This window comes from Mitsuaria sp. BK037 (genome assembly GCF_014193045.1).
Lineage (GTDB): Bacteria > Pseudomonadota > Gammaproteobacteria > Burkholderiales > Burkholderiaceae_C > Roseateles.
The window spans coordinates 167,424-280,999 of the sequence record NZ_JACHYS010000004.1 but is presented as its reverse complement, the minus strand read 5'-3'; the positions used below and the strand labels follow the sequence as shown (position 1 = coordinate 280,999).

General features: G+C 70.7%; 97 protein-coding genes (2 of these 97 cut by a window edge). 45 read left to right on the top strand and 52 right to left on the bottom strand.

The window, feature by feature from the left end; translation table 11 throughout:
* A protein-coding gene (locus tag FHT37_RS22220) for a sigma-54-dependent Fis family transcriptional regulator (protein ID WP_183484722.1) crosses the window boundary here: on the bottom strand, positions 1-1,464 show its 5' portion. Its footprint begins 129 nt before the window's first position; 1,464 of the gene's 1,593 nt are visible here — the first part of the coding sequence; the start codon lies at positions 1,462-1,464; its stop codon lies off the left edge, out of view.
* Between the two features lie 268 nt (positions 1,465-1,732).
* Between FHT37_RS22220 and FHT37_RS22215 the strand changes: the two genes are divergently transcribed.
* The 5 genes from FHT37_RS22215 to FHT37_RS22195 all read left to right on the top strand — a co-directional run bounded on the left by FHT37_RS22215 (position 1,733) and on the right by FHT37_RS22195 (position 8,330).
* Positions 1,733-3,010, top strand: a complete 1,278-nt coding sequence (locus tag FHT37_RS22215; RefSeq protein WP_183484719.1) for a malonyl-CoA decarboxylase domain-containing protein — start codon at positions 1,733-1,735, stop codon at positions 3,008-3,010.
* A 103-nt stretch (positions 3,011-3,113) separates the two neighbouring features.
* Positions 3,114-4,124 (top strand): tripartite tricarboxylate transporter substrate binding protein, encoded by a 1,011-nt coding sequence (locus FHT37_RS22210; RefSeq protein WP_183484716.1) that lies wholly within the window; start codon positions 3,114-3,116, stop codon positions 4,122-4,124.
* 29 nt (positions 4,125-4,153) lie between these two features.
* The gene (locus FHT37_RS22205; RefSeq protein ID WP_183484713.1) at positions 4,154-5,704 is read left to right on the top strand and encodes a malonyl-CoA synthase; all 1,551 of its coding nucleotides are present in this window, start codon (positions 4,154-4,156) and stop codon (positions 5,702-5,704) included.
* Positions 5,705-5,726: 22 nt separating this feature from the next.
* Complete coding sequence (locus tag FHT37_RS22200) at positions 5,727-5,978, top strand: cysteine-rich CWC family protein (RefSeq protein WP_183484710.1); 252 nt, start codon at positions 5,727-5,729, stop codon at positions 5,976-5,978.
* A gap of 39 nt (positions 5,979-6,017) precedes the next feature.
* Complete coding sequence (locus FHT37_RS22195; protein WP_183484707.1) at positions 6,018-8,330, top strand: diguanylate cyclase domain-containing protein; 2,313 nt, start codon at positions 6,018-6,020, stop codon at positions 8,328-8,330.
* A 16-nt stretch (positions 8,331-8,346) separates the two neighbouring features.
* Here the strand turns inward: FHT37_RS22195 and FHT37_RS22190 are convergent, their stop codons facing one another.
* The 4 genes from FHT37_RS22190 to FHT37_RS25725 form a co-directional block, all read right to left on the bottom strand.
* Entirely contained in the window at positions 8,347-8,925 is a 579-nt protein-coding gene (locus FHT37_RS22190; RefSeq protein ID WP_183484691.1) for a hypothetical protein, read from the bottom strand.
* A 52-nt stretch (positions 8,926-8,977) separates the two neighbouring features.
* Positions 8,978-9,988, bottom strand: coding sequence for a VTT domain-containing protein (locus tag FHT37_RS22185; RefSeq protein ID WP_183484688.1), 1,011 nt, complete (start codon positions 9,986-9,988; stop codon positions 8,978-8,980).
* 92 nt (positions 9,989-10,080) lie between these two features.
* Positions 10,081-10,767: a bifunctional 2-polyprenyl-6-hydroxyphenol methylase/3-demethylubiquinol 3-O-methyltransferase UbiG gene (locus FHT37_RS22180; RefSeq protein WP_221211196.1), complete on the bottom strand. Its 687-nt coding sequence runs from the start codon at positions 10,765-10,767 to the stop codon at positions 10,081-10,083.
* Between the two features lie 242 nt (positions 10,768-11,009).
* Positions 11,010-12,995, bottom strand: a complete 1,986-nt coding sequence (locus FHT37_RS25725; protein ID WP_183484685.1) for a methyl-accepting chemotaxis protein — start codon at positions 12,993-12,995, stop codon at positions 11,010-11,012.
* 483 nt (positions 12,996-13,478) lie between these two features.
* Here FHT37_RS25725 and FHT37_RS22170 point away from each other — a divergent pair, with 483 nt between their 5' ends.
* Both FHT37_RS22170 and FHT37_RS22165 read left to right on the top strand, forming a co-directional pair.
* Complete coding sequence (locus tag FHT37_RS22170; RefSeq protein WP_175538127.1) at positions 13,479-13,889, top strand: hypothetical protein; 411 nt, start codon at positions 13,479-13,481, stop codon at positions 13,887-13,889.
* A 108-nt stretch (positions 13,890-13,997) separates the two neighbouring features.
* Positions 13,998-14,561: a hypothetical protein gene (locus FHT37_RS22165; protein ID WP_183484682.1), complete on the top strand. Its 564-nt coding sequence runs from the start codon at positions 13,998-14,000 to the stop codon at positions 14,559-14,561.
* Between the two features lie 85 nt (positions 14,562-14,646).
* On the opposite strand, the gene FHT37_RS22160 is transcribed toward FHT37_RS22165, so the two are convergent.
* Both FHT37_RS22160 and FHT37_RS22155 read right to left on the bottom strand, forming a co-directional pair.
* The gene (locus FHT37_RS22160) at positions 14,647-16,497 is read right to left on the bottom strand and encodes a peptide-N4-asparagine amidase (RefSeq protein ID WP_183484679.1); all 1,851 of its coding nucleotides are present in this window, start codon (positions 16,495-16,497) and stop codon (positions 14,647-14,649) included.
* A 144-nt stretch (positions 16,498-16,641) separates the two neighbouring features.
* Positions 16,642-20,436, bottom strand: coding sequence for a ribonucleotide reductase N-terminal alpha domain-containing protein (locus tag FHT37_RS22155; protein WP_183484676.1), 3,795 nt, complete (start codon positions 20,434-20,436; stop codon positions 16,642-16,644).
* Positions 20,437-20,687: 251 nt separating this feature from the next.
* Here FHT37_RS22155 and FHT37_RS22150 point away from each other — a divergent pair, with 251 nt between their 5' ends.
* Positions 20,688-21,338 (top strand): hypothetical protein, encoded by a 651-nt coding sequence (locus FHT37_RS22150; RefSeq protein ID WP_141225187.1) that lies wholly within the window; start codon positions 20,688-20,690, stop codon positions 21,336-21,338.
* Between the two features lie 14 nt (positions 21,339-21,352).
* Here the strand turns inward: FHT37_RS22150 and FHT37_RS22145 are convergent, their stop codons facing one another.
* Complete coding sequence (locus FHT37_RS22145; protein WP_255489907.1) at positions 21,353-22,012, bottom strand: DUF1134 domain-containing protein; 660 nt, start codon at positions 22,010-22,012, stop codon at positions 21,353-21,355.
* A gap of 253 nt (positions 22,013-22,265) precedes the next feature.
* Here FHT37_RS22145 and FHT37_RS22140 point away from each other — a divergent pair, with 253 nt between their 5' ends.
* Together FHT37_RS22140 and FHT37_RS22135 are read left to right on the top strand one after the other, a co-directional pair.
* Complete coding sequence (locus FHT37_RS22140; RefSeq protein ID WP_091720446.1) at positions 22,266-22,694, top strand: hypothetical protein; 429 nt, start codon at positions 22,266-22,268, stop codon at positions 22,692-22,694.
* Between the two features lie 28 nt (positions 22,695-22,722).
* Complete coding sequence (locus FHT37_RS22135) at positions 22,723-23,088, top strand: PilZ domain-containing protein (RefSeq protein WP_147241865.1); 366 nt, start codon at positions 22,723-22,725, stop codon at positions 23,086-23,088.
* 87 nt (positions 23,089-23,175) lie between these two features.
* Here the strand turns inward: FHT37_RS22135 and FHT37_RS22130 are convergent, their stop codons facing one another.
* The gene (locus tag FHT37_RS22130; RefSeq protein WP_183484673.1) at positions 23,176-24,024 is read right to left on the bottom strand and encodes an alpha/beta fold hydrolase; all 849 of its coding nucleotides are present in this window, start codon (positions 24,022-24,024) and stop codon (positions 23,176-23,178) included.
* Positions 24,025-24,135: 111 nt separating this feature from the next.
* On the opposite strand from FHT37_RS22130, the gene FHT37_RS22125 reads away from it, so the two are divergent.
* The 4 genes from FHT37_RS22125 to FHT37_RS22110 all read left to right on the top strand — a co-directional run bounded on the left by FHT37_RS22125 (position 24,136) and on the right by FHT37_RS22110 (position 29,574).
* Positions 24,136-25,317: a sensor histidine kinase gene (locus FHT37_RS22125; protein ID WP_183484669.1), complete on the top strand. Its 1,182-nt coding sequence runs from the start codon at positions 24,136-24,138 to the stop codon at positions 25,315-25,317.
* On the top strand, positions 25,314-26,429 hold the full coding sequence (locus FHT37_RS22120; protein ID WP_183484666.1) for a histidine kinase: 1,116 nt from the start codon (positions 25,314-25,316) through the stop codon (positions 26,427-26,429). Before FHT37_RS22125 ends, FHT37_RS22120 begins: the two co-directional genes overlap by 4 nt.
* Positions 26,426-27,196 carry a LytTR family DNA-binding domain-containing protein gene (locus FHT37_RS22115; RefSeq protein WP_091720425.1) on the top strand — a complete coding sequence of 257 codons (771 nt, stop codon included), beginning with the start codon at positions 26,426-26,428 and terminating at the stop codon, positions 27,194-27,196. The genes FHT37_RS22120 and FHT37_RS22115 overlap by 4 nt, the downstream gene beginning before the upstream one ends.
* Positions 27,197-27,306: 110 nt before the next feature.
* On the top strand, positions 27,307-29,574 hold the full coding sequence (locus FHT37_RS22110; RefSeq protein ID WP_183484663.1) for a molybdopterin-dependent oxidoreductase: 2,268 nt from the start codon (positions 27,307-27,309) through the stop codon (positions 29,572-29,574).
* A 35-nt stretch (positions 29,575-29,609) separates the two neighbouring features.
* Here FHT37_RS22110 and FHT37_RS22105 read toward each other — a convergent pair whose 3' ends face one another.
* The 4 genes from FHT37_RS22105 to FHT37_RS22090 form a co-directional block, all read right to left on the bottom strand.
* The gene (locus FHT37_RS22105; RefSeq protein ID WP_183484660.1) at positions 29,610-30,650 is read right to left on the bottom strand and encodes a sce7725 family protein; all 1,041 of its coding nucleotides are present in this window, start codon (positions 30,648-30,650) and stop codon (positions 29,610-29,612) included.
* Between the two features lie 205 nt (positions 30,651-30,855).
* Positions 30,856-31,515 (bottom strand): BON domain-containing protein, encoded by a 660-nt coding sequence (locus FHT37_RS22100; protein WP_091720414.1) that lies wholly within the window; start codon positions 31,513-31,515, stop codon positions 30,856-30,858.
* 29 nt (positions 31,516-31,544) lie between these two features.
* On the bottom strand, positions 31,545-32,114 hold the full coding sequence (locus FHT37_RS22095; protein ID WP_091720410.1) for an SIS domain-containing protein: 570 nt from the start codon (positions 32,112-32,114) through the stop codon (positions 31,545-31,547).
* Positions 32,115-32,162: 48 nt separating this feature from the next.
* Positions 32,163-32,570: a YraN family protein gene (locus FHT37_RS22090; RefSeq protein ID WP_183484657.1), complete on the bottom strand. Its 408-nt coding sequence runs from the start codon at positions 32,568-32,570 to the stop codon at positions 32,163-32,165.
* On the opposite strand from FHT37_RS22090, the gene rsmI reads away from it, so the two are divergent.
* The 3 genes from rsmI to FHT37_RS22075 all read left to right on the top strand — a co-directional run bounded on the left by rsmI (position 32,569) and on the right by FHT37_RS22075 (position 36,583).
* The gene (gene rsmI, locus FHT37_RS22085) at positions 32,569-33,555 is read left to right on the top strand and encodes a 16S rRNA (cytidine(1402)-2'-O)-methyltransferase (protein ID WP_183484654.1); all 987 of its coding nucleotides are present in this window, start codon (positions 32,569-32,571) and stop codon (positions 33,553-33,555) included. The two genes, FHT37_RS22090 and rsmI, sit on opposite strands and share 2 nt — an antisense overlap.
* Before the next feature lie 100 nt (positions 33,556-33,655).
* Positions 33,656-35,119, top strand: a complete 1,464-nt coding sequence (gene tldD / locus FHT37_RS22080) for a metalloprotease TldD (RefSeq protein WP_091720397.1) — start codon at positions 33,656-33,658, stop codon at positions 35,117-35,119.
* Positions 35,120-35,434: 315 nt separating this feature from the next.
* Positions 35,435-36,583, top strand: a complete 1,149-nt coding sequence (locus FHT37_RS22075; RefSeq protein WP_183484652.1) for a 3-deoxy-7-phosphoheptulonate synthase — start codon at positions 35,435-35,437, stop codon at positions 36,581-36,583.
* On the opposite strand, the gene FHT37_RS22070 is transcribed toward FHT37_RS22075, so the two are convergent.
* Together FHT37_RS22070 and FHT37_RS22065 are read right to left on the bottom strand one after the other, a co-directional pair.
* On the bottom strand, positions 36,584-37,408 hold the full coding sequence (locus tag FHT37_RS22070; protein WP_183484649.1) for a lectin: 825 nt from the start codon (positions 37,406-37,408) through the stop codon (positions 36,584-36,586).
* Between the two features lie 67 nt (positions 37,409-37,475).
* Positions 37,476-37,862 (bottom strand): hypothetical protein, encoded by a 387-nt coding sequence (locus FHT37_RS22065; RefSeq protein ID WP_183484646.1) that lies wholly within the window; start codon positions 37,860-37,862, stop codon positions 37,476-37,478.
* A gap of 354 nt (positions 37,863-38,216) precedes the next feature.
* On the opposite strand from FHT37_RS22065, the gene FHT37_RS22060 reads away from it, so the two are divergent.
* Positions 38,217-39,035 (top strand): zinc-dependent peptidase, encoded by an 819-nt coding sequence (locus FHT37_RS22060; protein WP_183484643.1) that lies wholly within the window; start codon positions 38,217-38,219, stop codon positions 39,033-39,035.
* A gap of 18 nt (positions 39,036-39,053) precedes the next feature.
* Here FHT37_RS22060 and FHT37_RS22055 read toward each other — a convergent pair whose 3' ends face one another.
* Entirely contained in the window at positions 39,054-39,608 is a 555-nt protein-coding gene (locus FHT37_RS22055; protein WP_183484640.1) for a protein phosphatase CheZ, read from the bottom strand.
* Between the two features lie 296 nt (positions 39,609-39,904).
* Here FHT37_RS22055 and FHT37_RS22050 point away from each other — a divergent pair, with 296 nt between their 5' ends.
* Positions 39,905-40,351: a hypothetical protein gene (locus tag FHT37_RS22050; protein ID WP_183484637.1), complete on the top strand. Its 447-nt coding sequence runs from the start codon at positions 39,905-39,907 to the stop codon at positions 40,349-40,351.
* Positions 40,352-40,381: 30 nt separating this feature from the next.
* Here the strand turns inward: FHT37_RS22050 and FHT37_RS22045 are convergent, their stop codons facing one another.
* Together FHT37_RS22045 and FHT37_RS22040 are read right to left on the bottom strand one after the other, a co-directional pair.
* Complete coding sequence (locus FHT37_RS22045; protein WP_183484634.1) at positions 40,382-41,071, bottom strand: HPP family protein; 690 nt, start codon at positions 41,069-41,071, stop codon at positions 40,382-40,384.
* A gap of 281 nt (positions 41,072-41,352) precedes the next feature.
* Positions 41,353-41,823 (bottom strand): Lrp/AsnC family transcriptional regulator, encoded by a 471-nt coding sequence (locus FHT37_RS22040; RefSeq protein ID WP_147241570.1) that lies wholly within the window; start codon positions 41,821-41,823, stop codon positions 41,353-41,355.
* Positions 41,824-41,976: 153 nt separating this feature from the next.
* Here FHT37_RS22040 and FHT37_RS22035 point away from each other — a divergent pair, with 153 nt between their 5' ends.
* From FHT37_RS22035 to FHT37_RS22005, 7 genes are all read left to right on the top strand, one after another.
* A complete protein-coding gene (locus tag FHT37_RS22035) occupies positions 41,977-45,564 on the top strand; it encodes an indolepyruvate ferredoxin oxidoreductase family protein (protein ID WP_183484630.1) in 3,588 nt (1,195 codons plus the stop codon).
* 106 nt (positions 45,565-45,670) lie between these two features.
* Positions 45,671-47,230 carry a DUF1800 domain-containing protein gene (locus FHT37_RS22030; protein ID WP_183484628.1) on the top strand — a complete coding sequence of 520 codons (1,560 nt, stop codon included), beginning with the start codon at positions 45,671-45,673 and terminating at the stop codon, positions 47,228-47,230.
* 7 nt (positions 47,231-47,237) lie between these two features.
* Entirely contained in the window at positions 47,238-48,557 is a 1,320-nt protein-coding gene (locus tag FHT37_RS22025) for a DUF1501 domain-containing protein (RefSeq protein ID WP_183484625.1), read from the top strand.
* Between the two features lie 185 nt (positions 48,558-48,742).
* Positions 48,743-50,143 (top strand): lyase family protein, encoded by a 1,401-nt coding sequence (locus FHT37_RS22020; RefSeq protein ID WP_183484622.1) that lies wholly within the window; start codon positions 48,743-48,745, stop codon positions 50,141-50,143.
* Between the two features lie 115 nt (positions 50,144-50,258).
* Complete coding sequence (locus FHT37_RS22015) at positions 50,259-51,128, top strand: ZIP family metal transporter (RefSeq protein WP_091724899.1); 870 nt, start codon at positions 50,259-50,261, stop codon at positions 51,126-51,128.
* A 273-nt stretch (positions 51,129-51,401) separates the two neighbouring features.
* Positions 51,402-52,109, top strand: coding sequence for a hypothetical protein (locus tag FHT37_RS22010; protein WP_183484619.1), 708 nt, complete (start codon positions 51,402-51,404; stop codon positions 52,107-52,109).
* Between the two features lie 152 nt (positions 52,110-52,261).
* Complete coding sequence (locus FHT37_RS22005; RefSeq protein WP_183484615.1) at positions 52,262-53,017, top strand: carbonic anhydrase; 756 nt, start codon at positions 52,262-52,264, stop codon at positions 53,015-53,017.
* A gap of 92 nt (positions 53,018-53,109) precedes the next feature.
* Here the strand turns inward: FHT37_RS22005 and FHT37_RS22000 are convergent, their stop codons facing one another.
* The 8 genes from FHT37_RS22000 to FHT37_RS21965 all read right to left on the bottom strand — a co-directional run bounded on the left by FHT37_RS22000 (position 53,110) and on the right by FHT37_RS21965 (position 62,941).
* The gene (locus tag FHT37_RS22000) at positions 53,110-54,240 is read right to left on the bottom strand and encodes an acyl-CoA dehydrogenase family protein (protein WP_183484612.1); all 1,131 of its coding nucleotides are present in this window, start codon (positions 54,238-54,240) and stop codon (positions 53,110-53,112) included.
* A gap of 4 nt (positions 54,241-54,244) precedes the next feature.
* Positions 54,245-54,913, bottom strand: a complete 669-nt coding sequence (locus FHT37_RS21995) for an SDR family oxidoreductase (protein WP_091720345.1) — start codon at positions 54,911-54,913, stop codon at positions 54,245-54,247.
* 11 nt (positions 54,914-54,924) lie between these two features.
* Positions 54,925-56,103: an acetyl-CoA C-acyltransferase gene (locus FHT37_RS21990; RefSeq protein ID WP_183484609.1), complete on the bottom strand. Its 1,179-nt coding sequence runs from the start codon at positions 56,101-56,103 to the stop codon at positions 54,925-54,927.
* Positions 56,104-56,152: 49 nt separating this feature from the next.
* Positions 56,153-58,030, bottom strand: coding sequence for a bifunctional isocitrate dehydrogenase kinase/phosphatase (gene aceK / locus FHT37_RS21985; RefSeq protein ID WP_183485681.1), 1,878 nt, complete (start codon positions 58,028-58,030; stop codon positions 56,153-56,155).
* 46 nt (positions 58,031-58,076) lie between these two features.
* Positions 58,077-58,754 (bottom strand): carbonate dehydratase, encoded by a 678-nt coding sequence (gene can, locus FHT37_RS21980; protein ID WP_091720339.1) that lies wholly within the window; start codon positions 58,752-58,754, stop codon positions 58,077-58,079.
* 56 nt (positions 58,755-58,810) lie between these two features.
* Positions 58,811-59,989 carry an isovaleryl-CoA dehydrogenase gene (locus FHT37_RS21975; protein ID WP_091720335.1) on the bottom strand — a complete coding sequence of 393 codons (1,179 nt, stop codon included), beginning with the start codon at positions 59,987-59,989 and terminating at the stop codon, positions 58,811-58,813.
* A 159-nt stretch (positions 59,990-60,148) separates the two neighbouring features.
* Complete coding sequence (locus FHT37_RS21970) at positions 60,149-60,616, bottom strand: DUF1854 domain-containing protein (RefSeq protein WP_183484606.1); 468 nt, start codon at positions 60,614-60,616, stop codon at positions 60,149-60,151.
* A gap of 18 nt (positions 60,617-60,634) precedes the next feature.
* The gene (locus FHT37_RS21965) at positions 60,635-62,941 is read right to left on the bottom strand and encodes an ABC transporter ATP-binding protein (protein WP_183484603.1); all 2,307 of its coding nucleotides are present in this window, start codon (positions 62,939-62,941) and stop codon (positions 60,635-60,637) included.
* A 178-nt stretch (positions 62,942-63,119) separates the two neighbouring features.
* Here FHT37_RS21965 and cphA (FHT37_RS21960) point away from each other — a divergent pair, with 178 nt between their 5' ends.
* From cphA (FHT37_RS21960) to FHT37_RS21950, 3 genes are read left to right on the top strand one after another with little or no spacing between them, the layout of a single operon-like run.
* Entirely contained in the window at positions 63,120-65,297 is a 2,178-nt protein-coding gene (cphA, locus tag FHT37_RS21960) for a cyanophycin synthetase (protein WP_183484600.1), read from the top strand.
* Positions 65,298-65,355: 58 nt separating this feature from the next.
* Complete coding sequence (gene cphA, locus FHT37_RS21955; protein ID WP_183484598.1) at positions 65,356-67,944, top strand: cyanophycin synthetase; 2,589 nt, start codon at positions 65,356-65,358, stop codon at positions 67,942-67,944.
* Positions 67,944-70,064, top strand: coding sequence for an FUSC family protein (locus FHT37_RS21950; protein WP_183484595.1), 2,121 nt, complete (start codon positions 67,944-67,946; stop codon positions 70,062-70,064). The genes cphA (FHT37_RS21955) and FHT37_RS21950 overlap by 1 nt, the downstream gene beginning before the upstream one ends.
* A 39-nt stretch (positions 70,065-70,103) precedes the next feature.
* Here the strand turns inward: FHT37_RS21950 and FHT37_RS21945 are convergent, their stop codons facing one another.
* Both FHT37_RS21945 and FHT37_RS21940 read right to left on the bottom strand, forming a co-directional pair.
* Complete coding sequence (locus tag FHT37_RS21945; RefSeq protein WP_255489906.1) at positions 70,104-71,075, bottom strand: tripartite tricarboxylate transporter substrate binding protein; 972 nt, start codon at positions 71,073-71,075, stop codon at positions 70,104-70,106.
* A gap of 21 nt (positions 71,076-71,096) precedes the next feature.
* On the bottom strand, positions 71,097-71,825 hold the full coding sequence (locus FHT37_RS21940) for a GntR family transcriptional regulator (protein ID WP_147240438.1): 729 nt from the start codon (positions 71,823-71,825) through the stop codon (positions 71,097-71,099).
* 41 nt (positions 71,826-71,866) lie between these two features.
* Between FHT37_RS21940 and FHT37_RS21935 the strand changes: the two genes are divergently transcribed.
* Complete coding sequence (locus FHT37_RS21935; RefSeq protein ID WP_183484589.1) at positions 71,867-72,673, top strand: amidohydrolase; 807 nt, start codon at positions 71,867-71,869, stop codon at positions 72,671-72,673.
* Positions 72,674-72,814: 141 nt separating this feature from the next.
* Here FHT37_RS21935 and FHT37_RS21930 read toward each other — a convergent pair whose 3' ends face one another.
* The 5 genes from FHT37_RS21930 to FHT37_RS21910 form a co-directional block, all read right to left on the bottom strand.
* On the bottom strand, positions 72,815-73,246 hold the full coding sequence (locus FHT37_RS21930; protein ID WP_183484585.1) for an Hsp20/alpha crystallin family protein: 432 nt from the start codon (positions 73,244-73,246) through the stop codon (positions 72,815-72,817).
* A 50-nt stretch (positions 73,247-73,296) separates the two neighbouring features.
* On the bottom strand, positions 73,297-73,791 hold the full coding sequence (locus FHT37_RS21925) for an Hsp20/alpha crystallin family protein (RefSeq protein WP_183484582.1): 495 nt from the start codon (positions 73,789-73,791) through the stop codon (positions 73,297-73,299).
* A gap of 160 nt (positions 73,792-73,951) precedes the next feature.
* On the bottom strand, positions 73,952-74,614 hold the full coding sequence (locus tag FHT37_RS21920) for an Isoquinoline 1-oxidoreductase subunit (protein WP_217648366.1): 663 nt from the start codon (positions 74,612-74,614) through the stop codon (positions 73,952-73,954).
* A 36-nt stretch (positions 74,615-74,650) separates the two neighbouring features.
* Complete coding sequence (locus FHT37_RS21915; protein WP_183484579.1) at positions 74,651-75,109, bottom strand: (2Fe-2S)-binding protein; 459 nt, start codon at positions 75,107-75,109, stop codon at positions 74,651-74,653.
* Between the two features lie 14 nt (positions 75,110-75,123).
* Positions 75,124-77,403 carry a xanthine dehydrogenase family protein molybdopterin-binding subunit gene (locus tag FHT37_RS21910; RefSeq protein ID WP_183484563.1) on the bottom strand — a complete coding sequence of 760 codons (2,280 nt, stop codon included), beginning with the start codon at positions 77,401-77,403 and terminating at the stop codon, positions 75,124-75,126.
* Positions 77,404-77,502: 99 nt separating this feature from the next.
* Between FHT37_RS21910 and FHT37_RS21905 the strand changes: the two genes are divergently transcribed.
* Positions 77,503-78,234, top strand: a complete 732-nt coding sequence (locus FHT37_RS21905) for a TetR/AcrR family transcriptional regulator (protein ID WP_091720278.1) — start codon at positions 77,503-77,505, stop codon at positions 78,232-78,234.
* A gap of 1 nt (position 78,235) precedes the next feature.
* On the opposite strand, the gene FHT37_RS21900 is transcribed toward FHT37_RS21905, so the two are convergent.
* The 3 genes from FHT37_RS21900 to FHT37_RS21890 are packed head-to-tail and all read right to left on the bottom strand — an operon-like array spanning position 78,236 to position 82,444.
* Positions 78,236-79,636: a c-type cytochrome gene (locus FHT37_RS21900; protein WP_255489905.1), complete on the bottom strand. Its 1,401-nt coding sequence runs from the start codon at positions 79,634-79,636 to the stop codon at positions 78,236-78,238.
* Positions 79,633-80,520: a cytochrome c4 gene (locus FHT37_RS21895; protein WP_255489904.1), complete on the bottom strand. Its 888-nt coding sequence runs from the start codon at positions 80,518-80,520 to the stop codon at positions 79,633-79,635. Before FHT37_RS21895 ends, FHT37_RS21900 begins: the two co-directional genes overlap by 4 nt.
* Positions 80,521-80,527: 7 nt before the next feature.
* On the bottom strand, positions 80,528-82,444 hold the full coding sequence (locus FHT37_RS21890; RefSeq protein ID WP_091720269.1) for a diguanylate cyclase domain-containing protein: 1,917 nt from the start codon (positions 82,442-82,444) through the stop codon (positions 80,528-80,530).
* Between the two features lie 167 nt (positions 82,445-82,611).
* Between FHT37_RS21890 and FHT37_RS21885 the strand changes: the two genes are divergently transcribed.
* The 3 genes from FHT37_RS21885 to FHT37_RS21875 are packed head-to-tail and all read left to right on the top strand — an operon-like array spanning position 82,612 to position 85,034.
* Positions 82,612-83,832, top strand: a complete 1,221-nt coding sequence (locus FHT37_RS21885; RefSeq protein ID WP_183484560.1) for a low temperature requirement protein A — start codon at positions 82,612-82,614, stop codon at positions 83,830-83,832.
* On the top strand, positions 83,829-84,776 hold the full coding sequence (locus FHT37_RS21880) for an alpha/beta fold hydrolase (protein ID WP_183484557.1): 948 nt from the start codon (positions 83,829-83,831) through the stop codon (positions 84,774-84,776). The genes FHT37_RS21885 and FHT37_RS21880 overlap by 4 nt, the downstream gene beginning before the upstream one ends.
* Before the next feature lie 60 nt (positions 84,777-84,836).
* Complete coding sequence (locus tag FHT37_RS21875) at positions 84,837-85,034, top strand: hypothetical protein (RefSeq protein WP_183484554.1); 198 nt, start codon at positions 84,837-84,839, stop codon at positions 85,032-85,034.
* Positions 85,035-85,080: 46 nt separating this feature from the next.
* Here FHT37_RS21875 and FHT37_RS21870 read toward each other — a convergent pair whose 3' ends face one another.
* From FHT37_RS21870 to FHT37_RS21850, 5 genes are all read right to left on the bottom strand, one after another.
* A complete protein-coding gene (locus tag FHT37_RS21870) occupies positions 85,081-85,386 on the bottom strand; it encodes a HigA family addiction module antitoxin (RefSeq protein WP_147240151.1) in 306 nt (101 codons plus the stop codon).
* A gap of 241 nt (positions 85,387-85,627) precedes the next feature.
* Positions 85,628-87,043 (bottom strand): efflux transporter outer membrane subunit, encoded by a 1,416-nt coding sequence (locus FHT37_RS21865; protein WP_183484552.1) that lies wholly within the window; start codon positions 87,041-87,043, stop codon positions 85,628-85,630.
* 105 nt (positions 87,044-87,148) lie between these two features.
* Positions 87,149-90,412, bottom strand: a complete 3,264-nt coding sequence (locus FHT37_RS21860; protein WP_091720254.1) for an efflux RND transporter permease subunit — start codon at positions 90,410-90,412, stop codon at positions 87,149-87,151.
* Positions 90,413-90,527: 115 nt separating this feature from the next.
* Positions 90,528-91,757, bottom strand: a complete 1,230-nt coding sequence (locus tag FHT37_RS21855) for an efflux RND transporter periplasmic adaptor subunit (RefSeq protein WP_183484549.1) — start codon at positions 91,755-91,757, stop codon at positions 90,528-90,530.
* 89 nt (positions 91,758-91,846) lie between these two features.
* Positions 91,847-92,695: an alpha/beta hydrolase fold domain-containing protein gene (locus FHT37_RS21850; RefSeq protein ID WP_183484546.1), complete on the bottom strand. Its 849-nt coding sequence runs from the start codon at positions 92,693-92,695 to the stop codon at positions 91,847-91,849.
* A 246-nt stretch (positions 92,696-92,941) separates the two neighbouring features.
* Between FHT37_RS21850 and FHT37_RS21845 the strand changes: the two genes are divergently transcribed.
* Positions 92,942-93,955, top strand: a complete 1,014-nt coding sequence (locus FHT37_RS21845) for a LysR family transcriptional regulator (RefSeq protein WP_091720242.1) — start codon at positions 92,942-92,944, stop codon at positions 93,953-93,955.
* A 329-nt stretch (positions 93,956-94,284) separates the two neighbouring features.
* The gene (locus FHT37_RS21840) at positions 94,285-95,676 is read left to right on the top strand and encodes a reverse transcriptase family protein (RefSeq protein WP_183484543.1); all 1,392 of its coding nucleotides are present in this window, start codon (positions 94,285-94,287) and stop codon (positions 95,674-95,676) included.
* Between the two features lie 6 nt (positions 95,677-95,682).
* Here the strand turns inward: FHT37_RS21840 and FHT37_RS21835 are convergent, their stop codons facing one another.
* From FHT37_RS21835 to FHT37_RS21820, 4 genes are all read right to left on the bottom strand, one after another.
* Positions 95,683-96,078, bottom strand: a complete 396-nt coding sequence (locus FHT37_RS21835) for a DUF488 domain-containing protein (protein WP_183484540.1) — start codon at positions 96,076-96,078, stop codon at positions 95,683-95,685.
* A gap of 115 nt (positions 96,079-96,193) precedes the next feature.
* Positions 96,194-97,771 (bottom strand): S-layer protein, encoded by a 1,578-nt coding sequence (locus FHT37_RS21830; RefSeq protein WP_183484537.1) that lies wholly within the window; start codon positions 97,769-97,771, stop codon positions 96,194-96,196.
* 256 nt (positions 97,772-98,027) lie between these two features.
* Positions 98,028-99,419 (bottom strand): sensor histidine kinase, encoded by a 1,392-nt coding sequence (locus FHT37_RS21825; RefSeq protein ID WP_183484534.1) that lies wholly within the window; start codon positions 99,417-99,419, stop codon positions 98,028-98,030.
* 8 nt (positions 99,420-99,427) lie between these two features.
* A complete protein-coding gene (locus tag FHT37_RS21820; protein WP_091720224.1) occupies positions 99,428-100,117 on the bottom strand; it encodes a response regulator transcription factor in 690 nt (229 codons plus the stop codon).
* Between the two features lie 135 nt (positions 100,118-100,252).
* Here FHT37_RS21820 and FHT37_RS21815 point away from each other — a divergent pair, with 135 nt between their 5' ends.
* From FHT37_RS21815 to FHT37_RS21805, 3 genes are read left to right on the top strand one after another with little or no spacing between them, the layout of a single operon-like run.
* Positions 100,253-101,182, top strand: a complete 930-nt coding sequence (locus tag FHT37_RS21815; RefSeq protein ID WP_183484531.1) for a carboxylesterase — start codon at positions 100,253-100,255, stop codon at positions 101,180-101,182.
* Positions 101,166-101,450, top strand: a complete 285-nt coding sequence (locus FHT37_RS21810; RefSeq protein WP_091720218.1) for an acyl carrier protein — start codon at positions 101,166-101,168, stop codon at positions 101,448-101,450. The genes FHT37_RS21815 and FHT37_RS21810 overlap by 17 nt, the downstream gene beginning before the upstream one ends.
* A gap of 14 nt (positions 101,451-101,464) precedes the next feature.
* Positions 101,465-102,691 (top strand): beta-ketoacyl synthase, encoded by a 1,227-nt coding sequence (locus FHT37_RS21805; RefSeq protein ID WP_183484527.1) that lies wholly within the window; start codon positions 101,465-101,467, stop codon positions 102,689-102,691.
* Positions 102,692-102,881: 190 nt separating this feature from the next.
* Here the strand turns inward: FHT37_RS21805 and FHT37_RS21800 are convergent, their stop codons facing one another.
* A complete protein-coding gene (locus FHT37_RS21800; RefSeq protein WP_091720200.1) occupies positions 102,882-103,520 on the bottom strand; it encodes a response regulator transcription factor in 639 nt (212 codons plus the stop codon).
* A complete protein-coding gene (locus FHT37_RS21795; RefSeq protein ID WP_183484525.1) occupies positions 103,517-105,463 on the bottom strand; it encodes a sensor histidine kinase in 1,947 nt (648 codons plus the stop codon). Before FHT37_RS21795 ends, FHT37_RS21800 begins: the two co-directional genes overlap by 4 nt.
* 172 nt (positions 105,464-105,635) lie before the next feature.
* Between FHT37_RS21795 and FHT37_RS21790 the strand changes: the two genes are divergently transcribed.
* The 5 genes from FHT37_RS21790 (at position 105,636) to FHT37_RS21770 (ending at position 110,270) form a co-directional block, all read left to right on the top strand.
* The gene (locus tag FHT37_RS21790; protein ID WP_183484522.1) at positions 105,636-106,670 is read left to right on the top strand and encodes a TRAP transporter substrate-binding protein; all 1,035 of its coding nucleotides are present in this window, start codon (positions 105,636-105,638) and stop codon (positions 106,668-106,670) included.
* A 176-nt stretch (positions 106,671-106,846) separates the two neighbouring features.
* Positions 106,847-107,506 (top strand): TRAP transporter small permease, encoded by a 660-nt coding sequence (locus FHT37_RS21785; protein ID WP_221211217.1) that lies wholly within the window; start codon positions 106,847-106,849, stop codon positions 107,504-107,506.
* Positions 107,503-108,831: a TRAP transporter large permease gene (locus FHT37_RS21780; protein WP_091720188.1), complete on the top strand. Its 1,329-nt coding sequence runs from the start codon at positions 107,503-107,505 to the stop codon at positions 108,829-108,831. The genes FHT37_RS21785 and FHT37_RS21780 overlap by 4 nt, the downstream gene beginning before the upstream one ends.
* Before the next feature lie 122 nt (positions 108,832-108,953).
* On the top strand, positions 108,954-109,874 hold the full coding sequence (locus tag FHT37_RS21775) for a hypothetical protein (protein WP_183484516.1): 921 nt from the start codon (positions 108,954-108,956) through the stop codon (positions 109,872-109,874).
* 9 nt (positions 109,875-109,883) lie between these two features.
* Entirely contained in the window at positions 109,884-110,270 is a 387-nt protein-coding gene (locus tag FHT37_RS21770) for a hypothetical protein (RefSeq protein ID WP_183484513.1), read from the top strand.
* Between the two features lie 13 nt (positions 110,271-110,283).
* Here the strand turns inward: FHT37_RS21770 and FHT37_RS21765 are convergent, their stop codons facing one another.
* From FHT37_RS21765 to FHT37_RS25720, 3 genes are all read right to left on the bottom strand, one after another.
* Positions 110,284-111,171: a helix-turn-helix transcriptional regulator gene (locus FHT37_RS21765; RefSeq protein ID WP_183484510.1), complete on the bottom strand. Its 888-nt coding sequence runs from the start codon at positions 111,169-111,171 to the stop codon at positions 110,284-110,286.
* Positions 111,168-111,569 carry a VOC family protein gene (locus FHT37_RS21760; RefSeq protein WP_183484507.1) on the bottom strand — a complete coding sequence of 134 codons (402 nt, stop codon included), beginning with the start codon at positions 111,567-111,569 and terminating at the stop codon, positions 111,168-111,170. The genes FHT37_RS21765 and FHT37_RS21760 overlap by 4 nt, the downstream gene beginning before the upstream one ends.
* 122 nt (positions 111,570-111,691) lie before the next feature.
* Positions 111,692-112,525: an AraC family transcriptional regulator gene (locus FHT37_RS25720; RefSeq protein ID WP_310739771.1), complete on the bottom strand. Its 834-nt coding sequence runs from the start codon at positions 112,523-112,525 to the stop codon at positions 111,692-111,694.
* 187 nt (positions 112,526-112,712) lie between these two features.
* Here FHT37_RS25720 and FHT37_RS21750 point away from each other — a divergent pair, with 187 nt between their 5' ends.
* A complete protein-coding gene (locus FHT37_RS21750; RefSeq protein WP_091720155.1) occupies positions 112,713-113,120 on the top strand; it encodes a DUF3224 domain-containing protein in 408 nt (135 codons plus the stop codon).
* A 25-nt stretch (positions 113,121-113,145) separates the two neighbouring features.
* Here FHT37_RS21750 and FHT37_RS21745 read toward each other — a convergent pair whose 3' ends face one another.
* Both FHT37_RS21745 and FHT37_RS21740 read right to left on the bottom strand, forming a co-directional pair.
* Complete coding sequence (locus FHT37_RS21745; RefSeq protein ID WP_091720151.1) at positions 113,146-113,361, bottom strand: putative motility protein; 216 nt, start codon at positions 113,359-113,361, stop codon at positions 113,146-113,148.
* Between the two features lie 112 nt (positions 113,362-113,473).
* Positions 113,474-113,576 carry the 3' portion of an SDR family oxidoreductase gene (locus FHT37_RS21740; protein ID WP_183484502.1) on the bottom strand. The gene runs 599 nt beyond the window's last position, so only the last 103 of its 702 coding nucleotides appear in the window; the start codon falls outside the window, past its right edge; it ends in the stop codon at positions 113,474-113,476.

The following is a 113,576-nucleotide window of genomic DNA, read 5'->3' as shown; positions in this document are numbered from 1 at the left end:
CTCCAGTTCGGCCTTGCGGGCCGGCAGCGTCGCGGCGGGACCGGACGCCGCCATCGACGCCGGCATGAACGCCCCGTCCTCGATCCGGTCCTGCGCCCAGGGCGCTTGCGGCTCGCCACCCGGCGTCCGGTGGAAGGCCGTCGCCGCCGGGGCGCCCGCCGGTGGCTCGGGCATCGCGGCGATCGCGCGCGCAAGGCCCGCGCCCAGCGGGCATGGCATCGGCACGCCGGGATCCCTCAGGCCGAAGTGGCGCGGCTCCAGCTGCGCCTCGTCGCTCATCAGGAAGGCCTGCTCCAGCGCGTTGCGCAGTTCGCGGACGTTGCCCGGCCACGGCCGCGCCGTCAGCGCGCGCAGCGCCGCGGGGCTCAGCGTCTTCGGCGCCAGCCCGCCGCGGCGGGCGATGTCCTCGAGCAGCACCTCGACCAGCGATTCGATGTCCTCGGCCCGCTCGCGCAGCGACGGCAGGCGGATCGGCAGCACATGGAGCCGGTAGAACAGGTCGGCACGGAATTCCCCGCGCCGCACCATGGCCTCGAGGTCGCGGCTGGTGGCGGCGATGACGCGCACGTCGACCTTGACCACCTCGTTGCTGCCCAGCGGCTCGAGCTCCTGCTCCTGCAGCACGCGCAGCAGCTTGGCCTGCAAGGCGGGCGGCATGTCGCCGATCTCGTCGAGGAAGAGCGTGCCGCCATCGGCCAGCCGGAACTTGCCATCGCGCCCCTTGCGCTCGGCGCCGGTGTACGCGCCGGGCGCGACGCCGAAGAACTCGGCCTCCAGCAGCGTCTCCGGCACGGCGGCGATGTTGACCGACACCAGCGGCTTGCCCGCCCGCCGCGAGGCGGCGTGGATCGCATGCGCCAGCAGCTCCTTGCCGGTGCCGGTCTCGCCCAGCAGCAGCACCGTCGCATCGGCCTGCGCGACGCGGCGCGCCTGCCGCTTGACCTCGACCGCCGCGGGGCTCGCGCCGACGAAGTCGATGATGCGGTGCTTGGGCCGGCGGTTGCGCGACTGCTCGGCGGCCAGCTGGCGGCGCGTCTCGTCGAGCTCCGCCTGGAGGCAGGCGAACTTGTTCATCAGCGGCTGCATCGTCGTCTCGGGATGGTCGAGCAGCACCATGCCCATCGCGCCGATCACCTCGCCGCCCGGGCCGCGCAGCGGCAGCCGGCTGACGAGGAAGGTGCCCGCCTTGTTGGTCAGCAGGTCCACCAGGATGGGCTGGCCGGTGTCGATGACCTGCGCCATCAGCGTGTTGGGCACGACCTCCTCGACGCGGCGGCCGACGAACTCGGACTCGTCGCGGAAGCCCAGCGCCGGCAGGAAGCGCTTGTAGCCCTCGCTGATCCAGACGACGCGGTGCGCGCGGTTCACCACCATCGCGCCCTGGGCCGTGCTGGCCAGCACGTCGAACATCGACTGCGCCGCCAGCCGCAACACCGCGTCGGCATCCTGCGGAATGTCGTTCATGGCTTGTCTCCTTGGCTGCACCCAGGCCGCTCCTGGGCGAAGCGTCCGGGCCCTGTCCGGGGCCCTGTCCGGGGCCGTGTTCGGGGCCGTTTCCGGGGCCGTGTCCGGGTCGAGCCGCCACCGCGTGAGGCCGCCTCGGATCTGATGCGAGGCAATGTAGCAGCCGGCCCGGCGGTGCGAGGGCCATCCCACCCGCACGCCCGCCCTGGGGATTCCCTGAGGCGGCGGCCTGCCCGCGTCGCGGCCGATCCAGCTATAAACCGCCCTCATGGCCATCGTGGACTCCTGGACTTCGGCGCGCGCGGCAAGGCAGGTGCTGGCCTTGGCGCGCAAGCTCCTGTCCGAGCGCGGCCAGGCCAACAGCCTGGGCCTGGCGCAGGACCTGATCGGCCGCATGGGCGCGCTGCCCGCGCCCGCCTGGCCGGCCGTCTTCGACAAGCTGGCCGCCGATTTCAATCCCGAGCCGGCCGCCGTGCTGCGCGCCGCGCAGGCCTACGCCGACGCGCCCGGCACCGAGACGCTGCGCGCGCTCACCGAGCTCAGCGAACCGCCGCGGCAGGAGCTGTTCCGGCGCCTGAACCGGGCACCGGGCGGCACCGGCACCCTGGTGCGGATGCGGCGCCGGCTGCTGGAAGGCCTCAAGGCCCATCCCGACTGGCGCATGGTCGACGCCGACCTGCTGCACCTGCTGTCCTCCTGGTTCAACCCGGGCTTCCTGGAGATGCGGCAGGTGGACTGGAACTCCCCCGCGCGGCTGCTGGAGCAGGTCATCCACCACGAGGCGGTGCATGCGATCGATGGCTGGGACGACCTGCGCCGGCGCCTGCTGCCGGACCGGCGGCTGTTCGCCTTCTTCCATCCGCAGTTGCCCAACGAGCCGCTGATCTTCGTCGAGGTCGCGCTGCTGGCGGACATGCCGGACGCGATCGCGCCGCTGATCGCCAAGCGCGCCGAGCCGCTGCCGGCCAGCAGCTACAAGACCGCCGTCTTTTACTCGATCAGCAACTGCGAGCCGGGCCTGCGCGGCGTGTCGCTGGGCAACTTCCTGATCAAGCGCGTCGCCGAGCACCTCAAGCGCGAGCTGCCGCGGATCAAGCAGTTCTGCACGCTGTCGCCGCTGCCCGGCTTCGCCGCCTGGCTGCAGGGCCTGTCGTCGCTGGAGGAGCTGGCGGGCCTCAAGCCGGCGCAGCGCGAGCGCGCCGCGCAGGCGCTGGAGCGCGTGCGGCACCACACGGCCGCGGCGCTCGCGGGGCCGGCCGCGCTCGAGGACGAGGCGCTGCAGGCCGACCTGCGTCAGCTCGCCGCCGTCTACCTGATCGGCCAGACGCCGTTGCCCGGCGGCGATCCGGTCGCGCGCTTCCACCTGGACAACGGCGCGCGGCTCGAGCGCCTGAACCCCGGGGGCGACCGCTCCGCCAAGGGGCTGAAACAGTCGCACGGGATGATGGTCAATTACCTGTACGACCTCGACCGGATCGAGGAGCACCACGAAGCCTTCACCCAAGGGGAAATCGCCACCGCGCGCGCCGTCAGCGGACTGCTGTGAGCCGGCGCCGCGCCGTCCCCCACCGATGCCACATCCCGATTTCCCCCCATCGCCTGCCCTTCATCACGACACCACCGCCCGCAGAGGCCCAGAGGAGACCGCCATGACTTCGACTTCCCCGTCCCGCCGCCGCGTGCTCGGCGCCGCCACCCTGGCCGCCGTCGGCGCGAGCGCCTTCGGTGCCGCGTTCGCGCCGTCGGCCTTCGCGCAGGGCGCATGGCCGAGCCGGCCGGTCACCATCGTCGTGCCCTTCCCGGCCGGCGGCGGCACCGACGCCTTCGCGCGGCCGCTGACCGCGGTGCTGACCAAGCAGACCGGCAAGCAGTTCATCATCGACAACAAGGGCGGCGCCGGCGGCACCGTCGGCGCGACGCTCGCCTCCAAGGCCGCGCCCGACGGCTACACCTTCTTCATGGGCGCGGTCCACCACGCGATCGCGCCGGCCATGTATCCGAAGCTCGAGTACAAGCTGGAGGAAGACTTCGTCCCCGTGGGCCTGATCTCCAGCGTGCCGCAGGTGATCGTGATCAACCCGGGCAAGGTCCAGGCGACCGACGTGAAGGGCCTGCTGGACCTGCTGAAGAAGAACCCCGGCAAGCTGAACTACGGCTCCGCCGGCAACGGCACCTCCCACCACCTGGCGGGCGAGCTCTTCAAGCTGCAGACGCAGACCTTCATCACCCACATTCCCTACCGCGGCGCCGGTCCGGCGCTGCAGGACCTGATGGCGGGCCAGGTCGACCTGATGTTCGACGGCCTGGGCTCGTCGGCGGCCCACATCCGCGGCGGCCGCATCAAGGCGCTGGCGGTGGCCTCGGCCAAGCGCGCGCCCGGTTTCCCCGACATCCCCAGCGCCGTCGAGGCCGGCATCCCGCAATACCAGGTCTCGACCTGGTACGGCCTGTGGGCGCCCAAGGGCACGCCCAAGGAGGTGGTCGCCGCGATGCAGGCCGAGCTGCGCAAGGCCTTCGCCACCGAGGAGCTCAAGACGATCTGGACCGGCCTGGGCACCGAGATGCCCAACCTCTACGGCGACGCCTTCGGCAAGTACGTGCATGGCGAGGTGGTGCGCTGGGCCGACGTGGTCAAGCGCTCCGGTGCGAAACTGGATTGATGCTCCCTGCCTGACTCCCGCCGACGGACATGACACCCAACGCCAATCTCTTCGCGGCACTGCGCGCGAACTTCTCCGACGACCTGGACGCCTGCGCGATCGAGCTGGCCGACGGCCCCGATGCCGGCCAGCGCTACAGCTGGCGCGACATCGACCGCGCCACGGCGATGATCGCCAACCTGCTGGACTCGCTGGACCTGCCCGCCGGCAGCCGTGTCGCGGTGCAGACCGAGAAAAGCGTCGAGGCGCTGCTGCTCTACCTCGCGGTGCTGCGCGCCGGTTATGTCTACCTGCCGCTGAACACCGGCTACCAGGCGGCCGAGCTCGAGTACTTCATCGGCAACGCGGAACCGGCCGTGGTGGTCTGCGCGGGCAAGCACTTCGGCTGGATCAGCAAGCTGGCCTTCCAGGCCAAGGTGCCCTGGGTGTTCACCCTCAACGAGGACCGCAGCGGCACGCTGCTGGACCGCGCGGTGCAGATGCCCGACAGCCACCAGGTGGCGGCGAAGCAGCCGGACGACCTGGCCGCCATCCTCTACACCAGCGGCACGACCGGGCGCAGCAAGGGCGCGATGCTCAGCCACGGCAACCTGCTGTCCAACGCCGAGGTGCTGCGCCATGCCTGGGGCTGGCAGGCGGACGACGTGCTGATCCATGCGCTGCCGATCTTCCATGTGCACGGCCTGTTCGTCGCGTCGCACGGCGCGCTGCTGGCCGGCGCGCGCATGCTCTGGTTCAACCGCTTCGAGCCGCGCGCCGTCATCGCGCGCCTGTCCGACGCGACGCTGTTCATGGGCGTGCCGACGCTGTACGTGCGCCTGCTCGAGCAGGCCACGCTGACCGCGGACGCCTGCGCGCGGATGCGGCTCTTCATCAGTGGCTCGGCGCCGCTGCTGATCGAGACTTTCCAGGAATGGCAGCGCCGCACCGGCCACACCATCCTGGAGCGCTACGGCATGAGCGAGACCGTCATGCTGACCTCCAACCCCTACCGGGCCGAGGACGGCCCGCGCCGCGGCGGCACGGTGGGCTTCCCCTTGCCGGACGTGGGCCTGCGCGTCGTCGATGACGCCGGCGCGCCCTGCCCCAGCACTGGCGAGGGCGAGATCGGCCACATCCAGGTCCGCGGGCCGAATGTCTTCGCCGGCTACTGGCGCATGCCGGAGAAGACGAAGGAGGAGTTCACCGCCGACGGCTGGTTCAAGACCGGCGACGTCGGCCGCCGCGACGAGCAGGGCTACGTGACGATCGTCGGTCGCAGCAAGGACCTGATCATCAGCGGCGGCTACAACGTCTACCCGGCCGAGATCGAGGGCTGGCTCAACGAATTGCCGGGCGTGGCGGAGTCCGCGGTGGTGGGCGTGCCGCACCCGGACTTCGGCGAGGGCGTGATCGCGGTGGTCGTGCCGCGCGCCGGCGCCAAGCTGGACGGCGCGACGCTGATCGCGTCGCTGAAGGACCGCATCGCCGGGTTCAAGGTCCCCAAGCGGGTGTTCGTCGAGACCGAGCTGCCCCGCAACGCGATGGGCAAGGTGCAGAAGAACCTGCTGCGGGACCGGCATCGGGCGCTGTTCGGCTGACATCGGCCGACAATCCCGCCCCATGAGCACGCCCCCACCGCTCCTCGACAACACCGCCTGCCCGCGCTGCGGCGGCGGTTTCCATTGCGGCGTCGAGGACGGCTGGTGCGCCTGCTTCGGCACGCGCCTGGGGGAGGACCTCAAGCGCGACCTGGCGGCGCGCTGGCCCGGGCAATGCCTGTGCCTGAAATGCCTCACGGAACTGGCCCGCGACGACCCCGGCAGCCATGTGCCTGACGTGCCCCGAACAGGGCCGCCGGTGCCCCCTTTCTGAGCGTTTGAACCCCGGCGCCGCGCGTCCAAAATGCCGCGGATGGCCCCTTCCCTGTTCAGCCAGTCGGTCGCCGAGCGCCTGCGGATGCGGCGCCTGCTGGTCTACGGCCCTTTCCTCGCGCTGGGCCTGGTGCTGGTGGTGATGTGGGCGCTGGTGCTGTGGTTCGCGCTGCTGTATCCGCGCTCGCTGGTCGAGGACCTCCAGCAGGACCTGCATGCGATCGCCCTCAACGCCGCGCAGGACACCGAGCAGCTGCTGCGCGAGACCGAGGGCAGCCTGCGCACGCTGGACCTGCTGCTGATGACGCGCCGCAACGAGCGGCAGGACCTGGACGCGACGGTGTCGCTGCTGGCCGACTCGCTGCGCGACAACTCGCGCGGCCTGACCGACGTGATGCTGGCCAGCCCGGAGGGCCGCCTGTGGCGCATCCCCTCGGTGACCGGCGAGCCTTACGTGGACCTCGGCCCGAAGAGCTTCCTGTCGGAACTGGGCCGGCCCGGCGGGCCCAGCGTCATCGTCGGCGCGCCGCTGCGGCTGCGACCGGGTGCCCACTTCGTAATGCCGATGGCCACCCGGCTGAGCGCGCCCGCCGGCCCCTTCACCGCCACCGTCGGCTTCATTGATTTGGAAGCGCTGCTGCGCAGCTACCGCGCGCGCTCGATGCGCTCGGGCATGGCCGTGCTGCTGGAACGCGACGACGGCATCGCGATGGCGCGCTGGCCGGAGGTGCCGGGACTGATCGGCAGCAACCTGCGCGAGGTGCCCGGCGACGAGGTGGTGCCGCCCCACCCACCGGCGAGCGGCCAGTTCATCGTGACCCGCAGCCCGGCCGACGGCCGCGAGCGCATCGTCTCCTACCGCATGCTGCAGGACTATCCGCTGCGCCTGTTCGTCTCCTTCGAGCGCGACCGCATCCTCGCCGGCTACCTGCAGCAGCGCCGCGCGGTGCTGGTCTTCTCGGTCGTCATCAGCGCGATCGCGGTCGGGCTGATGGCCTGGTTCACCCGGCTGCAGCAGCGCGCGCGGCTGCGCGAGGCGGAGAGCGAGGCCACCGCCGACGCCTCGCCGATGGGGCTGTTCCGCTGCGACCTCGCCGGCCGCACCGTCTACGCCAACGAGACCTACCTGCGCCTGCTGGAGGTCGACCGCGACGCGCTGGCCTGGGGCTGGCTGGAGCGGCTGCCGCCGGCCGAGCGCGAGCCCACGCGCGCGCAATGGGCGGCGCTGGTCGCGCGCGGCGAGCCGGTGGACCGCGTGCACCAGCTCATCCGCCGCGATGGCAGCGCGCTGCTGGTGCGGCTGCGGATGCGGCCAATGCGGCTGGGCGACCGCATCGTCGCCCATGCCGGCACCCTCGCCGACATCAGCGCCGAGCTGGCCGCACGCCGCGAGCGCGAACGCAGCCAGGCCGTCATGGGCGCGATGGCGCAGAGCGTCAACGTCATGATGCTGGCCGTCGACACCGACGAACGGGTGCTGTTCTGCAACAAGGCCTTCGAGCGCCGCTTCGACATCCCGGAGCGGTCCTGGCTGGGCCGGCATGCGTCCGAGGTCTTCGACGAGCTCTACCCGGCGGTGCAGCCGCTGATCCAGCGCGCTTTCGCGGGCGAGACCAGCGTGGTGGAGATGCGCGACGACGACGGCGTCAGCCGGCCCATGCCGCTGGACGGCGACGATCGCGGCGAGACCCGCTACGTCGAGCTCACCTATGCGCCGCTGCTCAACGACGACGGCACCATCCTCGGCGCCTACGGCGTGGCGCGCGACGTGACCGACGTGAAGCAGGAACAGCTGCGACTGCTGCGCGCCTCCAACACCGACCCGCTGACCGAACTGCTCAACCGGGCCGGCTTCGCGTCGCAGGTGCACGCCGCGCTGGGCCGGGCGGTCGACCGCGACGAGCTGGTGGCGCTGCTCTACCTGGACCTGGACCGCTTCAAGCCGGTCAACGACGAGCACGGCCACCCGGTCGGCGACGCGCTGCTCAAGGCCGTCGCCGGACGGCTGCGGCATGCGCTGCGGCCGCAGGACCTGGTCGCCCGCCTCGGCGGCGACGAATTCGCGGTGTTCCTGACCCACGTCGCCCGGCCCGTCGACGCGCAGGTGGTCGCCGACAAGCTGGTGCATGCGCTGACGATGCCGTTCCGCATCGGGGCGCTGGAGCTCCACATCGGCACGAGCGTCGGTTTCTGCGTTGAATGGGCCCGGCAGGCCGACATCGACGACCTCGTCACCCGCGCCGACGAGGCGCTCTACCGCGCCAAGCGCGCGGGCCGGGGACGGTCCAACGGCAGCCTCTGCGCCGACCGGCTCGGGCCGTCCGGCGAGACGCCGCCCGCAAGCCGGGGCTGACCGCCGAGGAGCGGGCTCAGCCGCATTGGCCGAAGTCGGCCGGATCGCGGCCGTTCAGGCCCGCCGTCGGCGTCGCAGCGCCGTGTTTCAGGCGCATCAGCGTCATCTGCAGCACCTTGGCGTCGGCGCTGGCGCGGTGACGGCGCAATTGCGCCTCGGCGCGTACTTCCTGCTGCACCGCGTTCCAGCGGCCGGCCTCGTCCTCGGACAGCAGCCGGCGTAGGTCCTCGAGACGGAAGCGCGGCAGCCGCCCGGCGCTGTCGAAGAGCTTGGACAGCCAGCTGTAGTCGTGGCCCCAGCTGTCCGAATAGACCGTCTGCCCGGCCAGGCGCCGGTTGAGTTCGTCCGCGACCCACTCGCGGGGCCGGCCATGGCGCAGCAGCAGCTCGCGGGAGATGCCGTGCAGCGCCTCGGCCTGCTCGTCCCAGTGCGACCACTCGGGCGCCGGCTGGATCAGCGAGCAGAACGGCAGCCCGCCCGGCTCGACGAAGCCGATCTCGATCGGATAACTGCCGCGACCGAAGCCCGAGGCTTCCAGGTCGAGGATGGTCGGCGCGAGCACCGGGACGGCGGCAGGCAGGGCAGCGACGGTCATGGGAGCGAGTATGCAAGCGGCGCGCCAGCCCCGGCCGTCGTCCCTCCTCAGATCAGGGGACGGCCGGCGCGGCGGTCGGCGCGGGCGAGGACGGCGGATCGACCGCATCGCCGTCGCCGCTGTCGCCGCGATCCCGGCCGCGGCGGCGCTGCAGCGCATGCCAGCCGTCCAGGCCGCCGTCCAGCGCCAGCACCCGCGCATGGCCGCGCTGGAGCAGTTCGTGGGCGCCCTGCACCGCGGAGATCTCGTTCGGGCAGTTGCAGTACAAGACCAGCAGGCGGTCGTGGGGCAACTGGTCGGCGTAGTCGGGCAGGCGCGTCAGCGGGATGTTGAGCGCGCCGGGCAGCGTGCGCGGATCGGCGGCGCGACCGGGGTCGCTGCGCACGTCGATGAACAGCGGCGCCATGTCCTGGTCGACCAGCGCGGCGGCGTCCTCGACGCTGATGCGTTCGACCTCACCCTGCAGCCGCGCCATCTGGCGGCGACGGCGCCAGCGGTTGCCCACCAGCAGCAACAGCACCGCGCCGAGCGCCGCCAGCGCCAGCAGGCCGGCGTTGGACAGCGCGTCCAGCACGTCCTGGATCTGGTCGCTGAAGACCAGGCCCAGGCCGAGGAAACACAGCGTCCACACCAGGCCGGCGACGGCGTCGTAGGCGACGAAGCGCCGCCAGCCCATGCCCAGCGCGCCGGCCATCGGCGCGGCGACCACCGAGATGCCGGGCAGGAACTTGGCCGCCAGCAGCGAGCTGCCGCCCCAGCGCGCGATCAGGCTCTCGCTCTGGCGCACGCAGACGTCCGGCGACAGCGAGACGCGGCACAGCAGCCGCAGCACGCGGTGGCCATGGGTGCGCCCGGCGATGAACCAGATCGCGTCGCCCAGCACGTTGGCCAGCACCGCGGCCACGACCAGCGACAGCGCCGACAGCCGCCCCGCCGCCGCCAGCCCCCCGGCCACCACCAGCAGCGGCGCCGCCGGCAGCGGCGCGCCGATGCGCGCGGCCAGCGTCACGAGGAAGACGAGCAGGAAGTCGTGCTGGATCAGCAGGTCGATCAGGGCGCGCATGCGGCGCATTGTCGCGGCTGGCGAGGACTCCGGTCGGCGGTGGGGCGATTGGGCGATTGGGCGATAGCGCGAACGCCGCGCGCCCCGCCGGCTCAGGACGCCAGCCGCTGCGGCGCCGGCCGGGCGACGAAGGCGAACTGCACGTACTTCGTCTCCTCCAGCTGCCGCCCGAACAGCCGGAAGGCGAGCCGCCGCTTGATCGACGGCGTGTACCACTGCTCGTTGATGCCCTGCACGCTGAGCACCTCGTAGCCGCACTCGTCGAACATCCTCATCGCGCTGGTGCGAGTGAAGAAGCGCAGGTGGGTGCGGTCGCGGACGCCGCAGCGCTCGTAGCGGAAGTCGCGGTCGTGCAGCAGCGGCCAGATCGTGTCCAGGTGCAGCAGGTTGGGCAGCGAGGCCAGGACCACGCCGCCGGGCGCCAGCAGCGGCGCGGCGTGGTTCAGCGCGGCCCAGGGATCGGGCATGTGCTCGAGCACGTCGTTGAAGACGATGGCGTGGAAGTGCGCCTCGGGCAGCGGCAGCGTCGGGTCGAAATAGCCTTGCAGCACGCGGTCCAGGTGCTGGCCGGCGCGCTCGGCGGCGCCGGCGTCGGGCTCCACGCCCCAGACCTCGGTGCCGGGGCGCGCCGTCTTGACCGCCTCGCCGAACGCGCCGGTGTTGCAGCCGACGTCCAGCACCCGCAGGCAGTCCGGCGGCAGGAAGGCCAGCATCTCGCGCCGGGCGATGTGGGGGTAATCGATGCGAACCAGCGGACTGGCGGAATGGGCGGCCGGCATGGGCGTCTCCTTGGCGGCAGGCACCGCGGCGGTGCGGGCAGCATAGTCACGCCCGGCCGCCGACAACATCCTTTGCTTTCGGGACAGGAAAGTCCCGAGGCGCTAACGGCTCGCGGGCCGGTGCCTGCGGGGCTGCAGCTCGCGGGCTGCAGCTCCCGCCGAGCATGGTCGCGCTCGCCTGGGAGGTCGCAGAGCCGGCCGCGATCACTCTGGCTCGCGCCGCGCGAGGGCGGGCTCGCCGGTCAGAAGCTCGTCCAGTCGTCGTCACCGGCGAGGACCGGCTCGGCGATCTTGCGAGAGGCCGGTTTCGTCGGCACCACCAGCAACTCGGGCGCCGGCGCGCCCCGTCTCGCCGGGGTCGCCGTGGCGGCCACGACACGGATGACCGCGTTCGCCGCCGCTGCCGTCACGGGCGCGGGGGCGGGCTTGCGTGACACCCACGACGTCACCGGGGCTGCCCGTGCCGGCTCGGCGCGCGGGTTGTCGCGGCGCAACGCGGGCGCTGGCGACGTGATGGCCGCAGGACGGCTCGCCTCGAGCGCGCGCGGCAACTGCTTCGCCTGCGGGAACTGGTGACCAGGCCGCACTTGGCGGTCCTGCCAGGCCGGTTTCTCCTGCCCGTCCCGCTGCACTGCCTGCACGGGCTGCGCGGGGCGCGGCGGCTGTCCATCGGTGCGGAACACCGCGACCGCGCCGACCATGTCGATCGCCTGGCGCTTCATGCTGTCCGCCGCGGCGGCGCTCTCCTCGACCATCGCGGCGTTCTGCTGCGTGGCGCGGTCCATCTGCGTGATGGCTTCGCCGACCTGCGCGACGCCGGCGCTCTGCTCGACGCTGGCAGCGCTGATCTCGCCGACGATGTCCGACACCTGCCGGATCGCGCCGACCACCTCGGTCATCGTGGCGCCGGCCTGGTCGACCAGCCCGCTGCCCAACTCGACGCGGGCGACGCTGTCGCCGATGAGCTGCTTGATCTCCTTGGCGGCACCGGCCGAGCGGCTCGCCAGGCTGCGGACCTCAGCGGCGACGACGGCGAAGCCGCGGCCCTGCTCGCCGGCGCGGGCGGCCTCGACCGCGGCGTTGAGGGCCAGGATGTTGGTCTGGAACGCGATGCCGTCGATGACGCCGATGATGTCGGCGATACGGCGGCTGCTCTCATGGATGCCGCGCATCGTGTCGACCACCTGGCCCACGACCTCGCCGCCGCGGGTCGCGACCTCGCTGGCCTCGCGCGCCCGCTGGTTGGCCTGCTGGGCGTTGTCGGCGTTCTGGCGCACCGTGGCGCTGAGCTGCTCCATCGAGGCGGCGGTCTCCTCGAGCGCCGCGGCCTGTTCCTCGGTCCGCGACGACAAGTCGTTGTTGCCCTGCGCGATGCGGGTGCTGGCGTCGGCGATCTGCTCGGCGGAGCCCCGCACCTGGCCGATCAGCGCGAGCAGTTGACCCTGCATCGCCCCCATCGAGGCGAGCACGCTGGCCGCCGGCGCTTGCGCGGCGCCTTCCACCGGACGCAGGTCGCCGTCGGCGATGCGGCGGGCGGCGTCGGCCAGTTGCGCCGGCTCGGTGCCAAGCGCGCTCATCAGGCGGCGCGTGATCAGCCAGCCCAGGCCGCAGGCGGCCGCCACGGCGCAGAGGCTGAGCAGCGTCAGCCACCAGCGCTGCGCCTGGTACTGGGCGGTGGACGCGGCGATCTCCTCGTCGGCCGCACGGGCGGCGAAGTCGACGTACTCGCGTGTGGCGGCCAGCAGCGCCGCCAGCAGCGGGCGGCAGTCACGGGTCATGGCGGTCATCGCCTCATCGCGCCGGCCGGAGGACGCCAGCTCGACGATGTTCGCCGCGACCGGGCCATAACGCCCCTCCACCTCCAGGAGACGCGCGACCAACTCGCGTTCGCGGGGACTGGCGTCAGGCGCGGCGGCCACCGCGTCCTTGAGCTTGCGCAGGTGCTCGCCGATCGCCGAGTGGGCGTCGAGGGCCATCTTTCGGGCGGACTCGACGTCCGCCGCCTCCTTGACGATCACCATGTCCCGCACGCCGATGGCGCGGCGGTTGGCGGCGATGCGCACGTCGACGGCCATCGATTCCCGTTCATCGATGCCGTGCACGAAACCGGCGAACCGCGCATCGGCGGCGGCGAGGCCGCGCAGCGCGACGACGCTGACCAGCATCACCGCCGCGACCAGCGCGGCGAAGGCGAACGACAGCTGCTTCTTGATGGAAAGACCATTCATGGATCTGCTCTTGAGACAAGCGGCGCCGGGAGGCGCGGGCGGTCGCGGTGGGCGGCCGATCAGTCTGGCGGCATGGGTTGATGAAATGATATTTTTGAAATCGTCGCTGCCGATATCACCACTTCGGACGAGCGTGACGCAGTACGGAAGGGGGGGGCCGGCCCCCGCGAACGAGGGGAGGAGCACCGTGATCGGTGTCACGGCCCGGGAGATCGGGGGCTCGCCTTCTCGTCTGAATGGTCGTCCACGGTGTCGTTCGGGAGCGCGGCCCGGGGGGCCTGACACGGGGATCGCGAGGGGGTTGGCGGGCGCGAAACGAGCGTCCGTGCCGCTGCGCTACGATCGCCCGATAGACCGTGAGCCTGTCATCCCGAAGTCTTCGCCTGGTTTTCCTCCGACGGACGCCGTGCAAGCCCTCGCCTTGATTGCTTGGCGACTCTGTTCGCGCCGCATGTCGCGGCGCGACACGCGCGGAGGTGTTCCATGCCTGTCCCCCAAACCCTCGACGAGCTCCGGGTGTCGTTGCGCCAAAGTGTCGATGCCCTGCAAAGACGCCAGGCCAGCGAGATCCCCGAACAGCTGATCGACCGGCTGGTGGATCTGGACTGGCTGGAATGGCATGGTGGCAATTTGCGTCTCACGACCACCGGGGCCAACATCCACCGTCAGGAGATCGTCCGCGTTCGCGCCCTCGCCGAGTCGTCCTCAGGCTCCTCGATCACCCCCAACCTCACGGAGGCCACCATCGCTACCCCGAACTACCAGTACGAGAAACGTCAACGCGAACTCGCCAAGAAAAAGAAGAAGGAAGAGAAGGCCCAGCGCAAGGCTGCTGGCTCGCCGCCCGCGCCTGCGTCGGAGACCCCCGACGGCGAGAAGCCCGGCCCGGCCTGAGCGCCGCGGTCCTTTTGGTGAGCTAGTTCGCGTTGCCGACGGCATCGCGAGAGGCCGTTAGGAATTGGTGCTGACTCGCGGTGGGGGGTCTGGGATCCTCCGCCGCCTATGTCCACGTCCCGCCTGGCCTCCCTCAGAGGCGTCGCCTTGCTCGCGGCGCCCTTCCGCCGCATGGCCCGGCTCCTTTCGACCGACGTGCGCCTGGAGCGCAAGGGCCGGCGTATCGGCATCCGCGTGGCGGCCCCTCCGCCCGAGCCGTCGCCGCCGGACAGCAGCGCCCTCGAGGCGCAGAAGGCCACCGGCATCGCGCTCAAGAAACTGCTCGACACGCATCGCCAGACACGGCGGGTGATGCGTCATCTCGGCTACGTCGAGCGCGCACTGGCGGCCCGTGGCCAGGAAGCGCTGAACGATCTGCCGGTGGAAGTGATCGCGAAGGCGCTGAAGCAGTTCGAAGCCCTCGTCAGCAACTGGTCCGATCCCGTGCTCGCGACCCTGCGGTCGCAGATGGCGGTGGCCGTCTTGCGCCGGTCCGACGACCCGCTCCATGGCGACGCGCCCGACCGACGCTCCGAGTTCTACACGGATTCGCGGCTGGAAGTCAGGGATGACTCGCCGTCGGCGTTCATGGAGTTCGAGCGCGCATTCCACGGCAAGGATCTGCGCTCCTGAGAGCGCCGGCCGGCGCGACGCGACACCGGCCAGAGGCGCCTTCGCCGCCCACCCCCAGCGTCGGCCGGGAGCGGGCATTTGTGCCTCAAGGCTCCGAGATGCGGCCCAGCAGCGCCTGCGCCGGCGCGCCATCCGGCTGGGCCAGCCAGTTCAGGCGGTTGCCGCCCGTGCAGCCCGCGCCGTCCTGGAAGGAGGCGAGCACATTGGCCGCCGTCACCACGCTGCGCTGGTAGCAACTGCCCAGGCTGTCTTCGTAGGTGACGGTCTGGCTGCCCTCCTCGCCCCCACGCTGCGCGGGACCGCCGGTGCTGCTGAAGAGGAGCGCCGATTTGACGGCCAGCGTGTTCCTGAACGCGCTGTGGAAGGCATCGCCCCCGTTCACCGTGCGGGACACGTCGGTGCGGAAGTCCTGCGCGGCCGTGGCGTCCTGCCGGTTCTTGTCGCCGTCATAGGTGTAGTCCATGTCCAGCGGGTAGCTCAACGCGATCCGGTCGACGGTCCGGCGGCCGCTGCCCTCCGTCGTGACGGTGGCCGTGCTGGTGGTCCTCTGCGTCAGCGCTTGGCGGTAGATGGCGCCTGCGATATTGAATTTCTGCTGGTTGCTGAACGTGAGGTCGTGCTGCACGGTCGTGGTGACGCGGCCGTTGGAGGTGTTGACGTAGCCCGTGACCGCATAGCTGTGAGCCGCCGTCACCCCCAGCGTGCCGCCGATACTGCTGTCGGCGGCCGTGGTGATGCCGTTGCTCGTGACGGGGGGCGCCAGCGCCGCGCTCGCCAGCGTGTTGCTGCTCAGGGCCCCGCCGGTCTGGCTCGCGGCGGCGTCCTGGTAGACCAGCAGACTGCCGACGACCGCGAAGTGATCCTGCGCGCCCTGCACGGAGATGGCCACGGTGTGCGGCGTGCCATCGCTCAGCGCACCGGCGAAGGGGGTGAGGTCCACGCGCGAGGGGACGAAGGACAGCGTCTCCGCGCCTGGCGTCGGCCGCCACAGGCCCGGATCGACGCCGCCGGTATAGACCCGCGGCACCACCGGCGCCAGGCCGGCCGGCTGCCCGTCGATGCGGACCAGCACTTCGCGGAAGCTGCCGCCGCCGCAACTCTGCAGGACCTGCGCCTGGTCGTCGGGCACGCAGGTGTACCAGAACTCGTCACCCCCCTGACTCTCCGCCTGAACGTCCAGATAGAGACGCACCATGTTCGTGGGCAGCGACATCGTGCGCTGCAGCGCATCCGCCGCGGACTTGAGATTGGCCGGATCGCCCGTCTTCAGGTCGCCCGCCAACGGGATCACGAGGTCCGCAGCCCGAGTGCTGGCCGCATCGGCCGAGTTGCCCGCCGGATAGAAGACCAGCCGCGCCGAGCCCGTCAGCACGCCGGTGTAGGTCGTGTCGACAACGTTGTCCAGACGCACGAAACCATCGGCCGAGGCGGTCAGGGCCTTGGCGTAGTCGGTGACGTCGCGCTCGACATGCCAGCTCGGCGCCACGTTGGCCGAGGGCTCCTGCGTGGTGCCGGCGTAGAGGTTGATGCCGCCGATGGAGATCAAGGCGGTACGGTCGAACTGGCGGCCGGCGTTGACGGCGAAGTCCGCTTCCAGCACCACCTTGGCCCAGGGACCGGGGCAGGCGCCCGCGCCGGCATAGGCGAAGGAGTGGGCGTCGAAGCCCTGGAAGCTCATGCCGTCATACAGCTTGACCGTGCAGGCCGCGGTCGTCGGCCGCGGCAGCGGCGCATCGGCGACGACGACACCAGCGGCGCTCGCGGCCGGCGCGAACGCCGCCACGGCCACCAGATCGCCCGGGGGCGGGGCGGCGGCGTCGCGGCCACCGCCGCAGGCGCTGAGCAGACACAAGGGCACGCACACGGCGAGTGCGTGCAGGAACCGGCGCTGCCGGGGCGCTCGAAGCGCCGAAGGGGACGGAAGGAAGAAGGACATCGGGAAGATCCAGGTCAATGACGAAGAAGGTCGCGCGTCAGGCGACCAGGGATCGGGCGCAAGACCTGTGCCACGCCGAAAGGCAGCGTCTGTCGTCCAGGGTTCACCAAGACGGGGCTTGTGCGTCGGTGTGTGTCAAGCCTGTTACCCACACTGCCCCACAAACCCGCAGGCGGTGCAGAACTCGCACCCATCACGATGGATGAGCGTCGAGTTCCCGCACTCGGGACACTTCTTGCCAGCCATCGCGACGATGCCGCCGGCCTCCGACGCTGAACGCGCCACCGCGCCCGCCTTGCCCACCTTCAGCGGCGCCTGCTGCATCAGCCCCATGTCCACGAGCGGATAGCCGTTCTCGTCGAGCACGCCCAGCATCGCGTAGCGGTGGATCACCAGCCGCGCGACGTAGGCCACCGTCGAGGGCCACACCTGCTGTCTGCGCTCGCCCGACAGCGTCGGCACCGGCGCCATGAAGTGGCCGAGCGGCTCGCCCACATTCAGCAGCTTGCGCAGCTTCATGCCGATCCAGCCCGGATCGAGCACGCGCATGTCCAGCGACAGCAGCCGCGCCAATCCATCCAGCGCCTTCGGATAGTTCCCCGAGAAGCCCATCGCGCACGGCCGCGTGACGCTGCCGCCATCGGGCGTGGGTAGGCTGACCTCCTTCAGCGTCAGCGTGAACAGCTCGCCGGTCGCGGGGTTGTCGACGTCGACCGCCCACGCCAGCGTCCCCGCCGTGCCGGTGCGCGGTTCCTCGCGCGAGAACATCGCGTCGAGCACCGGCGTCGGGCCGCCTTCCTGGAGCGCGCCGAGCTGCTCGCAGCGCCAGCGGATCACCGCGGCGGTCGCCGCCACCACGCCCGGGAACAGCCGCGGCTCACCGAGCGGCGGCATCGGCATCTCGAAGGCGCGCTCCTCGGCGACGGTGGCCAGCGCGTCGAGCTTGAGCCGCAGCCACGCGGCATCGTTGGCGCGCAGGTCCATCGACAAGGTCTTGGCCATCGCACCGAGCCCGCGCGGCTGCTCCGCGCCATTAACCCAGACCTCGAAGGGCAGCGTGCGGCCGAACAGGCCGGCGTCGGGCCCCTCGGCCGGCAACTCGCCGACGAACAGCGCGAAGTCGCCATGCGGGTGGCGGATCATCGTCGACCACGCGGGATTGCCGCCGGGCATCTCGGGCCGGCTCGGCCAGCGCAGCGAGGCCAGCACCGGTTTGGGCAGCCGCTCGACGCGCAGGCGCTGATTCGGGCCGGTGTCCGCCTTCAGCGGTTCGGGCTTGGCGATCGGCTCGACGCTCAGCACCGCGCCGAGCACGCTGTTGGGCCGATAGGTCGCGAGCCCCTTCAGGCCGCTCTGCCAGGCCCAGCGGTAGAGGTCCTGGAAATCGGCGTAAGGATAGTCCGCCGGCACGTTGACGGTCTTGGAGATCGAGGTGTCGATGCACGGCGCGACGGCCGCGACCATGGCCTCGTGATCGGCGGCCTGCAGCTCGAGCGCGGTGACGAAGGCGTCGGTCAGCGGCGCGTCGGGGCCGAAGAGATGGCGGTAGAGCCGCCAGGCATGGTCCTCGACGGCGTACTCCTTGAAGCTGTTGTCCGGCATCCGCTTCTTGCGGGTGTAGCTCCAGGAGAACGCGGGCTCGATGCCGTTGCTCGCGTTGTCGGCGAAGGCCAGCGAGATGGTGCCGGTCGGCGCGATCGACAGCAGGTGCGAGTTGCGCAGCCCTTGCGCGCGGATCTTGTCCTTCAGCCACGGCGGCAGCCGCGAGGCGAAGTTGCCGCCCGAAAGATAGAGATCCGCGTTGAACAGCGGGAAGGCGCCGCGCTCGAGCGCGAGGTCAGCGGAGGCCTCATAGGCGGCATCGCGCATGACCTCGCTGATGCGCCGCGCCATCGCGCGAGCCGCGTCGCTGTCGTAACGCAGGCCCAGCATCACCAGCGCATCGCCGAGCCCGGTGAAGCCCAGGCCCACGCGGCGCTTGTTGGCGGCCTCGCGGGCCTGCTGCGGCAACGGCCACGGCGTCACGTCGAGCACGTTGTCGAGCATGCGGGTGGCGGTCTTGCAGATGTCGGTGAACTCGGCCTCGTCGAAGCTGGCCTGCGAGGTGAAGGCCTGTCTGACGAAGGTCGTCAGGTTGATCGATCCCAGGCAGCAGCAGCCGTAGGAAGGGAGGGGTTGCTCGGCACAGTTGTGGACCATCAGGCCATTCGCGTCGAAGGCATGGACGTGCTCGACGGTCACGTCGTAGACGGCCTCGACGCCATCGGGCTCGATGGAGGCGACGGTGGCGACGAAGCGCTCCCGGTTGGGACGCCGCTTCTGCGCCGCCAGGCGCTCGGCCAGCCGCCGAGCCTTGGCCGTGTCCGCGAAGTCGATACGATCGGCGAAGAGCTGGAGGTTGTCATCCGCGATCAGGAGCGTGGCCTGGCCGTCCACGGTTCGCCTCGTCGACGCAACACCGAATCGGAGCAGCATCCGCTGCACGTCCTGCACGAGCAAATGGTCCAGCGATCGCAGCGTCACTGCCGGTGCGGCGCTCACCGCTGCCGATTCGCCAAAAAGACTGCGCAAGTAGGCAGACTGCGCCACGGACGCCGCCGCTTCGACCGACCGGGGGACGCCGCCCCCGCCTGCAGCGACGGCAACACCATTGGCCAGCGCCTTGATCTCTTCATCCGCGATGGCAGTCCCTCTCCATCCGGCAAACGCGCGATGGTCGTGCAGCACGATCTCGTCACCTGGCTGGAGCGCGCCCGCGGCTGTCCAGTCCAGGTCCACGGTATCGCCTCGCCGCTTCAGCACTCTCCTCACCAAGTGATTCGCCGTCAGCCGCAGCGCGTGGCCCTCACGCGTCTTCAGCGCGAGCACCGGCTTCACCCCGGTCGGGAAGAAACCCGCGGACTCCGTCCGATACGCCTTGCCATCGACGATCGCCAGGAACGGCGTCCCGATCAAGTCCGCCACCTGGCGCGGTCCGTCCCCCGTCAGCACCCAGGTCTCCGCGGTCACGCACGGATTCGTCGCGCTGATCGACTCGCAGTAATGCAGGTTGTTGTCCGCATTGATCCGGTCCAGGAAGAGCACGCCCGGCTCGGCGTGGTCGTAGGTGGAGCGCATGACCTGGTCCCACAGCTTGCGGGCCCGCATCCGGCGGTAGACCCACAGCCCGTCGGCGCGCTGCGTCGCGCCGGCGGCGCGCAGCTTGGCGCCGGGCGCGGCCTTGTGCACCAGCTCGATGTCGGCATCGGCCTCGACCGCCTCCATGAACGCGTCGGTCACACCCACCGAGATGTTGAAGTTCTTCAGGTCGCCCTGGTCCTTCGCATGGATGAAGGCCTCGATGTCCGGGTGGTCGCAGCGCAGCACGCCCATCTGCGCACCGCGCCGCGAGCCGGCCGACTCCACCGTCTCGCAGCTGCGGTCGAACACCCGCATGTAGCTGATCGGGCCGGATGCGCTCGACTGCGTCGACTTGACATATGCGCCCTGCGGCCGGATCCGCGAGAAGTCGTAACCCACCCCACCGCCGCGCCGCATCGTCTCCGCCGCTTCCGTCAGCGCGGTGTAGATGCCGGGGTGGCCGTCCTCTTCCTCGGCGATCGCGTCGCCCACCGGCTGGACGAAGCAGTTGATCAAGGTGGCCGACAAGGCCGTGCCCGCCGCCGAGGCAATCCGCCCCGCCGGCACGAAGCCGCGCCGCTGCGCCTCGAGGAACTTCGCCTCCCAGTGCGCGCGCTGCTCCGGCGACTCCGCCGCGGCCAGCGCCCGGGCCACCCGCGCCCGGACCTCGTCCAGACTGCGCTCGCCGTCCTTGGCGTACTTCTCGAGCAGCACCTCCGCGCTGATGTCCTGCGGCGGCAGGGTGTCGACCGTGGCCTGCAGGGGCGAGGCGGCCGGAACCGGCGGCGACAGGTGCTGGGGGGCGGGCTGCTGGCTCATGCGGGTCTCCATCGAACGACGCGGGCCATCCTAGTCCCGCCCCGGCCGGCCCGTCTCCCCCAGGCCACGAATCCGTCATCCCGGCCTCGCCGCCACGTCACGGAACCGTCAACCGCGTGTCCTCCGGTAAGCGCGTACTTGCGGCGCAGACACGGTTTGATGCGTCTTCAGCCTCGTCTCCGCTGGTTAGCCCCCATGGGATGGTCGGATATCGGACGTTATTCTTTGGTGATATGACTCCCGAGAAGGTCTTGCGGTCCAGCCCCGGCACCCTGGGCGATCTGGAACAAGGCTGCGCCGATGCCCACCGTCTCATCCTCGACGGCCAGCTCGACGCGGCCCGTTCCCGCCTGGATGAATTGCGCAAGGTCCATGGCGACGACCATGCGCCCATGCAGGAGACCTTCAGCGCGCTGGCCGAGGCCCATGGCGACTTCAACATCGCCCTGGCCCACTACAAACGCTTCCATGCGCTGGCCGTGCAGGCCGGCGTCTCCTCGCCGCTGGCATCGCGCGATCAGCTGCTGGCGCGGCTGGTCGAGCGCCAGGAGCAGCGCTCCCCCGACATGGCCTGGTGCCTGGTGGCGCTGGCCGCCGCGCGCGCGCCGGCGGGCGCCCTGCCGCACATGCTGCGCCAGCAGTGCCGCGCGCAGGACGTGCTCGCGCTCGGCCAGGGCGAGGCGATGCTGATGCTGCTGCACGACGTCGACCTGCCCACTGGGCGCAAGGTCTGCGAGCGCTTCCGCGCGGTCTGGATGCAGCAGCAGCCGACGGCCGGTCCGCTCAGCATGGGCCTGACCGCCTGGCGCGGGCCGGGCGACACCGGCAGCGGCCTGCTCGCCCGCGCCGAGCAGGCGCTCACCCGCAGCCAGCGCGAAGGCGCGCCGCTGCGCACCGGCTGAGCGACGCCGGTCGATCAGAACGGATTGATCGTCTTCTCGCGCCGGTAGTGGATGTAGCCGACGCTGGCCCCGGCGCGCAGGCCCACGCCCAGCCGGATCGGCGCCAGCGTGATGCCGTCGGCGCGCTGGTAGTTGATGCCCGCGCCACCGATGTAGTACAGGCTGCCGTCCACCCCGGGGAAGCGGCGGTAGATCGCGCTCGCCTTGGGCAGCTTGTAGACCAGCGTGAAGACCTTGGACGCGTTCGCGCCGAGGTCGAAACCCACCGACGGTCCGGCCCAGTACACCATCCCGCCGCCGCCGCGCTTCATCAGCAGTTGGCCTTCGCCATAGCGCAGGCCCACGGTGATCGCGCCGCCGGCTTCCTGACCCTTGATGTAGGCGTTCGGCCGGCCCTGCTCCTTGAAGGCTTTCTCGATCACCTTGGCCAGGCCCTCGGTCGTCTCCCCGAAGAACTCGGTCGCGGCATGCACCACCGAATCCTGGTCGTAGGTGTCGTCCTCGCCCTCGGCCGCCAGCGCGGGGAACACCGCCAGGCCCGGCGGCAACACCAGCCCCGCGGCGGCGTACCGCCCCAGGCGGCCCAGCGCGTCGCGTCGCGCTGGCGCGCTCGGCGCTTCGTTCAGCTCCATCGGACCTTCGGTCGAAAAGTCTTGGCGGTCATGGCGATTCATGCGGATCTCCGGGTAAGTCTGGATGGCGTCGGGCAATCGCGTCGCCCGGCGCGTTCCTGGTCGGGCGGGCAAACACAGTGCCCGCTCTACGAACCGATGGATGCTACCCCCGGGCGTGACAAACGGCGTGCGCGCCGCGGCAGCACCCCGATACACTCGGCCTCACGCCGTCGAGAGGGACCGAATCCACAACAAGGAGCGGCGATGCATGCAAACAGCAGTCATGACAAGAGTGCATCAAGGAGGACATGCAGTGAGCAGTGATCTGCCCCGTCTGGCGCGCGCGCTGGAGTACCTGGACATGGCCTCGGCGCTTTACGTCGCCGGTGGCGCGGATCATTCCGCGCAGTTGCTGGCAGCCGCCGGGGAACGCCTGCTCGGCGACCTGGCCCGCCTGATCCAATCGCCCGAGCACGGCCACGAGGTCCAGCAGTTGCTGGCCCGCCTGACGCAGCAGCATGTGCCGCCGCAGGTGCCGGAAGTCGCCGGGCACAACCAGTCGCGGCAGCTGCAGGCGATGCTGGCCCGCCAGGAATCGCCCGAATCGACCGAGCTCCGCCAGGCCACCTCCGCGCTGCTGCGCGCCTCGTGGTACCTGCTGGAGACGATGGGCCTGGAGCCGCTGGCGCCCTCGCGCCTGCACCAGGCCATCGAGAAGAGCACCATCTACGCCGAGCTCTGAGCTCGCGCCACCCCCACCGAGCGACACCATGAGCTCCGCCGAACGCCGTCATTTCTCCCGCATCGCGTTCGCCGGGCCGGCGCAGCTGGTGACGGTCGAGCAGCGCCTGCCGGTGCAGGTGCTGGACCTGTCGCTCAAGGGCGCGCTGCTGCTGTTGCCGGGGTCGTCGGACGTCGAGCCCGGGGAGCTGTGCCTGCTGGACCTGCCGCTCGCGCCGCACGAGGGGCGCATCACGATGGCGGCGCAGCTCGCCCATGTGAATGGCGACCGCGCCGGGCTGCTCTGCCTAGGCATCGACCTGGAGAGCATCACCCACCTGCGCCGCGTCATCGAGCTCAACCTGGGCGACGCGGCGCTGGCCGAGCGTGACTTCAAGGCGCTGGTGGCGCCCTGAGGGGCGACGGGACCAGCGGGACTTCGTCGGGCGCTGGCCCTCACCCCTGCCCTCTCCCGCAAGCGGGAGAGGGAGCCACACCGCCGTTCACTCGGCGATGAATTTCCTCAGCACCGCGAAGGCCGCGGTCGGGTCGTCGCGCCATGCGCCGTGGCCCACGCCGGGGAAGCGCGCCAGCTGACGCCACTGCGGCGGCAGCGCCTCGTGGATCTCCAGCGCGTCCTCCAGCGGGCAGACGGGGTCGTCCTCGCCCACCATCACCAGCACCGGGCAGCGGGCCTGCTCCAGGCCCTGCAGCAGGCCCAGGTCCTGTTTCTCGCCGCCGACGAAGTGCAGCAGGATGTCCAGGTTCACCAGCGTGCGGCCGCTGGCTTCCGGGTCGGCGGCCGGACGGGTGTTGTAGAGGTGGCGCACCCCGGACCAGTAGGCCTCGAAGGTCTCGCGCGACGGTTGGCTCCAGAAGGCCTGCGCCAGCGCGCGGGCCTCGGGACCGCCGCGCCGCTCGAAGGCGGCCAGCTTGCGCTCCAGGCCCATGTGGTGGGAGGTGCTGGACAGGATCACCTTGGACGCATGCCCCGGATGCCGCGCGATGTAGCGCTGCGCCACGAAGCCGCCGAAGGACTGGCCCAGCACGATGGGCCGCTCGATGCCCAGCGCGTCGCACAGGCGCACGATGTCGTCGGCCCAGGTGTCGAGCGTCCATTCCGACGACGGTCGCGGATCGCTGCGGCCGTGGCCGCGGTGGTCGTAGTAGACGATCTGCGCCAGGTCCGCGAGCTGGCTGAAGGCCGGCTTGAACGCCGCATGGTCGAAACCGGGGCCGCCATGCATGCAGATCAGCGTCGGCTTCTCTCGCATCCGCGCCCCGTCCGGCACCAGGCCGGGCCCCTCGACGTCGACGAAGAGTCGCGCGCCGTTACCGATATGGATCTTCATGGGCGGCGAGTATGCCGCCTTCGCCCCCCGCAGGCCGGACTCGTCCGGCCCAGGGCGGCTTCGTCGCACGGCTGCTGGCGGGCCCCGGACGCCGCGGCCAGAATGCCGCCCATGTCCGATGCGTCCCCGTCCCCGACCGGCCCCGCCGGCGCGCCGCCCGAGCCCCGCCGTTCGGCGCGGGATGCCGCGCTGCAGCTTTTCAACCTGCGCATGATCGCGGCGGCCTTCTACTTCTGCCTGGCGATGGCGGGCGCGCGCTCGCTGACCTGGCTCACCCATGACGATGGCGTCGGCGACTGGCTCATGGAGTGGCTGCGCTTCACCCGCCAGACGCTGCTGACCGCGCTCAGCGTGCTGGCCGCGCTGGCGCTGGCGGAGGCGCTGCTCGCGCGGATCCGGGTGCGCTGGCCGCTGGCGCTGCGGGCGGTGGCGGTCGCGGCCGGCGCGACGGTGGGCACGCTGCTGCGCTTCCAGGTCGCCAACCTGGGCGTGCCGGACGCGCCGCTGCACTGGGACTGGCTACTGTCGACCACGCTGCTGTGGCTGGTGCTGGGCGGCTTCTTCGCCGCGCTGCTGCACGGCGTGCGCGAGGAGCGCAGCGCCCAGGCGCGGCTGGCCGAGCTGGCCCGCCAGCACGACCGCCTGCAGGCCCAGCAGCTCGAGGCCCAGTTCTCCGCGCTGAACGCGCAGATCGAGCCGCACTTCCTGTTCAACACGCTGGCCAACGTGAAGCGCCTGTACGAAACCGCGCCCGAGCGCGGCCGCGACATGATGGCCAGCCTGATCGCCTACCTGCGGGCGGCGCTGCCCAGCATGCGCCAGGGCATGTCGACGCTCGGCCAGGAGCTGGAGCTGGCGCGCAGCTACCTGACCATCCTGCAGATGCGCATGGGCGAGCGGCTGCGCTTCGACATCGAGGCCGACGCCGCGCTGTTCGCGACCTCGCTGCCACCGATGGTGCTGCCGACGCTGGTCGAGAACGCGATCAAGCACGGCCTGTCGCCGCTGCCCGAGGGCGGCCGCATCGACATCACCGCGCGGCGCGAACCCGCCGGCCTGGGCCTGCTGCTGGAGGTGCGCGACACCGGCCAGGGCTTCGCCGCCAGCGGCGGCAGCGGCGTGGGCCTGGCCAACACCCGGGCGCGGCTGATGGCGATGTTCGGGCGCGACGCCTGGCTGGAACTGGAGGCGGCCGAGCCGCGCGGCGTGATCGCGCGGGTGCGCGTGCCGCTGGCCGGCGCGGCGCGTGGCGCGTCTGCGGCCCCGGCGACGCCCGCCGGAGCGCTCCCATGACGGAGGCCCTGCGCGAGCGCGCCGCCCAGCTCTGGCACGCGTGGCGCTCGCTGCGCCGCGAGGAGCTGTCGTGGTTCCTGCTGATGGGCGTCTTCTACGGCCTGGTGGACGCGTCGTCGATCTTCTATGTGATGGATAACGCGCGCTGGCCGTCGGCGCTCGCCAACCAGATGCTCACGCCGCTGCTGGTGGCGCTGGTCATCCTCTTCACCTGGCTGCCGGCGTCGCGCAGCGCGCTGGAGAGCCCCTGGCGCGTCGCCCGGCTGGGCATCGCGGTGCTGATCGGCGCGGTGCTCGCCAAGCTGCTCTACGACCAGCTGATGCCGATGCTGGGCTGGCCATCGATCGCCGACCTGGCGCGCGAGCGCAAGGGCGAGATGCCCCACCAGCCCATCCGCTGGCTCAATTTCATCGGCGAGTGCCTGTCGATCTGCGTCACCGCCAGCCTGTCGGTGGCCTGGTACGAGATGGCGATGCGCCGCCGTCGCACCCGCACCCGCCTGGAGGCGCTGCTGCGCGAGCAGAGCGCGATGCAGCGCGACGCCGTGGCCGCGCGCCTGGCGGCGCTGCAGGCGCAGGTGGAGCCGCAGTTCCTGTTCGACACGCTGGTCGACATCGAGCGCGCCTACGAGCGCGCCGATGCCGCGGCGCCGGAACAGATGGAGCGCCTGATCCGCCATCTGCGGGTGGCGCTGCCACGGCTGCGCGAGCGCGGCGTGACGCTCGAGTCCGAGGCGGCGCTGCTCGACAGCTACCTGGCCGTGGTGGCCGGCCGACAGCGCGGCGCGCTGCCGCTGTCGACCGAGTGGTCCGCCTGGCTGGCCCCGCGGCCGGTGCCGCCGATGCTGCTGCTGCCGCTGGCCCAGCTGATGCTGCGCGACGCGGCGCGGCTGCCGACCCAGGCGCGGCTGAGCGCCCAGGAAGCCAGCGGCGGCGGACTGCGGCTGCGGCTGTCCTTCGACCGCGGCGGCCTGTGCGGCGAGGAGACCGCGCTGCGCGCGCTCGGCGAACGCCTCGAACGCCTGGACCGCGCGCCAGGCGCGCCGCCGCCGCGGCTGCAATGCCGCAGCAATGCCGACGACACCGAATTCACGCTGGAGCTGCCCGCATGAGCCTTCATTCCGCCGCACCGACCGCCGTCGTCGCCGAGGACGAGGAGACGCTGCGCCATGAACTGATGGACCGGCTCGCGCAGCTGTGGCCGGAGCTGGTCATCGTCGGCGAGGCCGCGGACGGCGTGCAGGCCCTGCGCCTGCTGCAGGAATGCCGGCCCGACGTGCTCTTCCTCGACATCCAGATGCCCGGCGCCACCGGGCTGGACGTCGCGCGGCAGGTACAGGGGCGCTCGCATGTGGTCTTCGTCACCGCCTACGACCAGTACGCGGTGTCCGCCTTCGACGAGGGCGCGGTCGACTACCTGCTCAAGCCGCTCGAGCCGGCGCGGCTGTTCACCGCGATCCAGCGCGTCAAGCAGCGCATGGCGGGCCCGCCGGCGGACCTGAGCGCGGTGCTGAGCCAGCTCGGCGCCCAGGCCGGCAAGCTGCCGCAGCGGCAGTTCCTGCGCTGGATCAACGCGTCGGTCGGACAGACGCTGAAGCTGATCACGGTCGACGAGGTGCTGTATTTCCAGTCCGACAACAAGTACACCCGCGTCGCCACGCGCCAGGGCGAGGCGCTGATCCGCAAGCCGCTCAAGGAGCTGGTCGACGAGCTCGATCCGCAGCAGTTCTGGCAGATCCACCGCTCGACGCTGGTCAACGCGGCCGCGGTGGCCGGCGTCTCGCGCGACTTCCGCGGCCGCATGCAGGTCAAGCTCAAGGAGAGCGAGGACGCGCTGATCGTCGCGGAGAGCTATACCCACCTCTTCCGGCAGATGTAGGGCCAGCGGTCGAGGCAGTGCGCATCACGTCATCCCTCCCCTGTCGCCTACATGACCACCGGCCCTGCGGCCGCCTCCCACAATCGCCGGCAAACGACGGGAGACACGCCATGGCCCTGGACGCCACAGCCACCGAGCACACCCACACCCGCATCTGCCCGCTGTGCGAGGCCTGCTGCGGCCTCGAGATCCGCACCCGGACCACGCCCGAGGGCAGCTCGGTCATCTCGATCCGCGGCAACGACGCCGACCCCTTCAGCCACGGCTACCTCTGCCCCAAGGGCGTCGCGCTGAAGGACCTGCACAAGGACCCCGACCGCCTGCGCCAGCCGATGCGTCGCCGCGCCGACCGCGCCGGCTTCGAGCCCGTCAGCTGGGACGAGGCCTTCGCCGAGGTCGCCCGCCGGCTGCCGCCGCTGCGCGAGCAGTACGGCGCCGACGCGGTCGCGCTGACCATCGGCAATCCGGCCTCGCACAAGATCGGCTTGTTCAGCTACTTCCCGCACCTGGCGCGCGCGCTGGGCACGCGCAACCTGTTCTCGGCCTCGACGCTGGACCAGATGCCCAAGCAACTCGCCTGCGGGTTGATGTACGGCCACTGGCTCAGCGTGCCAGTGCCGGACCTGCCGCGCACCGACCTCTTCATCTGCCTGGGCGCCAATCCCATGGTCAGCAACGGCAGCCTGTGGACCAGCCCCGACTACCGCGGCAAGGCCAAGGCGATGCGCGCGCGCGGCGGGCGCATCGTCGTCATCGACCCGCGCCGCACCGAGACCGCCCAGGCCGCCGACGAGCACCTCGCGATCCGCCCCGGCGGCGACGTCTACCTGCTGCTGGGACTGCTGCACACCGTGTTCGACGAAGGCCTGGAACGGCTCGGACGCCTGGAAGCGCATGTCGAGGGCCTGGACGCGCTGCGGGCCGCCGTCGCCGACTTCCCGCCCGAGCGCGGCGCCGCGCACTGCGGCATCCCCGCCGAGACCCAGCGGCGCCTCGCGCGCGAATTCGCGACCACGCCCAAGGCGGTGCTCTACGGCCGCTTCGGCACCTGCACGCAGCGCTTCGGCTCGCTGAACAGCTGGCTCATCGACGCGCTCAACATCGTCACCGGCCACTTCGACACCGAGGGCGGCCTGATGTTCCCCAAGGCCGCCGCCTTCGCCGCCAACACGCTGGGCCGGCCGGGCCAGGGCAAGGGCGTGGCCACCGGGCGCCGGCACAGCCGCGTCGGCAAGGCGCCGGAGGTGATGGGCGAATTCCCCATCAGCTGCCTCGCCGAGGAGATCGAGACCCCCGGCGACGGCCAGGTGCATGCGCTGATCACCGTGGCCTGCAACCCGGTGCTGTCCTCGCCGAACGGCGCGCGGCTCGCGCGCGCGCTCGACGGCCTGGACTTCATGCTCAGCCTGGACCCCTACATCAACGAAACGAGCCGCCACGCCGACCTGATCCTGCCGCCGCCCTCCCCGCTGGAGGACTGGCATTACGACATGGTCTTCGCGCAGCTCTCGTGGCGCAACCATGCGCGCTGGTCGGGCCCGGTGCTGCCCGTCGACGCCGACGCCCCGGACGCGCCGCGGGCCGAATGGCAGACGCTGCTGCGACTGGCGGCGATCGCCTCGGGCCTGCCGGCCGACGCGGACCTGCAGGCGGTCGACGATGCCGCGCTGCGCGCCGAGCTGAAGCGCCACGCCGGCGACCAGGCCGAGGCCGTCTTCGGCATGCTCGAGGGCGGCGCCGGCCCGGCGCGCTGGCTCGACCTGGGGCTGCGTTCAGGCCCTTACGGCGACGGGTTCGGCGCGAAGCCGGAGGGCCTCACGCTGGCCAAGGTGAAGGCCGCGCCGCACGGCATCGATCTCGGCGAACTGCAGCCGCGCGTCCCGGAAATCCTGCGCACGAGCTCGGGCCGCATCGACCTGGCGCCGTCGGCGCTGCTGGCCGACCTCGCGCATGCGGACGCGGCGCTGCGTCACCCGACCGGCGACGAGCTGTTGCTGATCGGCCGGCGCGAGACCCGCAGCAACAACAGCTGGATGCACAACCTGCCGGTGCTGGCCAAGGGCCGCGAGCGCTGCACCCTGCTGGTCCATCCCGACGATGCGGCGCGCGCGGGGCTGGTGGACGGACAGTCCGCGCGCCTGAGCAACGCGCGTGGCAGCGTGATCGCCCCAGTCACGCTGAGCCCCGACATGCGGCCGGGCGTGGTCAGCCTGCCGCACGGCTGGGGCCATGACCTGAGCGGCAGCCAGTTGAACGTCGCCGCCCGCCATCCGGGCGTCAACATGAACCTGCTGCTGGACGACGAGGCCCGCGACCCGGTCTCGGGCACCTCGGTGCTCAGCGGCATCCCGGTGCGGCTGAGCGCGGCCGAGGCCTGAACGGCCTCGCCCCGGCACCACGTCGGCGGCGCGCCTCAGGCCCGGGCCGCCGCGGGCGCCAGCAGGCTGGTCGGCACGCCGGCGGGGCTCGTCCCGGGGAAGCGTCCCGCGAGTACGCCGCTGACCAACTCGAGGTGGTGCATCAGCTCCCACTGCTTGCTGAGCGCCCGCGACGGCTGGACCCCATCGATGAGGCCGGCCAGGTAGCGCCGCACCGCCTCGGTGGGACCGAAACAGGCGTCGTCGCGGTCGAGCGCCGCCTGGAACACACGGAGCGCGCGGCGGAAGCGCTGGTCGGCGCTGTCCTCGTCGGGCGCGAGCCGGCCGCTCAGGAAGGACTCGAGCCAGATCGCGGCCGGCGCTGGCGCCGCGGCTGGCGCGATGCGCAGGTAGCTAAGCCGGAACGCCGCCAGGCGCGACGATGCCTCCGGCGTGTCCGGGCGCGAGGGCAGCGTGGTGTAGTCCGAGAAGTCCGCGCCGCCTTCCCGCCAGGGATGGGGCAGCGGATCCAGGAACGGGTGGCGGTGATCCTGGCGCAGGTCGGGGCTGTCCGGCAGGCGCCGGTCCTCGACCCGCACGCAGGAGATGTCCCCCAGTGCGGCGCGGTCCGCGGCAGTCGGCTCGACGCCCTTGAAGAACACCTGCCGCACCCGCGCCCCGCCGAGCATCGTCGTCAGCTCGGACAGCGGCGGCGCCTCGGGGCCGACGACCAGCCCCATCGGCCGGGCCCCGAACAGCTGCACGAAGCGCCGCACCACGTCGGGCGTCAGCGCCGGGCCCAGCATCAACGTCGGATGGATCCACTGGCGCGTCGGCAACGAGGTGAACAGCTGCCGGCCCCAGTCGAAGGCCTCGGCCGGCAACAGCAGGTCGAAATCCTGCCGCACCGGATTGACCACCAGCCACACCGGCAGGCGATGCGCCTCGCAGGCCTCCAGCGTGTGCCGCATCGAGGTCGCCATCACCCGCACCGGCTCCATCACCGGCTGCACCTGGCCCTCCGCGCCCAGCACCTGCGCCAGGTGGCGCAAGGCCAGCACCTCCTTCTGTTTGCCATGGAGATAGGGGAAGTACATGGTCTTCGCCTCCAACTGTCTCGATTGAGGGAGGGGCGATGATGATGAGCACTGGCTCATCCGTCAGCAGCGATCCCTTCCATCAATGCGCCAGATCAAGGGACCCGGAAAAATCACAGGCCCCGTCGCGCCAAGAAAAAAAGGGACCGCGTGGCGGTCCCTTGCTGGGCGGGGCGGCCGGCGCGTCGGCCGGCATGGGTGCGGTTCAGGGCGTGCTCTTCGGCTTGGCCGGCTGCTGGGCCTGGCCCATCGCGGCCAGTTCGGCCTCGCTGATGATCTCCATCGCGCGCACCACCTTCTGCACGCCGCGCACGCCGCGGGCGATCTCGGTCGCGCGGGTGGCCTCGCGCTCGGTCACCCGGCCCATGATGTAGACGTTGCCGCGCTCGACGACGACGTAGAACGCGTTGGTGATCAGGTCCTTCGCGTCGACCAGGCTGGCCTTGACCTTGGCGGCGATGGCCACGTCGTTGGCGCGGCTGGACAGCGAGCTCAGCATGCCCACGCCCACCTCGTTGAGCACGTTGCCGACGTTCTCGACGCCCTGCGCGATGCGCTCGACCGCGGCGCGGTCCTCGTCGTTGCGGGTCTCGCCGGTCAGCAACACCATGCGGTTGTAGCTGTTGACGTTGATGTGCACGCGGTCGCCGAGCTGCTCGCGGATGCGGTTGGCGGTCTTGAGCTCGATGCCCTGGTCCTCGAGCTGCGTGCCGGAGGTGCGCCGGTCGGTCGCCACCATCGCGCTGCCCACCGCCGCGCCGCCGACGATCAGCGGCACGCAGGCGGTCTGCAGCAACGCGCCGCCCAGCGCGGCGGCAAGGATCAGGCGGCGGGTCCGGCGGGAGCTTCGGGTCACGGAGGTCATCGGGAGGTCCTTCAAGGTCGGGAGGAGGGTCATTCGCCCGCGCCGAGCAGCTGCAGGTCGATCGCGTCGCTGAGGCAGTGGGAGAGCAGGCGATGCGCCTCCGCCACCCGCGCGAAGCGGCTGTGCGGCACGCGCAGTTGCACGTCGGTGTCCAGCAGCGTGCCGCGCCAGTCGTCGTCCTGCGTGCCGCTGAGCACGATCACGCTCATCTCCTGCGCATGCGCCACCTGCAGCAGCGCGGCGGCCGCGCCGCTGGCCTGCGCCTCGTACAGCAGCAGCAGGTCGCCGGGATGGCCGAAGGTCTGGATCTGGCGCATCAGCGCGGAGGCGGGATCGGCGTAGCCCTGGGCTTGAGCGTCGAGCGCGATGGCGGCCAGGCCCGGGCGCTCCTGCTCGAAGCGGCCGGACAGCAGCGAGGCCATGTAGGTCGCGTCCGCCGCCGAGGTGCCGAGCCCGGCGGTGAGCACGCGGCCGCCGGCGGTGAGCGCGTCCACCATCATCTGCGCCGCGACGGCGAGCGGGCGGGACAGCCCTTCGGCGACCTGGTAGAGCAGGTCCGCGCTCTCGAAGAATTGTTGTTGTATGCGTTGTTCCAACATGAGCGCGGATGATAAAGGGTGCTGCACCGCCATCGGCCGCCGCAGAGCTCAGTGCTCGGCCGGCACGTCGAAGGCCCCTTGCAGCCACTCGACGCGGTCGCCATCGATGGCCACCACGTCGAACCGGCAAGGTGGGATCTCCGCCAGCGTGCGCAGGAAACATGTCGCCGCGAAGATCACCTTCCGTTGCTTGGCCCGGGTCACGCTGGCCGCCGCGCCGCCATGCGCATCGCGCTCCCTGGCACGCACCTCGACGAACACCAGCGTCCCGTCCCGCGCCCACAGGATCAGGTCGACCTCCCCGCCCCGCGCGGACGGCCCGCGCGCGACCCGATAATTGCGCGCCACCAGCCGCAGCCCCTGCCGCCTCAGGTAGTCCAGGGCGCGCTGCTCGGCGCCGGCGCCCCGTGCCTGCGCATCCGCGCCGTCCCGTCCGATGGAGAGTTTCTTGAACATGTCGACGTCCCCGTCCGCCTCGCTGATCGCCGCCGCTTCCGCCGCGGCCGGTCATCAGCAATTCCCGGGCGGCACGCTCTACGTCGTCGCGACCCCGATCGGCAACCTCGCCGACCTGAGCCTGCGCGCGATCCACGTGCTGGGGCTGGTCGACGCCGTCGCCTGCGAGGACACGCGCGTCAGCGCTCAGTTGCTGCGCTGGCTCGGCCTGCACAAGCCGCTGCTGGCGCTGCACCAGCACAACGAGCAGCAGGCGGCGGAAGGCCTGGTCGCGCGGCTGCTCGCCGGCGAGCGCATTGCTTACGTCAGCGACGCCGGCACGCCGGCGATCTCGGACCCGGGCGCGGTGCTGGTGGCCGCGGCCGCGCGCGCCGGCGTGCGCGTCATGCCGCTGCCCGGCGCGAGCAGCGCGGCGGCGGCGCTCAGCGTGGCCGGCGACGCCCGCGCCCAGGGGTTCCGCTTCGTCGGTTTCCTGCCGACCAAGGCGGCCGAGCGGCGCGCGGCGCTGCAGGCGCTGACCGGCGCGCCCCACAGCCAGGTGCTGTTCGAGGCGCCCCATCGGATCCAGGAACTGATCGCGCTGCTGGCCGAGCTGGCGCCCGAACAGACGCTTACGATCTGCCGCGAGGTCACGAAGCAGTTCGAGACCATCCACACCGCGCCCTGCGCCACCCTGCCCGCCTGGATGGCGGCCGACAAGCAGCGCGAGCGCGGCGAGTTCGTGCTGGTGCTGCATGCCGCGCCCGCGCCGGCGGGCGAGGCCGGCCTGCCCGAGGACGTCCAGCGCACGCTGCGCGTGCTCATGCGCGACCTGCCGCTGAAGCAGGCGGCGTCCCTCGCCGCGGAGCTGACCGGCGAATCGCGCAAGGCGCTGTACCAGTTGGCGCTGGCCTGGAAGCAGGACGCCGGGGATGACAGCGACGGCGACGGCGACGGCGACTCCGATACCAGCTCCGACACCGACACCGGCGCCCGCTCCGGCTGAGCCGGCCCTCCGCACCGGGCCGCCCGGTCCCCATCCTCGCGGCAGGGTCGGCCGCCGCGCCCGGCCCCCGGCCGCCATGGGCGATGCCTACAATCGCCCGATGATTTCGCGCGAACCCACCCTCGCCCGCCTGGTCACCGCCCGTGCCCAGTTGCTCGAACCCTTCGGCCTGACCGACGCGTCGCTGTCGCAGGCACTGCGGCTGATCACCGAGCACCGCGTCGACGACGCCGACCTCTACTTCCAGACCACCCGCGCGGAGGGCTGGAGCCTGGAGGAAGGCATCGTCAAGAGCGGCAGCTTCTCGATCGACCAGGGCGTGGGCGTGCGCGCCGTCGCCGGCGAGAAAACGGCCTTCGCGTACTCGGACGACATTTCGGAGGCCGCGCTGCTCGACGCCGCGCGCACCGTGCGCGCGATCGCGTCGGCCGGGCAGAGCAAACGCGTCAAGGTGCCGGCCGAGCCGGTGGTGTCCGGCAGCCGCGCCCTCTATGGCGACGCGGATCCCATCGCCAGCCTGGACAGCACGCAGAAGGTCGCCCTGCTGGAGCGCACCGAGCGCCTGGCCCGCGCCAAGGACCCGCGCGTCAAGCAGGTGATGGCCGGACTGGCCGCCGAGCACGAGGTGGTGCTGATCGCGCGCGCCGACGGCACCCTGGCCGCCGACGTGCGGCCGCTGGTGCGCCTGTCCGTCACCGTCATCGCCGAGAGCGACGGCCGCCGGGAAGTGGGATCGGGCGGCGGCGGCGGCCGCTTCGGCCTGGCCTATTTCACCGACGAGATGATCGCGTCCTACGTCGAGCAGGCGGTCAGCGCGGCGCTGACCAACCTGGAGTCGCGCCCGGCCCCGGCCGGCGAGATGACCGTGGTCCTGGGCCCGGGCTGGCCCGGCGTGCTGCTGCACGAGGCCGTCGGCCACGGCCTGGAGGGCGACTTCAACCGCAAGGGCTCGTCCACCTTCTCCGGCCGCATCGGCCAGCGCGTCGCCGCCAAGGGCGTGACGGTGCTGGACGACGGCACCATCCCCGACCGCCGCGGCTCGCTCAACGTCGACGACGAGGGCTGCGCCTCGCAGCGCAACGTGCTGATCGAGGACGGCATCCTCAAGGGCTACATCCAGGACGCGATGAACGCGCGGCTGATGAAGGTCGCCCCCACCGGCAATGGCCGCCGCGAGAGCTACGCCCACGTGCCGATGCCGCGCATGACCAACACCTACATGCTGGGCGGCGACAAGGATCCGGCCGAGATCATCGCCAGCATCGACAAGGGCCTGTACGCGACCAACTTCGGCGGCGGCCAGGTCGACATCACCTCGGGCAAGTTCGTGTTCTCCGCCAGCGAGGCCTTCTGGGTCGAGAAGGGCAAGATCCAGTACCCGGTCAAGGGCGCGACCATCATCGGCAACGGCCCGGACGCGCTCACCCGCGTGAGCATGATCGGCAACGACATGCAGCTGGACACCGGCGTCGGCGTCTGCGGCAAGGAAGGCCAGAGCGTCCCGGTGGGCGTCGGCCAGCCCACGCTGCGCATCGACGGCCTGACCGTCGGCGGCACGGCCTGACCCCATGCCGGCCGCGCATCCCCACGGTTCCGCGAAGGCTCGCTTGCCCGATGCCGTCGCGCCACACCCGCGGCCGTCCCCTCGCGGCGCTTGACGCGCCGCGACCCGCGCAGGCACTATTGGCCCTTATGCGTTCCGCACCGAAGTTTTACTTTGCTTATTTTTGGTTCTCGCACCGCCCCGGCGGAGGAGAGGCGAACGCATAAGCAAGCGCGCCAAGAATCCTCAAGAAACCGCCGGGCCCACAAGCCCGGCGGTTTTTTTTCGGCCGGGCCCCGAGCGCCACCCCCAGCCCTCATAGAAAGCGTGATTCCCATGAATGCCAAGTCGACCCCGTATCCCAGCGCCCAACAGGCGGAGCGCTGGTATTCGCCGCAGGACAAGACCTCCCAGACCGACGACGAACGCATCCTGGACATCACGCCCTTGCCGCCTCCTGAACACCTCATCCGCTTCTTCCCGATCCGTGGCACGGCCATGGAGCAGCTCGTCGTCGGCACGCGCCAGCGCATCCGCGACATCATGCAGCGCAAGGACGACCGCCTGCTGGTGATCATCGGCCCGTGCTCGATCCACGATCCGGGCGCGGCGCTCGAATACGCCAAGCGCCTGATGACGATGCGGGAGCAGCATGCCGACACGCTCGAGATCGTGATGCGCGTCTACTTCGAGAAGCCCCGCACCACCGTCGGCTGGAAGGGCCTGATCAACGATCCCTACCTCGACGAGAGCTACCGCATCGACGAAGGCCTGCGCATCGCGCGCCAGCTGCTGCTGGAGATCAACCGCCTGGGCATGCCGGCGGGTTCGGAGTTCCTGGACGTGATCTCGCCGCAGTACATCGGCGACCTGATCAGCTGGGGCGCGATCGGCGCGCGCACCACCGAGAGCCAGGTGCACCGCGAGCTGGCCTCCGGCCTGTCCGCCCCGATCGGCTTCAAGAACGGCACCGACGGCAACATCAAGATCGCCACCGACGCGATCCAGGCCGCAGCGCGGCCGCACCACTTCCTGTCGGTGCACAAGAACGGCCAGGTCGCGATCGTCGAGACCAAGGGCAACCGCGACTGCCACGTGATCCTGCGCGGCGGCAAGGCGCCGAACTACGATGCCGAGAGCGTCGCCGTCGCCTGCGCGGACCTGGAGGCCTCCAAGCTCGACGCCCGGCTGATGGTCGACTGCTCGCATGCCAACAGCAGCAAGAAGCACGAGCGCCAGCTGGACGTGGCCAAGGACATCGCCGCGCAGATCCGCGCCGGCAGCACCAGCATCTTCGGCGTGATGGTCGAGAGCCACCTCAAGGGCGGCGCGCAGAAGTTCAGCCCCGGCAAGGACGATCCCTCGCAGCTCGAGTACGGCAAGAGCATCACCGATGCCTGCCTGGCCTGGGACGATTCGATCGCGGTGCTGGACGTGCTCAGCCAGGCCGTGCGGGCCGCCCGTACCGAGACGGTCGCGCGCTGATCACCACGACCAGCGCTGGTTGTCGCCGCCGTTGCAGCGATACATGATGACGGCCGTGCCCGGACGGGCGCGGCCGCCTTCGATGTCCAGGCACTTGCCGGAGTCGGCACTGCGGATCTCGCCGCCACGCGCGCGCCAGCGCTGGTTGGCGCCGCCGTTGCAGGTGAAGGCCATCACCCGCGCGCCATCGGCGGTGTTGCGGTCCGCGACATCGAGGCACAGCCCCGCGACGCGCAGCTCGCCGTCGCGGTTCCATTCGAAGCGCTGGTTCCCGCCGCCGTTGCAGTCGTAGACGATGAGCTTGCGCCCCGGCCGGGCGCCGCCTTCGATGTCCAGGCACAGGCCGCCCTTGCCGCGGATCTGGCGCGCGTTCCAGCCACCGTCGTCCTGCCACCCGTCGTCGCGGTCGCGATCCTTGTCCTTGTCCTTGCTGGCGATCAGCGCGATGCCGGCGATCACCGCCGCCGCCGCGACCGCCGCGCCGATGTTGCTCGAGTTATCGGAGCTGCTGGCGCCATCGCCGCTGGCCGCCGCGGAGGTCGTGATCTTGAAGCGGCCGCTGCAGCCGCCATCGACCCACAGCTCCTGGCTCGTCAGGTCATAACCCCAGGTGCGACCGAAGCGGCAGCCACCGGCGGTCTGCTGCACGAGTTCCACCTCGGTCGTGCCGTCCGGCAGCCGATGGCTCTGGTAGCCGCCGCGCGAGCTCAGCTCGATGGTCTGCTCCTCCGCCCGCGCGGGCAGGCTGCCGATCAGCAGCCCCGCCGCGACGGGCAGCGCGATGACGCGCCGCACCCAGCGGCGAGGCCGGTTGTTGGAATCCATGGTCGCCTCCTGCCTCTCCCTGCGTCGCGCGCCATGCGCACGCGACTGCGGGCGATGCTAAGGCGCCTCAGGCGGTGACGTCCAGCACGCGCGGCGTGCCGCCGGCGCGCTCCACCTCGCTGACGAGCAGGGGCCCCAGCGTCACCTGGACCCGCAGGTCGGGAAAGCTCGCGGCGGTGTAGGTGCCCCGCGAATAGGCCGGCGTCTCGACGCGGCTGGCCGGCGGCGCCTCCTGGCCGAGCGGATGCCGGCCATAGGTGACGTCCGCGCGGTTGCGCGCGTACATCTCCTGGAGCGGCCCCTCCGTCCCGATGAACGGGGACAGCTTCAGCACCACCGACGGTGGCGGCCCGTCCAGCATCTCCTGCTGGATCCTGGCGCGGTACTGCTGCAGCGGACTGACATCGAACGGCGACGTCCTGAGCGGCGTCGCCTGTACTTCCGAAAACTTCAAATCGCCCGACGGCGCCCGATCTTCCCGACCGTCCGCCGCCCTCCCTCTTGATGCGTGTGTGCCTGTGGGCGAGCGCCGCGCGCCGCGCTTCATCGAGCGCTCAAGCCGGCGCCGCCCAGGCCGAAATTGTCCGGGGCGAGCCGCTGGAAACCGACATGCGCCGCTGCCCGTCGGACGTCAATCGCCCGCCCGCGCGCCCAGCGTCGCGCCGACGCCGCAGATGTGTTCGAGCATCGGGCGAAGCGCCCGTCGCCCCACCCACAAGCGGGCGCAAGGCCTGGCCCGCTCTTGAAAACATCGCTCCCTGAGCGCATGTTCGAAGCTTCGATGCGACGCGCCCCAGGCGCCGAAGCCATGGCCCTGATCTTCCTCGCGCTGACCGCCGCGCTGCTGTGCTTCTGGCTGCTGAGCCAGCCCTGGCGGCAGGCCCGGCGCCGGGCCGCGCTGCGGGCGAAGGCCTTCCCGGCCGCGTGGCGCGCCATCCTGCGCCGCAACGTGCCGCAGGCGGCGCGGCTGCCGGCGGACCTGCAGCTCAAGCTCAAGCGCCAGATGCAGGTCTTTCTGGCGGAAAAATCCTTCATCGGCTGCGCCGGCCAGGTCATCACCGACGAGGTCCGCGTCACCATCGCCGCGCTGGCCTCGCTGCCGCTGCTGGGCCGCGCTCGCGGCTACTACCCGAAGCTGCACACGGTGCTGGTCTATCCCGGCGCCTTCATCGTCGATCGCGTGCGTCATCAAGGCCCGTTGCAGATGCAGGACCGCCAGGTGCTGAGCGGCGAATCCTGGGGCGAGGGACAGGTCGTGCTGTCCTGGGACGACGTGCTGCGCGACGCCTCGCTGCCGGAGCGCGGCCACAACGTCGCGGTGCACGAGTTCGCGCACCAGCTGGATCAGGTCAAGGGATGGGCCAATGGCGCGCCCTGGCTGGGCAACCGCGCGCGGCAGGCGCGCTGGGCGGCGGTGATGCAGCAGAGCTTCGACCTGCTGCGCGCGAGGCTCGCGGCGGGCGGGACCGATCCGCTGGGGGACTACGCGGCCACCGAGCCGGCGGAGTTCTTCGCGGTCGCGAGCGAGCGCTTCTTCGGTCAGCCGTGGGCGCTGGCGCAGGCGCATCCCGCGCTGTACGGGGAACTGCGGCGCTTCTACGAGGTCGATCCGCTGCTCTGGTCCTGAGCGCGGCGGGGACGGGGATCAGAACCCCATCTCGGCCAGCAGCGCGTCGACGTCGTCCTGCTGCAGCGCCTTGTCGGGCGTCTGCACGCCGGCGAGCTGCTCCTGCGTCGCCGCGGCGGCCGGCTCGACATGGTCGTGCGCGGCGAGCAGCTGCTGCAGCGGCGCCTCGGCCGGCCGCAGCATGGCCAGCACCTTGTTGATCACCTGGCCGGACAGGTCCTGGAAGTCCTGGGCCATCATGATCTCGGTCTGCAGCCCCTTCACCCGATCCGCGAAACCGGCGGCGCCGGCCGCGTAGGCCGCGCACAGGCGCATCATCGCGCGCGCCCGCTCGACGCTCAGGTCCGGCGCGGCCGCCAGCCGCTGCAGCGACTCGGACAACTCATGCCCCTGTCGGCCCACCGCCTGCGCGTCCTCCTGCGCCGATTCCACGATGCCCAGCACCTTGCTGGCGGCCTGGTCGGTCATGCGCTTGACGTAGTCCAGACGCTCGCAGGCATCCGGCAGCTCCTGGGACAGCTTGTGCAGCGCCTGATGCGCAGCGGCCGTGAGCGGGGATTCGGATTGAGACATGGCGGCGGATCGCGGTGGGTGGGCGCGAAGGAAGCGCAGGGTTGCGGATGGCACCGGCGCGGTGCGGGCGCCATCGACACTGGCGCTGGGGAGCGGTCTGGAGCGCCGCTTTCAATACCCGGAAATCTTAGTTCTGCAACTGGTGTAACCAACGGAAAGGGGGAGGGTCACCCGTGCATTTTTGGTGAGGAGTCCTGCATTTAAGTCAGCGACCGGCCGGCGCGCCTGTAGCCTTCGCTTCGTCCGTCCGCGGCCCGTCCTTGCTGCCGTCCGTTCTTGGCAAAGCGATCCGTCTCATGAACATGGCCACCACCCGTCCCTCGCCCGGCTTCCATCGCGCTCCCTCGCGGTCCGGCTCGTCCGGCACCGCGCGTCCGTCGTCGTCCTCCAGCGGCGACGGCGCCAGCTTCGCCGCCGCGCCGCGGGCGCAGGCCGCAGCCCCGCAGGCCTCGGCGCTGCGTGACGTGAGCGACGTCATGGTCGGCGTGGTGCTGATCCTGGGCGTGCTGTTCGCGCTGCTGGTGCTGGCGCTCTACACCCGCGACTCGATGGCGGTCGGCAAGGCGCTGACGGAGCAGGGACAGGCGCGCGGCGCGCTGGTCTGCAAGGACGGCCGGATCGCCCGGGGCGATGGCTCCCTGCCCGACCGGATCATCGAGGACGGCGTGTTCGTCTGCACCGACTGGCGCACGCTGCAGGCGATCGAGCAGGAAGAAGCCGAGCGGGGCATGCGCAAGTACTGACCCCGCCGCGCCGAAGGCCCGGGCGCGCGCTCAAGTCCACAGGTCCAGCGGCGGCTCGTGCGTCATGCCGCGCAGCAGGTCGCTGCGTGAGAGGAAGCCGATCGGATGGCCGTTGTCGTCGCCAACCGGCAAGCCAGGCAGCCCCAGGTCCAGCAGCAGCTGCGCCGCTTCGCGCAAAGGCGTGTCCGGCTGCGCCACCGGCACCGGCGTCCACATCACGTCATCCACCGGCGCGGCCAGGCGCCGCGCGATGACCATCATCTCGGCGATCTCGTCGAGATCGTCCGCCAAACCCCGCGTGAGATCGCCACGCGACACCAGGCCGCGCACCTCGCCCATCGGACCCAGCACCGGCGCCTGCGCAACGCCAGCGCGCGACATCATCCGCATCGCGCTCCGCAGCGGGGCGCCCGACATGACGCTGATCAGCTTGCGGCTCATCAGCTGATGCACCTGCGTGAGCACCTGGCGCTGCGTGTCGCCGGCATAGGCTGCCAGCGCCTCGTGCGCGACATAGGCCGACGCGCCGCTCGCCATCCCGCCCCCGGCACCGCCCTGGCCCACGCCAGCCAGCACGACAGTCGACGGCGTCAGATCCCCCTGGCGCGCGGTCGGCGCCACCGCACGGGTGCGGGCCACGGCCTGCACCGGGGCAAGGTCACGGACCTGCTCCAGTCCACCGGTCAGGATCTTTCCAGAGGTGCCGTAGACGGAAAACATGCGGGGGAGGATGGCATGGGGAGGCGGTGGGGGCCATTGAGGAGAACGCCTAACTCCGGAGGGCCAGGCGCGGGCTCTCCACGACGCGAGGGGGCTCCCTCCTGGACCCCCTCGCATCATTCCGGCCCCATCGCCACTCGCTGCCTCCCAGGAAGAGGACCGCGGGAGACGGAGACGGAGACGGAGACGGAGACGGAGACGGAGACGGAGACGGAGACGGAGACGGAGACGGGAGGCGGGGCGTGGCGGTGGGATGGAGGTGGTGGTGGCGTGGGAAGCGGTCAGGGAACCGGGTAGGCGGTCTCGTACTTGACCTCGCGGAGCACGACGTTGCTGCGCACGCTCGCGACGCCGGGCACCTTGAAGACCTTGCTCTGCAGGAACTGGTCGTAGACCTTCATGTCGGGCGCGACGATCTTCAGCACGTAGTCCGCCTCGCCGGTGATGGCCTGGCATTCGACGATTTCCGGGCTGCCCGCGACCATCGCCTCGAAGGCCTCGACCGCGCCCTCGGTGTGCCTCACCAAGCTGACATTGGCCAGCACGCAGATCGAGAGCCCCAGTTGCTCCCGGTCCACCAGCGCGACATGGCGGCGGATGACGCCGCGCTCCTCCAGCTCCTTGACGCGTCGCCAGACCGGCGTCGCCGAGAGTCCGACCTTGTCGGCCAGCTGCTGGGTGCTCTGGCGGGCGTCGGCCTGGAGCGCCTCCAGGATCAGGCGCGTCGCCCGGTCGAAACGTTCGTTCTCCATATCCGCCTCTTTTGAGAATGTCCCTATCGATCCTTGCAATGCAGCGAGCAAACGGAGCAAGAAACTGCCGATTGTCTAGGAAAGAATCTCCTCATTCATACATTCGAGCCGACCGGTCCTGCCGGCCGGCTCTTCCCGTTGGGGAGACAAGCCATGACCGAAGTCCGTCTTGCCGCTGCGCCGGCCTTGCGCGCCTACCAGCTGTCGGACAACCTCGCCGCGCAGTCCGGCCAGGTGTTCCTCACCGGGACGCAAGCCCTCGTGCGGCTGCTGCTGGCCCAGAAGGCCCAGGACGAGCGCCAGGGCCTGAAGACCGCCGGCTTCGTGAGCGGCTATCGCGGCAGCCCGCTCGGGATGGTCGACCAGCAGCTGTGGAAGGCGAAGAAGTTCCTCGAGAAGGCGCAGGTCAACTTCCTGCCCGCGATCAACGAGGACCTCGCCGCCACCGCCTGCCTGGGCGTGCAGCGCGTGGCGCTGGATCCGAAGCGCACCGTCGATGGCGTCTTCGCGATGTGGTACGGCAAGGGCCCCGGCGTGGACCGCTCCGGCGACGCACTCAAGCACGGCAACGTCTACGGCACCGCGAAACAAGGCGGCGTGCTCGTCGTCTGCGGCGACGACCATGGCTGCGTGTCCTCCTCGACCCCGCATCAGAGCGACCTCGCGCTGCAGGCCTGGTCGATGCCGCTGGTGCATCCCGGCAACGTGGCCGAGTACCTGGAGTTCGGCCTCTACGGCTGGGCGCTGTCGCGCTTCTCGGGCGCGTGGGTCGGGTTCAAGGCGATCTCGGAAGTCGTCGAATCGGGCATGACCGTCGACCTCGACGCGGTGCCGCTGGACTTCGAGCTGCCGGTCGACCACAAGCCGCCAACCGACCTGCACATCCGCTCGGTGGACCTGCCGTCGCTGGAGCTGGAGTCGCGCCTGGCGCACAAGATCGACGCGGTGCTGGCCTTCGCGAAGGTCAATTCGATCGACAAGCACATCGTGGTGAGCCCGCGCGCGTCGCTGGGCATCGTGACCGTGGGCAAGGCGCATTACGACTTCATGGAAGTGCTGCGGCGCCTGGACCTGGACCCGAACGCGCTGGCCGCGGCCGGCGTGCGGGTCTACAAGGTCGGCCTGGTCTATCCGCTGGAGCCGACGCGCATCCGCGAGTTCGCGCAAGGCCTGACCGACATGCTGGTGATCGAGGAGAAGGCACCCGTCGTCGAGCGCCAGATCAAGGAGCTGCTCTATCACCTGCCCGACGCGCAGCGTCCGCGCGTGGTCGGCAAGTCCGATGAACACGGGGCGGCGGTGCTGAGCGCGCTCGGCGAGCTGCGGCCGTCGCGCATCATGCCGACCGTCGCGGACTGGCTGGCGCGGCTGAATCCGGCGCTGGACCGCCGCCATCTGGTCGTCGATTTCCTGACGCCCTGCCTGCTGTCCAACAGCGCCGACGCGGTGCGCCGCCAGCCCTATTTCTGCTCGGGCTGCCCGCACAACACCTCGACGAAGCTGCCCGAGGGCTCGCGCGCGCTGGCCGGCATCGGCTGCCACTTCATGGCGAGCTGGATGGAGCGCGGCACGTCCGGCCTGATCCAGATGGGCGCCGAGGGCGTGGACTGGGCCGCCCACTCGCGCTTCACGACCGAGAAGCATGTCTTCCAGAACCTGGGCGACGGCACTTACTACCACTCGGGCTATCTGGCGATCCGGCAGGCCATCGCGGCCAAGGCCAACATCACCTACAAGATCCTCTACAACGACGCGGTGGCGATGACCGGCGGGCAGCCGGTCGACGGCCAGACCTCGGTGCCGCAGATCGCGCGCCAGGTCGAGGCCGAGGGCGTGAAGCGCCTGGTCGTGGTCTCGGACGAGATCGGCAAGTACGACGGCCATCACGGCCTGTTCCCCGCCGGCACGACCTTCCACGATCGCAGCGAGCTCGACGCGGTGCAGCGCGAGCTGCGCGAGATCCAGGGCGTGACGGTGCTGATCTACGACCAGACCTGCGCCGCCGAGAAGCGCCGCCGCCGCAAGAAGGGCGAGTTCCCCGACCCGGACAAGCGCATCTTCATCAACGAGTCGGTCTGCGAGGGCTGCGGCGACTGCGGCCAGGCCAGCAACTGCCTGTCGGTGGTGCCGGTGGAGACCGACTTCGGCCGCAAGCGCGCGATCGAGCAGAGCAGCTGCAACAAGGATTTCAGCTGCGTGAACGGTTTCTGCCCGAGCTTCGTGTCGGTGCATGGCGCCAAGCTGAAGAAGCGCGCCGGCGCGGCCTTCGGGCCCGCGGACCTGGCGCGCGAGATCGCCACGATCCAGCCGCCCGCGGCCTGGAGGTGGACCGGCCCGTTCGACATGCTGGTCACCGGCGTCGGCGGCACCGGCGTGGTGACGGTGGGCGCGCTGGTGACGATGGCCGCGCACCTGGAGGGCAAGCAGAGCTCGGTGCTGGACTTCATGGGCTTCGCGCAGAAGGGCGGCGCGGTGCTGTCCTTCGTGCGCGTGGCGCCGACGCAGGACCTGCTGAACCAGGTCCGCATCGACACGCAGCAGGCCGACGTGCTGCTGGCTTGCGACATGGTCGTGGGCGCGAGCGCCGATGCGCTGGCGACGGTGAAGGCCGGCCGCACGGTGATCCTGGCCAACACGCATGAGCTGCCGACCGCCGCCTTCGTCCGCAACCCGGATGCGAGCCTGCAGGCGGACTCGCTGCTGGCCAAGATGCGCCACGCCGTCGGTGAGGAGAAGGCGCTGCTGACCAGCATCGACGCGCAGGACATCGCGCAGCGCCTGATGGGCGACACCATGCCCAGCAACATCGTGATGCTGGGCGCGTGCTGGCAGCGCGGCCTGGTGCCGGTGTCCTTCGAGGCGCTGATGCGCGCGATCGAGCTCAACGGCGTGGCGGTGGAGAACAACAAGACGGCGTTCGCGCTGGGCCGTCTGGCGATTGCCGCGCCCGAGGCGCTGCGGCGGCTGGCCGGCGAGCAGAGCGGCGCGGCCGTGCAGTGGTTCAACTTCGACCAGCTCGACGACAGGGACGGCCAGCCCGGCCTGATCGCGCGCCGCAAGGCCTTCCTGACCGAGTACCAGGACGCCGCCTACGCGTCGCGCTACGAGGCGCTGGTGCAACGCGTTCGCGCGGCCGAAGCGGCGCTGGGCGAGGCCGGCAAGGGCCTGCGCCTGACCAAGGCGGTGGCGCGCTATTACGCGAAGCTGCTGGCGATCAAGGACGAGTACGAGGTCGCCCGCCTGTACACCGACGGCAAGTTCGAGGCCGCGCTGAAGGCGCAGTTCGAGGACTGGGATCACCTCAGCTTCCACATGGCCCCGCCGCTGATCGCCAAGCCCGGCGCCGACGGCCGCGCGAAGAAGGTCGAGCTCGGCTCGTGGACCTTCAAGGCGCTGAAGACGCTGGCGAAGTTCAAGGGCCTGCGCGGCGGCGCGCTGGACCTCTTCGGCAAGACCGAGGAACGCCGCATCGAGCGCCAGTTGATCCGCGACTACGAAGCCCTCGTCGATGAGCTGCTCGCCGGCCTGAGCGCGGAGAGGCTGGACATTGCGCTCAAGCTCGCCCGGCTGCCGGAAGGCATCCGCGGCTACGGCCACGTGAAGCTGGCCAACGTCGTCACCGTGCGCGCGCAGTGGAAGGACCTACTCGACCGCTTCCACGGCCGCGCGGTCGAGGCGCCCATCGCCGTCGTGCCGCTGGCGAAGGCGCCCGAACGCGTGAAGGGCGTGGCCGAGCTGTGAGCGTCTGATCCCTCGCGCCGCCGTGCGAGGGGTTGCAACTGTGAAGTAGCGCAAAGGCCGCAGTCACCGCTGGACACCGCCGACACGGGGGCGGCATGCTTGCCCCATGCCACTGTCCCCGCTCCCGCCGCCCCTGCCCCTTCCCTTGCGCCGGCGCACGCTGCTGCTCGGCGTGACCGCATCGGCGGCGCTCGCCGCCTGCGGCGGCATGACGACGGCGCCCGACGTGCCGATGGACGCGGCCCAGCGTCTGCGCGCCGCCAACCGCATCGGCTGGGGCGCGACACAGGCGCAGCTGGACGAGATCGAGCGCCTGGGCTGGGGCCGCTACGTCGAGCGCCAGTTGAAGGCCGATCCGCGGGCGCCGATGCCGGCGACGATCCAGGCCCGCATCGAGGCGCTGGGCATCAGCCAGGGCGAGGTCGCCGCGCGCGTGTGGACCGCCGAGTCCTTCCGCCGTGGCGGCGACAAGGGCGCGACCGAGGAGGAACGCAGCGCCGCGCGCAAGGCCTACCAGGACGCCCAGGGCCTGGCCGCGCGGGAGACCGGCGAGCGCCAGCTGCTGCGCGAGCTGTACTCGGAACAGCAGCTGCTCGAGCAGATGACGTGGTTCTGGTTCAACCACTTCAACGTCCACCAGGGCAAGCGCGACATCCGCCTGCTGCTCTCGGACTACCAGGACCGCGCCTTGCGCCCGCACGCGCTGGGCTCCTTCCGCCACATGCTTGGCGCGGTGGCGCGTCACCCGGCGATGCTGCGCTACCTGGACAACGACCAGAACGCCGTCCGCGCGATCAACGAGAACTACGCGCGCGAGCTGCTGGAGCTGCACACGATGGGCGTCGACGGCGGCTACAGCCAGCGCGACGTGCAGGAGCTGGCGCGGGTGCTGACCGGCTTCGGCGTGCGCGTCGATCCCGACCCGCCGAAGATCGCGCCCCGATTCGAGCCGCTGTACCGCCGCGACGGCCTGTTCGAGTTCCACCCGGCCCGGCACGACTTCAGCGACAAGCAGCTGCTCGGCCGCACGATCCGCGGCCGCGGCGCCGACGAACTCGACGAGGTGCTGGACCTGCTGGTCGCGCAGCCGGCGACGGCGCGCTTCGTGTCCCGCAAGCTGGCGGTGTATTTCCTGAGCGACCAGCCGCCGCCGGCCGTCGTCGACGCCATGGCCACCGCCTTCCAACGCACGAAAGGCGACATCCCATCCACGCTGCGGCCGATGCTGCGCTCCCCGGCATTCCTCGCGGCCGAGGCGCCCAAGTTCAAGGATCCCCACCGTTACCTGCTCTCGAGCCTGCGGGCCGGTTTCGAGCAGCGCGAGCTGCAGAACGCGCAGCCGCTGCAGAACTGGCTGCGACGGCTGGGCCAGGGCCTCTACGACAAGCAGACGCCGGACGGTTACCCGCTGACGTCCGAGGCCTGGAACAGTCCGGGGCAGATGACGCTGCGCTTCGAGATCGCGCGCCAGATCGGCGGCGGCGCGGCCGCGCTGTACCGCCCCGAGGGCACGACCGGCCCGGTGCCCCTGCCCGATCTGAAGGTGCTGCGCGCACGCGTCGAGCCCACGCTGGCGATGTCGACGCGTGACGCGCTCGCCCAGACGACCTCCCCGCAGCAGTGGCTGACCCTCTGGTTATCCAGCCCCGATTTCATGTATCTCTGAGCCCACCATGCACCGCCGCCATCTCCTGCACGCCCTCGCCGCCGCGCCGCTCACCCTCACCTCCGCGCGCCTTTTCGCGACCCCGCCGACCGCTGCCCTGGAGAAGACGGGGACGCCGGAGCCCCTCCGAGCGATTGCCGAGCGTGCGGAGGCGCTTGAGCGAGGAGGGGCTCCGGCGTCCCCGTCTTCGGGCGCAGTCCAGCGCCCGCGATTCCTGCTGGTCTTCCTCCGCGGCGGTTACGACGCGACCCACCTGCTGGTCCCCACGACCAGCAGCTTCTATTACGAGCAACGCCCTCGCATCGCCATCGCGCGCCCGTCGCCGACCGACCCCGCTGCCGCGCTGGCGCTTGACGCCGACTGGGGCCTGCACCCGGCCTTGAAAAGCAGCCTCTACCCGCTGGCGCAATCGGGCCAACTCCGTTTCATCCCTTTCGCCGGCACCGAGGACCTGTCGCGCAGCCATTTCGAGACGCAGGACAGCATCGAGCTAGGCCAGCCGCTCGGTGGTTCGCGCGACTACAACTCCGGTTTCCTGAACCGCCTGGCGGCCGAGCTCGATGCGCAGCAGGCGCTGTCGTTCACGGACCAGTTGCCGATCGCGTTCCGCGGTCCGGTGAGGATCGCCAATGCTGGCTTGCGCGAGACGGCCCGCCCGGCGGTCGACGCCAGGAGCCGCGCGTTGATCGCGAGCATGTACCGGGGCCAGGCGCTCGGCGGGGCAGTGGAGGAGGGTCTGGCGCTGCGCGAGGAACTTGCGCGCGACCTCTCGCCCGACAAGATGAAGGCGATGACCGACGCGGCCGGCCGCAACGCGATCCCGGCCAAGGGCTTCGAGCTGGAGGCGCGTCGCATCGCCACGCTGATGCGGGGCCGCTTCAGCCTGGGCTTCATCGATGTCGGCGGCTGGGACACGCACGTCAACCAGGGCGGCGCGACCGGCCAGTTGGCCAACCGCTTCGAGGAACTCGGCCGCGGCCTGGCGGCGATCGCGGATGAACTCGGTCCGGAGCTCTGGCGCCAGACCACGGTGATGGTGATCAGCGAATTCGGCCGCACCTTCCGCGAGAACGGCAACCGCGGCACCGATCACGGCCACGGCAGCGTCTACTGGCTGCTGGGCGGGGGGTTGGCGAGCGGCGGCCCCGTGGCCGGGGAACAGGTCGCGCTGAGCGCCAGGACCTTGTTCCAGAACCGCGACTATCCGGTGCTCAACGACTACCGCGCGGTGCTGGGCGGGCTCTGGCAACGCCAGTTCGGCCTGTCGCCCGCGGCCCTCGCGCGCGTGTTCCCCGGCGTCCGTCCCAAGGACCTTCACCTCATCTGATTGCCGGGTCGCGCAAAGCCCCCAGCCGGCGCAAGCGCTTGCAGTGACCGCCTTGCAGATGAGAGAAGTTCTCATCTAGCATCCCTGCTCCAACGAAAAGACTCCGGCGGGATCCGACGTCGCGACACAGGCACCTGCCTTGCTGGAGCCTCTTCCGTTGAATGACCCGGAACGAAGGATCCCCGATGACCAAGGCCACCCGCATCGAACGCGACTCCATGGGCGAGGTCGCCGTGCCGGTCGACGCGCTCTACGGCGCCCAGACGCAGCGCGCGGTCGAGAACTTCGCCATCAGCCGCCAGCCCATGCCCGAACGCTTCGTGCGCGCGCTGGTGCTGCAGAAGGCCGCCGCGGCGCGCGCCAACATCGCGCTCGAGCAGTTGCCGGCCGACATCGGCCAGGCCATCGACCGCGCCGCGACGCAGCTGCTGCAGGACCCGGCGCTGATGAACCACTTCCCGGTGGAAGTGTTCCAGACCGGCTCGGGCACCAGCTCGAACATGAATGCCAACGAGGTGATCGCCACGCTGGCCACGCGGCTCATCGGCACCGGCGCGGACAACCCGGCGACGGTCAGCCCCAACGACCACGTCAACGCCGGCCAGAGCAGCAACGACTCCATCCCCACCGTGCTGCACATCAGCGCGGCCCAGGCCCTGCACGGCGAGCTGCTGCCGGCGCTGGACCTGCTGGCGCAGACGCTGCAGGACAAGATCAGGAGCGACGGCCATCACGTCAAGACCGGCCGCACCCACCTGATGGACGCGATGCCGCTGCGCCTGGGCCAGGAGCTCGGCGGCTGGTGCGCGCAGATCGACGCCAGGCGCACCCAGCTGCGCGCGCTGCTGCCGTCGGTCTGCGAGCTGGCGCAGGGCGGCACCGCCGTGGGCACCGGCATCAACGCGCATCCCGACTTCGCGCAGCGCTTCTGCGAGGAACTGTCCACCCTGACCGGCCTGGTCTTCCGGCCCGCGCCGGACTTCTTCGCCGCGCTCTCGGCGCAGGACACGGCGGTGGCGCTGTCGGGCGCGCTCAAGGGCCTGGCGGTGACGCTGATGAAGATCGCCAACGACCTGCGCTGGATGAACTCGGGCCCGCTCGCCGGCCTGGCGGAGATCGAGCTGCACGCGCTGCAGCCGGGCTCGTCGATCATGCCGGGCAAGGTCAATCCGGTGATCCCGGAGGCGGTGACCATGGTGTGCGCGCAGGTCATCGGCCACGACGCGGCGATCACCGTGGCCGGCCAGTCGGGCAATTTCCAGCTCAACGTGATGCTGCCGCTGATCGCGACCAACCTGCTGGACAGCCTGGCGCTGCTGGCGGCCGCGTCGCGGGCGCTGGCCGAGCAGGCGATCCGCGACTTCAAGGTCAACACCGCCGGGCTGCAGCATGCGCTGGCCCGCAATCCCATCCTGGTCACCGCGCTCAACCGCGAGATCGGCTACCTGAAGGCCGCGGCGATCGCCAAGCGCGCCTACGCGGAGCAGCGGCCCATCGTCGACGTCGCGGAGGAGATGACCGAGTTCGACCGCGCCACGCTGCTGCAGATGCTGGACCCGGCCAAGCTCACCGATGGCGGACTCTGAGGCCGACACCCCAAGGACACCGATGGCCCACGACCCGACCCACGCCCACGAGGCCGCCGTCGATCCGGCGCAGGCGCTCGCGGCGATCGACCCGGCATTGGCGCGACGCCACCGGATGCGCCAGTGGCTGGGCTTCGCGATCCTGCTGATCGGCGCGGCGCTGCTGCTGCACCAGGGCTGGCGCTGGATCAAGCCGGCCGGCGCCATCGGCCAGGGCTCGGTGATCGCGATGGCGCTGCAGGCGGGCCTGCTCGCCGCGGCGGCCACCGCCTTCGGCACGCTGCCGGCGCTGGGCACGCGCAGCCTGTCGGCGCGCGGACAGGACGCGCTGATGGGCTTCGGCGCCGGCGTGATGCTGGCGGCCTGTTCGTTCTCGCTGATCCTGCCCGGCCTCGAGGCGGCGCGCGCGCATGCGACGCCGACGGGCGCCGCGGCGCAGGTGGCGCTGGCGGTGCTGCTCGGCGCGTGGGCGCTGATGGCGCTGGACCGGTGGCTGCCGCATGAGCACTTCATCAAGGGCCGAGAAGGCATGGACCCGACGCGGCTGCGCCGCACCACGCTGTTCGTGATCGCCGTCACGCTGCACAACCTGCCCGAGGGCCTGGCGATCGGCGTGGCCTTCGCCGCCAACGATCCGGTCGCGGCGGCCAGCCTGAGCCTGGCGATCGCGATCCAGGACCTGCCCGAGGGCTTCGTCATCGCGGTGGCCTTGATGACGGTGGGCTACTCGCGCCGCAAGGCCTTGCTGCTGGGCGCGGCCTCGGGCCTGGTGGAGCCGGTGGGCGCGGTGCTGGGCGCCTGGGTGGTCTCGGCCTGGCCGCTGCTGCTGCCTTGGGGACTGGGGTTCGCGGCGGGCGCGATGCTCTTCGTCATCAGCCACGAGATCATTCCCGAGTCGCACCGCAAGGGCCATGAGCGCTGGGCGACGCAGGGCCTGATGCTGGGCTTCGCGCTGATGATGGTGCTGGACACGGCACTGGGCTGACACGGCGCCGGCGGGCGCGGCGCGGGAGCGCCGTCGCCCGGCACGGGCCTCGCGCGGCCCTCACGCGGCCCTCACGCGGCCCTCGCGCGGCGGGTCGTGCGATGCGTCACGGGCCCGCCGGCAGGCGCCAAAAGCTGTTTTACAACTCGCCGCGCGCAAGCGGCAAACCGTCACGCCGACCCCGGCGTCATCGGCGGCCGACCGCGCACAAGCGCCCTGCGGCCCGTCACCATCGGTGCTCCGCCCTCATCGATCCGCAGGACCCGAGCCGTGATGAAGAAGTTGCCCGCCGCGCTGTTCGCGCTTGCCGCCGTGATCACGGTGTGCTCGACCCCCGCCACGGCCGCGGGCCTGACACCGCTGGAGCAGCGCTGGATCGCGGGCATGACGCCGGTGCTGCAGCATGCGAAGGCGTCCGGCATGCCGGTGGACGTGGTCGTGCAGCCGCAGGATGCGCCGGAGGCCGCGCCGCTGGCGCTGGGCTTCAGGGACGGCCGCTGCAAGCTGGTGCTGAGCCTGCGCGGCAACCCGGAGGGCGAAGCGACGATGCAGCGCCTGCCCGCGGGCCTGGAGGACAGCGCGCTGGAACTGATGGCGGCGCACGAGCTGGGCCATTGCCGCCGCTACCTGGACGGCGTCTGGTTCAACCTGCCGGCCGGCTTCTCGGCCGCGCCCGCGCCCGACAGCCTCAGCCCCGACCTGCAGCGGGCCTATCTCTCGATGAAGTCGGCGCGCCGCGAGGAAGGTTACGGCGACCTCGTCGCGCTCGGCTGGACCGCCCAGCGCCATCCGGCGCAGTACGCCGCGCTGCACGCCTGGCTGAGCGCCGAGCGCGCCCGGGACCTGCTGCCCGGCAGCCACCACGACACGCTGGCCTGGCTCAAGCTGGCCCGCGACCCGCAAGCGCTGGGCAGCGCGCCGTCGATGTTCGATGCGGCCCTGCCGGTCTGGCAGCGCGGGCTCAACCTCGACGAGGACTGAGCGGGCGCACGGATCGACGTGCGGACGAAGTGCTTAACGGTACCTTGTCGTTACCTGAACGCAGAGAAAACGCCCAGGGCGCCACACTGCCGCCGCCCGGTTCCCCCACGCGGGGGCCCGGACTTCCTCCCACGTCTCACTTGGCGCCCCTCATGAATCTGTCCGCACGCCCGCTGTTCGTCGCCCTGTCGATCGGCCTCCTGTCGTCCACCGTCGCCGTCGCCGCACCGGCGCCGCACTGGGAATACACCGGCGAAAAAGGCGCCGCCCACTGGAGCGAGGTCGACCCGTCCTTCGCCACCTGCGCGCTGGGCCACCAGCAGAGCCCGATCAACATCGACCACGCGGTCAAGGCAGACCTGCCCGCGCTCGCCTTCCATTACGGCAGCGCCGCGCCGACGATCTGGAACAACGGCCACACGGTCCAGGTGAACCTGCCGGCGGGCAACACGGTGGACGTCGGCGGCCAGAGCTACGAGCTGCTGCAGTTCCACTTCCACACCCCCAGCGAGGAGCTCATCAAGGGCAAGTCGATGCCGATGGTGGTGCACTTCGTCCACAAGAACGCCGCCGGCGACCTGGGTGTGGTGGCCGTGCTGGTCCAAGCCGGCCAGGCCAATCCGGCGCTGTCCCCGGTGTTCGACCACCTGCCCCGCGCCGGCGAGAAGATCAGTGTGGACGGCCTGTCGCTGGACCTGTCCGCGCTGCTGCCCAAGACGCTGGGCTACTACGACTTCACCGGCTCGCTGACCACGCCGCCCTGCTCGGAGGGCGTGCACTGGATGGTCCTGAAGTCGCCGATCACGCTGTCGGCCGCCCAGATCGAGGCCTTCCGCAAGCTGGTCGGCAGCAATGCGCGGCCGGTGCAGCCGCTCAACGGCCGCGAGATCAAGGAAAGCGGCGAATGACCGCTTCCGGGCCGCGGACCGGCGGCCCGGTGTCCCGGCGACGCCGCGGATAGTCCGCCGCGGCCCTCCCGGGCCGCGACGTGGCGCCGGCTTCAGCCCAGCGCGCGTCCGATCAGGATCTTCTGGACCTCGGACGTGCCTTCGTAGATCTGCGTCACCCGGACGTCTCGATAGATCCGCTCGACCGGGAAGTCGCTGACGTAGCCGTAGCCGCCGTGGATCTGGATGGCGGCGGAGCAGACGCGCTCGGCCATCTCGCTGGCGAAGAGCTTGGCCATCGCCGCCTCCTTGAGGCAGGGCTGGCCGGCGTCCTTCAGCGACGCCGCATGCCAGATCAGCTGGCGCGCCGCCTCGATCTGCGTGGCCATGTCGGCGAGTTTGTGCTGCATCGCCTGGTGCTCGAAGATCGGCACGCCGAAGGCGACCCGCTCCTTGCTGTAGCGCAGCGCTGCCTCGAAGGCCGCGCGCGCCATGCCCACCGACTGCGACGCGATGCCGATGCGCCCGCCCTCCAGCCCCGACAGCGCGATCTTCAGGCCCTGCCCTTCGTCGCCCAGCCGGTTGGCGGCGGGCACGCGGCAGTTCTCGAACAGGATCTGCGCCGTGTCGCTGGCGTGCTGGCCCATCTTGTCCTCGATGCGCGCCACCACGTAACCCGGCGTCGAGGTCGGCACCAGGAAGGCCGAGATCCCCTTCTTGCCGGCCGCCTTGTCCGTCACCGCCATCACGATCGCGACATCGCCGTTCTTGCCGCTGGTGATGAACTGCTTGACGCCGTTCAGGACGTACTCGTCGCCCTCACGCACGGCGGTCGTCTTCAGCCCGCCGGCCTCCGAGCCCACATGCGGCTCGGTCAGGCAGAACGCGCCCAGCATGTCGCCGCGCGCCAGCGGCTTGAGGAAGCGCTCCTTCTGGTCCTCGTTGCCGAAGGCCATCAGGATGCTGCACACCGGGCAGTTGTTGACGCTGACCACCGTCGAGGTCGCGCCATCGCCGGCGCCGATCTCCTCCAGGATGAGCGCCAGCGCCAGGTAGTCCAGGCCCGCGCCGTCGTATTCATGCGGCACGGCCACGCCGTAGCAGCCGAGCTCGGCCAGGCCCTTGAGCTCCGCGGCCGGGAAGTGGTGGGACTTGTCCCACTCGGCCGCCTTCGGCGCGATCTGGTCCTGCACGTAGGCGCGGACGGCGTCCTGCACGGCGCGGTGGTCTTCGGAAAGGATCATGGGATCACCAGGGCAGCGGGCTGCCGTCGTAGTTGAAGAAGCCGCCGTTGTCGCCCGGCTTCAGGCCGTCGAGCACCTGGCGCAGGCTGGAGGCGCTGGTGGCGACGTCGATGTCGGCCTCCTGCCCGCCCATGTCGGTCTTGACCCAGCCCGGATGCAGGCTGACGCAGGTCGCGCGACCGTCCAGCGTCAGCGCGACGTCCTTCATCACCGAGTTCACCGCCGCCTTGGAAGCGCGGTAGACCCAGCCCGCCGAGTTCGCCCGCAGCGTCAGCGATCCCATCCGCGAGGACAGGATGCCGATGCGCGCGTCCGGCGCCAGCGCGTCCAGCAGCTGCGGCAGCACGCGCATCGGACCCAGCACGTTGGTGTGCATGACGGCGTCGAAATCGGCCGCACTCGGCGGCTGCAGGCCGATGGTCTTCGGCCCGTAGAGCCCGGCCACGTACATGACGCGATTGAACTGGTAGCCGTCGAGCTGCCAGGCCAGGCCGGCGATGCTGATCATGTCCGAGACATCCAGCTTGATCGCCGTCGCGCCCTGCGCGCGCAGCTTCTCCAGGCTGGCCTCGTCGCGCGCGGTGGCGACGACGGTGTCGCCGCTCGCGCGATGCTGCTTCACCAGCTCCAGGCCGATGCCGCGCGACGCGCCGATGATGAGGACTTGCGCCATCCGGCCCGTCCTCAGATCAGCTCGACGCCGACGGCCGTCGCTTCGCCGCCGCCGATGCACAGCGCCGCGACGCCGCGCTTGAGGCCGCGATGCTTGAGCGCGCCCAGCAGCGTCACCAGGATGCGCGCGCCCGAGGCGCCGATCGGATGGCCCAGCGCCACGGCGCCGCCGTTGACGTTGACGATCTCGTGCGGCAGCTTGAACTCGGCCATCGCGGCCATCGTGACGGCGGCGAAGGCTTCGTTGACTTCCCACAGGTCGACGCTCTTGGCGTCCCACTGGTTCTTCGCCAGCAGCTTTTGGATCGCGCCCACCGGCGCCGTCGTGAACCACTCCGGCGCGTTGGCATGCACCGCCGTGCCGACGATGCGCGCCACCGGCTTCACGCCCAGCTTGTTGGCGGTCGATTCGCGCATCAGCACCATCGCCGCCGCGCCGTCGGAGATCGACGAGGAGGTCGCGGCCGTGATCGAGCCGTCCTTCTTGAACGCCGGCTTGAGCGTCGGGATCTTGTCCAGCTTGGCCTTGAACGGCTGCTCGTCGCGCGAGACCACCGTGTCGCCGCCCTTGCCGGCGATCGTCACCGGCGCGATTTCCCAGGCGAAGGAACCATCCTCGTTGGCGCGCTTGGAGCGCTCCGTCGAGGCGATGGCGAACTGGTCCTGCGCCTCGCGCGTGAAGGCGTACTTGTCGACGCACTGCTCGGCGAAGACGCCCATGGCCTTGCCGCGCTCGTAGGCGTCTTCCAGGCCGTCCAGCGCCATGTGGTCATACATCTGCGCGGCGCCGTACTTCACGCCCTTGCGCGCGAACATCAGGTGCGGCGCGTTGGTCATGGACTCCATGCCGCCGGCGATCAGCACGTCGGCGCTTTCGGCCTTCAGGGTGTCGTGCGCGAACATGACCGCGCGCATGCCGGCGCCGCACATCTTGGACAGCGTGACCGCGCCCACCGATTGCGGCAGGCCGGCCTTGAGCACCGCCTGGCGGGCCGGCGCCTGGCCCTGGCCGGCCATCAGGCAGTTGCCCAGGAAGGTTTCCTGGATCGAGTCGGCCGGCACGCCGGCGCGCTCGACGGCCGCCTTGATGGCGACGGCGCCCAGCTCCCACGCGGCCAGGCCGGCGAAGTCGCCCAGCAGGCCGCCGATCGGCGTGCGCGCGGCGGAAACGATGACGATGGAATCGGACATGGGGGTCTCCTTCAAGGGAAGCGGTGCGGCCCCACGGGGCCGCGGCGGATCAGTGGATGGGAAGCTCCCGGTCCTGCGGCTCCGGCACCTTCAGGGCCGGCGCGGCGTCGTGGACGTGGAAGCGCTTGTGCGGGTCGTAGGGGAAGACGTCCTCGACATGACCCGCCAGGATGCGCTCCTTGTGGGTCTGCCAGAACGCCGGATCGAGCAGGTCGGCGTGGTGCGCCATGAAGACGTCGCGCACGCCCGGATGGCCGAGCAGGAAGGGGCCGAAGGTCTCGGGGAACACGTCCAACTTGTTGACGTGGTACCAGACCTCGCCGGACAGCTCCTCCTCCTCGTTGCGCGGCGCGGGCACCTTGCGGAAATTGCAGTCGGTGAGGTATTCGATCTCGTCGTAGTCGTAGAACACGACCTTGCCGTGGCGCGTCACGCCGAAGTTCTTCCACAGCATGTCGCCCGGGAAGATGTTGGCCGCCACCAGGTCCTTGATCGCGTTGCCGTACTCGACCACCGCATGCGCCAGCTGCGCCGGCGAGGCTTCCTGCAGGTAGATGTTGAGCGGCACCATGCGGCGCTCGATGTACAGGTGCTTGATGACGAGGTCCTCACCCGTCTCCTCCAGCAGCGAGGGGCAGAAGTGCCGGAGCTCGGCGACCAGCTCGTCCTCGAAGCGATGGCGCGGGAAGGCCACGCGGGTGTACTCCAGCGTGTCGGCCATGCGCCCGACGCGGTCGTGCTGCTTGACCAGCAGGTACTTGGACTGGATCTGCTCGCGCGTCGTGTCCTTCTGCGGCGGATAGAAGTCCTTGATGACCTTGAAGACGAAGGGATACGACGGCAGGTCGAAGACCAGCATCACCATGCCCTTGATGCCGGGCGCGATGCGGAACTTGTCGCTGCTGTGGCGCAGGTGGTTGAGGAAGTCGCGGTAGAACAGGTTCTTGCCCTGCTTCTGCAGCCCCAGCGCCGAGTAGATCTCCGAACGCGGCTTGCGCGGCATCAGCGAGCGCAGGAACTGCACGTAGGCGCTCGGGACCTCCATGTCCACGAGGAAGTAGGCGCGCGCGAAGCTGAACAGCATCTGCAGCTCGTCCTCGCCGAACAGCGCCGCGTCGATGTAGAGCCGGCGCGCCGCGGCCGCGTCCTTCGCGCCATCGGTCTTCGCGCCCCTGGCCTTGGCCGGCGCGGCGTCGCCCGGGGCGGGTTCCTTGTGCAGGATGGGCAGCGCGAACGGCGTCTCGCTGAAGCCGTTGACGACCTTGCCGACGATGTACGCGCCCTTGTTGCGGAAGAACAGCGAGGACAGCACCTGCACCTGGAAGTTGGTGCGCCAGCGGAAGGCGCCGAGCTGCTCGCCCACCGCCTTCAGCACCAGGTCGATGTCGCGGCCCAGGTCCTCGAACTCCAGCGCCAGCTGGAAGTTCCAGACGATGCGCATGAAGGTGTCGCGCAGCGTGTCCTGCGAGGGGTAGTAGCAGCGGTAGGTGGGCTGGGCGGCGGGCTCCTCGTTCTCGATGAACTCGGTCGAGATGGCGGGCCGGACGAAGATGAACTCGTTGTGGAAGTAGCTGTGGTGCAGGATGCGCGTCGTGACCGAGTTGAAGAAGGTCTCGGCCAGTTCCGGGCGCAGGTGGCGGGTCAGCAGCCCGATGTAGTGCAGCTTGACCTGCTGCCAGACCTCGCTCGGCAGCTCGCTGGTCTTGTAGCGTGCCTCCAGCAGCGCGACGGCCTCGTCGACGCGCAGGTCGTAGAACTCGATGCGCTCGCGCTGCGCGCGCTGCTGGCCGTGCCAGTCGGCCTGCTCGAAGCGCTGCTTGGCGGTGGCCGACGCGGCGCGGAAGAGCCGGTAGTGCTTGTCGAAGCCCTCGAGCATGGCCTGCGCGATCTCGAAGGCGCGCGGGTCGTTGAGCTCGTGGGGGAACATGGCGCCGCCGTCCGTTCCGCTCATGTCCGGTCCTGGCCGCGCGGGCTCAGCGGCCCATGGCCGCCTCGTAGCGGCGCTGCAGCGCTTCCAGCGCGCGGCGGTAGGCCGGGCCGACGTCCTCGGGTCCCGCGGCGGTGACGCTCAGGTCCTTGAGCAGGCCGTTGTGCAGGCCGTAGACCCAGCCGTGCACCGCCACCGACTGGCCGCGCGACCAGGCGTCCTGCACCACCGTCGTCTGGCAGGCGTTGCGGGCCTGTTCCAGCACGTTGAGCTCGCACAGCGCATTGACGCGCTGCTCCTCGGGCAGCTGGTCCAGCCAGTCCTGATGGTGGTTGCGGACGTCCTGCACATGGCGCAGCCAGTTGTCCACCAGGCCGACGCGCAGGTCCTGCAGCGCGGCGCGCACGCCGCCGCAGTTGCTGTGGCCGACGATGATGATGTGCTGGACCTTGAGCTGGTCCACCGCGAACTGCATCACCGAGAGGCAATTCAGGTCGGAGTGGACCACGACGTTGGCCACGTTGCGGTGGACGAAGAGCTCGCCGGGCAGCAGCCCGACCAGCTCGTTGGCCGGCACGCGGCTGTCGGCGCAGCCGATCCAGAGGTACTGCGGGGTCTGCTGCTTCAGCAGGCGCGAGAAGAAACCGGGGCTGCGCTCCTCGGTTTCGGTGGCCCAGCGCTGGTTGTTGTCCAGCAGTCCGTCGATGTGGTCGTTGGTGCTCATGGGGCGGGATTGTCGCGGTTGCGGGCGGACACCGGCCTGTCGCACCCGCGAAGGCCTCACATCGTTTCGGCGAAGAGCTCGCGGCCGATCAGCATGCGGCGGATCTCGGACGTGCCCGCGCCGATTTCGTAGAGCTTCGCGTCACGCCAGAGCCGGCCGAGCGGATATTCATTGATGTAGCCGTTGCCGCCGAAGATCTGGATGCCCTCGCCCGCCATCCAGGTGGCCTTCTCGGCGCACCACAGGATGACCGAGGCGCAGTCCTTGCGCACCTGCCGCACGTGCGCGCCGTCGAGCGCATCCAGGTTCTTGCCCACCGTGTAGCAGAACGCGCGCGCGGCCTGCAGCACCGTGTACATGTCGGCGACCTTGCCCTGGATCAGCTGGAATTCGCCGATGGACTGGCCGAACTGCTTGCGGTCGTGGATGTAGGGGACGACGTTGTCCATCACCGCCTGCATGATGCCGATCGGACCGGCGGCCAGCACGGCGCGCTCGTAGTCCAGGCCCGACATCAGCACCTTGGTGCCGCCGCCGACCTGGCCCAGGACGTTCTCCGCCGGCACCTCGACGTTCTGGAACACCAGCTCGCCGGTGTGGCTGCCGCGCATGCCGAGCTTGTCCAGCTTCTGCGCGATCGAGAAGCCCTTCATGCCCTTCTCGATCAGGAAGGCGGTCATGCCGCGGGCGCCGAGTTCGGGTTCGGTCTTGGCGTAGACGACCAGCGTGTCCGCATCGGGGCCGTTGGTGATCCACATCTTGGTGCCGTTGAGGACGTAGTAGCCGCCCTTGTCCTCGGCCCGCAGCTTCATCGACACGACGTCGGAGCCGGCGCCCGGCTCGCTCATCGCCAGCGCGCCGACGTGCTCGCCGGAGATCAGCTTGGGCAGGTACTTCTTCTTCTGCGCCTCGTTGCCGTTGCGCTTGATCTGGTTGACGCACAGGTTGGAGTGGGCGCCGTAGCTCAGGCCCACCGAGGCGCTGGCGCGGGAGATCTCCTCCATCGCGACCATGTGGGCCAGGTAACCCAGGCCGGCGCCGCCGAATTCCTCGGGCACGGTGACGCCCAGCACGCCCAGGTCGCCCATCTTGCGCCACAGGTCCATCGGGAACTGGTCGCTGCGGTCGATCTCGGCCGCGCGGGGGGCGATCTCGGCTTGGGCGAATTCGCGCACCGCGTCGCGCAGCGCGTCGATGTCTTCGCCGAGGTGGAAGTTCAGACCGGGCAGGCTCATGGGAATGTCTCCTCGACCGCCTCCACGCGCGCCGCTCCGGACGCGCGCTGGGCAATTCGTTCTCTTACGTTTACGTAAACGTCAATTGTAGGGCAGGTCTGTACCGTTTCGGCTATTGCATAAATGCGTAAGGGTGGCCCCGGAACTGATGGATCGGCGTTAGAGGAATCGCTCGAGCAGCTTGCGCGAATGCCGGTCCAGCGAAAAGCGGTCCGGCACCAGGAAGTGCAGGCCGTGGGAGCTGGCGATCAGCAGCCGCCCTTCCCCGATGCGCCGGATGTCTTCCTCGCTCTTGAGGATGAATTCGGTGGCGCCGCGATCGGTCTCGACGGTCCATTGCGACGGCGTCGAGAAGGTCGACACCGCCAGCAGCTTCAGCACCGTGGGCGTGACCTCGCGATGGTCGAGTTCGTCGCGCAGCAGCGTGCGCTGCACCTCGGGCAGGTCGCCGAGGCGGTCGATCCAGGCGATCTCATGGCCGTCGGTGCCGACCAGCGAGATGCCCTCCTCGGGCGCGGACAGCGGATGCGCCCGCACCGGCGTGACGTTGTCATGGGTCTGGCCGGCCGCGTCGACCAGGACCAGCCGGCCGAACGGATTGCGCGCCAGGGACTGGATGTTGCTCATGAAGACACCTCGGCGCGATCAGGCCTGCGTGGCCGTGTGGACATTGACGTTGGGCGCGACGACGACGACGCTGTCCTGCTCCTCCGCGTCGACGCGGCGGGCCTGCGCCTCCCACAGCCGCCAGTAGGCGCCCTGCTTGGCGATCAGCTCGTCGTGCGGCCCGACCTCGACGATCTCGCCGCGGTCCATCACCACCAGCCGGTCGGCCTTGCGCAGCGTCGAGAGACGGTGCGCGATCGCGATGGTCGTGCGGCCCCGCACCAGGTTGTCCAGCGCCTTCTGGATCTCTTTCTCGGTCTCGGTGTCCACCGCCGAGGTGGCCTCGTCCATGATCAGGATGCGGGGATCGATCAGCAGCGCCCGTGCGATCGAGATGCGCTGGCGCTCGCCGCCGGAGAGCCCCTGGCCGCGCTCGCCCACCAGCGAGTCGTAGCCCTGCGGCAGCCGCAGGATGAATTCATGCGCATGCGCGGCGCGGGCCGCGGCGACGATCTCCTCGCGCGTCGCGTCCGGCTTGCCGTAGGCAATGTTCTCCGCGATGGTGCCGAAGAACAGGAAGGGCTCCTGCAGCACCAGGCCGATGTGGCGGCGGTAGTCGGCCAGCGAGAAGCGGCGCAGATCCACGCCGTCCAGCTTGATCGCGCCTTCGGTGACGTCGTAGAAGCGGCAGATCAGGTTGACCATCGTGCTCTTGCCCGAGCCGCTGTGGCCGACCAGGCCGATCATCTCGCCGGGCTGGATCTCGAGATTCAGGTCGCGGATCACCGTCCGGTTGCCGTAGCGGAAGCCGATGTCCTGCAGCGTCAGCCCGCCGCGCACCTTCTCCAGCCGGACCGGCTGGGCCGGTTCAGGCACGTTGGAATGGTGGTCGAGGATGTCGAAGATCCGCTTGGCGCCCGAGGCCGCCTTCTGCGTCACCGAGACGATCCGGCTCATCGAGTCCAGTCGCCCGTAGAAGCGCCCGATGTAGGCCAGGAACGCGGTCAGCGTGCCGACCGTGATCTGCGAATGCGCGATCAACCAGATGCCGAAGGCCCACACGACCAGCAGGCCGATCTCGGTCAGCAGCGACACGCTGGGCGTGAACAGGCTCCAGGTCTTGTTGAGCCGGTCGTTGACCAGCAGGTTGTGCTTGTTGGCGCTGCGGAAGCGCTCGGCCTCGCGGCGCTCCTGGGCGAAGGCCTTGACCACGCGGATGCCGGGGATGGTGTCGGCCAGCACCGAGGTCACCTCGCCCCAGACGCGGTCGATCTTCTCGAAGCCGGTGCGCAGCTTGTCGCGCACCAGGTGGATCAGCCAGGCGATGAAGGGCAGCGGCACCAGCGTGGCCAGCGCCAGCCAGGCGTTGTTGGAGAACAGGATCACCGTGATCATCAGCAGCATCAGGCAATCGGTGATGAAGTCCAGCGCATGCAGCGACAGGAAAACGCTGATGCGGTCGGTCTCCGAGCCGATGCGGCTCATCAGGTCGCCGGTGCGCTTGGAGCCGAAGTACTCCAGCGACAGGCCCAGCAGGTGGTCGAAGGTCGCCGTGCGCAGGTCCGCGGCGATGCGCTCGGAGACCAGCGCGAGGATGTAGGTCTTGGCCCAGCCCAGGATCCAGGACACGATCGCCGCGCCCAGCAGGCCGCCCAGGTAGAGCGCCACCAGCCCGGTGTCGATCTGGCGGCCCTGCTGGAACGGGATCAGCACGTCGTCCATCAGCGGCATGGTCAGGTAGGGCGACACCAGCGTCGCGCCGGTCGCGCCCAGCATCAGCAGGAAACCCAGCAGCAGCTGGCCGCGATAGGGCCGCGCGAAGCGCCACAGCCGCAGCAGCACCCAGGTCGAGGGCGGCGTGTGCAGTTCCCGGGCGCAGGAGGGGCATTCCTCGCTGTCCTCGGGCAGCACGGCCTGGCAGCTCGGGCACAGCTCGGGTTCGGCGTCCTGGGTCAGCGCCGGTTCATCGCGGCGGTTGAAGGCGTCCTGGAAGCGCTGGGCCTGCAGGTTGACCTTCATCGTGAAGCGCCACTGGGCCAGCCGGCCGCGCTCGTCGACCAGTTCCAGCAGGCCCAGGCCGGCATGGTCCGACAGCGCCAGGCGCAGCGCCGGCGTCAGCGGCCATTCGCGCTCGACCAGCGCGCCGGCGCCGTCCTCGGCGGGCTCCAGCGACAGCAGCCGCTGATCGGTGAGTTGCAGACCGCCCCGGGCAAAGCGCAATCGCGCGTCGAGGTCAACCTCCAGCGTGGCCCGGACGTTCTCGCCACGCCGCAGGCGTGACGCGAAGGCCTCGGCGAGCGAAACGCCGCCGGCACTGGCCGACGCGACAGGATGTTGATGCTGCATTTGTGTTGTTCTGCGATCTTCGAAACCGGAGGTTCTTCGCCGCTTCCCTGGTCAGGGCAAGACCCGGACCAACCCGGATGCGGCATTTTTCGCGGGATTTTCGCTTAAGCGCACAATTGTGCTTCGCATTCCTCTCCGGTGGTCCGCCGGGCGGCCCCCTTCCACGTTCCCACCCCTCATGAGCCGACACGACGACATCAAGCTCCTGCGCATCAACTACCTGCGCGGCCCCAACATGTGGACCTACCGTCCGGTGCTGGAAACCTGGTTGGACCTGGGTGGCCTGGAGGAACATCCCTCGAACCTGATCCCCGGCTTCACCGAGCGCCTGTGCAAGCGGCTGCCGGCGCTGGAAGAGCACCACTGCGGCGTGGGCGAGCGCGGCGGCTTCCTGCAGCGCCTGACCGAAGGCACCTGGATGGGCCACGTGCTGGAGCACGTCGTCATCGAGCTGCTGAACCTGGCAGGCATGCCCACCGGCTTCGGCCAGACCCGCTCCACCTCGCAGCATGGCGTCTATCGCATGGTCTTCCGCGCCCGCGACGAGCAGGTCGCCCGCTGTGCGCTGGAGCAGGGCCATGCGCTGCTGATGGCCACCATCAACGGCGACGACTTCGACGTCGGCGCCGCCGTCGAGGCCATCCGCGACAAGCTCGACGACTGCTACCTCGGCCCGTCGACCGCCGCCATCGTGGCCGCCGCGACCGACCGCCGCATCCCCCACATCCGCCTGAACGACGGCAACCTGGTCCAGCTCGGCTACGGCGCGCGCCAGCGCCGCATCTGGACGGCCGAGACCGACATGACCAGCGCGATCGCCGAAGGCATCGCACGCGACAAGGACCTGACCAAGGAACTGCTGAAGTCCGTCGGCGTGCCGGTGCCCGCCGGCCAGGCGGTCAAGACCGCCGCCGAGGCCTGGGACGTCGCCCAGGACCTGGGCCTGCCGGTCGTCGTCAAGCCCTCGGACGGCAACCACGGCCGCGGCGTCACGCTGGACCTTCGCCACCAGGCCGATGTCGAGGCCGCCTTCCACCTGGCCGACAAAGAAGGCTCGGAAGTGCTGGTCGAGAGCTACATCCCCGGCATGGAGCACCGCCTGCTGGTGGTCGGCGGCCAGGTGGTCGCCGCGGCCCGCGGCGAGGAAGCCTGGATCACCGGCGACGGCACGCACAGCGTCGTCGAGCTGATCGACCTGCAGATCAACACCGATCCGCGCCGCGGCACGACCGAGGACTTCCCGCTCAACCGCATCGACATCCGCGACGACCCGGTCGTGCTGCTGGACCTGCAGCGCCAGGGCCTGTCTGGCGACGGCGTGCCCGAGGCCGGCCGGCGCGTGCTGATCCAGCGCAACGGCAACGTCGCGATCGACTGCACCGCGCAGATCCACCCCGAGGTCGCCCATGCGGTCTCGCTGGCGGTGCGCACCGTTGGCCTGGACATCGCCGGCGTGGACCTGGTCTGCAGCGACATCTCCCGGCCGCTGTCCGAGACCGGCGGCGCCATCGTCGAGGTCAACGCGGGCCCCGGCCTGCTGATGCACCTGAAGCCGGCCGAGGGCATGCCCCAGCCGGTGGGCCAGGCCATCATCGACCACCTGTTCGCCGAGGACGAGAACGGCCGCATCCCGATCGTGGGCGTGGCGGGCTCGCGCGGCACGGCGCAGATCGCGCGCCTGGTCGGCTGGCTGCTGCACCTGAACGGCCGCCACGTCGGCCTGGCCTGCGGCGCCGGCCTGTTCCTGGGCACCCGCCGCGTCGAGCGCAAGCCCAGCGCGACCTGGGCCGCCAGCCACCGCCTGCTGATGAACCGCGCGGTCGACGCGATCGTCGTGGAGAACGGCGCCGGCACCATCCTGGGCGACGGCCTGGCCTACGACCGCTGCCAGGTCGGCGTCGTCACCGACATGGGCCGCGTGCCCGAGCTCGACCAGCACGACATCCAGACCGAGGACCAGCTCTTCAAGGTCTTGCGCACGCAGGTGGACGTGGTGCTGTCCGACGGCGTCGCCGTGCTCAACGCCGACGAGGCCAAGGTGGCCGAGATGGCGGAGCTCTCCGACGGCGAGGTCATCTTCTACGCCCTGGACGCCGCCAACGAGGCACTGTCCGCGCACCGCGCGCGGGAAGGCCGCGGCGTGTTCCTGCGCGGCGGCGCCGCGATGCTGGCGCAGGGCACGGCGGAAACTTCGGGCGCCAATGTCGATTCGCTGCAGGCCCGCTTCCGCGCGGCCGGGCAGGAGATCGCCACCGACTCGGTGCTGGCCGCCGTCGCCACCGCGTGGGCAATGGGCATCTCGCCCGAGCTGATCTCCGCCGGCCTGGACACCTTCGTGCCGGACCTGCCGCAGTAAGCGCGCGGCCGCCGTTCCGATCGCCCCTTCAAAGAACAGTCGAACCGAAAGACGACAGATGGAAGTCTCCCGCACCCGCGCCCTCCGCGGCCCCAACATGTGGAGCCGCCACACCGCCATCGAGGCGGTCGTGCACTGCAGCGAGACCGAGCGCGCGCTCGCCGACATGGCCGGCTTCGAGGCCCGCCTGCGCGAGCGCTTCCCCGGCATCGGCCCGCTGCGGCCGGCCAGCAGCGCCAAGTCGCCCATCACGCTGGCCCATGTGCTGGAGCAGGCCGCGCTCGCGCTGCAGGCCCAGGCCGGCTGCCCGGTGACCTTCAGCCACACCCACACGACGTCCGAGCCGGGCACCTACCAGGTCGTCGTCGAGTACAGCGAGGAAGACGTCGGCCGCATGGCCTTCGACAAGGCCGTCGAGCTGATCGCCGCGGCCCAGTCCGGCGGCGCCTTCGACGCCGACGCCGCCATCAAGGCGCTGCGCGAGACCGACGAGGACATCCGCCTCGGCCCCTCGACCGGCTCCATCGTCGACGCCGCCTGCAAGCGCGGCATCCCGTTCCGCCGGCTGACGCAGGGCTCGCTGGTGCAGCTGGGCTGGGGCGTCAAGCAGCGCCGCATCTGGGCGGCCGAGGTCGACGCCACCAGCGCGGTGTCCGAATCGATCGCGCAGGACAAGGACCTGTCCAAGCGCCTGCTGCAGTCGGCCGGCGTGCCGGTGCCGATCGGCGCGCCGGTGAACTCGGTCGACGAAGCCTGGGAGCTGGCGCAGGAGATCGGCCTGCCGGTCGTGGTCAAGCCGCTGGACGGCAACCAGGGCAAGGGCGTGACGGTGAACGTCGCCACCCGCGAGCATCTGGAGATGGCCTACAAGGCGGCCGACGAGATCGGCACGGTGATGGTCGAGAAGTTCCTGCCCGGCAGCGATTACCGCCTGCTGGTGGTCGGCGACAAGCTGGTGGCCGCGGCCCGCCGCGACCCGCCCAACGTGATCGGCGACGGCGTGCACACGGTGCGCCAGCTGGTCGACAAGGTCAACGAGGACCCGCGCCGCGGCGACGGCCATGCCACCTCGCTGACGAAGATCCGCCTGGACGACATCGCCATCGCGCGCCTGGACCTGCAGGGCCTGACGCCCGAGTCGGTACCCGACAAGGGCCGCCGCGTGATCCTGCGCAACAACGCCAACCTGTCCACCGGCGGCACCGCCACCGACGTGACCGATGACGTGCATCCCGAGGTCGCGGCGCGCGCGATCGCGGCGGCGACCGTCGTCGGCCTGCATGTCTGCGGCGTCGACGTGGTGGCCGAGAGCGTGCACAAGCCGCTCGAGGAGCAGAGCGGCGGCATCGTCGAGGTCAACGCCGCGCCGGGGCTGCGCATGCACCTGAGCCCGTCCTACGGCAAGGGCCGCGACGTCGGCGAGGCCATCATCTCGAGCATCTACGGCCCGGGCAACCGCGGCAGCGCGAACGAGGACGGCCGCATCCCCATCGTCGCGGTTACCGGCACCAACGGCAAGACGACGACCTCGCGCCTGGTGGCGCACATGTTCGCGACACAGGGCCTGCGCGTGGGCATGACCAACACCGACGGCGTCTACGTCGACGGTCGCCAGACCGACAGCGGTGACTGCTCGGGCCCGAAGAGCGCCCGCAACGTGCTGATGCACCCGGACGTCGAGGCCGCAGTCTTCGAGACCGCGCGCGGCGGCGTGCTGCGCGAGGGCCTGGGCTTCGACCGCTGCCAGGTGGCGGTGGTGACCAACCTGGGCGAGGGCGACCACCTGGGCATGAACTTCCTCAACACCGTCGAGGAGCTGGCGCTGGTCAAGCGCGTGATCGTGCAGAACGTGGCCGACAACGGTTATGCGGTGCTCAATGCCGCCGACCCGGTCGTGGCCAAGATGGCCGAGGTCTGCCCGGGCCAGGTGATCTTCTTCGCCAGCGACCGTCACCATCCGCTGATGGCCACCCACCGCGCGCAGGGCAAGCGCTGCGTCTACATCGACGGCGACGCGCTGGTCGCGGCGCAAGGCGCGTGGCGCGAGTCCATCCCGCTGCGAGACATCCCCTTCACCCGCGGCGGCGCGATCCCGTTCCAGAACGAGAACGCGATGGCGGCCGTGGCGGCGGCCTGGGGCGTGGGCCTGGACTGGGACACGATCCGGCGCGGGCTGGCCAGCTTCATGAGCGACCCGGACAGCGTGCCGGGACGTTTCAACGTGATGGACTACCGCGGCGCGACCGTCATCGCCGACTACGGCCACAACGGCGACGCGATGCGCGCGCTGGTGCAGGCGGTGCAGGCGCTGCCGGCCAACAAGCGCTCGGTGGTGATCTCGGGCGCCGGCGACCGCCGCGACGAGGACATCCGCATCCAGACGCAGATCCTGGGCGAGGCCTTCGACGAGGCCATCCTGTTCCAGGACGCCTGCCAGCGTGGCCGCGAGGACGGCGAGGTCCTGGCGCTGCTGCAGGAAGGCCTCAAGGGCGCGACCCGGACGAAGCACATCGAGGAGATCCGCGGCGAGTTCGTCGCGATCGACCGCGCGCTGGAACGCCTGCAGCCGGGCGACCTGTGCCTGGTGCTGGTCGACCAGGTCGAGGAAGCCCTGGCCCACCTGAACCAGCGCGTCCGGGAAGCCTGATGGCGGCCGGTCGCTGGCGTCACTGGCCGGCGCACTGGTGGAACGGCCTCAGCGTCGCCCTGGGGGTGATGCTGGTGCAGGCGATCGTCTCGCACGCGGCGCCCGCCGCGCTGTCGCACGTCGCCTCGCAGCTGGCGATGGCCTGCGCCATCTGTGCCAGCCTGGCCGATCTGCCGGGCAGCGTCCGGCGCAACCGCAACCGGGTGCTCACCGCCGGCGCGATGTCGCTGCTGGCGGTCGGGCTGGTCGCGGTGCTGCATCCCTACCGCATCGCGATGGGCGTGCTGGTGGCCGCGCTGGCCTTCGGCAGCGCCTTGCTGCTGAGCTGGGGCCCGCGCGCGGGCCCGGTCTCGTTCGCGCCCATCCTGGCCATGGTCTTCGCGCTGGCCTGGCCGCCGCAGCCGCTGCCGGTGGTGCTGGCCAGCGGCGCGGCCGGCATCGCGCTCTACCTGCTGTGGAGCGTGCTGACCAGCGCGCTGCTGCAGCGGCGCTTCCATCGCCTCGCGCTGGCCGAGGCGCTGCACGGCCTGGCCCAGCTGCTGACCGCGCGCGCCGAGCTGCTGGGCAGCGGCGGCGCGGCCCATGCGATGCGCGACTGGCTGGGCAACGAGGCCCAGCTCGCCGAGCTGCTGCAGACCGCGCGCGACCAGGTGTTCCCGCGCGCCCGCACCGATCCGCGCAGCGCCGCGGTGCTGCTGCACGTGGTGGAGTTGCGCGACCTGATGCTGGCCAGCCGGCTCGACCTGGAACTGCTGGGCGAGGACCCGGTCGGACAGCAGATGCGCGCGGCGCTGGTGGGCCGGCTCAAGGCGCTGGGCGTGCTGCTGGACGAGTACCGCGATGCGCTGCTCGACGAGCGCGCGCCCGCGATGAACACGGTGCGGCCGACGCGCTGGCCGGAGCTGCCGCCGCAGGATCCGCGCACCCGCCTGCAGCTGGTGCTGCAGGACCGGCTCTCGCACCTGGACGGCGAGGTGCTGGCGATGGGCCGCGCGCTCGACGTCGCCCAGCCGGTGCCGCCGCTGGCGCTGGACGCGGGCACGCTGCGCCAGTTCGTCACGCCGGTCGGCTGGCCCATGGGTCTGCTGCGGGCGCAGCTGCACCTGGACTCGCCAGTGCTGCGGCACGCGCTGCGCAGCACGCTGGCGCTGGCCTCGGCCTACTTCATCGCGCTGGCGCTGCCCTGGGCCTCCCATCCGCACTGGCTGGTGCTGTCGGTGGCCGTCGTGCTGCGCGGCAGCCTGGACCAGACGCTGGAGCGCCGCAACCTGCGGGTGCTGGGCACGGCGATCGGTTGCGGGCTGATGCTGGCGCTGTCGCTGATCCCCAGCCAGACGCTGTGGATCGTCGTGCTGCAGGTGGCGGTCGGCATCGCGCATGCGTTCGTCACCCGCCGCTACCTGGTCACCGCCATCGCCGCCACGATGCTCGCCCTGCTGCAGTCGCACCTGGCCGATCCGTCGCACGGCATCGCGGTCTCGGAGCGGCTGGCCGACACGGTGCTGGGCGCGGTCCTGGCCTGGGCCTTCAGCTACGTGCTGCCGGCCTGGGAGCGGCGCAACCTGCCGCGCGCGCTGAAGCGGGCGCAGCACGCGCTGCAGCAGTACGCGCTGCAGGCGATGACCGCGGCGATGACGCCCGCGGGCGCGCTCACCCAGCGCATGGCGCGGCGCCAGGCCTATGACGCGCTGGCGGCGCTGTCCGCCGCCTTGCAGCGCAGCGCGGCGGAACCGCGCCGGGTGCGGCCGCCGCAGGACGAGCTCAATGCGGTGCTGGACCACGGCTACCGCCTGATGGCCCACCTGTCGATGATGCGGCAGAGCCTGATGCGGCGCGGCAAGGAGCTGGACGGCGACCTGATGGCCGAGATGCCGGCCGCGGCCGCGAAGCTGCAGCGCGCGCTGGCCGGCCAGGAGCCGGTGCCGCACGCGGTGCAGGCGCTGCAGGACTGGAGCCTGCTGCCGGACGTCGGCCCGCTGGAGGACATCCGGCCGTGGATGCGGCGCCGCATGCAGGTCAGCCTGGACGACGCGGCGCGCGCGGGCCAGGCCGCCGAGGCGGCGTTCGCCGCGATGGCGGCGCCGCCCGAGGCGGAGATGTCGGTGTCTCGGCTGAACTGATCGCCCGGCGGCGCCGCGCGGGCGATCACGCCACGGTGATCACTCCACCGTGATGTGCCGCTCCTTGATGAGGGTCGACATCCGCTTGAGTTCCGCCTCGACGAACTTGCCGGACTCGGCGACACCGCCGGGGAAGGGCTCGCCGCCCAGTTCCACGATCCGGGCTTTCACCTCCGGCGCGGCCAGCGCCTGCTGGACGGCCCGGGACAGGCGCTCGACCACCGGTGCCGGCGTCCCCGCCGGCGCGAACAGGCCGTTCCACTCGTACATCTCGAAGCCGGGCAGGCCGGCCTCGGCGCCGGTGGGCACCTCGGGCAGCGCCGCCGAGCGCTGGCGGCCGCTCACCGCCAGCGGGCGCAGCTTGCCCTGCTTCACGTACTGCAGCGTCGAGGCCACGTTGCCGAAGAACACCGGCACCTGGCCGCCGATGACATCGGTCAGCGCCGGACCGCCGCCCTTGTAGGGCACATGCATCATCTCGACCTTCGCGGCCTGCTCGAACAGCACGCCGGCGATGTGCTGCGCCGAGCCGTTGCCCGACGACGCGAAGGCCACCTGGTCGGTCTTCACCCTGGCCGCGGCGACCAGCTCAGCGGCCGTCTTCGCGGGGAACTGGGCGTTGACCAGGACCACGTTGGGGAACAGCGCCGTGACCGCGACCGTCTTGAAGGCCTTGCCCTGCTTGTAGGGCGAGTTCGGGAACAGCGTCGGCGTGACCGCGTAGGACGAGGCGTCGAACAGCAGCGTGTAGCCGTCGGCCGGCGCGCGCGCCACCGCGCCGGCGGCGATCTGGCCACTGCCGCCGGGGCGGTTCTCGATGATGACGGTCTGGCCGAGCGCCTCGCCCAGCTTGGGCGCGATCAGCCTTGCGATCAGGTCGGCGCCGCCGCCCGGCGGGTAGCTGACCATCAGGGTCACCGGCTTGCTGGGCCAGGCTTGCGCCCAGGCGCCCGTCGACAGGCCGCAGGCCAGGGCAAGCGCCGTCATCACGGCGGGACGTCGTCCGATCATCATGGTCTCCTGATAGAGCGATCAGCGCATCTCGGCGCTGTAGTGGAAGGCGGTCGCGTCGCCCCAGGTGGTGCGCAGCTCGATGCAGTGGCCGCCCAGGTCGAAGGCCTGCCGGTCGACGCGGATCGCGGGCGCGCCCTCGGGCAGGTCCAGCAGCGCGGCGGTGGCCGCGTCGAGGTGCCCGAAGCTCAGCTCGTCATTGGCCCGCGCGACGGTCACGCCGCAGAGACGGGCCAGCATCGGATAAAGCAGGTCCTCCCACTCGCGGGTCGGGAGCGCGCGCAGCGCCTCGAAGCGGGCCAGCGGCAGCAGCAGGTCCTCGGCCAGCACCGGCCGCCCCGCCAGCAGCCGGACCCGCTTCACCCGCAGCGCCGCGTCGCCGGTCTGCTGACCCAGGGCCAGCGCTTCGGCCGCGCGCAGCCGCACCGTCTGGCAGCGATGGACGCGAGCCGTCGGCGGCTCGTCCGTCGGTCCGCGGAAGCGGAAGAAGCGCAGCAGCGACGGGCCGTTCAGCCCCTGCGTGACGAAGGTCCCCTTGCCATGCACGCGCTGGACGATGCCTTCGGCGGCAAGCATGGCCACGGCCTGACGCACCGTGCCCAGCGCCACGCCGAAGCGTTCCGCCAGTTCGGTCTCGGCGGGAATGGCCGCGCCGGCGGCCCATTCCCCACCGACGATGCGCTGGCGCAGCTCCTGCGCGAGCTGGGCATACCGGCTCACGCCGGCCGCGTTCGGAAGTCCTGTGTCCAAGGTGGTTTTCCTATAGTCCTCTATAGGACTAGAATTCGCGCATGATGCCGACGCCCTCTTCCGACGTCAAGCCCGCGCCCGGTGCGGGCGTGGTCGACGCCCATTTCCACGCCTTCCCGCTGACCAGCACGGGCGTGCCCGGCGCGCGCTATGTGCCCGCCTACGCGGCGCCGCTGGAGGCCTGGGTCGCGGCGACGGCGCCCCATGGCGTCACGCAGGGCGTGCTCGTGCAGCCAAGCTTCCTGGGCACCGACAACACCCACCTGCTGCGGCTGCTGGCGGAGCAGGCCGGACGACTGCGCGGCGTGGTCGTGGTCGCGCCGGACATCGCCATGGCTGAACTTGAGCGCATGCAGACGCTGGGCGTGCGCGGCGTGCGGCTCAATCTCGTGGGCGGCGATCACCGGCTGGGCGCGGAATGGCATCCGCTGTTCGAGCGCCTCCAGGCGCTGGACTGGCATGTGCAGGTCCACACGGACCACGGCCGGCTGGCGGAAGTCCTGGCGCGGATTCCGCAGGCGCTGACCGTCGTCGCGGACCACTTCGGCAAGCCTGCGGCGGCGTCGGAGTTCGAGGCATTGGCCCCCGCCCAGCGGGATCGGCTGCATGTGAAGCTCAGCGCGCCCTATCGCCTGGAGGCCGGCTGCGAGGCGACCGCGCTGCTGTCCCGCTGGCTGGACCTGATCGGTCCGGGGCGCCTGATGTGGGGCAGCGATTGGCCCTGCACGGCGCATGAGCAGGCGCGGGACGCGTCGACCTCGCCCGCATGGCTCGAGGACGCGGCGGGAACGAGCGGGACGCTCGAGGCGCTGCGGGCCGGCAACGCGTGCCGGCTGTACCGGTTCTGAAAGCGCGCAGCGGACGCCACGCGGCGTCTGATCCAACCCGGCGGAGGTCGGGGCCCGGACGCGACACGGGCTCCCGACTGGGAGCCCGTGTCATGTCGACGATCGCGGCCGGCCCGAGGCAGGCCGGCGCGCCCGGCGAGATCAGCTCAGCTTGACGTCGATCTTGCGCGGCTGCGCGTGCGCTGCCTTGGGGATGCGCACCCGCAGCACGCCGTGGTTCAGTTCGGCGCTGATCTGGTCGGCGTCGAGTTCCTTGCTCAGCGTGAACGCGCGGCGATAGAACTGGCGCGACACCTCGACATGGCCGGCGGCCAGTCCGGCGGGCACGTCCAGCTGCATCTCGGCCTCGATGACCAGGCGGTCCTGGTCGACGCGCAGCTGCAACTGCTCTCGCGGCACGCCGGGCAGGTCGGCGAACAGCGTCAGGCCTTGCGCGTCCTCGATCACGTCGACGGCGGGCTGGATCGCGTAGTCGTCGCGTCGGCGCGCGGCCTGTGTCGAGGCGGTGGCGGAGGTCGAAGCCGACACGCTGGCGGCGTCGGTGGCGGGGGTGTGAACGGCGGTCGTGCTCATGAAATGCTTTCGTCTCGGGGTTCCGGGGACTTGATCGCGGCGGGCGCGGATCAGTGGATGTCGATGCGGCGGGGCTGCGGCGCGGGCCGGCGCTTGACTCTGACGCGCAGCACGCCGTCCTTGTAGGAGGCGATCACCTGCTCCGGATCGATGTCATCGGGCAGGCTGACGACGCGTCGGAACTTGCCGGCGAAGCGCTCGCGCTGATGGACGATGGTCTTGCCGGCCGACGCGACCGACGCGGCGGGTTGGGCCGCGGCCTCGCCGTCGCCCTCGGTCGCGGACGGCTTGGCGGCCAGCGGCGACACGCGCTCGCCGGACAGGCTCAGCACGCCGCGGTCCAGGTCCACGCCGATCGTGGCCGGGTCCAGGCCGGGGGCGAAGGCATGGACCTCCACCGCCTCCGGCGACAGGCCCACATTGAGGGCCGGATAACCCCCGCGCGCGACGCCACGGCCGGCGGTGGCTTCGAACAGGCTGCTCATCTCGCGCTGGAAGCGGTCCAGGTCGTTGAACAGTTCACGGGCAAACAGTTGACGGTACATGCGGGGCTCCTTGGCTTCCTGCGGATGGGTCGCGGCGGGGTGTCCGCCATGACTCCCCAACTAGGAGCGCCCGGTCGCGCTTCAAGATCTTGAAATCGAGGGTGGCCCGTCCCCATATGCCGCGCCCGCCGCGCGGAGCCCGAACCCCGCCACAGGCACGCTATGTTGGACAGTGCGCGCCGCTGTCCGCCCAGGCTTTGATCAGATCGGTGAATTCCTTCTGGGTGCCCGGCGCCGGCGCGCGGCCGGCACCGGGAGACCAGGCCCAGCCGACCAACTCATCGCGCGCCATGTGGTCGATGATCTGGTCCATCGTCTTGCCACCGTTGCGTGATCGGTCTTTCAGCTGCTTGCAGATCTCGCCGAGGGCACGGCCGTGCCAGGCCATCTCGAGCGGCGCCAGGTGCCAATGCTCGTTGCCCGGCACGCTGAAACTCCGCGTCGCTTGGAAGTTCTGGGCGCCGTGGCAGCTGGCGCAACGCATCGCCGTGGTGCCGAAACCGTCCTTGCCGCGCAAGACCAACGGCTGGTGCAGCTGCATGCCGTCGCCCTGCAGTGGGCGGTTGCCATTCGGATGGCAGTTCAGACAGCGGGGATGCTGGATCACCTTGCCCGCTTCGACAAACAGGGCCTGCGACCGTGCCTTGTCATCCGCGATGCTCGAGAACTGCGACGGCGAGCGCAAGGTGGTGGCCGGCGCACTGGCGGCGGCGGGCTGTGCCTGAACCCAGCCGGCCACCAGCAGCCAGCCGCCGGCGACGAGCATCCCGGCGGTTTTCATGCGGCCCACGCCGAAGCCGCGGGTGGGTGGGAATGTCGACATGCTCTCTCCCGAAGGTGGCCGTGGGTGCCGGTCCGCTCACGCTGCGGCCATCGCGGCCGCTTGATGGATGGCCGCACGGATGCGCGGGTAGGTACCGCAGCGGCAGATGTTGCCGGCCATGGCGGCGTCGATGTCCGCATCGGTCGGCTTGGGGTTCTGCCTCAGCAGCGCAGCCGCGGCCATCAGTTGCCCGCTCTGGCAGTAGCCGCACTGCACCACGTCGACATCGGTCCACGCCGCCTTCAGCATGGCCACCTGCGGCCCGGACAACCCTTCGATGGTGGTCACCTCGCGCAGGCCGACCGCCGAGATCGGCGTGACGCAGGAGCGCGTCGGCTCGCCATCGATGTGCACGGTGCATGCGCCGCACAGCGCCATGCCGCAACCGAACTTGGTGCCGGTCAGCTGCAGCTCGCCACGCAACACCCACAACAGCGGTGTGTCGGGCTCGGCCAGCACTTCCACAGGCTTGCGATTGATCGTCAACGGGGTCATGAGACTTCTCCGGGTCAAGCCAGCTTCAGTGGCAGGCGGCGCAGCCGCTGGCCGGTGAGGGTGAACAGGGCGTTCGCCACAGCCGGGGCGACCGGCGGCGTACCGGGTTCGCCGACGCCTTCGGGGTTTTCGTCGCTGGCGATGACTTCGGTGTCGATCACCGGACATTCATCGAAGCGCAGCACGGGGTTGTCGTGGAAGTTGGTCTGCTGGACCTGCCCCTTCTCGATGCGCACCTCATCGTTCAACGCGGCCGACAAGCCGTAGACGATGCCGCTTTCCATCTGTTGGCGCACCAGGTTCGGGTTGATGGCGAGGCCGCAGTCGATCACGCAGGTCACACGGTGGACGCGGATGCGCTTGTCGGGGGACACCGACACCTCCGCCACCTGCGCCACGATGGAGCCGAAAGACTGATGCAGGGCCACGCCACGGGCACGCTGGGTGCCATCGGCGGCCGCAGGCAGGGGCTGGCCCCAGCCCGACAACTCGGCAGCGCGCTGCAGCACCTTCAAGTGCCGAGGATGCCTGGCCAGCAGCGCGGCGCGGAAGGCCACTGGATCGCGCCCGGCGGCGTGGGCCACTTCATCGAGGAAGCTCTCCTTGAAGAAGGCGTGGTGCGAATGCCCGACGGAGCGCCAGAAGCCGACCGGCACGGGCAACTCCACGGCCTCGTGGCCGATGCGTGCCGAGGGCCACTCGTAGGGCTGGTCGAAGGCGCCTTCCGAGGTGGTCCGGTCGGGCACGGCGGCGCGCAAGCCGAGCATGCGCTCGATGACCTGCGGCATGATGGCCTGACCGGCCGAGGTGTTCAGCCAGCCCAGCAACTGGCCGGAGGCGTCAAGCCCGGCCTGGAAACGCGAGACGCATGCCGGACGGTAGAAGTCATGCGTCGTGTCCTGCTCGCGCGACCAGATCACCTGGACCGGCGCTCCGCCCGACTCGCGGGCGATGGCCGCCGCCTGGGCGATGACGTCGACTTCACAGCGCCGGCCGAAACCGCCACCAAGCAGCTGCGTCTGCACGTCGACCTGTTCGACCGCGAGGCCCAGAACCTTGGCCACGGAGCGACGCGCCATGTCGGGAACCTGCGTAGCGGCCCATACGGTGGCGCGCCCCTCCTTGAACTGGACAGTGCAGTTCATCGGCTCCATCGTCGTGTGGGCCAGATATGGCGCGCGGTACTCGGCCTTGACGGTCTTCACGGCGCTCTTGAGCGCGGCATCGACGTCACCATGCTTGTAGAAGTGGAAGCCTTCGTCTGTGTCCAGCGATTGCGCCAGACGCTGATAGATCTCATCGGAGGACAAGTTCGCCGCCACCCCATCGTCCCACTCGACGCGCACCGCCTTGACGGCGCGCATCGCGTGGTAGGGCGTGTCGGCAATCACCGCGACGCCACCGGTGCTGCCGTAGAGCGGCGGCAGCGCAAGCACCTTCCTCACACCAGGCAACTTCTGCGCGTCGGTGGCGTCGAAGCTGGCGACGCGACCGCCCAGGGTCGGGCACATTTCCACGCTGGCGTATTGCATGCCGGGCTGCAGCACGTCGATGCCAAAGCGTGCGCTGCCGTCCATCTTCGATGCGGCTTCGAGGCGTTTACGCGGCTTGCCAATCAACTTGAAGGTCTTGGGATCCTTCAGCACAACGGCATCGGGCAACGGCTGGCTCGCCGCTGCAGCCGCCAATTCTCCGAAGGATGCGCTCCTGCCGGACGGGTGCAGCACGCGGCCTGCCTCGACACGGCATTCCCTCGCCTTTACTCCCCATTCCTGGGACGCGGCGGCCACCAGCATCGCTCGCGCTGACGCGCCGGCCTGACGCATCGGCAACCACAGATCCCTCATGCTGGAGGAAGTCCCCGTGAGCATCAGACCGAACTCGCGCATCGCCTTGCCGGTGATCCGCTCGGCGATGGCCTTCAGCGTGCCGTGGTCATCGGGGTGGAAGGGCAGGCTTTCGACGATTCCAGCGACGTTCTGATAGATCTTGTCGATGGGCGCCTGTTCAACGCGAACCTGCGCCCAATCGACATCAAGTTCCTCCGCCAGCACCATCGCCAGACCGGTGTAGATGCCCTGCCCCATCTCGGCCTTGCACATCACGATGCCGACCGTGTTGTCCGCTCCGATCTTGACCCAACCGTTCAGCGCCGACTGTCCCGGGCCGGTCGGCAGCGGATCGGACGTGACCAGGCGCGGCCTGGGCGGCATCGCCGTCCAGCCCACCATCAGCGCCCCCAGCGCGCCCGCCAAGCCGGCACTGCCGAGCAACACAGTTCTTCGCGTAACCATGGCCAAACCCCTGCGTCGCTCGTCGTCGAGAAAATAAGAGACCGATGGTCCTCAGTTTAGCAGACCGGCAGTCTCTTGTGTTGTTTCTAAGATACAGGGATGAAGCCGCCACCACCTTATTTACGCGCGCGATCTCCTGAGCAAAAGGAGGAGCGCCGGCGTCAGCTGCTCGACACAGCAAAGTCCCTGCTGCTGGAGATCCCGGACGTGCACGCCCTGGGCATCAATGAGCTGGCCCGCAAGGCCGGCATGACCAAGTCCAATGTCTACCGCTACTTCGAGAGCAGCGAAGCCGTCCTGCTCGATGTCCTGGTCGAGGAGTTCATGGCCTGGCAGGGCGAACTGGTCCAGGCGCTCAACCGCGGCGGCAAGCGCAAAGGGACCATCGAACACATCGCCGGGGTGTTCTCGTCGACCTTCGTGGCACGTCCGCTGCTGTGCCGGCTCACCAGCATCTTCCCGTCCATCCTCGAGCGCAACGTCTCCTTCGAACGCATGGTCCAGTTCAAGCACGGCCTGCTGGCGGTGCGTCAAGAAACTGCGATGGCTTTCCATGTCAGCGTGCCAAGCATTTCGGCCGCGACGTTCGACAGGTTCATCCACCTCGCACTGCCGCTGCTGATCGGTCTGTGGCCACTGGCTGTCCAGGGGGAAGTCGCCGCGGCGGTCATCGCACGCGAGGAACTGGCGCCACTGCGGTATCGATTCCAGGAGGACCTGGAAGAAGGCATGTCGATGCTGCTGCGCAGTCTTGCGGTCAGTCAGGGTGGCTCGCCCAGGCGAAAGGCGCCCGTTCAGCCCGCTCGGAGAGCAGCCCCTCGGGGGCCGTGAATCATCTCAAGCGCAGCACGTCCTGCGCCGTCACCGCCGGCGCCTGGTTGCCCCAGCTCTGACGGATGACCGTCGCGACCGCGGCCATCTCCTCCTCGCTCAGCACCTGCCGCCACGGCGGCATGCCGTAGGGCCGGGGGTGGGCGGCGGTCGTCGGCGCGTAGCCGCCGTCGGCCAGCGTCTGCAGCAGGTTCTGCGGCGCGTCGAGCGTCACGGCGCGGTTGCCGGCCAGCGGCGGATAGGCGGGCTGGCCGTCGATGCGCCGTCCCTGGCCCTGGTCGCCGTGGCAGTCGGCGCAGTGCTTCGCATAGACCCGGCGGCCGAGGTCCAGCTGCGCCGGCGGCGCCGGCTTGAACTCGGCCGGCGTCGTCGCCTCGCGGGGCAGGCCGCGCAGGTAGACGGCGATCGCGCGCGCGTCCGCCTCGCTCAGATGCTGCAGGCTTTCGGCGACGACATCGGCCATCGGCCCCAGCGCCGCGCCGCGCGGCGACCAGCCGGCGCGCAGCCAGTGCGCCACCTCGTCCTCGGACCAGTCCTGCACGCCCGCGGCCCGCGGATCCGCCAGCGACGGCGCCGTCCAGCCCTGCACGCCGACCCAGCCGCCGCGCAGCCCCGTCGCGTCCCGCAGCGCGCCCAGCCGGTTGCGCGGCGCATGGCATTCGGCGCAATGACCCACCGCCTGGACCAGGTAGCGGCCCCGCGCGATCACCGCCTGGGCGCCCTCCCCGCGCGACGCGCCGCGATCGGCGCCGGGCTCGTCCTGCGACGGCGCATCGCCGGGCGTGAAGTACATCAGGCGCCACACCGCCAGCGCGGTCTGCCAGCGATAGGGCCAGCCGAGCTGGTGGGCCGGCGCGGCCTGCCGGACCGCCGGCTGCTGGCGCAGCCACGCGAAGATCGCGTCGGCGTCCTCGCGCGACATCGCCGTGTAGCTGGTGTACGGAAAGGCCGGATAGAGCAGCCGTCCGTCGCGGCTGCGGCCGTGGTGCATCGCGCGCCAGAAGTCGTCGGCGGACCAGCGGCCCAGGCCGGTCTCCGGATCGGGCGTGAGGTTGCTGCTGAACAGCGTGCCGAAGGGCGTGCCCAGCGGCAGCCCGCCCGCCAGCGGCGCGCCACCGCGCGGACTGTGGCAGCCGGCGCAGTTGGCGACGCGCGCCAGGTAGGCGCCGCGCGCGATCAGCGCGGGGTTGGTGTCCTCGGCGCCGGACAGGGCCGGACGGCCGGACAGCCAGAGCTCCCGTCCCCAGGCACCCGCGATCAACAGCAGCGCCATCACGGGCAGCGCGATCGCCAGGCCGAGCAGTCCGCGCAGGAAGGTCTTCATCGGCCGCGCCGGGTCCTGCGCCGGCCACGAGCCGGCGTCGCGGGGCGCCGCCCCCGATGCGTGTTCCGACCCGCTCATGGCGCGAGGCCTCCGCAAGCCACCGGGAGCGGCGCCGACGACGGCGGCTCCGGATGCGCGCCCGCCGGGCGTGCCGCGAGCCAGCTCGCGACCACGGCGACGTCGTCGGCCGACAGCGCCCGGGCCACGTCGGCCATGCAGTCCGGTGCGTGCGCGCGCCGCAGTCCGTTGCGCCAGGCGCCGAGCTGCCCGACGAGGTAGTCGCGCGGCAATCCCAAGAGGCCAGGGATCGCCGGCTGGCGACCCGCCATCGACGGCCCGTGGCAGGCGGTGCACGCCGGCACGCGGCGCGACGGATCGCTCTGCGTCACCAGCCGCTCGGCCCGGGCCTGCTGCTCGGCGCCGAGCCCGGACGGCGCGGGCGCCGGATACGGGACGTCGAGCGCGGCGAAATAGCCGGCGATCTCGCGCAGGTAGTCGTCGCTCATGTTGCGCAGCAGCCCGGCCATCAGCGCGTGATGGCGACGCCCGTCGCGGAAGGCCTGCAGCTGGTTGAAGAGATAACCCGCCGGCTTGCCCGCCAGCCGCGGGAAATAGCCCTGCGGCGTCGCCCGGCCCTGCGGGCCGTGGCACAGCGTGCAGGCCTGGACGCGCTCCGCGATGTCGTTGCTCAGCGGCCGCAGCGGACGGCCGCCGGGCGCGGCTTCCTCGTCCGTGCCGATGGCGGAGGCCGCCGGGGCGGCCGGTACTGCTGGCGCGATCCGTGGGACCGGCGCGACCGTCGCGGTCGGAGCGGGCTTCGCCGCCGGGACGGGCTTCGCGGCCGGGGCGACCTGGGAGGAAGAGGTCGGCGACGCCTGCGCGAACGCGACGGAGGCGGTGGACGGTCCCAGGCCCAGTACGGCGGCGATGAGGACGCCCGTGACGATTCGGGTGCGATTCATCGGGCCATCATCGCCGCTGGTCCTGTGCCGGCCATCGCAGCGCGGTCCAGCCGTCGCGCCCCTGGTGCTTGGCCTGGTACAGCGCGCGGTCGGCCAGGGCGATCAGGTCCATCGCCGGCGCCTCGACGTCGGCGACGGTGGCGATGCCGATGCTGGTCGTGATCGCCACCTCGGCCGGCCGCGCCGCGCGCACCGCGTCGACGATCTTGGCGGCGACCTGCTCCGCCTCCTCGGGCCGGTTCAGGCCCTCCAGCACCGCGACGAACTCGTCGCCCGCGATGCGGGCCACGTGGTCGCTGCCGCGCACCGCGCGACGCAGCACCGCCGCGAACTCGCGCAGCACGACATCGCCCACGCCGTGACCGTGCGTGTCGTTGATGGCCTTGAAGCGGTCGATGTCCAGGAACAGCAATGCCATCACGCGGCCCTCGCGCGCGAGCCGACGCTGCCGCGCCAGCGCCGCGGCCAGCGCCTGGTCGAACTCGCGCCGGTTGGGCAGCCCGGTGAGCGCGTCCGAGCTGGCCAGCCGCGCCAGCTGCGCCTCGGCCTGCTTCATGACGGTGATGTCGACGGACAGGGTGAAGATGCCCTGCACGCGACCGTCCGCGACCACGTCGGGCACGTACACGGTGCGCAGGTGCCGCTGCTTGCCCAGCATCACCGAGGTGATCTCGAATTCGACCCGCTCGCCGCTCAGCGCCAGGTCCAGCTGCGCGCTGCGCTGACGGGTGCTGGCCTGCCCGAACACGTCGTCGATGTGCAGGCCGATCGCCGCCTGCGGGTCCAGGCCGAACCAGGTGCGCAGGGTCTCGTTGACGTAGCGCATCCGGCGCTCGGCGTCGATGTAGGTGATGAACACCGGCAGGTTGTCGGTGACGGCCTTCATGCGGCGCTCGCTCGCGGCGACCAGCGCCTCGGCGCGCTTGCGCTCGGTGATGTCCATCGAGCAGGCGTAGAAGCCCTCGACGCGGCCGTCGACCAGCTCCGGCACGAAGCGCTGGTGGAAGTGGAGCGTCTCGCCGTCGATCACCTGCTCGGCGTCGAAGGAGACGGCCTCGCCGCGCATCACGCGCTCGACGAAGGGGCGCATCTGCGCCGCGTTCTCGGTCCCGCGCACCTGCTCGAGCGTGCGGCCCCGCAGCGCGGCCGGATCGGCGTGGAAGACGCGGCCGACCTCGGCATTGGCGAAGCGCAGCAGGCCGTCGGCGTCGTAATGGCTGATCAGCGCGGGCACGTTGTCGGTGATGCCCTTGAGGCGTTTCTGCGTCCGCATCAGCTCGCGCGAGCGCAGGACGACCTGGGAGGTCGCCATCACGGTGAACAGTCCCAGCATCGCCAGCCCGGCCAGCATCAGCAGCTCGGTGTGGCCGGCCTCGCGCGACAGCCGCTCACTGATCGCGGCGCGCTCGGCGCGCAGCGACGAGGTCAGCTCGCCCAGCACGTCGCGCAGCTCGTCCATGTGGTGCAGGCCCTGGTCGTTGAGCACCAGTTCCAGCGCCTCGTCCTGCCGGCCCGAATCGTGCAGCCGGATCGTCTGGTTCATCTCGCCGAGCTTGAGGTTCACCAGCTCGCGCACACGCGCCAGCTTCGGCGCGTGGGCGGGGTCCTGGTCGCGGGCGCCGAGCTCCTCGACGCGGCGGTCGAGGTTGCGCACGGCGTCGCGGTAGGGCTGCAGGTAGCTGGCGCGCTGCGTCAGCAGGTAGCCGCGCTGGCCGGTCTCCGCATTGAGCAGGTCCTCCATCAGCGTGGTCATCGACGGCAGCACGTTGTTGATGCGGTCGGCGCGGCGCAGGTCGTCCAGCGTCGCCCGCGCCCGCCAGGCCAGCAGCGCCACGATCACGCCCATGGCCACCAGGGCCACCATCAGGAGCCCCACGCCGCGACCGAGGCTGGTGCGGTGGATCGGCTCGGCGGAGGAACGCATGCGACGTCTCGGGCGGGTCGGTCTCTTGAAGGCGGATCGGCGGGACGGGTCCGGCGGGAGCCGGCGGTAGAGAGGAGTGCGGGCGATTATGGGTGCGGCCGTGCGATCTGCGTCAAGCTGGCATCGGCCCCGGTGGAGCGCTCATGGCCGCGTGCGACAGTCCGGGGATGTCCCGGATTCCCCTCCTGCGCCGTCCCGACCCGCACGGCCATGCCAAGGTCAGCTTCGTCGAGCTGTTCTTCGACCTCGTCTTCGTCTTCGCCGTCACGCAGCTGTCGCACACGCTGATCGGGCATTTCGCCCACGACGGCGTCACGCTGCGCGGCGCGGCGCAGACCGGTTTCCTGATGCTGGCGGTCTGGTGGGTGTGGATCTTCACCTCCTGGGTGACGAACTGGCTGGACCCGGAGCGGCTGCCGGTGCGGCTGTGCCTGTTCGCGATGATGCTGGCCGGGCTGCTGATGTCGGTGTCGCTGCCCCAGGCCTTCGGCGAGCGCGCGCTGATGTTCGCGCTGTCCTTCACCGCCCTGCAGGTCGGCCGCACGCTGTTCTTCCTCTGGGCGGCGCGCGGCGCCGACCTGGCCCTGGTGCGCAACTTCCAGCGGATCGGCGCGTGGCTGTCGGTGTCGGCGGCGCTGTGGATCGCCGGCGCGCTGCATGAGGACCTGCGGGTGCCGCTGTGGGTCGTGGCCCTGGGCATCGAGGTGATCGGCCCGTCGGCCGGGTTCTTCGTGCCGGGGCTGGGCCGGTCGACGACCGCGGACTGGAATGTCTCCGGCGGCCACCTGGCCGAGCGCTGCGCGCTGTTCGTGATCATCGCGCTGGGCGAGTCGCTGCTGGTCACCGGCGCGACCTTCGCCGCGGGGCCGCTGACGCCGATGAGCCTGCTGGCCTTCCTGGTCTCCTTCGCCGGCAGCCTGGCGCTGTGGTGGCTCTACTTCGACACCACCAACGACTTCGCCACCGGCCGCATCACCCACAGCGACGATCCGGGGCGGCTGGCGCGGCTGGCCTACACCTACATCCACCTGCCCATCGTGGCCGGGATCATCGTCAACGCGGCGGCGGACGAGTTCGTGCTCGCCCATCCCGACGGCCACACCGACCTGAAGACGGCGCTGTGCCTGCTCGGCGGCGTGGGGCTGTATGCCGTCGGCGTCGGGCTGTTCAAGCGCGCGGTGGTCGGGCACTGGCCGTGGTCGCACGGCGTGGCGGTGCTGGTGCTGGCGGCGGCGGGGCCGTTCGTGCAGGCCTGGCCGCCGGTGGCGACCAGCGCCTTCGCCTGCGCCGTGCTGGTGGCGCTGGCGGCCTGGGAGCGGCGCTCGCGGGCGCAGTGTCTCGTGCCCGACAGCGCGACCGAGGACGCCGACCCTAGCATCGGCCCATGAGCGCTCCTTCCTTCACCGCGAAGTTCATCGCCGAGCCGCATCCGGCCGATGCCCTGTTCCCGCCGGCCGCGCGGCGCCTGTCCGTCGAGGTCGAGCCCGGCGTGCGCATCCATGCGCGCGTCTGTGGCGAGGGGCCGCCGCTGCTGCTGATCCACGGCCATCCGCAGACGCTGGCGATCTGGCACCGCGTGTTGCCGGCGCTGGCGGCGCAGTTCAGCGTCGTGATGCCGGACCTGCGCGGTTATGGCGATTCGTCCAAGCCCGCCGGCGCGTCGGACCACGCGAACTACAGCAAGCGGCGCATGGCGCTGGACCTGGTCGCGGTGATGGCCGCACTGGGGCATGGGCGCTTCCGCGTGCTGGCGCACGACCGCGGCGCGCGGGTGGCGCACCGCATGGCGGTGGACCATCCCGCGGTGGTCGAGCGGCTGGCGCTGCTGGACATCGCGCCGACGCTGGCGATGTACGAGCAGACGACCGAGGCCTTCGCGCGGGCGTATTGGCACTGGTTCTTCCTGATCCAGCCGGCGCCGATGCCGGAGCGGCTGATCGAGGCCGACCCTGCCGCCTATGCACGGGACACGATGGGACGCCGGCATGCGGGCCAGGCGGCCTTCGACCCACGCGCATTCGTGGAGTACCAGCGGGCGCTGGCGCTGCCCGGCACCGCGCACGGCATGTGCGAGGACTACCGCGCAGCGGCGGGCATCGACCTCGAACACGACCGGGCGGACCGCGATGCCGGCCTCAAGCTGGCAATGCCGCTGCGCGTCTGCTGGGGCGCGCAGGGCGTGGTGGCCAAGTGCTTCGATCCGCTGGCGGAATGGCGGCGTGTGGCCTCGGAGGTCGACGGCGAGGCCCTGCCCTGCGGTCACTACATCCCCGAGGAGGCGCCCGACGCGCTGCTGGCGGCGGTGATGCCGTTCCTGCGCGCGGGGCTTTGATCGAGGAAGCGGCGCTGCGACCGTTACGCTGCGTCCTTTGACGACATCCGGAGTGAAGGCATGAACAAGCTGGTCGCCCTTGGGCAGTTGGCGGGCGGCGCGGTGCTGTGGATCGCGGCGGTGGTGGCGGGCGTGAATGCGCTGAGCCCCTTGATCGGCGCCGCGGAAGGCGCGGGCGCGCCGAGCGGCGCGACAGGCGCGCTGGTGATCGTGCTGCTGCTCGCGGGCGTCGGGACCTGGCTGATGCGCGCCGGATAGCGCCGGATCCGCGCCCGGGCGGGCGGGCACTGTTGAGTGGCCCTCGTCACGCCGCCAGGGCCAGCGGACGGATCTCGCGTTTGATGATTCGTCCCGCAGCCTTCTCAGCGCGCCGCAGGTCATAGGCCGATTGCAGGTTGAGCCATCCTTGCGCATCACTGCCAAAGTAGCGCTCCAACCGCAGGGCGGTATCGGGAGACACGCTGCGCTGCCCATCGACGATCTCGCGCAATCGCGAATAGGGCACGTGCAGCGCCTTGGAGAGTGCATGGACGCTGATGCCCATCGGCTTGATGTAGTCCTCGAAGAGGATCTCTCCCGGATGGATCGGGCGCATTCCGTTCCTGAACATTGCTTACCTCGTTCGTTCCTGCGGTCAGGCAAGGTATCGAACAAGTCCCTCTCGCTCAACGAGAGAAGTTTGGGCAGGCACTTCGCACATTCACTGCTTCATGTGAATCCAACGACCTCAACCGATGGCTAACAAGCTCGCGGGAAACGAAAAAAAGGGCGTGCATCCCTGCACGCCCAAAGGGGCACCGGTCATGAGCCGGTCGCGAATGAAGGGGCCGGGCCTTGCCCGGCCGCAGGCCTCAGGCCGGGGCGTTCCAGCCGCCGCCCAGCGCCCGGACCAGGCCGACCGTCGCCTGGTACTGCGCGGCCTGCACCTGCAGCGCCGCGCGGCGGTTGCGCAGCTCGCTGCGGCGCGCGTCCAGCAGGTCCAGCTGGCTGACCAGCCCGTTGCGGTAGCGCGAGTCCGACAGCGCCGTCGCGCGCGTCGACGACTGCACCGCCTGCCCTTGCACGTCCGCCTGCTGCGACAAGGTCTGCAGACCCACCAGCGAGTCCTCGACCTCGCGCAGCGCCTGCAGCAACTGCTGGCGGTAGCTCGACATCGCCAGGTCCAGGCCCGCCGTCGCCGATTCGACGCCGGCCTTGCGCCGGCCACCGTCGAAGATCGGCAGCGACAGCAACGCGTCCACCGACCACGCCCGCGCCGACCACCGGAACACATCGCTCAGCTCCGGCGAGGCATAACCGCCGTTGGCCGTCAGCGTCAGGCTCGGGAACCACGCGGCCTGCGCCACGCCCACCCGCGCCTGCGCCGCCAGCAGACCGCGCTGCGCCGCGGCCACGTCCGGACGACGCGCCAGCATCGCGCTCGGCAGGCCCGACGGGATCGCCGGCAGGGCCGCCAGCGCCGTGTCCTCGGCCACCTTGAAGCCCGAGGCCGGCTCGCCCAGCAGCACCGACAAGGCGTTCTCCAGCTCGGCCCGGCGGCGGTCCAGGCTGATCGCCTCGGCCTCGGTCGCGGCCACCTCGGTCTGCACCCGCGCCAGGTCCAGCTCGGCCACGTCGCCCGCCTGGTAGCGGCGCTGCGTCAACGCCAGCGTCTCGCGGTAGGCCGCCACCGTGTCTCGCACCAGGCGACGCTCCTGGTCGGCGAAGCGCAGCGCCAGGTAGGTCTGCGCCACGTCGGCCTGCACCATCAGCCGGGTCGACTGCAACAGCGCCTCGCGCGATTGCGCATCCAGCGAGGCCGCGCGGCTGGCCTGCGACAGGCGGCCGGAAATGTCGACCTCCCAGCTCGCGGCCAGGCCGGCGTTCCAGACCGTCGCCGCGGCCGGGCCCTGCCCCGCCACGGTGCCGCGCGCCGCGCCGGCGCTGGCGCCGACCTGCGGCAGGCGGTCGGCGTTGGCGCTGCGCAGCAGCGCGCGCGCCTGCGCCAGCCGGGCCGCGGCGCCCTGCAGGTCGGTGTTGCCGACCAGCGAGCGGCGGATCAGGTCGTTCAGCGTGGCATCGCCGAAGGCCAGCCACCAGTCGCCGCGCGGCTCGGCATCGGCCGGCGGGACCACCGCCCAGCGCGCCTCGCCCACCGTCGCGGGGGCGGTCGACTTGAAGGCCGCCGGCGTGGCCGGCAGGCGCGACTCGTCGATCGGCGGCGGCGTCGCGCAGCCGGCCAGCACCAGCGCGGCCAGCAGCGTCGTCATCATCAGTTTCGTTTTCATGGCATCGACTCCTTGGCGCCCCCGCAAGCGGCGGGAAGCGCTCCGCCGGCCCCGGCGCCCGCGCGGTGGCGGGACGCCGGCAGTCCGGGGATCAAGATTGCGGGATCACTCGTGCTCGTGGCGCGGCGCGGCCGGGTGCGGACGGGCGTTGCCGCCCGGGCCGAAGTCGTGGCCCGCGCCCTGCTCGGGCTGGACGAAGGCCTCGACGTCATGCGGCACCTCGCCATGCTGCTTGAGCGGCTTGTTGCCGGTCAGGCGGCGCACCACCACGTAGAACACCGGCGTCAGGAACAGGCCGAAGGCCGTCACGCCGATCATCCCGGCGAACACCGCCACGCCCATCGCGTTGCGCATCTCCGCACCGGCGCCGGAGGCCAGCACCAGCGGCAGCACGCCCATCACGAACGCCATCGAGGTCATCAGGATCGGACGCAGCCGCAACCGGCTCGCCTCGATCGCCGCCTGCAACGGCGTCCTGCCGGCGAATTCGAGCTCCCGGGCGAACTCCACGATCAGGATCGCGTTCTTCGCCGACAAGCCCACCAGCACGATCAAGCCGATCTGCGTGAAGACGTTGTTGTCTCCATGGCTCAGCCAGACGCCGGTCATCGCCGCCATCAGGCCCATGGGCACGATCAGGATGATCGCCACCGGCAGGGACAGGCTCTCGTACTGCGCCGCCAGCACCAGGAACACCAGCAGGATCGCGAGCGGGAACACCCACACCGCGGAATTGCCGGCCAGGATCTCCTGGTAGGTCAGCTCGGTCCATTCGTAGCTGATGCCCGGGGGCAGCGTCTCCGCCGCGATGCGCGCGATCGCGTCCTGCGCCTGGCCGGTCGAGTAACCGGGGGCCGGGCCGCCGTTGATGTCGGCGGACAGGAAGCCGTTGTAGCGCATCGCGCGTTCCGGGCCGAAGCTCGGCTGGACCTTCATCAGCGCCGACAGCGGCACCATCTCGCCCGAGGCCGAACGCACCTTCAGCAGGCCCACGTCCTCGGCGCGCGCGCGGTAGGCGGCGTCCGCCTGCACCCGCACGGTGTAGGTGCGGCCGAACTTGTTGAAGTCGTTGACGTAGAGCGAGCCCAGGTAGATCTGCATCGTGTCGAACACGTCCGTCACCGCCACGCCCAGCTGGCGCGCCTTGGTGCGGTCCAGGTCGGCATACAGCTGCGGCACGTTGACCTGGTAGCTGGTGAACATGCCGGCCAGCTCGGGCGCCTGCTGGGCCTTGGCCATGAAGGCCTTGACCGCCTGGTCGAGCGCCTCGTAGCCCAGGCCGCCCTTGTCCTCGAGCTGCAGCTTGAAGCCGCCGGTCGTGCCCAGGCCCTGCACCGGCGGGGGCGGGAACATCACGACGAAGGCGTCCTGGATCTGCGCGAACTGCGCGTTCATGTTGCCCGCGATCTCGCCCGCGGACAGGCCCTTGCCGGTGCGCTGGTCGAAGGACTTGAGCGACGCGAACACGATGCCCGAGTTGGAGCTGTTGGTGAAGCCGTTGATCGACAGGCCCGGGAAGGAGATGGCGTGCTCCACGCCCGGCGTCTTCATCGCGATCTCGCTCATGCGGCGGATCACGTCCTCGGTGCGGTCCAGCGTGGCGCCGTCGGGCAGCGTCGCGAAGCCGATCAGGTACTGCTTGTCCTGCGCCGGCACGAAGCCGCTGGGCACCGCCTTGAACAAGCCCACGGTCAGGCCCAGCAGGCCGCCGTAGACCACCAGCATGATCACCTTGCGCGAGATCGCCTTGGTCACGCCGCCGCTGTAGGCCTTGGCACCGCGGTTGAACAGCTTGTTGAAGCCGCCGAAGAAGCGGCCCAGCACCTTGTCCATCGCGCGGGTCAGCCAGTCCTTGGGCTCGTCATGGCCCTTGAGCAGCATCGCGGCCAGCGCGGGCGACAGCGTCAGCGAGTTGACCGCCGAGATCACCGTCGACATCGCGATCGTCAGCGCGAACTGCTTGTAGAACTGGCCCGTCAGGCCGGTGATGAAGGCCAGCGGCACGAACACGGCCACCAGCACCAGCGCGATCGCGATGATGGGCCCGGAGACCTCGCGCATCGCGCGGTAGGTGGCTTCACGCGGACTGAGGCCGGCCTCGATGTTGCGCTCCACGTTCTCGACGACCACGATCGCGTCGTCCACCACGATGCCGATCGCCAGCACCAGGCCGAACAGCGACAGCGCGTTGATCGAGAAACCGAAGAGGTGCATCACCGCGAAGGTGCCGATGATGGACACCGGCACGGCCAGCAGCGGGATGATCGACGCGCGCCAGGTCTGCAGGAACAGGATCACGACCAGCACGACCAGCGCCACCGCTTCCAGCAGCGTGTGGATCACCGATTCGATGGACGCCCGCACGAACTGCGTCGGGTCGTAGACGATCGAGTAGTCGACGCCTTCGGGCATCGCCTTCTTCAGCTCCGCCATCGTGGCGCGCACGTTGTTGGAGATCTCGATCGCGTTGGAGCCTGGCGCCTGGAAGATCGGGATCGCCACCGCGGACTTGTTGTCCAGCAGCGAGCGCAGCGCGTATTCCGACGCGCCCAGCTCGATGCGGCCCAGGTCGCGCAGCCGCGTCACCTGGCCGCCCGCGCCGGACTTGACGATGATGTCGCCGAATTCCTGCTCGCTGTTCAGGCGGCCCTGCGCGTTGATCGGCAGCTGCAGGTCGATGCCCTGCAGGCCGGGCGACGCGCCGACCACGCCGGCCGCGGCCTGCACGTTCTGCTCACGGATCGCCTGGACCACGTCGCTGGCCGACAGGCCATGCTCGGCGACCTTCTGCGGGTCCAGCCAGATGCGCATCGAGTAGTCGCCCGAACCGAATAGCTGCACCTGGCCCACGCCCTGGATCCGCGCCAGGCGGTCCTTGACGTTGAGCACCGCGTAGTTGCGCAGGTAGGTCATGTCGTAGCGGTCGTTGGGCGACAGCAGGTGCACGACCATGGTCAGGTCGGGACTGCTCTTGACCGTGGTCAGACCGAGCCGGCGGACCTCCTCGGGCAGGCGCGGCTCGGCTTGCGAGACGCGGTTCTGCACCAGCTGCTGCGCCTTGTCCGGGTCGGTGCCCAGCTTGAAGGTCACGGTCAGCGTCATGAGGCCGTCGGTGGTGGCCTGGCTGCCCATGTAGAGCATGCCTTCGACGCCGTTGATCGATTCCTCGAGCGGCGTGGCCACGGCTTCGGCGATGACCTTGGGGTTGGCGCCGGGGTACTGCGCGCGGACCACCACTTGGGGCGGCACGACCTCGGGGTATTCCGAGATCGGCAGCACCCGCACCGCGAGCAGGCCCGCGACGAAGATCAGCACCGACAGCACGCCCGCGAAGATCGGGCGGTCGATGAAGAATTTGGAGAGATTCATGTCAGTCTTTCAGATCGACTGGGAATGGAAGGCGGTGCCGGGCAGCGCCGAGGCGCTCCCGACCCGCTGACGGCCACGACGGCGGACCGGAGGCGATCCGGTCCGCGGCGTGCCGTCAGGATTTGTCGGCCTTCGCCGCGCCGTCGTTGGCCTGGAGTTCCGCCTTGGCGTTCATCGGGACCAGGGTGGGCGCCACCAGCGCGCCGGGACGCACCCGCTGCAGGCCGTTGACGACCACGCGCTCGTTGGGCTTCAGCCCGGTGGTGACGATGCGCAGCCCATCGACATTGGCGCCGAGCTGCACCTCGCGGTAGCTCAGCGTGTTGTCCGCGCCGACCACCATCACGAAGCGCTTGCTCTGGTCGGTGCCGACGGCGCGCTCGTTGACGAGCACCGCCGGACGCGACTTGGCCTGGCCCAGGCGGATTCGGGCGAACTGGCCCGGGATCAGCGCGCCGTCCTTGTTGTCCAGCACCGCGCGCACCCGCACCGTGCCGCTGCGGGCATCGACCTGGTTGTCGATCAGCTGCAGCCGGCCGTTGAAGGGCGTGTCGGCGGTGGCGGCGGTGCCGATCTGCACCGGGATGCTGGACAGGTCGCCCATCGCGCCAGCTCCGCCCGTCCCGCCCTTGGCGCTGCCATGCAGCTCGCCCAGCGCGCGGGCCACGGTGCGCTCGTCGGCGTCGAAGCTGGCGTAGATCGGGCTGACCGAGACCAGCGTCGTCAGCACCGGCGCGCCGGGGCCGGCCGCCACCAGGTTGCCCTGCGTGACTTCCAGCTTGCCGACGCGGCCGGCGACCGGCGCGCGGACCTGCGTGTAGCCGAGGTTCAGCTTGGCGGACTGCAGCGCCGCCTGCGCCGCGCGCAGGTTGGCATTGGCCTCGTTGGAGGCGTTGCTGCGCTCGTCGAGTTCACGCTGCGCGATGGCGCGCTCGCTCCACAGGCGGGTGGAGCGCTCCAGCTCGCTCTTCGTGTAGCTGACGCGGGCCTGCGCGGCCAGCACCTGCGCCTCGGCGCGGTCGACCTCGGCCTGGTAGGGCGCGGGGTCGATGGTGATCAGCAGCTCGCCGGCCTTGACCAGCGCCCCTTCCCGGAAGTGCACCGACTGCACCGCGCCCGACACCCGGGCGCGGACGTCGACGCGCTCGACGGCCTCGAGGCGGCCGGAGAACTCGTCCCAGGCCGCGACGTCCTGGCTGGCGACGGTGGCGACGGACACGGGGATCGCCTGCGGCGCGCCCGACGGTTGATTGGCGACCGCCTGCTGGCTGTGCAGGCCGACGACGAGAGCCCCGACGACCGCGGCGACGGCGGTGAGCGAGGTGGCAAAGATCTTCTTGTTCATGGTGGTGCTCCGTGGACGGGGGTAGACGTTGGGAGTTCGGGACGGCTGGGAAATCGGTGGATCGGTCAGGGGAAGGCTCGATGGGCCGGTCAGGCGGGTTGCGGCCGGCGCGGGCCGGCGGGAGGAATCAGGGTCAGGAAATCGGCGAGCTTCTGGCGCAGCGCGCTCGCCCAGGGCTGCGGTGGCGCGGCCAGCGAGGGGCGCTTCATCAGGCTGCAGGGCCAGCCGCTCGGGCCGGCGATCAGCGCCTGCTGGACGTCGACGCCGGCGCGCTTCATCGCGCGGGCGTAGGCCAGGGTCTCGTCGCGCATCGGGTCGTCCTCGGCGCTGACGACCAGCGCCGGCACCAGGCCGGCGAGGCGGCTGGTGTTGGCCGGCGCGGCATAGGGATGGTCGCCGTCCTCGCCCTCGCCGAGGTAGGCGCGCCAGCCATGCATCCAGCGGCACTCGCCGTAGCCGGCCTCGGCCTGGCGCAGCGAGGCCGTGGCCATGCAGGGATTGAGCATTGGCCCGATCAGGATCTGGCCGGCGAGCTTGCGGTGGCCCTGGTCGCGCGCCATCAGCGCCAGCGCCGCGGCGAGGTTGCCGCCGGCCTCCTCGCCGGCGACCACCAGCGGCGCGCCCTTGCCGGACAGCCGCGTGCGTGCCTTGTGCAGGCCGGCCAGCAGCGCGTCCAGCATCTTCAGCGCGGCCGGGAAGACGTGGTCGGCGCCGGTCGGATAGTCGACGTCCACCACCACCGCGCCCGCGTCGGCCAGCAGGCGCGACACCAGTTCGCCGCTGTCCAGGTCGCCGCAGGTGAAGGCGCCGCCGTGCAGGTGCATGACGACCGGCGCGTCCTTGCGGCGCGCGGCACCCTTGTAGACGCGCACCGGCACCACGCCGTCGCCGGCGGGCAGGAGGTCGTCTTGGCAGGAGGTCAGCGGCAGCGCATCCATGGCAGGAGCAAAGGCCTGCTCCGCGTGGGGGCAGGCCGGTTCATGTTGCAATGCAGCGAAATTTAGAGATCGGACGCCGTCCGATAAACAGGGCCCGGCGCGAATCAGCGTTTCATCGACGAAACAATCGATCGGGCAGGATGGCGACCTCGCGCGCGCACGAAGACGCGCCGATCAGCAGCCGATCAGCAGCAGCTCAGAAGCACATCAGCAGTCGCGGCCTCGTGCCGACATCAGGGGTTCAGGATGGACAAGCTCAATGCCATGCAGGCTTTCGCGCGCGTCGTGGAAGCGGGTACCTTCACGCGGGCGGCGGAATCGCTGGACCTGCCCAAGACCGCGGTGACGCGGCTGATCCAGTCGCTCGAGGAGCACCTCAAGGTCAAGCTGCTGAACCGCACCACGCGGCGCGTCAGCGTCACGCCCGATGGCGCCGCCTATTACGAGCGGGTCACGCGGCTGCTATCGGACATCGAGGAGCTGGAGGGCTCCGTGTCGCACGCGCGCGCGGCGCCGAAGGGGCGGATCCGCGTGGACGTCGCGTCGAGCGTGGCGCGGCTGCTGCTGATTCCTGCACTTCCGGAGTTTTATGCAAGACATCCGGACATCCAGATCGACCTGGGCGTATCGGACCGGCCGGTGGACCTGATCGGCGACAACGTCGACTGCGTCGTGCGCGGCGGCGAGATCACCGACCAGTCGCTGGTGGCGCGGCGCATCGGCGACTGGGGCTACGGCTGCTGCGCCTCGCCCGCCTACATCCAGCGCCACGGCATGCCGCAGCATCCGCTGGACCTGGAGTCCGACCAGCATCACGTGGTGAGCTATTTCTCGACGCGCACCGGCAAGCGCTTCCCGTTCGACTACAGCAAGAACGGCCAGCGCTACGAGATCTACGGCCACTACAAGGTCTCGGTCAACGACGGCAACGCGTACATGACGGCGGGCCTGACCGGGCTGGGCGTGATCCAGGCGCCCTACTTCATGATCAAGCCGCACATCGACGCTGGCGAGCTCGTGCCCTTCCTGTGCGACTGGGAATCGGACCCGCTGCCGCTGTACGTGGTGTACCCGCCGAACCGGCACCTGAGCACCAAGCTGCGGGTCTTCGTCGACTGGATCGCGGAGCTCTTCGACCGCCACTCGCAATGGCAGAAGCAGCTGGTGGCCAGCTGCGAGGCCAAGCGCGCCGAGTCCGATCAGGCCTACATCCCGCTGGAGGCGAATGCGGCGAAGCAGGCAGTGCTGAGCGCGGCGTGATGCTCGCGCGGTGAGGGCGCGCGTGCTCGGGAACGTCCTCACGCGGCCTGAACGCCGGCTTGAGCGCACTCGCGGCCCGCACCCATAATCGCCGCCGACCTCCGGCGCCGCCAAGCCTTTCGGAAGCGTTCGCGCCTCCGGCCGCGGGGCATCCTCGCGGCGCTCTCCACAGTCAGACATCCGGCGCGGATTCGGCGCCGCGCTGCCGCGCGGACCTGAATCGGCGGGACCGGTGAGTTGGCGGTTGCTGGAGGTCGCCCCTTGCCGTCCGCCGCGGACCGAGCCCTTTTCCCCGGTCGCGTCGCTGATCCTGGAGAGCCTCCACGCCAATGAGCCTTGCCGCGCCGCTGACCTATCCCCGCTGGATCGCGCTGGCGCTCGCGCGGGCGCTGCAGACGGACGACGACGCGCCACGCGGCCGCGAGGCCCATGCGCTGCAGGCGCGCGCGGAGCAATGCCTTGGCGCCGAAGCGCGCCCTTGGCTCACGCCCTTGTGCGCCGAGCTGGCGCGCTGGGCGAGGCCCGTGTGGCTGGCCCACTCGATGGCGAGCCTCGCCGACGCGCTGCAAGCGCTCGAGGCATTCCACGCCGGTTTCGATCCGGAGCGCCCACGGCCGACGGTGCGTCGCCTGCTGCTGCGACCGTCTCGCCTGCGGCCGCCTCCGCTGGCGCTGGCATCGCTGGTGCTGCCGGACTGGTCGACCGAGGCGGATCTCGCGGCCTGGCTCGGCCTCACGCTCGACGAGCTGGATCACTTCGCCGGTCCCGCGCGCCAGTACCGCGAGCGCACCGCGACGCCACGCCGCCCGCATGCGCATCCGACGCCCCATTACCGTGGCCTGCTCGTGCCCAAGCGCCGCGGCGGGCTGCGCCTCATCGAGGCCCCGATGCCGCGGCTCAAGGCCGTGCAGCGCCGCCTGCTCGACGACTTCCTGCAGCCGCTGCCCTGCCACGAGGCGGCGCACGGCTTCGTGCGCGGCCGCAACGTCGCAACGCACGCGGCCGGCCATGCGGGCCAGGACTTCGTGATCCGCTTCGACCTGCGCGACTTCTTCCCGAGCATCGGCCGGGCACGCGTCAGCGCGACGCTGCGCACGCTGGGCCTGCCGGACGCGGTGGTGGAGCGCCTCGTGCTGCTGTGCCTGACCCGCACGCCCGCGCCGCTGCGCGAGCGGCTGCGCGAGGACGGCTCGATCGATGCCGACGGCGCCCGGCGCCTCGCCTCTTTCCATCTGCCGCAGGGCGCGCCGACCTCGCCGGCGCTGGCCAACCTGTGCGCGTTCCCGATGGACCTGCGACTGGACGGATTGGCGCAGCGCTTCGGCGCGCGCTACACGCGCTACGCGGACGACCTGGTGTTCTCAGGGCCCGCGTCGCTGCGCCGCGATCAACGCGCGCTGCGTGCCTGGGTCACGGCCATCGTCGAGGACGAGGGCTTCCGCCTGCGGCGCGACAAGACGCGCGCGATGCCGGCGGGCGGGCGCCAGTCCGTCACCGGCGTCGTCGTCAACACGCGGCCGAATCTCGCGCGCGAGCGCTACGACGGCCTCAAGGCGGAACTGCACCAGCTCGGCCTGCGGTCGCGATCTGCCCCGGTGGATCCAGCCTTGCGCGGGCCGTTGCTGGGCCGGCTCGCCTGGGCCCGGCAGTTCCTGGCGCCGTCGCGCGTCGAGAAGCTGACGCGCATGCTTGCGGCAATCCAGTTCAACGCGGATCGCTGACCGGGCTCAATCGGCGCGCAGCGCGGCCCCGCGCTCCTCCAGCAGCTGCGTGAGCAGGCTGCGGTGGCAGCGCTCCGGGTCGTCGCAATAGCAGCCCACCGACAGGTTGGCCGAGTGCGACAGCGCCGCCAGCGCATCCAGCAGCTGCGACGGCGCGGACTCGCCCATCTCCTTGCGGTAGGCCTTGGCGAAGGCGGCCCATTGCCGGTCGTCCTCGGCCGCCTTGCCCTGCGCCATCAGCTCGGCGCTGGGCGCCAGCAGCGGCAGCCAGCTGTCGTAGTAGCCCAGGCGGGCGTAGTCCTCCTTGCGGATGCCGCGCGGCGGGCGACGCACGGTGCCGAGGCGGGCGCCCTCGTCGGGCAGGCGCGGCGTGACGCCGAGTTGGACGATGCGGATGGACATGGCGATGCAGGTGCGCAGGACTGGGAACCGGCCAGCTCCGAGCCGCGATTGTGCCGCCCGGACGACTGGCGGCTCGCCAGCGACGCGCGCCCAGCGCGAGCCCGCGTCGCGCGCCTCACTTCACGGTGACGAAGATCGGGTTCGAGTAGAACCACAGGCTGCCGTAGTTGCGGTCGTTGATCTGGTCATGGCGCGTCGCGTTGTCGGCCGTGTTCACCGGCTGGTCGGCGAGCGGCTCGCCACCGGCGCTCAGGCCGGGCACGTCCTCGGCCAGGTTGGTGCCGCGCAGGCGCAGGTACTGGCTCCGGCTCGCCGGCAGCGTCGTCGTGACGCTGTAGTAGCCGTCCGCGCCCAGGGTCCAGTCGGCGCTGGTGAAACGCTTGAGCACCCGCGTCGACGGATTCGTCGCCACGTCGTAGGCCGGCGTGCCGGGCACTGCCTTGGGGCCGACGTCGCCGACGATCAGGTCGACGTGATGCACCTTGGGCACCATGTTGCCGAGGTTGCCGCTGTTGACCGGCCGCTGATAGTTGTTCACCGCCGGGCTCTTGAAGCGCAGGGTGACGGTCACCGTCTGCCCCGCGCTGGCGACCAGCTCCTGACCCATGGTCGCCTGGCCGCCGCCGGCCGAGGCGCGGAAGTCCAGCGCGTTGATCAGGTCGCCGAACACGCCGAAGCCGCGGCCCGCGCGCAGGCTGCCCAGCAGGCCGGCGACGCCGGTGCTGCCCTTGGGCTGCCACACGTAGTTCTTCGCGTACTCGCCGGGGTAGTAGCCGCTGCTGTTGCCGGCGGCATCGATCTCGAAGTGCGAGTCGGAGTTCGCGACGTTCCAGATGCGACGCCCTTCCCCCAGCAGCGCGTCCCACACGCCGCCGAGCTGGGCGACGACGTAGTCGGTGCCGCCGTAGGTGCGGTTGGGCTTGTTGGCGTCGATGTAGGCCGAGGTGTAGCCGCCGCGGTTGGGCTCCATCTGGTTGCCCACCATGCCCTCGATCGCGAAGACGATCTTCGGCGCGAGGTCATTCATCTGCCGGAAGTCGGCGATCGTGTACTTGCCGGGATTGCGCGACGGATGGTTGATGACCGCGTAGCTGGTGTCCGGGTAGTTGTCCTTCAGCCAGGCGATGCCCTTGAGCGCGTCGGCGGCCGTGGCGTTGGCGCGCTGGCTGTACTTGGCCTTCCAGCGGGCCAGGTCGTCCGCCTGGAACAGCGACTCGTCGCCGTTGGTGAAGACGTACTGGAACTCCTTCATCGCGCTGGCGGAGGTGGCGAGCGTCGGGTCGCCTTCGAAGATGCCGATGCCGATGTGGTCATGGGTGGGCGTGTCCCACTCGAAGCCGGAGAAGATCAGCTTGCCGGTGTAGCTGCCGGCCGCCTGCAGCGCCTTGACGCGGGGCATCTCGTAGGCGGCCATGCCATAGGCGAAGGCCACCGGCGCCGGCAGCAGCTTCGCGTCGTTGTCGTACTTGGACGAACGCAGATGGTTGGTGACCGCCATCCAGTCCAGCCCGTGGGTGGTGAAGGCCTTGCCGAGCACGAAGTCCAGCGTCTGCGTCGTGCGCGAATCGTCGGACTGGACGGTGTGCACGTGCAGGTCGCCGGTCGTCCAGGCGCCGGCTTCGGGCTCGGGAGCACCGCTGCCGTTGCCGCTGCCGCCGCAGGCGGCCAAGGCGAGGGACAGGAGGCCGGCCATGGCGCCCGCCGCGGCGAGGCGGCTGCGGTCAGCGTTGGCCGTGACGTTGGAGACGATGGCTTCGACGGGTTCGGGAGAATCGGTGCGGACAGTGTTCACAAGCAGGGGCCGCCCAAAGGCGGGGCACGGGAGGGAGGAAGCCCGCGAGTCTGTCCACGCCCGATGACGACCCCATGAACGACGCCCCGGAGATGCATTCGTTGCACCTCCGTTGCGATTGCCCATCGTGATCGGGCGCCTTCCGCCCGGCGCACGTTCAGTTCGCCCCGTCGGCGCCCGCCCTCGGCACGCTCAGCCGCACCCGCAGCCCGGTGCCCGTGCCGGCGTCCAGCAGCTCCAGCCGGCCGCGGTGCCGCTGCGCGATGTCCAGCGCGATGGCCAGGCCCAGGCCGCTGCCGGTGCCCTTGGACTCGCTGCCGCGCTCGAAGCGGCGCAGCGCGCGCTCGCGCTCCTGCGGCGGGATGCCGGGACCGTTGTCCTCGACCTCCATCCGCGACCACTCCCCGTCGCAGCCGGTGCGCACCGTGATGCGCGGCGCCGGTCCGGCGTAGTTCAGCGCGTTGTGCAGCACATTCGCCAGCAGCTCGCGCAGCAGGAAACCCTGGCCCAGCGCGGGCGCGCTGTCCAGCTCGAACTCGATGTCCGCGCCCGACTGCAGCGCGCGCGGCACCCAGTCCTCGGCCACCTGGGCCGCGATGTCGCGCAGGTCCAGCGGCTGCTCGCGGCCGCCCGGTTCGGCCTCGGCGCGCGCGATCGAGAGCATCTGCGTCGCCAGCCGCGCGCTGCGGTCCACCGAGCCCTGCAGGCGCTTGAGCACCGGCTCCATCTGCGGGTCGTGCGGCTCCAGCAGGGCCAGATCGATCTCGGTGCGCAGCGAGGTCAGCGGCGTGCGGAGCTGGTGGGCCGCGTTGGCCAGGAAATCCTGCTGCGCCGACGACGCCCGCCGCAGCCGCTCGAACAGCCGGTTGAAGGCCGCGATCAGGGGCCGCAGCTCGCCCGGCACGTCGGGCTGCAGCGGTTCCAGGCGCGCCAGGTCGCGCTGCTCCAGCTCGGCGCTCAACCGCGCCAGCGGCCGCAGGCCGCGATAGGTCGCCCACCAGCCCGCGCCGGCCAGCAGGATCGCCATGCCGCCGATCAGCAGCACCACGACCACCGCCAGCTGCCGCTGCAGCGCATCGCGCTTGTTGAGGGTCTCGGCGACCAGGATCTGGCAGACCGAGCGGCCGCAGGTGGCGCCCAGCGCCGCGGCGCGCAGCGACTCGCCATCCAGCGTCGCCAGCGTGAAGAACCATTCGTTGGGCTTGCGCCGCGGCAGCTGGAGCCGCGCCAGCGGCGCGTCGCCGAGCAGCACCTCGCCGGCCGGGTCGAGGACGAGGTAATAGATCCGGTCGGTGCGGTCGAAGCGCAGCGCGCGGTCGGTCGCGCCGGAGACGTCGACGAACACGGTGCCGTCGCGCTCGCGCAGCAGGCTGGCCACGGCCAGCGCGGTGTCGCCCAGCGCCTGGTCCAGCCAGGAGATGGCCGTGTCGTGCATCACGTCGTAGAGCACCAGGCCGGCGGCCGGCACCGCCACCAGCACCGGCGCCATCAGCCAGATCAGCAGCCGCTGCTTGAGGCTGAAGGTGCGGTGGCGCGGCGTGTCGCTCATGCCGCGGGTCAGGCCTTCGCCGCCGGCGCGGCGGGCATCTCCTCGAGCAGGTAGCCCAGGCCACGCACGGTGCGCAGCTGCAGCCCGGCCGGCTCGATCTTGGCGCGCAGCCGCGAGACGCAGACCTCGATGGCGTTGTCGCTCACGCCCTGCTCCCAGCCGTTGCTGGCCGAGGCGATCTGCTCCTTGGCCACCACCTTGCCGGCACGCGCCAGCAGGAAGCCCAGCACGTCCCACTCGCGCGCCGACAGCGCCAGCGGTTCCTCGGCGATGAAGGCGCGGCGCGCCTCCAGGTCCATGCGCAGCGTCGACAGCCGCAGCTCGTTGCCGGTGCGCGCCTGGCTGCGGCGCACCAGCGCGCGGGCGCGGGCGATCAGCTCGCTCAGGGCGAAGGGCTTGACCAGGTAGTCGTCGGCGCCGCCCTCCAGGCCGCGCACGCGGTCCTCGACCGCGTCGCGCGCCGTCAGCAGCAACACCGGGGTCGTGCTGCCCTGGGAACGCACGCGTCGCAGCGTCTCGAAGCCGTCGATGCCGGCCAGGCCGATGTCCAGGATCAGCAGGTCGTAGCGGTCCTCGCGCAGCGACAGCGGCACCGGCTCGCCACGGGCGCTGACGTCCACGACCCAGGACTGCGAGCGCAGCGCCCGGGCGGTGGATTCCGCCAGGAATTCATCGTCTTCGACCAGGAGGATTCGCATGGAGCGGCAGCATAAGCCTTGAGCCTTGCGGGGGCCAATCCGAGACCTGTCAGAAACCTGAGGGCAACGGCGCCGACAGCTTTCCGACAGCTTCGCGTCAAGTCCGCAACAGCGAGCTTGGACAGACTGCCGCCCATGCCGAACATCGTTGCCCCGTTCTCCACGACCGCCGCGGCCGCCGAGCCGCCGCCGGCGCCCGCGTTGGATCCGCGCCCGGCCGTACTGCTGCTGCACGGCCTGTGCGCGAACCCGCTGGAGATGATGCCGCTGGCCCGCGCGCTGCGCGATGCCGGCTACGTCGTGGAGGCGCCCGCGCTGGACGGCTACGGCGTGGTGCCGCCGGTGGCCGGGGCGCCCGCGCCGGCGCGCCGCCGCGCGGTCCCGCCCTTCGAGGCCTGGGTCGAGATGGCCGCCGCGCATTTCGACGCGCTGGCCGCCCGGCATGCCCGCGTGGCCGTGGGCGGCCTGTCGATGGGCGCGGTGCTGACGCTGGCGCTGGCGCTCGAGCGGCCCGCGGCGGCGCTGATGCTGCTGTCCACCAGCCTGCACTTCGACGGCTGGAACGTCTCGCCCTGGCGGCGCCTGCTGCCGCTGGCCTATGTGCCGCCGCTGCGCCAGTGGCTGAGCTTCCGCGAGACGCCGCCCTACGGCATCAAGAACGAACGGCTGCGCGAATGGGTCGCGCAGGCGATGAACGCGAGCCATGTCTCCGCCGCCGGCGCCGACCGGCTGCCGGCGGCCTCGCTGCATCAGGCGTCGCGGCTGATCCGCCACGTGCGCCGGAACCTGCACCAGATCGCCGCGCCCGCCGTGGTGCTGCACGCGAGCGAGGACGACGTCAGCGGCGCGCGCTCGGTGCTGGAGCTGCAGCGGCGCCTGGGCACGACGCCCGAGGTGCACTGGTTCCACCACAGCTATCACATGCTGACCCTGGACAACGAGCGCGGCGCGGTCACGCAGGCCGCCCGTCAGTTCCTGCTTCGCCAGGTGCCCGTCGCGGAGCCGGCCGAGCGTTTTTCCCCTTTGACCGCGACCGAGGACCTCCCCCATGAGCAACACGCTTGAAGAACTCCGCCAGCTGGCCTGCCACGACCTGGGCATGTCGGCCGACGACCTGAAGAACGACGTCACCTTCGCCGAACTGGGGCTGGACTCGCTGATGCTGGTCGACTTCATGTTCGCGGTCGAGGACAAGTTCCACATCGAGATCGACCACGACGCCGCGATGAAGCAGCCGACGATCGCCGGCCTGGCGGCACTCGTGGACGCGCTGCTGGCGGGCGACGGCGATGCCGGCACGCCGGCGGCGTCCGCCACCGCGGTCGCGGCCTGAGCGCCGCCAGCCGCATGAACGCGGAAGCGGTATGGATCACCGGCATCGGCGCCTGCAGCGCGCTTGGCCCGGACGCGGCCTCGTTCGCGGACGCGCTGGCGCGGGGACGGTCGGGGATCGCGCTGCAGCCGGGCGATCCGGCGCGCGGCGTGGCGCCGTTCGCGGCGGCGGCGGTGACGCAGGCGCTGGGCCAGGACATGCCGCCGGCGCAGCGCAACCTGCACGACCGGCACAGCCTGATGGCCTTGCAGGCGGCCAGCGAGGCCTGGGCCCAGTCCGGGCTGCCGGCGACGGCGCCCCGGCCCGAGCGGGCGGCGGTGGCCTGGGGCACGGGGCTGGGCGGGTCGAATGCGCTGCAGCAGTCCTATGGCGAGCACCTGACCAAGGAGACGCCGCGCATCCATCCCTACACGGTGGTGCGGGTGATGAGCAACTCGGCGGCCTCGCACCTGGCGATGCGGCACGGGCTGAGGGCGGCGATGCTGACGATCTCCAACGCCTGTGCGTCATCGGCGCAGGCGATCGGCGAGGCGCTGATGCTGCTGCGCCAGGGCCGCGCGGACCTGGCGCTGGTGGGGGGCTCGGAGGCGATGCTGAATCCGGGCTCGGTGGCCGCGTGGCAGGCGATGGGCGTGATGGCGCCGCCGGATCCGGAGGAGGTCTCGCACAGTTGCCGGCCCTTCGACGACGGCCGGCGTGGCTTGGTGCTGGGCGAGGGCGCGGCGGCGCTGGTGCTGGAGACGGCCTCGCACGCCCGCGCACGCGGCGCGTCGGCGCTTGCCGTGCTGGCCGGCTACGGGCATAGCGTGGACGCGGTGCATCTGTCGCGGCCCGATGCCGACGGCCAGGAGCGCGCGCTGCGCGCCGCGCTGGCCGACGCGGGGATCGAGCCGGCGCAGGTCGGCTACGTGAACGCGCACGGCACGGCCACGGACGTGGGCGATGCGGTCGAGGCTGAATCGCTGGCGCGCGTCTTCGGCCCGCGCGGCGTGCCGGTGAGCGCGACCAAGGCGCTGCACGGTCACCTGATCGGCGCCGGCGGCGCGCTGGAGCTGATCGCCTGCGTGCAGGCGCTGCGCCGTGGCGAGCTGCCACGCAGCGCGAACGTGCGCACGAGCGCGCTCGAGGAGATCACGGACGTGATCCGCGAGCCGCGGGCCTTCGACCCATCCAAGTCGATGGTCAGCAATTCCTTCGCATTCGGCGGGAGCAACGTGTCGCTCGTCATCAGTGCAGCATGAGGGCATGCGGCCTACAGTGGCCGCATGCCTGAACCGATCAAGACTTTCGACATCGTCGCTCACCTGGAAAACGAGGCAGCCATCGACGCGCTCTTGAGCGACGCAAGGTCTGCCGACCTTCCCGGCTATCTGGATTTCGTGCAGACGCTCGTGACAGAGGCGAGGCGACGACACGGGCTACCCCCGCCGCTTACTGAGCGCCCTTCTCCCGCTTCACCTCAAACCGCTCCAGCAGCGTCGCCAGTTCCGCCGCGGAGCGCAGGCCCAGCTTCGTGAACGCCCTCGCGCGGTGGACCTCCACCGTGCGGATCGCGATGCCCAGTTCATCCGCGACCTGCTTGTTCAGCTTGCCGGCCGCCACCAGCACCGCGACCTCACGTTCGCGGTCGGTCAGGCTGGCGAGCCTGCCGGCCACGTCCGCATGAGCGCGCGATTCGCGCCAGCGGTGGACGTCCGTGGCGATCGCGCGCTGCACCTTGTTCACCAGCGCCTGGTCGTTGAACGGCTTCTCGACGAAATCGACCGCGCCCTTCTGCATCGCATCCACCGCCATCGGGATGTCGCCGTGACCGCTCAGGAAGATCACCGGCAGCGGCACCCCGCGCGCGATCAGCTCGTCGTGCACCTGCAGCCCGGACAGCGGCTCCATCCGCACGTCCAGCACGATGCAGCCATGCGGATCGATCGCCTGGTCCAGCGCCTCGAACAGCGCCGGCCCGCTCGCATGCGCGTCCACCCGCAGACCGTGCGAGCGCATCAGGAAAGCCAGCGCGTCGCGCACCGCCGCCTCGTCGTCCACCAGGTGGACCGTCGCCTGTGGGTCGCTCATCGCGCGCCCTCCTTGTATGAATCGACGCCCGCCTCGCCCGCGCCGCACGGCCCGGTCTCCTGACACAGCGGCAGCGTGAAGCTGATCCTCGCGCCGCCCAGCGCGCCCGCGCCGGCCTCCATGCCGCCGTGGTGCGCCTCGATCACCGAGCGGCAGATCGCCAGCCCCATGCCCATGCCTTCGGCCTTGGTCGAGTAGAACGCCGTCGTGAGCTGATCGATGCCGCGCCCCTGCAGGCCGGGCCCGTTGTCGTCGACGTCGACGCGCACAAAGCGCTCGCCCACGCGCTGCGCGGCGATGCGCACCTGCGCCCCGGGCCGATGGTGCAGTTCATCCAGCGCGTTGCGCACCAGGTTGATCAGCACCTGCTCGATGAGCACCGCATCGGCCTGCACCTCCGGCAGCCCGGCCGGCATCTCGACGTCCACCCGCACGCCGCGCAGGTCGCGCTTGAGCAGCGCCAGCACCCGCGCGACGAGTTCCGGCATCGCGCAGCGTTCCGGCTGCGGCGCGCGCCGCGTCAGGAAGGCGCGGATGCGCTGCACGATGCGCCCCGCCTCCTGCGCCTGCTCGCCCAGCCGCCGCAGCGCCTCCATGACGATGTCGTCGTCCGGATGCCCGGCCCGCTCCAGCGAGCGCAGCGCGCCCGCGTTGTAGCCCGCGATCGCCGCCAGCGGCTGGTTGAGCTGGTGCGCCAGCGCCGAGGCCACTTCACCCAGCGTGCTCAGCCGCGCCTGATGGGCCAGCGCCTCGGTGCGGCGGCGCTCGCGCTCCTCGGTCTGCTTGCGCGCGCTGATGTCGACGATCGACCCCATCCAGCCGATCTGCACGCCGTTCGCATCCACCAGCGGCGCCTCGAAGATCATCACGTCCAGTTCATGACCGTCGCGGTGCATCCAGCGCGCCTCGTAGCCCTCGCGCGGCGCGCCGCCCGCCATGTTGCGCTGGTGGCGTCGCAGGCTGTCGGCCATCTCGTCGGGGAGCCAGTACGGCATCGGCGGCAGGCGGCCCAGCAGGGCCTCCGCGTCATAACCCACCAGGTCGCAGAACGCGCGGTTCACATGGGTCAGGCGGCCGTCCAGGTCCCGCCCGCGCAGGCCCACCGTCAATGAATCCTCGACCGCGCGCCGCCAGGCGGCCTCGGTCCGCGCCTCGCCTTCGGCGCGCCGCACCTCGCGCATCTGCCGGCGCAGCATCGCGCTGGCCAGCGCCGACAGCAGCAGGAACACCCCCATCAGCCCCGCCGCCAGCGTGTACCACCAGGGCCGGTGCGGCACGCGCGTGTTGAGCTCGAGCCAGGTCTCGCGCATCGCGGGATCGACGCTGACGCGGTAGCTCTGCGTCCCGGGCAGCGCGATCGCATCGCCCGTCTGCGCGAGCCGCTGCCCGAGTCCGTCGACCAGGCGCACGTCGTACTTCTGCGCCAGCCACCACGGCAGCGTCTGGCGCAGCAGCGCGCTCGGCGCGAAGCGCACCACCAGCCGCCCACCCTGCGGCCGCGCCGCGCTCCAGTGCGCGGTCAGGCCGCCCTCGTCCAGGCTCACGCCACTGCGCTCCTTCGACGGCGCCGTCGCCTGCGGCACCTGCTGCGGCACATGCGCGATCACGCGATTGTTGGCGTCCAGGACCGTCGCGCTGACCCACAGCCGGCGCAGGCCCTCGGCCACCGCACGGTGGTTGAGCAGCATGCGGTCGTCGACCGCGCCCGGCAGCTGCTGCGCGAGCCGGTCCACCGCCGCGTGCTCCGCGTTGAGCCAGTCCGAGATGCGCGCCTCCAGCGACAGCGCGTCGGTGATCAGCGTGAGCCGTTCCTCCTCCAGGTCGCGGACGTCGCTCAGCCGCAGCCACACGCCCACCGAGGCGGCAAAGGCCAGCGCCAGCAGCAGCGGCAAGGCCCAGCTGGCGCGCTTGAGCATCTGGAGCAGTCGTCGGGACACGGCCATGGCGGCAGTCTAGGCGCTACGCGGCGCGCGGGCCGGGCCGCGGGCGCTGCGGGCTCCCCCAATGTGGAAGTCCACAACTGGCCGCGCGCAGGCCGGATTTCCACAATCCGCTCCATCCCGCAGACCGGCCCCGCGCCGGCGCCTTGGATCCCGAGAACACCAGGAGACCCCCATGTCCGCCACCTTCCATCGCCGCGCGCTGCTGTCCGTCGCGCTCGCCACCGCCGGCCTGTGCGCCGCGCTCGGCACCGCCACGAGCGCCTTCGCCCAGGCGCCGATCGTGATCAAGCTGAGCCACGTCGTCGCCCCCGACACGCCCAAGGGCAAGGGCGCGCAGCGCTTCAAGGAGCTGGCCGAGGAACGCAGCAAGGGCCGCCTGAAGGTCGAGGTCTATCCCAACAGCCAGCTCTACAAGGACAAGGAAGAGCTGGAGGCGCTGCAACTGGGCTCGGTGCAGATGCTGGCGCCGTCGCTGGCCAAGTTCGGCCCGCTGGGCGTGAAGGAGTTCGAGGTCTTCGACCTGCCCTTCCTGTTCAAGGACGACGCCTCGTTCCGCAACACCACCAACACGCTGGGCATGGAGCTGTTCAAGAAGCTCGAGCCCAAGGGCATCAAGGGCCTGGCCTTCTGGGACAACGGCTTCCACATCATGAGCGCCAACAAGCCGCTGCACCACGTGGCGGACTTCAAGGGCCTGAAGATGCGGATCCAGTCGTCCAAGGTGCTGGACGCGCAGATGCGCGCGCTGGGCGCGATCCCGCAGGTGATGGCCTTCTCCGAGCTGTACCAGGCGCTACAGTCGGGCGTGGTGGACGGGACCGAGGGTGTGCCGTCCAACTTCTACACGCAGAAGACCTACGAGGTGCAGAAGCACACGACGCTGAGCAACCACGGCCACCTGGCCTACGCGCTGATCATCAACAAGAAGTTCTACGACGGCCTGCCCGCCGACCTGAAGGCGGTGGTGGACAGCAGCGTCAAGGACGCCACCATCTACGCCAACGCGATCGCGCAGACCGAGAACCAGCAGGCGCTGGAGAAGATCAAGGCCAGCGGCAAGACCACGATCTACACGCTGACCCCGGCGGAAGTGAACGAGTGGAAGCTGGCGCTGATGCCGGTCCACAAGGAGATGGAAGGCCGCGTCGGCAAGGCCACCGTCGAGGCTGCCTACAAGGCCGCCGGCTTCGTCCCGCCGACTAGATAAGTTCCCCCCTACCGGCTGACGCCGGCCCCCCAAGGGGGCGGACCCCAGGAGCCCGGCAAAGCCGGTTCTCCGGGCTCCCGCTTGACGGGTCCGCCCGCCTGGGGCGGCGTCCTGTGTGCCGCGCCCCTGCTTTGGGCGGCGCGGCCTTCTTTTGTCTGAAGGAGATCGCCATGTCGCTGAGATGGTTGGATCGATTGGAGGAGAGCCTGATCGCTTTCCTCATGGGCGCTGCGACGCTGGTCATCGCGATGGCCGTTCTGCATCGTTTCCTGGCCGGCGTGCCGCATCTGCAGGACCTGGTCATCCGCATCGACGTGAGCTGGGCGCAGGAGCTGTGCATCTACATGTTCGTGTGGATGGCCAAGTTCGGCGCCGCTTACGGCGTGCGGGCCGGCACCCACGTGGGCGTGGACGTGCTGGTGCGCAAGCTCAGGCCCGAGCACGCGAAGTACCTGGTGATCTTCAGCCTGCTGGCCGGCGCGGTGTTCACCGCGACCATCGGCACGCTGGGCGCGACCTTCGTGTGGGAGAACGGCGCGCACTACGCGTTCACGCATGCCTTCGGCATCGAGAACCCCGACCTCTTCGAAGGCCCGACCTCGCCCGACCTGGAGATCCCGACCTGGATCGCGTATTCGTGCGTGCCGCTGGGCTCCTACCTGATGTGCTTCCGCTTCCTGCAGGTGTGCTGGCACTTCATCCGCACCGGCGAGGCGCCGCACGCGGACCACGGCCACGTCGAGGGCATCGAGGATGACGTCGCCGCGGTCAGCGCGGCCAAGACAGCCGAGGAAGCCGCCAAGGGCTCGAACGGCTCGAAGGGAGATCGCGCATGAACACCCTGATCATCTTCTCGCTGCTGGTGGTGCTGATGCTCACCGGCATGCCGATCTCGATCTCGCTGGGCCTGACGGTCCTGACCTATCTCTTCACGATGACGAACGTGCCGATCGAATCGGTCGCGCTCAAGCTGTTCACCGGCATCGAGAAGTTCGAGATCATGGCCGTGCCCTTCTTCATCCTGGCGGGCAACTTCCTGACCCATGGCGGGGTGGCGCGGCGGATCATCCACTTCGCCACGACCATGATCGGCCACTGGTACGGAGGCCTCGGCCTGGCCGGCGTGCTGGCCTGCGCGATGTTCGCGGCGATCTCGGGCTCATCGGTCGCGACGGTCGTCGCGGTCGGTTCCATCATCCTGCCGGCGATGACCAAGCAGGGCTATCCGAAGCAGTTCGGCGCGGGCGTGATCACGACGTCCGGCGCGCTGGGCATCCTGTTTCCGCCGTCGATCAACCTGGTGATGTTCTCGATCGCGACGGCCGGCATGAGCGCCACCGGACCGAATGGTGAGGTGGTCGGCACCGCGTCGGTGGGCCAGCTGTTCATGGCCGGCGTCGTGCCCGGCGTGTGCCTGTCGCTGCTGCTGGGCATCACCACCTGGTACCGCGCCAAGAAGTACGACTACCCGCGCATGGTCAAGGCGACCTGGGCCGAGCGCTTCAAGGCCTTCCGCGAGAGCTTCTGGGGCCTGATGCTGATCGTCGTCGTCATCGGCGGCATCTACAGCGGCAAGTTCACGCCCACCGAAGCCGCCGCCGTGGCCGCGGTGTACGCCTTCATCATCTCGGTCTTCGTCTACAAGGACATGGGCCTGAAGGACGTGCCCAAGGTGCTGCTGAAGGCGGCGGCGATGAGCTCGATGCTGCTGTACATCATCACCAACGCGGTGCTGTTCAGCTTCCTGATGGCCTCCGAGCAGATCCCGCAGACGATGGCGGCGTGGATGTCGGCGCAGGGCTTCGGGCTGATCGTCTTCCTGCTGCTGGTCAACCTGATCCTGCTGGGCGCGGGCAACTTCATGGACCCGGCGGCGATCGTGCTGATCATGGCGCCCATCCTGTTCCCGGTCGCGGCCAAGCTGGGCGTCGATCCGGTGCACCTGGGCATCCTGATGGCGGTCAACATGGAAGTCGGCCTGTGCCATCCGCCGGTGGGGCTCAACCTCTACGTGGCGTCGGGCATCACGAAGATGGGCATCACCGAACTCACCGTCGCTGTGTGGCCGTGGCTGCTGACGATGCTGGGCTTCCTGCTCGTCGTGACCTACTGGCCAGGCCTGTCGCTGGCGCTGCCGAGGGCGCTGGGGTTGGTCGGCTGACAGTCCCCTGCACCGCCTGCTTCGCCAGGCATCGACACCGCGAAAGCGCCGACAGTCCTGTCGGCGCTTTTTTCATGGGACGTCCGAAGTGCTCCGCCGCGGCCTCCCCCCAGACTGAAGGGGTGGGCCGATTTCCCGACCGCCTTACGATTCGCCGCCGCCGAAGCCCCTGGGGCAACCGGTACTCGACCTGTTCGAAAGGAACTGCCTTGCCTTTCCGGAACCGTCTTTTGGCCGTCGGCTTGGCGGCGATGCTTGCGGGCTGCGTCAACCTGCAGGCCATCAGCACCTACGCCGAATCGGCGGCCGGCGTGGCCGGCGCCACCGATGCCGCCAAGCGCTGGCGTGATTCCGACAAGAAGCTGCGCGAGCAACGCCTCGATGGCGACGTGTGCCCCATCGGCTACACCGGCCGGCTTCCCCAGGCGCAGTTCGACGCTGCCTATGACGACGCGGAGAAGCTGCACCAGGCGATGAGCGCGTACTTCACCGCCCTCGGCGAACTCGCCTCGGACCAGTTGCCCGACCTCGCCAAGACGGCCGCCCCTTCGCTCGAGGGCATCAAGGGCGCCGGCGCCAAGGTGTCGCCCGAAGAGGAGGCCGCCGTGCAAGGACTGTTCGCGCTGCTCCAGCGGGGGCTCGACGCCTACCGCCACAAGAAGCTCCGCGAGTTGATGACGTCCTCGCATGGCGACGTCGCTCGCGTGCTGGGCCTCATGCGCAAGCTCGCCGACGTCTACGCCGAAGGCCTGCGGGGCGAACGCATCCAGGCGATCAACTTCGTGAAGTGCGAGATCGGGCAATCCGATCTCGGCGACAAGTACCTCGGCCGACGGGAGCTCGCTCGCGTTGGGGCGGACTACGACAAGGCACTGAGCGCGATCGCCACCTACAAGGCGGCACTTCAGAAGCTCGCCGACGACCACGACCGGATTCGCGGCGCGCTGGCAATGGACCGCGACGCGATGACGCGCACGCTGAAGGCGATCGCCGCGACGGCCAAGGAACTCGACAAGGCGCACGACGCCGTGGCCAAGCTCTAGGGAGGGCGCATGACCGACACGACCCTGGCGTACAGCGCCGACGAACTGGTGCAGCTGGCCAAGGCCCTCGACGACATGGCCGAGGCCATGCCGGTCGGCGCGCCCGGCCCCGACGGTCTGACAGCGATGCGATGGAGCCAGTCGCTCGGCGGAGCGGCGCAGAACCTGCTGTTGATGGCCCAGCGGGATTACCTTGCCGACACCACCGAGCCGCTGGCGGACATCGTCGTCACGACGAAGGAGGCCACCGCGGCGCTGGCGAAAATCAAGGCCATCGACAAGATCGTCGAGGTTGTGGGGGACGTCATGCTGCTGGCCACCGTCATCTGGCTGCAGAAATGGAACCTGGTGCTGCCGACGGTCAAGGAGCTGCGGAACGACATTCGTTCGATGTGAACTGGGCGCTCATTCACACCGCCCTCGCATGCCCGCGCACCGCGGTCGGCGCGAAGCCGAATCGATCGCGGAAGCGCACCGCGAATCGCGATGGCGAGTCGTACCCGACCGCCGATGCGATCTCGGAGACCGGCCGGGAGGTGGCCTGCAGCAGGACCAGCGCGGAAGCCATGCGCACATCCGCGATCAACTCGCGCAGCGTCACGCCCTCGGCCGCCAGACGGCGTCGCAGCGTGGCCTCCGACATGGCCAGCGACCGGGCGATGGCGTCGGAACTCCATTCACCGTCCAGTCGCGCCGACAGCATGGCCCGGATCCGCGCCGAGACCCTCGCGTCGTCAGGCGGCACGCGCAGCACCATGCCCGCCGCGAGCAACCAGTGCGCCACCTCCAGCATCTGCTGGCGCACCACCGCCTCGGGCCGCGATGGGTCCGGGGCGAGGCCACGTCGCGCGCGCTCGAAGGCCTCGGCCAAGCCATCCGGCATGCGGCGCAGCACCCGCGCCGGAGGCGGGGCCACCTCGGGCGCATCGGCAGAGGACTGGCGCTGCGCGGTGGCCAGGTAGTAGGGATCGTCCAGCACCGTCCCGCCGAACATGAGCCAGCGCGCCTCGTAGCGCTCGCCATCGGTGATGCGGTTATGGAAGTCGACCGTGTGCCCGCCGGCCAGCAGCAGCACCTGGCCGGGCAAGGCCCGGACGGCGGCGCCGCGCGCGGGCTTGACCGTCTTGATGCCGCGGTCGACGACGATGACGGCCGGCCGCTCGACGCGGATGCGCACGATCTCCAGCCCTTCGCCCTGCACGACATGCGCGGCCACGCCCAGGCCGGGCCTGACATGCAGGGTCCGGGCGAGCTCGGCCCCGGTGGCCAGGCTCGCGCTGCCGCGGGCGACGCTCAAGGCGATGCCTTCACGCGATGCAGGGCGCACAGCTTGTTGCCGTCGGGGTCGCGGACGTAGGCCAGGTAGAACTGCCCGAGCGAATCGACGCGCAAGCCGGGTGGCTCCTCAATCGAGACGCCGCCATGGGCCACCGCCGTGTCGTGGAAGGCATGGACCTGCTCCGGCGACGCGCAGCGGAAGGCAATGGTGCCGCCGTTGGCGAAGGTCGCGGGCTCGTCGTTGATCGGCTGCGCGATGCCCAGCGTGCCGCCGTCATGGCGGTAGAACAGCCGCTGGTGGCCGGACTTGGCCTGGTGCGGCATGGCCCCGCCCACCCCGAGCACGCCCAGCACCTGGTCATAGAAGCGCCGCGCGCGGTCGATGTCGTTGGTGCCGATGACGATGTGGTTGAACATGAACGCTCCTTGTGGATGACGCAGCCAGTGTAGGCAGCGCCGGCGCCGGCTCCTCGCCGCGTCCGTTCAAGTTCGGTGCCGATCCGATCAGGCGTCCGTCGATCAGCCTTCAGCATCGGACGTCAACGCGCCGCTGCCGGTTCGCCCGAGTCGCGATGCAGCGCGCTCACATACGCCCTCGGCGTCATGCCGACCAACTGGCGGAAGTCCCGGATGAAATGCGCCTGGTCGAAATAGCCCAGGCGCTGGGCCAGTTCGGCGTCGGGCTTCGCTTCACCGCTCTGCAGCAAGGCGAGCGCCTCATGCAGCCGGTAACGAGCGATCACCCATTTCGGACTCGCTCCGACGTAATGCCTGAAGTCCCGCTGCAAGCGACGTGCGAACTCTCCCGTCATCGTGCACAGCTGTTCGACCGAAGTGATGCCCGCGTCACGGCCTATGGCGTCGACGATCTCCGCCAGCCTCGCCCCGCGTGCATCCACCACCGGCGGAACTCGCGCGCGCAGCACAGCCTCGATGCGCGTCTTCCCCGCCTCGGGAGCGTCAGCCAGCGGCGGATCCAGCAACCGATCCACATCGTCGCCCAGCAGGCCGCGGGCATCGACCTGCCGGTCCATCAGGTCGGCCGCCGGCGATCGCAGGAATGCCGGCAGCGCTCCGACCTTGAACTTGACGCCATGCACCCAACCGCGACCGGCAAGCGTCCGGTTGAAACGTGCTCGTTGGACGCCCCACAGGCGCACCGCGCCGTCTTCCACGACCAGGTGGACATTGGGATGGGGCAGCGTCGATTGAACCTGCGGCGGACATGCCCGGAGATCCCAGCTCACGAACCAGTGATGCTCGATCCAAGGCGCCAGATCGGCGCTGGGCGGCTGTTGGTCATGGTGGAAGCGCCCTGGCGCCAGTCCGGGGTAGAGAACGCCTCGCGCGCCGCGAGGGGCGTGTGCTGTCATGCGATGCCGATGTCGTGTTTTTCCTATCGCCGGGATGGCGGTTCCGGTGCAATGGGACGAAATCAACTCCGTCCCGATCACCATGCCAGCTCTTGCGACGAGTATCGCCGCGCTCCTGTCCGCAGGTTCCGCGATGGCCGCCCCGGCGCCCGAGGCCTCAGCGCCTGCCGTTTCCGCGAGTGCGCCGATGGCGCCGGCCCGCGTCGCGCGCGGCCTCTTCGACCTGCGACTCACCGCCCAGCCACTGGAACCCAACGAGGCGCCGGCTCAACCGGCCCGGACGCTGATCCACAAGCAGTTCCGCGGCGACCTCGAGGCCAGCGGCATGGGACAGATGCTGTCCTTCCGCAGCGCGACGCCCGGCTCGGCGGGCTATGTCGCCATGGAGCGCGTGGAAGGGCGTCTTGCGGGTCGCAGCGGCTCCTTCGTGCTGATGCACCTCGGCGAGATGACGCGCGGTGCACCTCAGCTGTCGGTTCGCGTCGTGCCCGACTCCGGCACCGGCGAGCTCGCCGGCCTGAGCGGCGACATGAGCATCGAGGCCCGCAACGGACAGCACCTCTATGTCTTCACCTATCGCCTGCCCGGCGAGTAACGCGGACAGGCGCCGCGCCGCCGGATCAGGCGTAGGTGTTGATGTTCCGCCCGAGCGTGCCCTCGGTGGCCAGGGCCGGCGCCTGCGGCAAGGCGGCGAGCAGGGCGGCGGCGCCGGCTTCCTGGACGTCCATGGCCTTGCGCAGCACCAGCAGGCTGGCGGCATTGCCGGCCGTGCCCGGCGTGCCGTTGGAGGCCTGCCTGACGGCGGCGTCGACGCTGGGGGAGTTGGTGATGACCATGCAGGCACTATCGGCCGCTTCCGCGGCAACTTGAGCGGAATTTCACGAAGTGGCCGCCGCTCCCGCGCCCTGCCACCTCATCCGCCACCTGGCCCGCGGCCCGGACGCCGTCTCAGACGCCGCCGCGGTAGCTGCCCAGCTCCGCCGACAGACCCGCCTTCACCGCGCGCGTCATGTCGTCGGCATAGACCTCGTCCTTGCCGTCGGCCAGCGCC

Coding starts and splice junctions, on each gene's coding strand:
- FHT37_RS22215 (WP_183484719.1), top strand. CDS start 1,733: ATGGCCATCGTGGACTCCTGGACTTCGGCGCGCGCGGCAAGGCAGGTG.
- FHT37_RS22210 (WP_183484716.1), top strand. CDS start 3,114: ATGACTTCGACTTCCCCGTCCCGCCGCCGCGTGCTCGGCGCCGCCACC.
- FHT37_RS22205 (WP_183484713.1), top strand. CDS start 4,154: ATGACACCCAACGCCAATCTCTTCGCGGCACTGCGCGCGAACTTCTCC.
- FHT37_RS22200 (WP_183484710.1), top strand. CDS start 5,727: ATGAGCACGCCCCCACCGCTCCTCGACAACACCGCCTGCCCGCGCTGC.
- FHT37_RS22195 (WP_183484707.1), top strand. CDS start 6,018: ATGGCCCCTTCCCTGTTCAGCCAGTCGGTCGCCGAGCGCCTGCGGATG.
- FHT37_RS22190 (WP_183484691.1), bottom strand. CDS start 8,925: ATGACCGTCGCTGCCCTGCCTGCCGCCGTCCCGGTGCTCGCGCCGACC.
- FHT37_RS22185 (WP_183484688.1), bottom strand. CDS start 9,988: ATGCGCGCCCTGATCGACCTGCTGATCCAGCACGACTTCCTGCTCGTC.
- FHT37_RS22180 (WP_221211196.1), bottom strand. CDS start 10,767: ATGCCGGCCGCCCATTCCGCCAGTCCGCTGGTTCGCATCGATTACCCC.
- FHT37_RS25725 (WP_183484685.1), bottom strand. CDS start 12,995: ATGAATGGTCTTTCCATCAAGAAGCAGCTGTCGTTCGCCTTCGCCGCG.
- FHT37_RS22170 (WP_175538127.1), top strand. CDS start 13,479: ATGCCTGTCCCCCAAACCCTCGACGAGCTCCGGGTGTCGTTGCGCCAA.
- FHT37_RS22165 (WP_183484682.1), top strand. CDS start 13,998: ATGTCCACGTCCCGCCTGGCCTCCCTCAGAGGCGTCGCCTTGCTCGCG.
- FHT37_RS22160 (WP_183484679.1), bottom strand. CDS start 16,497: ATGTCCTTCTTCCTTCCGTCCCCTTCGGCGCTTCGAGCGCCCCGGCAG.
- FHT37_RS22155 (WP_183484676.1), bottom strand. CDS start 20,436: ATGAGCCAGCAGCCCGCCCCCCAGCACCTGTCGCCGCCGGTTCCGGCC.
- FHT37_RS22145 (WP_255489907.1), bottom strand. CDS start 22,012: ATGAATCGCCATGACCGCCAAGACTTTTCGACCGAAGGTCCGATGGAG.
- FHT37_RS22135 (WP_147241865.1), top strand. CDS start 22,723: ATGAGCTCCGCCGAACGCCGTCATTTCTCCCGCATCGCGTTCGCCGGG.
- FHT37_RS22130 (WP_183484673.1), bottom strand. CDS start 24,024: ATGAAGATCCATATCGGTAACGGCGCGCGACTCTTCGTCGACGTCGAG.
- FHT37_RS22125 (WP_183484669.1), top strand. CDS start 24,136: ATGTCCGATGCGTCCCCGTCCCCGACCGGCCCCGCCGGCGCGCCGCCC.
- FHT37_RS22120 (WP_183484666.1), top strand. CDS start 25,314: ATGACGGAGGCCCTGCGCGAGCGCGCCGCCCAGCTCTGGCACGCGTGG.
- FHT37_RS22115 (WP_091720425.1), top strand. CDS start 26,426: ATGAGCCTTCATTCCGCCGCACCGACCGCCGTCGTCGCCGAGGACGAG.
- FHT37_RS22110 (WP_183484663.1), top strand. CDS start 27,307: ATGGCCCTGGACGCCACAGCCACCGAGCACACCCACACCCGCATCTGC.
- FHT37_RS22105 (WP_183484660.1), bottom strand. CDS start 30,650: ATGTACTTCCCCTATCTCCATGGCAAACAGAAGGAGGTGCTGGCCTTG.
- FHT37_RS22100 (WP_091720414.1), bottom strand. CDS start 31,515: ATGACCTCCGTGACCCGAAGCTCCCGCCGGACCCGCCGCCTGATCCTT.
- FHT37_RS22095 (WP_091720410.1), bottom strand. CDS start 32,114: ATGTTGGAACAACGCATACAACAACAATTCTTCGAGAGCGCGGACCTG.
- rsmI (WP_183484654.1), top strand. CDS start 32,569: ATGTCGACGTCCCCGTCCGCCTCGCTGATCGCCGCCGCTTCCGCCGCG.
- FHT37_RS22090 (WP_183484657.1), bottom strand. CDS start 32,570: ATGTTCAAGAAACTCTCCATCGGACGGGACGGCGCGGATGCGCAGGCA.
- tldD (WP_091720397.1), top strand. CDS start 33,656: ATGATTTCGCGCGAACCCACCCTCGCCCGCCTGGTCACCGCCCGTGCC.
- FHT37_RS22075 (WP_183484652.1), top strand. CDS start 35,435: ATGAATGCCAAGTCGACCCCGTATCCCAGCGCCCAACAGGCGGAGCGC.
- FHT37_RS22070 (WP_183484649.1), bottom strand. CDS start 37,408: ATGGATTCCAACAACCGGCCTCGCCGCTGGGTGCGGCGCGTCATCGCG.
- FHT37_RS22060 (WP_183484643.1), top strand. CDS start 38,217: ATGGCCCTGATCTTCCTCGCGCTGACCGCCGCGCTGCTGTGCTTCTGG.
- FHT37_RS22055 (WP_183484640.1), bottom strand. CDS start 39,608: ATGTCTCAATCCGAATCCCCGCTCACGGCCGCTGCGCATCAGGCGCTG.
- FHT37_RS22050 (WP_183484637.1), top strand. CDS start 39,905: ATGAACATGGCCACCACCCGTCCCTCGCCCGGCTTCCATCGCGCTCCC.
- FHT37_RS22045 (WP_183484634.1), bottom strand. CDS start 41,071: ATGTTTTCCGTCTACGGCACCTCTGGAAAGATCCTGACCGGTGGACTG.
- FHT37_RS22040 (WP_147241570.1), bottom strand. CDS start 41,823: ATGGAGAACGAACGTTTCGACCGGGCGACGCGCCTGATCCTGGAGGCG.
- FHT37_RS22035 (WP_183484630.1), top strand. CDS start 41,977: ATGACCGAAGTCCGTCTTGCCGCTGCGCCGGCCTTGCGCGCCTACCAG.
- FHT37_RS22030 (WP_183484628.1), top strand. CDS start 45,671: ATGCCACTGTCCCCGCTCCCGCCGCCCCTGCCCCTTCCCTTGCGCCGG.
- FHT37_RS22025 (WP_183484625.1), top strand. CDS start 47,238: ATGCACCGCCGCCATCTCCTGCACGCCCTCGCCGCCGCGCCGCTCACC.
- FHT37_RS22020 (WP_183484622.1), top strand. CDS start 48,743: ATGACCAAGGCCACCCGCATCGAACGCGACTCCATGGGCGAGGTCGCC.
- FHT37_RS22015 (WP_091724899.1), top strand. CDS start 50,259: ATGCGCCAGTGGCTGGGCTTCGCGATCCTGCTGATCGGCGCGGCGCTG.
- FHT37_RS22010 (WP_183484619.1), top strand. CDS start 51,402: ATGAAGAAGTTGCCCGCCGCGCTGTTCGCGCTTGCCGCCGTGATCACG.
- FHT37_RS22005 (WP_183484615.1), top strand. CDS start 52,262: ATGAATCTGTCCGCACGCCCGCTGTTCGTCGCCCTGTCGATCGGCCTC.
- FHT37_RS22000 (WP_183484612.1), bottom strand. CDS start 54,240: ATGATCCTTTCCGAAGACCACCGCGCCGTGCAGGACGCCGTCCGCGCC.
- FHT37_RS21995 (WP_091720345.1), bottom strand. CDS start 54,913: ATGGCGCAAGTCCTCATCATCGGCGCGTCGCGCGGCATCGGCCTGGAG.
- FHT37_RS21990 (WP_183484609.1), bottom strand. CDS start 56,103: ATGTCCGATTCCATCGTCATCGTTTCCGCCGCGCGCACGCCGATCGGC.
- aceK (WP_183485681.1), bottom strand. CDS start 58,030: ATGTTCCCCCACGAGCTCAACGACCCGCGCGCCTTCGAGATCGCGCAG.
- can (WP_091720339.1), bottom strand. CDS start 58,754: ATGAGCACCAACGACCACATCGACGGACTGCTGGACAACAACCAGCGC.
- FHT37_RS21975 (WP_091720335.1), bottom strand. CDS start 59,989: ATGAGCCTGCCCGGTCTGAACTTCCACCTCGGCGAAGACATCGACGCG.
- FHT37_RS21970 (WP_183484606.1), bottom strand. CDS start 60,616: ATGAGCAACATCCAGTCCCTGGCGCGCAATCCGTTCGGCCGGCTGGTC.
- FHT37_RS21965 (WP_183484603.1), bottom strand. CDS start 62,941: ATGCAGCATCAACATCCTGTCGCGTCGGCCAGTGCCGGCGGCGTTTCG.
- cphA (WP_183484600.1), top strand. CDS start 63,120: ATGAGCCGACACGACGACATCAAGCTCCTGCGCATCAACTACCTGCGC.
- cphA (WP_183484598.1), top strand. CDS start 65,356: ATGGAAGTCTCCCGCACCCGCGCCCTCCGCGGCCCCAACATGTGGAGC.
- FHT37_RS21950 (WP_183484595.1), top strand. CDS start 67,944: ATGGCGGCCGGTCGCTGGCGTCACTGGCCGGCGCACTGGTGGAACGGC.
- FHT37_RS21945 (WP_255489906.1), bottom strand. CDS start 71,075: ATGATCGGACGACGTCCCGCCGTGATGACGGCGCTTGCCCTGGCCTGC.
- FHT37_RS21935 (WP_183484589.1), top strand. CDS start 71,867: ATGATGCCGACGCCCTCTTCCGACGTCAAGCCCGCGCCCGGTGCGGGC.
- FHT37_RS21930 (WP_183484585.1), bottom strand. CDS start 73,246: ATGAGCACGACCGCCGTTCACACCCCCGCCACCGACGCCGCCAGCGTG.
- FHT37_RS21925 (WP_183484582.1), bottom strand. CDS start 73,791: ATGTACCGTCAACTGTTTGCCCGTGAACTGTTCAACGACCTGGACCGC.
- FHT37_RS21920 (WP_217648366.1), bottom strand. CDS start 74,614: ATGTCGACATTCCCACCCACCCGCGGCTTCGGCGTGGGCCGCATGAAA.
- FHT37_RS21915 (WP_183484579.1), bottom strand. CDS start 75,109: ATGACCCCGTTGACGATCAATCGCAAGCCTGTGGAAGTGCTGGCCGAG.
- FHT37_RS21910 (WP_183484563.1), bottom strand. CDS start 77,403: ATGGTTACGCGAAGAACTGTGTTGCTCGGCAGTGCCGGCTTGGCGGGC.
- FHT37_RS21905 (WP_091720278.1), top strand. CDS start 77,503: ATGAAGCCGCCACCACCTTATTTACGCGCGCGATCTCCTGAGCAAAAG.
- FHT37_RS21900 (WP_255489905.1), bottom strand. CDS start 79,636: ATGAGCGGGTCGGAACACGCATCGGGGGCGGCGCCCCGCGACGCCGGC.
- FHT37_RS21895 (WP_255489904.1), bottom strand. CDS start 80,520: ATGAATCGCACCCGAATCGTCACGGGCGTCCTCATCGCCGCCGTACTG.
- FHT37_RS21890 (WP_091720269.1), bottom strand. CDS start 82,444: ATGCGTTCCTCCGCCGAGCCGATCCACCGCACCAGCCTCGGTCGCGGC.
- FHT37_RS21885 (WP_183484560.1), top strand. CDS start 82,612: ATGTCCCGGATTCCCCTCCTGCGCCGTCCCGACCCGCACGGCCATGCC.
- FHT37_RS21880 (WP_183484557.1), top strand. CDS start 83,829: ATGAGCGCTCCTTCCTTCACCGCGAAGTTCATCGCCGAGCCGCATCCG.
- FHT37_RS21875 (WP_183484554.1), top strand. CDS start 84,837: ATGAACAAGCTGGTCGCCCTTGGGCAGTTGGCGGGCGGCGCGGTGCTG.
- FHT37_RS21870 (WP_147240151.1), bottom strand. CDS start 85,386: ATGTTCAGGAACGGAATGCGCCCGATCCATCCGGGAGAGATCCTCTTC.
- FHT37_RS21865 (WP_183484552.1), bottom strand. CDS start 87,043: ATGAAAACGAAACTGATGATGACGACGCTGCTGGCCGCGCTGGTGCTG.
- FHT37_RS21860 (WP_091720254.1), bottom strand. CDS start 90,412: ATGAATCTCTCCAAATTCTTCATCGACCGCCCGATCTTCGCGGGCGTG.
- FHT37_RS21855 (WP_183484549.1), bottom strand. CDS start 91,757: ATGAACAAGAAGATCTTTGCCACCTCGCTCACCGCCGTCGCCGCGGTC.
- FHT37_RS21850 (WP_183484546.1), bottom strand. CDS start 92,695: ATGGATGCGCTGCCGCTGACCTCCTGCCAAGACGACCTCCTGCCCGCC.
- FHT37_RS21845 (WP_091720242.1), top strand. CDS start 92,942: ATGGACAAGCTCAATGCCATGCAGGCTTTCGCGCGCGTCGTGGAAGCG.
- FHT37_RS21840 (WP_183484543.1), top strand. CDS start 94,285: ATGAGCCTTGCCGCGCCGCTGACCTATCCCCGCTGGATCGCGCTGGCG.
- FHT37_RS21835 (WP_183484540.1), bottom strand. CDS start 96,078: ATGTCCATCCGCATCGTCCAACTCGGCGTCACGCCGCGCCTGCCCGAC.
- FHT37_RS21830 (WP_183484537.1), bottom strand. CDS start 97,771: ATGGCCGGCCTCCTGTCCCTCGCCTTGGCCGCCTGCGGCGGCAGCGGC.
- FHT37_RS21825 (WP_183484534.1), bottom strand. CDS start 99,419: ATGAGCGACACGCCGCGCCACCGCACCTTCAGCCTCAAGCAGCGGCTG.
- FHT37_RS21820 (WP_091720224.1), bottom strand. CDS start 100,117: ATGCGAATCCTCCTGGTCGAAGACGATGAATTCCTGGCGGAATCCACC.
- FHT37_RS21815 (WP_183484531.1), top strand. CDS start 100,253: ATGCCGAACATCGTTGCCCCGTTCTCCACGACCGCCGCGGCCGCCGAG.
- FHT37_RS21810 (WP_091720218.1), top strand. CDS start 101,166: ATGAGCAACACGCTTGAAGAACTCCGCCAGCTGGCCTGCCACGACCTG.
- FHT37_RS21805 (WP_183484527.1), top strand. CDS start 101,465: ATGAACGCGGAAGCGGTATGGATCACCGGCATCGGCGCCTGCAGCGCG.
- FHT37_RS21800 (WP_091720200.1), bottom strand. CDS start 103,520: ATGAGCGACCCACAGGCGACGGTCCACCTGGTGGACGACGAGGCGGCG.
- FHT37_RS21795 (WP_183484525.1), bottom strand. CDS start 105,463: ATGGCCGTGTCCCGACGACTGCTCCAGATGCTCAAGCGCGCCAGCTGG.
- FHT37_RS21790 (WP_183484522.1), top strand. CDS start 105,636: ATGTCCGCCACCTTCCATCGCCGCGCGCTGCTGTCCGTCGCGCTCGCC.
- FHT37_RS21780 (WP_091720188.1), top strand. CDS start 107,503: ATGAACACCCTGATCATCTTCTCGCTGCTGGTGGTGCTGATGCTCACC.
- FHT37_RS21770 (WP_183484513.1), top strand. CDS start 109,884: ATGACCGACACGACCCTGGCGTACAGCGCCGACGAACTGGTGCAGCTG.
- FHT37_RS21760 (WP_183484507.1), bottom strand. CDS start 111,569: ATGTTCAACCACATCGTCATCGGCACCAACGACATCGACCGCGCGCGG.
- FHT37_RS25720 (WP_310739771.1), bottom strand. CDS start 112,525: ATGACAGCACACGCCCCTCGCGGCGCGCGAGGCGTTCTCTACCCCGGA.
- FHT37_RS21750 (WP_091720155.1), top strand. CDS start 112,713: ATGGCGCCGGCCCGCGTCGCGCGCGGCCTCTTCGACCTGCGACTCACC.
- FHT37_RS21745 (WP_091720151.1), bottom strand. CDS start 113,361: ATGGTCATCACCAACTCCCCCAGCGTCGACGCCGCCGTCAGGCAGGCC.